The following is a 115,343-nucleotide window of genomic DNA, read 5'->3' as shown; positions in this document are numbered from 1 at the left end:
CCTGTTCATCGATCACGACGGCCGCCAGTGCGCGCTGACGCTGCGTCGCTAGCGCCGCGTAACCAGCGGTCAACGCCACCCGGTGACAATATTTCTAATATGCATTATTATTCCTGGGAATCCTTATTTTTTAACAGGAAAACTGGTGGCTCTGTTAATTCCTTCAACGGCCGGGGCCCTGCGCCAGGACGGCGGCCTGCATCGCGAACTGGACCTTGTTAACGGGCTGGCCGCAGCCCTCCCGGACGGGTATGAGGTATTTCATGGCATCGCCCTGCACACCGTGCGCGCGGGACATGATTACTACGGCGAGATCGATGTGGTGGTGATGGCGCCGTCCGGCGCCTTGCTGCTGATGGAGGTGAAAGCCGGCGCGGTCGCCTTGCGGGAGGGCCAGATCTACAAGCTGTACGGCCAGGACGAGCGCGACGTGAGCAAGCAATGCCGCCTGCAGCGCGCCAGCCTGCTGGGCCGGCTGCAGGACGCCCGGATCGACACCAGCGTTACTAGCTGCCTGGTGCTGCCCGATTTCCACCTGACCGAGGCACAGGCGGTGTCGGTGCCGCGCGAGCGCATCGTCGATGCTGCCCTGTATCCGCGCGTCGCCACGCTGGCGCGGGAATGGCTGGCCGGCGGCAGGGGCTGCGCCCAGCTCGACGCGCTGCGGCAGTTCCTGCGCAACCAGTTCCGCGTCACCATGGACCTGTCCGCCGCGCGCGACGAGCTGCAGCGCACCACCCGCGTGCTGTCCGACGGGCTGGCCACGTGGGTGCCGCGCATCGCCTCCGCTGCCGGGGTGCTGCGCATCCAGGCCACGGCCGGCTCGGGCAAGACGCAACTGGCCTTGCACCTGCTGCAGAGCGCGCTGGCGGCGGGGCGCGCCGCCGGTTACATCTGCTTCAACCGCACGCTTGCGGAATACATCCGCGCGCGGGCGCCGGCGCGGGCTGAAGTGGTCAATTTCCATGAGCTGGCGGTGGAGCACACGCGGCGCCACGTCGGCGAGCCCGACTTCACGCAGGCGTCCGTGCTGGACGACGCCGCCCGCCGCTACGTCGAGGACAGCGCGCAGTTCGCCGCCCGCTTCGACGTGCTGGTGGTCGACGAAGGGCAGGACTTCGAGCCGGCCTGGATACAGGGCTTGTGCCAGTTGCTGCGTCCGCACGGCAAGCTGTACCTGATGGAGGACGATGACCAGCGCCTGTACGGCCGCGATGACTTCGACATCGCCGACGCCGTCACCATCAGCAGCCAGGACAACTATCGCAGCCCGCGCCTGATTTGCGACGTGCTCAACGCGCTGCGGCTGAGCCAGCGCGCGATCAACAGCATGAGTCCGTACAAGGGCGAGGTGCCCGGTTTCTATCACTACACCTCGCCGGCCAGCTTGCTGGCGCAAACCGAGCGCGCGGTCATGGCCCTGCTGGAGCGCGGCTTCGCGCTGTCGGACATCGTCGTCCTCAGCAACCGCGGCCGCGCCGGCTCGGTGTTGACCGGCGTCCGCCAGATCGGTCCGTGGACCACGCGCCAGTTCACCGGCGCCTACAGCCGCGACGGCGAGCCCCTGTGGTCCGACGGCGATTTGCTGGTCGAGTCTGTGTATCGCTACAAGGGCCAGAGCGCGCCAGCGGTCGTCCTGGCCGAGGTCGGATTTGACACCTGGACGCCGCACGAGAGGAAAAAACTGTTTGTCGGGCTGACGCGGGCGCAAATGGCGGCCCAGATCGTGCTGACGCCGGCCGCCGAGCAGATCCTGTTCGCCGCCATGGACACACCGGAGCCTACGCCACACCATGACCAGTAATCAACAAACCCTGCTGCGCCAGTGGCACATGCTGCGCGCGGTGCCGCGCGCGCCGCGCAAGATCGCCGTGAACGAGCTGCACCGCGTGCTGGCCGACGCCGGTTTCGAGACCACGGGCCGCACCATACAGCGCGACCTGCAGCGCCTGTCGGAAGTGTTCCCGCTGGTGGCGGATGGCGTCAAGCCGTTCGGCTGGTCGTGGTTGCGCGACGGCGCCAGTTTCGATTTGCCCGGCCTGTCCGTGCCGGAGGCCTTGACGCTGGCGCTGGTCGAGCAGCAACTGGCGCATCTGCTGCCGCCGGCCACGCTGGACACCCTGCAGCCGCACTTCCGCTCGGCGCAGCAGGCGTTGAGCGCGATCGAGCCGCAAAGTCAGGCCGGCGGCTGGCTGGCCAAGGTGCGCACCATCCCGCCGATGCAGCGGCTGCAGGCGCCCGTCGTCGACGACGCCTGCCAGCGCACCATCTACGACGCGCTGGCGCGCGACCGCCAGTTGCGGCTGAGCTACCGCAAGCGCGACGTGGCCGAGCCGGTCGAATACGAGGTGGTGCATCCGCTGGCGGTGGTCCAGCGTGGCCAGTTGATCTATCTGATCTGCATGTTTGCCGATTATGAGGACGTGCGCATGCTGGCCATGCACCGGGTGCTGGCGGCGGAAATGTCGTATCTGCCCAGCCGCCGGCCGGCCGGGTTTTGCATCGACGCCTACATCGCCGGTGGCCACATGGGGGTGCGCAGCGGCGACCCGATCCGGTTGCGCGCCGTCTTCAGCAAGACCGCCGGCGAGCATCTGTTTGAAACGCCGATCGCGCCCGACCAGTCGCTGACTGTCTTGCCCGGCCAGCAGTTGGAACTGCAGGCCAGCGTGCCCAATACGCGGGAGCTGCACTGGTGGCTGCTGGGCCTGGGCGACGGTGTCGAGGTGCTGGAACCGCCGGAACTACGGGCGGAAATCGGCGCGCTGGCGCACCGCATGGCGGCCCGCTATCCGGCGCCGGCAGCGACACAGTCTGTCGCGGCGGTATAAGAAACTGTCGAGAAATGATACGGGATCGATGAGGAGGGCAGTGCCACATGCCGCAATTGATCGAGCATATTGACGCCATTGCGCGCCGGCAGCGGCGTGCGGTGCTTTATCTGGAGTTTCACCGCGCCACGCCGCAGCGGCGCTACGACTATGCGCACGATGCGCAACGCGGCGCCGTCCTGGCCTGGCTGGATGCGCATGGCCTGGCCTGGGGGCCATGCGGCGAGTTCGCCGACGTCAACGTGATGTCGTCCTACATGGGACAGATCTATCTTGAGGTGCCCTACGATGAGTCGTTGGCCGCCTACCGCCTGGTACGCGACTACCTGGAGCATCCCGACGGCAGCATGCGCCATCCCACCGTCCGTTTTTGCGTCATGCCGTTGGATTACGCGCTGCGCAATGCCGAGCATGACACGCCAGGGTTTTGGGAGCGAGCGATGGCTGCGGGAGACGACGAATGAGCGGCATTATTGAGCAATACAAGGCCATCTGGGGCGACGACCCCAGGCAACTGCTGGACGGTTACACCTACCAGCCCGTGCTGACCAGGAAACTGGATGCGCTGGACCCGGCCGCGCTGAATGCCGAATTGTTTTATGAGATCGTGTTGTGGAAGCTGAACCGCTTTCCGCACGTTGATCCGGCGCTGCTCGCGGAGTTGCGGGAAGTCGCGAAAATCGCGCCGGGACACCATGAACAGGCGCGGCCCGTCCTGCGGCGGTTGCTGCAGACGGAGGGCATCGCGCTGCCCATGGCGTCGACCATCTTGCGCTTCCTGAATCCGCAAGCGTTCCAAATCATTGATGATCGCGTCTACCGCGTCATCTTTCCTGACCGGCACAAATATCCGGCCAAGCCAGCCAAGCTGAACGAGCGTTATCTCGACAAGTCGGCGACAATTTACTTCGAATATCTGGACGAGCTGCACAAACATGCGTCGGATAAACTGCCTTTTTCCGAGGCCGACCGGATTTTGTACCTGCTAGACATCAAGCTTGACAACAAGATCGGCGGCAAGCCCAAGCCGCGACCGCAATGAAACGTCTCTCCTTTTTGATTCATTTTCCATTACACTTGATGAAATTTGATCAAGGGAGAGTTAGATGGAAGCGTTGCTGGCCACGCTGATGGCATGGTTTATCCACCTCGATGCGCATTTGCTGGAGTTGATCGATGCGCACGGCGACTGGGTCTATCTGGTGCTGTTCCTGGTGATCTTTATCGAAACCGGCGTGATCGTCATGCCGTTCCTGCCCGGCGATTCGCTGCTGTTCATCGCCGGCGCGCTGGCGGCCAAGGGTTTGCTCGATCCACTGACGCTGTGCGTGCTGCTATTTATCGCCGCCGTGGCCGGGGACGCGCTCAACTTCAGCATCGGCGCGTGGTTCCGGCGCAAGGCGCTGGATACCAGCAAAATTCCGTTCGTTAAGCCCGAACATATCCAGCACACGCAGAACTTCTTCAATACCCACGGCGGCAAGACCATCATCCTGGCCCGCTTCGTGCCGATCGTGCGCACGCTGGCGCCGTTCGTGGCGGCCCTGGGCGCGATGCCGCGCAAGGTGTTTTTGACCTATAACGTGACCGGCGCCTTCCTGTGGATCGGCAGCCTGGTGGCGGCTGGCTACCTGTTCGGCAACATTCCCTGGATCAGCCGCAACCTGACGGCGGTGGTGCTGGGCATTGTGGTGCTGTCGATTATGCCGGCCATCGCGGGCTGGCTGCGCTCGCGCCGCACGGCCTGAGTTCAGGCGGGCAGCGCCCGGCGCAGGTGCGGCCGGAACAGCACGCGGCCGATGATGCGCAGCGAGATGCCTTGCTCGCACAAGTAATCCACCGCCGCGTGGCTGCCCCGTTGCAGCAGACAGCGGATGCCGGCGTCGATGATGGCGGCTGCCTGCTGGTCCTGGCGGTTGGCGAGACGCAGCACTGGCGCTTGCGTCTGCCGGAAATGCGGCGCGTGGAAGGCGCGTTCGCGCACCGGCAGGATATGGGCAACGAGGCGATTGCTGTCTGGTAACGTCATGATGGCACCGATATCGAAAGTACCGCCCATGGTACGCGCAGCGCGCGCCGCGCGATGTTCGCCAGCGCTCGTACCACGTGATGCCGCTAGTTCTTGCGTTGCGCCGCCACCATGTCGGCCGTGACCTTGCCCGGTTTGCCGCCGAACTGGTAGATCACGTAGTTGCTCAGTTGCGCGATTTCAGCGTCGGTGAAGGCGGCGCCGAACGACGGCATGAACACATCCTGTCCCGCAACGCGCATCTTGTTGCCATGCAGGATGATTTGCATGACGTTGCGGCCGGACGGATCGTTGACCGAGCGCGCCCCCAGCAGCGCGGCGTACGGCGTTTGCGGCGCGCCGCCGTTCCACTGGTGGCAGCTGGCGCAACTGCTTTCAAACAGCCGCAGGCCGTTTTGCAGGTCGGCTGGCGTGTTGGGCGCCGGCGTGTAGGCGGTGGAGGCAGCCGCGCTGTCCGGCCTGGCGTTGACGCTGACCGGTTCGGCGCCGGCGCGCGCCGGTACGCTGCGCAGGTAGGTGATCAAGTCGCGCGTGTCCTGCGGGTCCAGGTATTGCAGGCTGTTTTCCACCGCTTCGCCCATCGGTCCCGACGCAGCGCCGTGGCCGGCGGCGTGGCCGAAGCGCAGGTACTGGTAGAGGTCGGCGTCGGTCCACTTGCCGATGCCGTGCTCGGTGTCGGCGGTGATGTTGGGCGCCTGCCAGCCGTTGACCACGGCGCCGGCCAATTCGTTGCGGTGATCGAGCGCGAAGCCGATGTTGCGCGGCGTGTGGCATTCCGCGCAGTGGGCCAGGCCGATCGCCAGGTAGGCGCCGCGGTTCCACTCGGGCGATTTGTCGGCGGCCGGCGTGTAGCGCTGGCTGCGGAAGAAGGCGGCGTTCCACAAGCCCATCGCCCAGCGCTGGTTGAACGGGAACGACAGGTCCGGCGCGCGCGTCGTTTGTTCCACCGGCGGCAGGCTGAACAGATAGGCCTTGATGGCCAGCACGTCGTCGCGGCTCAGCAACGTGTACGAGGTGTACGGGAAGGCCGGGTACAGGCGCTGGCCGTCGTGGCGCACGCCGTCGTGCAGGGCGCGGACGAAGTCGTCGTCGCTCCAGTTGCCGATGCCGGTTTTCTTGTCCGGCGTGATGTTGGACGAGTACAGCGTGCCGAACGGCAGCTTGAACGGCAACCCGCCGGCAAACGGCTTGCCGCCCTCGACGGTGTGGCAGGCCACGCAATCGGCCGCGCGCGCCAGGTATTCGCCGCGCTGGATCTGCGGCGCCGTGGCCAGCGCGCCATGCAGCATGGGCGCGGTGCCGGGCGCGGGATCGGAACGGGTCAGCCAGGCGTAGGCGGCCACGCCGACAATCGCCACGCTGACCGGGATCAGGAGCAGGCCGCGTTTCATGCCGCACCGCCTTTCCGCGCCAGTTGCTCGCGCCGGATCGGCAGTTCGCGCAGGCGCACGCCGGTGGCGGCGTAGATGGCGTTGGCCAGCGCCGGCGCGGCGATGGCGGTGCCCACTTCGCCGATGCCGCCGGGCGCCTCGGTACTGGGGACGATGTGGACTTCGATGGCGGGGGTCTCGTTCATGCGTATCATGCGGTAGTCGTTGAAGTTGCTTTGCTGGACGGCGCCGTGTTCGATGGTGATCTCGTTGTACAGCGCCGCGCTCAGGCCGAACAGCAGGCCGCCCTGGATCTGCGCCTCGATCGAGCCGGTGTTGACCGGCACGCCGCAGTCGACCGCCACCACGGCGCGCCGCAGCCGCACGTCGCCCTGCGGGCTGACTTCCACCTCCACCATCGCGCACACCTTGGTGCCGAACGGTTCGCCGAGTGCCACGCCGCGGCCGACGCGCGGCGGCAGCGGCGCGCCCCAGCCCATTTTGGCCGCGGCCAGTTCCAGCACGCGCGTGGTGCGCGGGTTGTTGCGCAGCAGCGCCTTGCGCCAGGCGACCGGGTCGGCCTTGGCGCGGTGCGCCAGCTCGTCGAAGAAGCTTTCGACGATGAACAGGTTGTGCAGCGCGCCGACGCCGCGCCACCAGCCGACCACCAGCCCCGGCGGCATGTCGTGGCGCACCCATTCCACCTTCAGGTTGGGCACGGCGTAGGGCAGGTCGGCGGCGCATTCGATGGCGTCGCGGTCCATGCCGTCGGCGCGCATGGCGCCGGGACGCCAGCGGCCCAGCACGGTGGCGCTGCAGATGCGGTCGCCAAACCAGACCGGCTTGCCCTGCGCGTCCACCACGGCGGAAATCACGTCGTGGTACATCGGCCGCACGATGTCGTGGCGGACGTCTTCCTCGCGGGTCCAGATCACCTTGAGCGGATAGGGCGCCAGTTTGGCGAACGCCACGGCCTGGTCGACGTAGTCGGTTTCCAGCCGGCGGCCGAAGCCGCCGCCGAGGTATTGCGGGTGCAGCGTGACCTTGTCCACCGGCAGCCCGGTCAGCTTGGCGGCGTTGGCCACCACGCGCGTCGGCACCTGCGTGCCGGCCCAGATGTCGCAGCGCTCGGGCGTGACGTGGACGGTGGCGTTGAGCGGCTCCATGGTCGCGTGCGCCAGCATCGGCAACTTGTAGGTGGCCTGGATCAGCTCGCCCTGTGGCTGGCTGCCCACCTCGCGGCCGACCACGGCCTTGCCGCTGGCCTGGCTGGCGGCCAGGCTGTCACGCAGTTGCCTGGTGCTGAGGCTGGCGTTGGGACCGTGGTCCCAGGTGATGTCCAGCAGTTCCAGGCCGCGCTTGGCGGCCCAGAAGTGCTGGGCGACCACCGCCACCGCGTTGTCGATGCGCAGCACGTCGATCACGCCCGGCACGGCGCGCGCCTTGCGCTCGTCCACGCGGGCCAGCTTGCCGCCGCGCGTCGGGCAGGCCTGGACGGTGGCGACGCGCATGCCGGGCACGCTGACGTCGATGCCGAACTTGGTCAGGCCCAGCACCTTGTCGGCGGCGTCGAGGCGCGCCATCGGCTTGCCGATCAGGCGGAATTCGCTCGGCTGCTTGAGTTTGACCTGGCCCGGATCGGGCAGCTTGCTGGCGGCTGCCGCCACCCGCGCGTACGGCAGGCTGCGGCCGGAAGCGCGGTGGAAAATCACGCCGCGCTCGACCGTGCAGCTGTCCGGCGCCACTTTCCATTGCGCGGCGGCGGCGGCCACCAGCAGCGCCCGCGCCACCGCGCCGGCCTCGCGCAGCTCGGTGTAGGTGCTGCGGGTGCTGGTGGAGCCGCCGGTGATCTGGCCCTTGAGCAGCTTCATGCCGTACAGCTCGTCGCTGGCCGGCGCGTGTTCGAGCTGGATCTGGTCCAGGCCGACGTCCAGTTCCTCGGCCAGCAGCATGGCCGAGCCGGTGTAGATGGACTGGCCCATTTCCACCATCGGCATCACCAGGCGGATGGCGCCGCTGGCGTCGATGCGGATCAGGGCGTTGGGCGCGAAGGCTGGCGCGCCATCGACGGCCGCGGCGGCGGCATCGGCGGCCTGGCGGTGCGGCGTCAGCGCGGCGCTGGCCGGCTTCTGCGCGCCCAGCCAGACGAAGGCGACCGACAGGCCGCCGGCCGCCAGCAGCTGACGGCGTTTCGGGGAGACGGCAGCGTTGCTCATTTGCGCCCTCCGATCGCGTGCACCGGGATGGCCTGCGGCACGGCGATTTTGCCGCTGGCGGCCTGCTTGATGGCGGCGCGGATGCGCACGTAGGTGGCGCAGCGGCACAGGTTGCCGGACATGGCGGCGTCGATGTCGGCGTCGCTGGGCGCCGGATTGCGCTTGAGCAGCGCCGCCGCCGACATGATCTGGCCCGACTGGCAGTAGCCGCACTGCACCACGTCCACCGCCAGCCAGGCATCCTGGATGCGCTTGCCGGTGTCGGTGGCGCCGACCGCCTCGATGGTGGTCACCTCGCGCGCGCCGACGGCCGACACCGGCAGCACGCAGGCGCGCACCGGCTCGCCGTCGAGGTGGACCGTGCAGGCGCCGCACTGGGCGATGCCGCAGCCGAACTTGGTGCCGGTCATGCCGATGACGTCGCGGATCACCCACAGCAGCGGCGTGTCGCCTTCGATGTCCACCGTGTGCGGGTGGCCGTTGATCTTGAGGGTGAGGGGCATGCGCGACTCCTGAAAAAGTGGGAAAGACTTTTTCTAGACTAGCAATGTTCCGGCGGCGCGATAATCAGCTATTTGCGGTAAGCCGTTGTGCACCTTTTGCATAGGTGCCGGCTCCCTGAATGCGGGTGTCCCTATCCATCTATCGGTAGGCGCGCGCGGCCGGGTTTGCTAGCATGCGGAGGAGACCAAAGGAGCGTACTGATGCAGTCGGAAAAATTTGCGGAATTTCTGGGCGTGTTTGTCGATGTCGCGCGCGAGGGCAGCTTCTCGGGCGCGGGGCGGCGCCGCGGCCGCACGCCGTCGTCGATCGGGCGCCAGATCGATATGCTGGAAGAGCACCTGGACACGCCGCTGTTCCTGCGCTCGACCCGCCTGCTGACGCTGACCGACGCCGGCGAGGCGCTGCTGATCCGCGCGCGCCAGATTCTCGATTCGCTGGCCGACGCCCAGCAGGAGCTGGCGTCGATGAAGGGCGCGGTCACCGGCACGCTGCGGGTGGCCTGCTTCCCCACCTTTGGCAAACGCTACGTGCTGCCGGTGATGGGCGAGCTGGCGCGCCAGTATCCCGAGCTGCGGCTGGAGCTGGACCTGACCGAGCGCCTGGCCGACCCGGTGGCCGAGCGGCTGGACCTGGTGATCCGCATCGGCGACATCGCCGACAGCGCGCTGATCGGCACGCGCATCGCCACCCAGACCCGCATCCTGTGCGCCAGCCCGGCCTACCTGGCGCGCGCCGGCGCCCCGGCCGCGCTGGCCGACCTGTGCCGCCACCGCCTGATCGACAAGCTGCATGGCGCCGACCTGCTGTGCTGGTCCGGCGTGCTGGGCCAGCCGGCGCGCGCCTGCGCGGCGCAGCCGGTGTTCGCCTGCGACGACTTCGAGGGCATGCGGCTGGCGGCGCAAGAGGGCATGGGCGTGGCCTACCTGCCGGACTGGGTGGTGGGGCCGGACGTCAAGGCCGGCCACCTGGTGCAACTGTTTCCCGAGTGGTCGGCGCAGCCGCAGGCCAGCACCGGCATCTACGCGCTGCGCGCGCTGCGCCAGCCGCCGGCGCGCGTGACGGCGCTGCTGGACGGGCTGCGCGCCTTCATCGGCCATCCGCCGGGCTGGGCGCTGCACGCAGCAGCGCCTGCCTGACCAGCAGCAGCGCCACGCCGCCGACGGCGGCCAGCGCCATCACGGTCGCCATCACCGTCAACTGGTTGCCGGCCAACAGGCCGACCAGCGCGCCGGCGGCGGCGCCGGCCAGCATCTGCAGCGAGCGCAGCAGGGCGGCCGCGCTGCCGGCCACATTGCCCACCGTCGCCAGCGCCTGGTGGGTGGCGTTCGGCATGACCAGGCCGGCGCAGACATTGCTCAGCACCACGCAGGCGGCCACCACCGGCACCGAGCCGGCGCCGGCGGCGGCCGCCAGCAGCAGCACCAGGCTGATGGCGCCGGAGCCGAGCACGCCGACCAGCAGCAGGCGGTCGGCGCCCCACACGTGGGCCAGGCGGCCGCCGGCCGCGGCCCCGGCGATGGTGCCGGCCGCCGTCAGCGCGAACAGCATGCCGTAGGTGGTGCTGGACACGCCCAGCATGTCGATGAACACCGCCGACGAGCCGGTGATGTAGGCGAACATGGTGCCGAACGAGGCCGCCACCAGCGCCGCGTGGATCAGGTAGTGGCGGTTGCGCAGCACCTGGCCGTAGGCGTGCAGGGCGTCGGCGAACACGTGGCGGCGCGGCGCGGCGTTGGTGGCCGGCCGGCTTTCCTCGTAGCCCCAGGCCGCCAGCAACAGTAGCAGCACGCCGATCGCGCCCAGCGTCTGGTAGATCAGCCGCCAGCTGCCGAATTGCAGCAGCGTGGCGCCGATCAGCGGCGCCACCAGCGGCGCCACGGCGTTGACCAGCGCCACGTAGGACTGGCGCGTCAGCGCCGCGTGGCCGCTGAAGACGTCGCGGATGATGGCGGCCGGCAGCGCCGCCGCCGCGCCGGCCGCCACCCCTTGCAGCAGGCGCACCAGCAGCAATTCGCCGATCTGGCCGGCGAAGGCGCAGGCAAAGGCGGCCAGCGAAAACAAGGCCAGGCCGGCCAGCAGCACCGGCTTGCGGCCATAGCGGTCGGACAGCGGCCCGAACAGGATCGGCCCGACCGAGAATCCGAGCAGGAACATGGTCAGCGTCCGCGTCGCCTCGCCGATGCTGATGTGGAAAGCGCTCTGCAGCGCCGGAATGGCGGGCAGGCCGATGTCGATGGCCAGCGGCGGCAGTGCCGACAGCAGCCCCAGCATCACTATGTAGAAGGGCGAGGTGGAACGGATGTAGCGGTGTGACATAATAGTAGGTGTATCGTTATGCGGTACACTAGTGTATCACGATGCGATACAGTTTGCTGAACAAGGAAAATCCACGATGGAAGGCATACAAGTCATTGCCCGGGCGGCGGCGATCCTGCGCGCGGTCGGCGCCCAGCCGGACGGGCTCAGTCTGGGCAAGCTGGCCAACGCTACCGGGCTGGCGCGGTCGACGGTGCAGCGCATCGTTGACGCGCTGGAAATGGAGCATCTGGTGCAGGCCGGCGCCGGCGGCGTGCGGCCCGGCTGGGGGCTGCGCCGGCTCGGCGAGCTGCCCGGCAGCGGCATCGCGCAGGAACTGCGGGCGGCGCTGTACGGCCTGTTCGAGGAGACCCACGAAACCGTCGACCTGTCGACCCTGAGCGGCGGCGAGGTGCTGTTCATGGACCGTTTCCTGTCCGACCAGCCGGAGCGCGCGGTGCCGACCATCGGCGCCACCTATCCGGCCTACACCATGGCGATCGGCAAGGCGCTGCTGGCCTGCCTGTCCAACGCGGAGATCGAGGCGCTGTACGCCGGCGCGCCGTTGCCGCGGCTGACGGACAACACCGTGGGCGGCATGCCGGAACTGCTGGCGCAGATCGATGCCATCCGCGCCGGCGGCTTCGCCTACGACCTGGAGGAGCACGCGCCGGGCCGCAGCGCCATCGGCTTGCCGCTGGGCGTGCACCAGGGCGTGCTGCTGGGGATTTCGGTGGTGCTGCCCACGGCGCGTTACGCGCGCCAGCGCAAGACGGTGGAGACAGCCTTGCTGCGCTGCGCAGCACGCTGCCGCGAACGACTGGGACTATAATGCCGTACGGCGATATTTGTCGCCACCACGAAAGGCATCACCTTGGATACAGACCTGGCATCGCTCAGCCGCGCCGCGCTGGAAGAGCAACTGGCGCAAAGTGGCGTCCGGCGCCATGCGCTGCTGGAGGCCATTGACGACGGTTTCTGCATCATCCAGTTCATCGACGGCCCGCACGGGCCGCTCAGCGACTACCTGCACATCGAGGCCAACTCCGGCTACGAGCGCCACACCGGCATCCGCGGCATCGTCGGCAAGCGCCTGCGCGAGATCGAGCCGGACAACGCCCAGACCTGGCTCGACCTGTACGGCCACGTGCTGCGCACCGGCGAGACCGCGCGCTTCGAGCAGGAATTCCGCGCGGTCGGCCGCCATATCGAGGTGTCGGCGCGGCGCGCCGGCCCGGTCGAGCTGGGCCAGGTGGCGGTGCTGTTCCGCGACATCACCGCGCGCAAGATGACCGAGGCGGCGCTGCACGAGAATGTGCAGCGGGTGCAGCTGGCGCTGGCCGCCGGCGCCATCATCGGCACCTGGTTCTGGGATGTGCCGGCCGACCAGTTCAGCGTCGACGACGGCTTTGCCCAGGCCTTCGGCTTCGATGCCGCCACCGGCCGCACCGGCCTCAAGCTGGCTGACATCGTCGCCACCGTGCATCCCGACGACCGCGCGGGCCTGGCCGCCGCCATGACCGCGTCGTTGCAGCGTGGCGGCGCCTACTCGCACCAGTACCGCACCCGCCGCCACGACGGCAACTACTACTGGCTGGAGGCCAACGGCCGCGTCGATCTGGCGGCCGACGGCACGCCGGTGGCGTTTCCCGGCGTGCTGATCGACATCGAGGGCCGGCGCGCGGTCGAGGCCGAGCGCGACCGCGCGCTGGCCGCGCTGCGCGCGCTCAACGACACGCTGGAGCAGCGCGTGGAAGAGCGCACCGCCGCGCTGCTGCAGGCGCAGGAGGCGCTGCGCCAGTCGCAGAAGATGGACGCGGTGGGCCAGCTGACCGGCGGCCTGGCGCACGATTTCAACAACATCCTGGCCGGCGTCGCCGGCAGCCTGGAGCTGATGAAGATCCGGCTCGGCCAGGGCCGCGTGCTGGACCTGGAGCGCCACGTGGGCGCCGCGCAGTCGGCGGTCCGGCGCGCCGCCGCGCTGACCCAGCGCCTGCTGGCGTTCTCGCGCCGGCAGACGCTGGACCCCAAGCCGTCCAACCTGAACCGCATCGTCGCCAGCATGCGCGAGCTGGTGTGCCGCAGCGTCGGCCCGGCGATCGCCGTCGACACCATGGCGGCGGACGGCCTGTGGACCACCTTCGTCGACATCGGCCAGCTGGAAAACGCCTTGCTCAACCTGTGCATCAACGCCCGCGACGCCATGCCCGGCGGCGGCAGGCTGACCATCGCCACCGCCAACCAGACGCTGGACGACGCGCGCGCGCGTGAGCGCGGCGTGGCGGCCGGCGACTACGTCGCGCTGTCGGTCGGCGACAGCGGCGTCGGCATGACGGCCGAGGTGCTGGCGCGCGCCTTCGACCCGTTCTTCACCACCAAGCCGGCCGGCCAGGGCACCGGGCTGGGCCTGTCGATGGTGTACGGTTTCGCCGGCCAGTCGGGCGGCACGGCGTGGATCACCTCGCAACCGGGGCAGGGCGCCACCGTCTGCCTGCTGCTGCCGCGCCATGCCGGCGACAGCGTCTGGGAGGAGCCGGCGACGGACGGCGTGGCCGTGGCGCCGGCGCTGTGGCGCAAGAAAATCCTGGTGGTGGACGACGAACCGCTGGTGCGCACGGTGGCGGTCGAGATGCTGGACGACCTGGGCTATGACGTCATCGAGGCCGATGACGGGCCGTCGGCGCTGGCGCTGTTCGCCGGGCACCAGGACATCGACCTGCTGGTGACCGACGTCGGCATGCCCAACGGCATGACCGGGCGCCAGCTGGCCGACGCCATCCGCGCCCGCCGTCCCGACCTGCCGGTGCTGTTCGTCACCGGCTACGCCGAGCACGCGGTGCTCAACCACGGCCACCTGGAGCGCGGCATGCAGATCCTCACCAAGCCGTTTGCCGCCGACGCGCTGGCCCGGCGCGTGCAGGAGCTGACCGCGGGCGAGGGGACGCCTCAGCGCTGAGCCGCCGCCAGCGGGTCGGCGCTGTGGTCGCGGCGGGTGGCCAGCACCTTGTCGATGCGCAGGCCGTCGAGGTCGACCACCTCGAAGTCCCAGCCTTGCCAGTGGCAGCGTTCACCGGTGCGCGGGATGTCGCCGATCAGCAGCATCACCATGCCGCTCAGCGTGTTGTAGCGGCCGCGCTCCTCCTCCGGCACCTCGCGCAGGCCGAGGCGGTCCTTCAGCTCGGGAATCGGGATCAGGCCGTCGAGCAGCCAGGAACCGTCGTGGCGCTGCACCGCCCAGGCTTCGTCCGGCGTCGGCGTCCTGAATTCGCCGGTGATGGCCTCCAGCACATCCTGCGGCGTGACGATGCCCAGCACCTCGCCGTATTCGTCGACGATGAAGGCCAACTGCGCGCCGGACTGGCGGAAATGCTCCAGCAGCTCCATGCCGGTCAGCGACTCCGGCACGAACACCGGCTCTTCCAGCTGGGCGGTGAGGTCGGGCGGCTGGCCGTTGAGCGTCTGGGTCAGCATCTGGCGCGCGCTGGCCACGCCCAGCACCTGGCGCCAGCCGCCGCGCAGCACCGGAAAGCGGGTGTGGCCGCAGGCGTGGAAACGCGCCAGATTGACCGCCTGGTCCTGGTCGACGTCGAAATAGATGATGTCGCGGCGCGGCACCATGAACGAGGCGATCTGGCGGTCGTCCAGGCGGAACACATTGCGCACCATCTGGTGCTCCTGCTCCTCGATGACGCCGGAGTCCGAGCCTTCTTCCAGCATCAGGTGCAGCTCCTCCTCGGTCATCGCCTGCGGGCCGGTGTTGCGCACGCCGAGCAGGCGCAGCACCAGTTGGGTCGAGGCCGACAGCAGGCGCACGAAGGGGCGGGCGAGGGCGGCCAGCAGCTGCATCGGCCGGGCGATCAGGCGCGCCAGCGGTTCCGGGTTGAGCTGGCCGAGGCGCTTGGGCACCAGTTCGCCGAGGACGATGGAGAAATAGGTCAGGGTGACGACGATCAGCGCGGTGGCGGCGTTGTCGGCCCATTGTTCGGGCACGCCGTGGGACAGCATCCATTCGCCGAACGGCCGCGCCAGCGTGGCCTCGCCGACGATGCCGTTGAGCACGCCGATCGAGGTGATGCCGATCTGGATGGTGGACAGGAACTTGGTCGGGTCTTCATTCAGCTGCAGGGCGGCGGCGGCGCCGTGGTCGCCGCTGTCGGCCAGCTTGCTGAGGCGGGCCTTGCGCGCGGTCATCAACGCGATTTCGGCCATGGCGAACAGGCCGTTCAGCAGAATCAGACCCAGGAGTAGCGCGATTTCCATGGCGGGGAGGGCGGGAGCCGTCGTTGAAAAGCCCATTCTACCCCGGCGCGCGGGGTGACAGCCGATGGGCCGGCGGCGCTGCCAATCGGTCGGACGGTAGCGGCGTCAGCACCGCGCACCCCGAGGCTTGCGGCATGGGGTCGGACCCGGCGGGTCCGACCCCGGTGTCGCCGTGCGGGGTGGCGGCGCGATGTCAATGATGGCGACATCATTTGTCGCAGCGCCCGATATAGTGGTTGCCATGAGCACACTTCAATTACCCGACTTGGCGGCCGCGTTCGTGGCGACGCAATGCCAGCTTTCCGGCCCGCTGCTGGCCTGTCCCGTCGTGTTGCTGAAAACCCGGTTCAGCCTGTCGCTGGCCGGCGCCGAGGCGCTGGCGCAGCAATTGCACGAGCGCCGCGCCTGGCGCCTGTACCGCACCGCCGGCGGCATGGCGTGCGCCGAGGTGTTGCCATGATGACGACATTGCTAAATTGCATTACGATAGAGCCATCGATCGAAAGGACGGGAATGGACATCACTGACGCGGCGTTGGAGGCCGCCAACCGGGAGCTGGAAGCATATTACGACGCGCGGAATGAGTTCGAGGCGTTGTCAGAGAAACTGCTGAGCGCGCCAGCGCGCGACTGGGCACATCTGGAGCAATTGGTGTCGCTGGTCGACGAGTTGACGGGGGAGCTCGACTCGGCGGAGCAGTTCTTTGAAGAGCTGGGCTATCTGCCGGACGGCGGCGTAATCGACGCCGAGACAGTGGCCTATGTTCGCGTGCAGCGTCAGGTCGCCAACCGCAAGCTGTGCTCGCTGGACGAGATCCCGGAGGCCTTTCGTCCGTATTTCCAGGCGATGTTTGAAGACGGCCCCGATGGCAGGGAGGAGTTGCCGCGCGATACCGAGGCGATCCGCGACGACCTGAGCTACGTCCGGGAACACCTCGATGACGTTGTCCGGTGGCTGGAGGAATTCCTGCTGGCCACCGACCGCGACGACCCGCGCGTTGCCGCGCTGAGCCGTTTCCTCGATGAGGATCTGGACGCGTACCAGAAACTGGCGCGCAGCCTGTCGCGTTTCTTCTGATCCCGGCGGTGCCTCAGGGCTTGGCCGGCAGCACCTGCACCTCGATCCCCGAGTACATCGCCGGCGCGTGGTAGACGCGCTGGGTGGCCTTCTGGAAGTCCTCCGGCTTGGCGGTCGGGATGCTGACGAAGGTCTGCGGGTTCAGGTCGACCAGCGGGAACCACGAGCTCTGGATCTGCACCATGATGCGGTGGCCGCGGCGGAAGGTGTGGTTGATGTCGCTCATGCTGTAGTTGACACTTTCCACCTTGCCCGGCGTGAAGGGCTGCGGCTTGTCGAAACCGTTGCGGAATTTGCCGCGCAGCGGGTCGCCGCGCACCAGTTGCTGGAAGCCGGCCAGGGTCACCTGCGGCTTGCCGACGTCGCCGCCGCGCGGGCGCTCGTCGCCGTCGTCGCTGGCCGGGTACTCGGGCGGGTAGACGTCGATCAGCTTGACCACCCAGTCGGCGTCGGTGCCGGTGGTGGAGACGAACAGCCTGGGCTTGACCGGGCCGGCCAGGGTGACGTCTTCCTCCAGCGGCTCGCTGCGATAGGTCAGCACGTCCGGCCGGGTGGACGCGAAGCGCTGGTCGCCGACCATGTACTCCTTCGGCGCGCCGTTGGCCGGATACGCGGTGAACGGCACCGGCTTGCGCGGGTCGGCCACGTATTCGTCGTACGGGGCGCCGGCGGCCGGCTGCTTCCAGCTCAGCGTGCCGTGGTCGCCCAGGTACAGCGTGCGCGCCTGCGCCTGCTTGGGCGGCCAGGCGGCGTAGTTGCGCCAGATGTTGCTGCCGGTCTCAAACGCGTAGACCTCGGCGGTATTCTTGTTGGCCACGCCCTTCAGGTGCTGCTCGAAGAACGGGAACTGGATCTTGCTGCGGAAGTATTCGCTGGTCTTGCTGTCGAAGTTGACGTAGCCCAGGCGCTTGCCGTCGCCGCGCGCCCAGCCGCCGTGCACCCACGGCCCCATCACCAGGCCGCTGTAAATGGTCGGGTTGTTGCGCTTGATGCTGGCGTAGGTGGTCAGCGGGCCTTGCAGGTCCTCGGCGTCGTACCAGCCGCCGACGGTCAGCACGGCGGCCTTGATGTTCTTCAGGTGGGCGGCGATGTTGCGCGACTGCCAGAACGCGTCGTAGGTGTCGTGCTGGATGGTCGGCAGCAGCAGCGCCTGCTGCTTGGGCGTCAGCGTGGCGGTGATGTTGGACAGCGTCAGGTGCTTGAGGAAGAACTCGTAGCCGTCGGCGGTGCCGTAGTCGAAGCGGCTCCAGGTCTTCGGCAGCGGCGTCGGGTTGTCGGCCTCGACGAAGGCCGAGTAGAAGTCGAAGTTGGCCGCCAGCATGAAGGCGCCGCCGTGGTAGGAGTCGTCGTTCATGTACAGGTCGGTCACCGGCGCCTGCGGCGAGGCGGCCTTGATGGCCGGGTGCGAATCGATGATGCTGGCCGAGGTGTAGAAACCCGGATACGAGATGCCGAGGATGCCGACCTTGCCGTTGTTGTTGGCCACGTTCTTCAGCAGCCAGTCGACGGTGTCGTGCATGTCCTCGCTCTCGTTGCCCTCGCCCTTGGCGCGGTGCGGGTTGACGTGCGGCGTGGCCTCCTGCCATTTACCCTCCGACATGTAGCGGCCGCGCACGTCCTGCTTGACGAAGATGTAGCCGCTGTCCTCGAACTCCTGCGACGGCCCGATGTGCTCGGGGTAGTAGTCCTCGCCATAGTGCAGCTCGCCGCCGGACTGGACGCCGGCGCTGTACGGCGTGCGCTGCATCAGGAACGGATAGGTCTTGCTGGCGTCCTTGGGCACGTAGACCACGGTGAACAGCTTGACGCCGTCGCGCATCGGGATATTGAATTCGTACTTGGTGTAGTGCTCGCGCAGGCTGTATTTGGGCGCGTCGGCGGCCAGCGCGCTGTGCTGGCAAACGCCTCCCAGCAGCAGCGACAGGGCCAGGGCGGTCAGACGGGTTTTCATGGCATGGTTCTGGATAAAATGGCAAACCTGCCTAGTGTAATCCGCCTGGATGAGTTAGATTGGAAAAATTTGCTGGTTTTTAAGGATATCGCCGCATGAAGTTGCCTCGTTTGAAAGTCTTGCTGGCCATGATGTTGGCCGCGGCGCTGGCGCCGTCGGCGCGCGCGCAGGATACGCGCTATGTGCCGCACGGCTCGTACACGCAGCTGGCGATTCCGGCGCCGGCCTGCGCCGCCATGAACCAGCCGTGGGAAGGCCCATGGCAGCCGTGTACCGGGGCCGACCACCAGGAGTGGCTGCAGGACCTGCGCCGCTGGCGCGACGAGCGCCGCATCCGCGTCGGCTACGACGGCAGCCGCTATGCGCGGCCTGCGGCGGCGTGGACGCAATCCAGTTTCATGCAGGCGCAGATGATGGTCGAGGACCGCTATGTCTACGATCCGGCCACGCGCCAGTACACGGTGGACCGCTATCTCGACGATTTGATCCAGCGCTTCGGCGGCATCGACGCGGTGCTGGTGTGGCCGACCTACCCGAACATCGGCCTCGACGACCGCAACACCATCGACCTGGTGCGCGCGCTGCCCGGCGGCATCCCGGGCGTGAAAAAGATGGTGGCCGATTTCCACCGGCGCGGCGTACGCGTGCTGTTCCCGATGATGTTGTGGGACCAGGGCACGCGCGCGATCGAGCGTTCGTGGCCGGACGAACTGGCAGCGCTGATGAAGGAGATCGGCGCCGACGGCATCAATGGCGACACCCAGGACGGCGTGCCGCTGGCCTTCACGCTGGCGGCTGACCAGGCCGGCCATCCGCTGGTGTTCCAGCCGGAAGGCCTGCCGTCCGACGAGGCGCTGGCGTGGAACCTGATGACCTGGGGCCAATACACCTTCCCGTTCGCGCCGACCGTGGACCGCTACAAGTGGCTGGAGCCGCGCCACATGGTCAATATTTCGGACCGCTGGAACCGCGGCAAGACCGACGACCTGCAATTCGCCTTCTTCAACGGCGTCGGCTGGGAGAGCTGGGAAAACATCTGGGGCATCTGGAACGGCATCACGCCGCGCGACGGCGAGGCCACGCGCCGCGTTGCCACGCTGGAGCGGCTGTACGCGCGCTTCCTGGTCAGCCCGGAATGGGAGCCGCACTATCCGGCGCGCCAGTACGGCGTGTACACCAGCCGCTGGCCGCTGGCCGAGGGCACGCTGTGGACCATCGTCAACCGCAATGAATACGACAGCGACGGCGTCCAGCTGCGGGTGCCGTACCAGCCCGGCGCGCGCTACTTTGACGCCTGGCACGGCGTCGAGCTGACGCCCGCGCGCGACGGCGACGGCGTGCTGCTGTCGTTCCCGATCGAGGCGCGCGGCTACGGCGCGGTGCTGATGACGCAAGGCGCGCCAGAACAGCGCGCGCTGGACACGATGCGCGCGCTGACCGCCAGGCCGCTGCGCGACTGGTCGGCCGAGTGGGCCGCGCTGCCGCAGACGGTGACGCCGGTTGCTGCCACCGCGCCGGCCGCCAGCGCGCCGCCGGGCATGGTCGAGATTCCGGCCGGCCGCTTCGACTTTTCCGTGCGCGGGCTGGCCATCGAGGGCGGCAACAGCGTCGGCGTCGATGTGCAGTATCCGTGGGAACAGGGCGCGCGCCGCTTCCACCAGCGCAGCATGGACATGCGGCGCTTCTACATCGACCGCTACCCGGTCACCAACGCCCAGTTCAAGGCCTTCCTCGACGCCACGCACTACCATCCGGCCGACGACGCCAACTTCCTCAAGCACTGGCGCCACGGCAGCTATCCCGACGGCTGGGGCAACAAGCCGGTGACCTGGGTCAGCCTGGAGGATGCCCGCGCCTACGCGGCCTGGGCCGGCAAGCGCCTGCCGCGCGAATGGGAGTGGCAGTACGCCGCCAGCGGCGGCGATGGCCGCGTCTACCCGTGGGGCGACGCCTGGCGCGCCGATGCCGTGCCGCGCCAGGCCAGCGGCCGGCTGGTGGCGCCGCCGGACGATGTCGACGCCCACCCGGCGGGCGCCAGCCCGTTCGGCGTGCAGGACCTGGTGGGCAACGTCTGGCAGTGGACCGACGAGTACAGCGACGCCCACACCCGCTTTGCCATCCTGCGCGGCGGCAGTTCTTATCGTCCGCAGGGCTCGATCTGGTACTTCCCGGCGGCGTACCGGAACGATCAGCATGGCAAGCTGCTGCTGATGGCGCCGGGCCGCGACCGCGCCGCCACGCTGGGCTTCCGCTGTGTGACCGACGCCGGCTAGCCGCGTGTTCAGAAAAGCATTGTTTTTGCCCAACCTTTATACTTGTGGTTCACATGACCATGACAGAGTTTGCCAAATGAGCACGTTGGACGCATTGACCGGACTGGCCGACCGCGCCGCCTTTCGCGAGGGGCTGCGTTCGGCCCTGCAGCGCGCCGCGCGCAGCGGCACCCAGGTGGCGCTGGTGCTGGTCGACCTCGACGGTTTTCAGGCGGTCAATGACTGCCACGGCCAGGATGGCGGCGACGCGCTGCTGCGCGCCGTCGGCGCCCGCCTGCTGCACCTGGCGCGCGCCGGCGAACTGGTGGCGCGGCTGGGCGCCGACGAATTCGCCATCATCTGCGAGCAGGTGACGGCGCCAGCGGCGCTGGCCGCGCTGGCCGAGCGCATCCAGCTGGCGGTGCAGGCGCCGCTGGACATCGACGGCGCCAGCGCCATGGTCACCGCCAGCATCGGCCTGGCCAGCGCCGGTGCCGACGCCGACGCGGATGGCGACGCGCTGCTGCGTTTCGCCGCTGCCGCCGTGCAGGCCGCGCGCGCGGCCGGCGGCAACGGCTGGCAGTTCTTCGATCCGCAGGTCCACCAGCGCGCGCTGCAGCGCATGGACCTGGCGCACGGCCTGCAACTGGCGCTGGCGCGCGACGAGCTGGCGCCACGCTTCCAGCCCATCGTCGACGCCGCCAGCGGCCGCATCGTCGGCGCCGAGCTGCTGCTGCGCTGGTTCCCGCGCCAGGGCGAGGTGTCGCCGGCCGAGTTCATCCCGATCGCCGAAACCAGCGGCGCCATCGTCGCCATCGGCGCCTGGGTGTTCCGCCAGGCCTGCCTGGCCGAGCGCGACTGGCACGCGCGCTGGGGCGCGGCGGCGCCGTACGTGTCGCTCAACCTGTCGGTGCGCCAGCTGGACGATCCGGCACTGGCCGACAGCTTTGCCGCCATCCTGCGCGACACCGGCGCCGATCCGCGCCGCCTGCTGGTGGAAATCACCGAGAGCGTGCTGATGGCCGACATCGACGCCAAGCTGCGCGTGCTGGCGCGCTTCGCCGCCATGGGCCTGCGGCTGGCGATGGACGATTTCGGCACCGGCTATTCGTCGCTGGGCCAGCTGGCGCGGTTGCCGGTGGACGTGCTGAAGATCGACCGCTCCTTCATCACGGACATCGCCGGCAGCGGCGAGAGCCGGGCGGTGGTGCAGGCGGTGATCGGCCTGGGCCGCGCGCTTGGCCTCAAGCTGGTGGCCGAGGGCGTCGAGACGGCGGCCCAGCAACTGGAGTTGTGCAGCTACGGCTGCGACCTGATCCAGGGCTATTATTTCTATCGGCCGATGCCGGCCGCCGAGCTGGTGGCGGCGATGGCGCGCCAGGCCGCGCAGCTGGAGCCGCCGCGCGGCGCCGGCCTGTATTTCCTGCTGTACGTCAGCGAAGCGGTGACGCCGCTGTCGCCGACGCAGCTGGGCAAGCTGCTGCAGCGCACCCGCGTCAACAACGGCGAGGCCGGCATCACCGGCTGCCTGCTGTACGAGAACGAGCGCTTCATGCAGATGCTGGAGGGCGAGCGCGACGCGGTGCTGGCGACGTTCGCGCGCATCCGCGACAACGCGCTGCACGCGCGCGTGCGGGTGGTGATGCAGGGGCCGGCGCGGCGCCGCGTGTTCACCCACTGGAGCATGCTGCTGCCGGACGACACCGCCGCGCGGCGTGACGCGCCGGATTTCCACGGCTGGCAGGCGCGCCCGCTGCCGTTCGACGTGCTGGCCGACGATGCCCGCGTGGCCTACGCGGTCATCACCGCGTGCGTGCCCGACGTCAAACATTAATGGCCTCGCGTAAGCTTTGTCTTACGCAAACACAGCATGCGTCCCGATGCCGCCGGCCGGCTGAACTGCCGATAATCGGGCCATTGCGTGCACAGTGGAGGCCTTCCCCCATGAAAATCATCAACTGGCGTGGTCCGGTCATGCGGCACGGGCGCTGCATGGCGCTGCGGCTGCGCCTGCTGGACATCGACGGCATCAAGGTCATTATCGATGATGCCCGCAGCGGCCCGGCCTACGCGGCGCTGGCGCGGCGCGCGCGCGGGCTGGCGTCCGGCCACGTGGTCGGCGTGGTGTCGGCGCCGGGCGACCGCCGCAACGAGGACCTGCTGCAGGTGGGCGCCATCTGCGGCGCCGGCTTCGATGACCTGGTGATCTACGAGGCGGACAACCGCGGCCGCGCGCTGGGCGACACGGCGCGGCTGCTGACCTGCGGCGTGCGCAGCGCCAACGCCCGTGGCCGCCTGCATTGCAAGCTGGACGCGCAGCGCGCCATCCGCTTTGGCCTCGGCATGTGCAAGCCGGGCGATGTGCTGGTGTGCGGTTGCGGCGCCTCGCTCAAGACCCTGATCGAGGCGTTGCGGCCGGCCATGCCGGCGGTGGCGCAGCGGCTGGCGGCATGACGGCGGCGCTGGTGGTGCATGGCGGCGCTGGCGCCGGCGCCGCGTTGCGTGACGGCTGCCAGGCCGCCGCCGACGCCGGCGCGCGCCGCCTGGCGGACGGCGGCGGCGCGCTGGACGCGGCCATCGCCGCCGTGCTGGCGCTGGAGGACGATGGCCGCTTCAACGCCGGCACCGGCGCGGCGCTGGGCCTGGACGGCCAGACGGTGGAAATGGACGCCGCGCTGATGGACACGCACGGCACGCTGGCCGCCGTGGCGGCGCTGCGCTCGGTGAAAAATCCGATCCTGGTGGCGCGCGACGTGGCGCGCACGCCGCACTACCTGCTGGCAGGCGAGGGCGCGCAGCGCTTCGCCCGCATGATGGGCCACGGCCCGTATGACGTCATCACCGACCACCAGCGCGCACAACACGCGGCGCTGCTGGCGAAGATGGCGACCGGCGAGCAGCCGATGGCCGGCGTCGACAACCAGGAATTTGCCCGCTACTGGAACTACGCCGGCGCGCCCACCTTCGGCAGCCATGGCTGCGACACTGTCGGCGCCGTGGTGCGCGACGCCCACGGCCACTTCGCCGTGGCGGGCTCCACCGGCGGCTCGGCGCCGTCGTTGCTGGGCCGCGTGGGTGACACGCCGCTGGTCGGCTGCGGCTTTTACGCCGGGCCGGCGGGCGCGGTGGCGGCCACCGGCATCGGCGAGTACATCATCCGCACCATGCTGGCCATCACGGTCTATCACTGGATCGCAGCCGGCATGGACTTGCATGCCGCGCTGCGCCAGGGCATTGGCCTGGTGCCGCCCGGCGCCCACACCGGGCTGATCGCCGTCAGCAAGACGCAATGCGGCTGGCACGCCAACGCCAGCACGCCGTTCGCCCATCACGGGCAGTTGCCGATGACGTAGTAGCCGGCGCTGGTCTGCGCCAGCGTGGTGGTGATGAACACGTTGTACAGCCCCATGTTCTGGTTGGAGCCCTTGGCCAGCGCGTAGCCGCCGCTGTAGACCGCGCGGCCGGCCGTGACGTGCGCATAGTTGCTGGCGATGCTGGTGGTGCAGACGTAGCCGGATGACGCGGTGGTGGCGGTCACGCTGGCCGAGGCCGCACCGGCGGCGCCGTTGGCGTCCAGCGCGCGGATGGCGTAGCTGTAGGCGGTGCCGGCCGCCAGGCCGCTGTCGGTATAGGTGGTGGCGCCGACCGGCGCGCCGTTGACCTTGGTGCCGCCGCGATAGACGTCGTAGCCGGCCGCGCCGCTGACGCCGTTCCACGCCAGCGTCACGGTGGACGTGGTCACGCCGGCCACCTGCAGGCCCGACGGCGCCGGCAGCGCGCCGCCGCCACCGCCACCGCCGCCCGTGCCGCCGCTGGCCGCGCGGTCCACCATGCCCTTGATGGCCGCCATCTGCCGGCCGCTTTTCTTCGCGTAGTTGGCGTCATCGTAGCCCCACCAGTCCCAGCAGCCGTTCGGATTGCCGCTGCTGCTGGGCGCGGTCTGCGGGTACAACAGGATGATGTTGTTGGTATCGGCCCAGCGGTTGTAGCCGGTGTTGCGGTAGTACTTGTCCTGGATCTTGGTCGGGTCCTGCTGGCAGCCGTGCAGCACCACGTGGATTCTGCACTGCTGGCCGGCGCCGCAGCTGGCCGGCACGTAGGCCCAGCCACTGGACGCCATGCCGTGGCTGGACGGATTGGCGATGAATTCGGCCTGGTTGAACTCGACGAAGCTGCCGCCCAGCGTGCCGGTGTTGCGCGCGTTCAGCGGGCCGTAGATCCACTTGAGAATCTCGCCGGCCAGGTCGAAGTTGCAGTTGTTGATGTAGGGGCTGGCCTTGACGCTGCAGCCGTTGCCATAGTCGTCGGTCACCATGGCGTGCTCGGATGCCAGGTTGTTCTTGTAGAAGATGTTGGCGCTGTTGATGTAGTGCTGGTAATAGCTGTTGGCCTCGTTCATCACCAGCTGCTTGACGGTGCTGTCGATGCTGCCGGAGTACAGGTAGACGCGCGCGCCGGCCAGGTTGCTGGTGGCGTCGATGGCGCCCTGGTTGGCCCAGTTGTCGGTGGTGCTGATCAGCGTGCTGGTGGCCGGCTTGCTGGCGCTGCTGGCGGCCATGCACGGACCGGTGGCGGTCAGCAGGGCGCCCTGGGCGCAGTAGAACGGCCCGCCGGCGACGATGCCGGCGCCGGCCTTGAAGGTGGCCGAGTAGGCCACGTGCAGTTGCGCTGCCATGAAGCCGCCGGACGACAGGCCGGAGACCGAAGTTTGCGCCGGATCGACGTTGTACGCGGGCAGCGGCACCGGCGCCGCGCCGGCCATGCCGGCGGCCATCAGTGTCACAAGCAGAACATGCCGGGTGAAAGTAGCCATATTAAAGTCTCCTGTCATCGGTTTTATGCGCGCCGGACCAGCGCGGGAGTGTGATGGTAAGGGCAAACACGGGCGCCGGCGCGGCGCCAGTAGTTCTACTGTCTCGTGCGCGCAAAAGCGTGGGTGCGGCCGCGTACATAGTCCGGCGCCGGACATCGGCTATGCTGTTGCTATCGCCTTCAGATGGAACCGGAACCACCATGCCCCCCGATACCGACGGCTATGTGCGCGTGCGCGGCGCGCGGGAACACAATCTGCAGAACGTCGACGTCGACATTCCGCGCAACGCGCTGGTGGTGTTCACCGGGGTGTCCGGCTCGGGCAAGTCGTCGCTGGCGTTCGGCACGCTGTACGCCGAGGCGCAGCGGCGCTACCTGGAGTCGGTGTCGCCGTACGCGCGCCGCCTGTTCCACCAGATGCCGGTGCCGGAGGTCGACGCCATCGACGGCCTGCCGCCGGCGGTGGCGCTGCAGCAGCAGCGCGGCACGCCGACCACGCGCTCGTCGGTGGGCAGCGTCAGCACCTTGTCGAATTCGCTGCGCATGCTGTACTCGCGGGCCGGCGACTATCCGGCCGGGCAGGAGCTGCTGTACGCGGAGTCGTTCTCGCCCAACACGCCGCAGGGCGCCTGTCCGCAGTGCCATGGCCTGGGCCGCGTGTACGAGGCCACCGAACAATCGATGGTGCCGGACGACAGCCTGACCATCCGCGAGCGCGCGGTGGCGGCGTGGCCGACCGCGTGGCATGGGCAGAACCTGCGCGACATCCTGGTCACGCTGGGGCATGACGTCGACGTGCCGTGGCGCGACCTGCCGAAGAAAACCCGCGACTGGATCCTGTTCACCGACGAGCAGCCGACCGTGCCGGTGTACGCCGGCCTGACGCCGGCCGAGACGCGGCGCGCGCTCAAGCGCAAGGAGACGCCGAGCTACCAGGGCACGTTCACCGGCGCGCGCAAGTACGTGCTGCAGACCTTCGCCGGCACCGAGAGCGCGCTGATGAAAAAGCGCGTGGCGCGCTACCTGGTCAGCATGGCCTGCCCGACCTGCGCGGGCAAGCGGCTGCGCCAGGAGGCGCTGGCGGTGACCTTTGCCGGGCATGACATCACCGAGATCAGCCGGTTGTCGCTGCGCCAGCTGGCGCAGTTGCTGGCGCCGTACGCGGCCGGCCAGGCGCCGGGCCGCAAGGCGAAGCAGACGGCGGAAAAGGCGGTGGTCACGCAGCGCATCGCCGCCGATTTGCTGGCGCGGCTGGAGGTGATGCTGGACCTGGGCCTCGGCTATCTGCACCTGGAGCGCGGCACGCCGACGCTGTCGCCGGGCGAGCTGCAGCGCCTGCGGCTGGCCACGCAGGTGCGTTCCAGCCTGTTCGGCGTGGTGTATGTGCTGGACGAGCCGTCGGCCGGCCTGCATCCGGCCGACACCGAGGCGCTGCTGCGCGCGCTGGACCGGCTGAAGGCGGCCGGCAATTCGTTGTTCGTGGTCGAGCATGCGCTGGATGTGATACGGCACGCGGACTGGATTGTTGATGTCGGGCCGCAGGCGGGCCAGCATGGCGGGCGCGTGCTTTACAGCGGCAAGCCGGCCGGCCTGCGGGCGGTGGCCGAATCGCGCACGGCGCAGTATCTGTTTGCCGGGCGGCCGCCCGCCGCGCGCGCGCCGCGGGCGCCAACCGGCTGGCTGCAATTGCGCGGCGTGGTGCGCAACAATCTGCGCGGCGTGGACGCCGACTTGCCGCTCGGCGTGCTGACCAGCGTCAGCGGCGTGTCCGGCTCCGGCAAGTCCAGCCTGGTGAGCCAGGCGCTGATCCAGTTGGTGCGCGCGCAACTGGGGCAGCCGGTGGACGACGAACCGGCCGACAGCGGCGAGGCGTTGCTGGACAGCGCCGACAGCGGCGAGCTGCACGGCCACATCGCCGGCGGCATGGCGTCGCTGCGGCGGCTGGTGCAGGTCGACCAGAAGCCGATCGGGCGCACGCCGCGCTCCAACCTGGCGACTTACACCGGGCTGTTCGACCACGTGCGCAAGCTGTTTGCCGGCACCCGCGCGGCCAGGGCGCGGCATTACGACGCCGGGCGCTTTTCGTTCAATGTGGCCAAGGGCCGCTGTCCGCACTGCGCGGGCGAGGGCTTTGTGATGGTGGAGCTGCTGTTTTTGCCGAGCGTGTACGCGCCATGTCCCGCGTGCGACGGCGCGCGCTACAACCCGCAGACGCTGGCGGTGCGCTACCGCGAGCGCAATATCGCCGAGGTGCTGGCGATGACGGTGGACGCGGCGTGGGCTTTCTTCGAGGACGTGCCGCCGCTGCGCCATGCGCTGGAGGTGCTGCGGGCGGTGGGGCTGGGCTATCTGCGGCTGGGGCAGCCGGCGACCGAGTTGTCCGGCGGCGAGGCGCAGCGCATCAAGCTGGCGACCGAGTTGCAGCGCGCCAGCCGGGGCGACACGCTGTACGTGCTGGACGAGCCGACCACCGGACTACATCCGGCCGACATCGATTTGCTGCTGCGGCAGTTGCACGGGCTGGTGGAGGCGGGCAATACGGTGATCGTGGTCGAGCACAATGTGCAGGTGCTGCTGGACAGCGACTGGCTGATCGACGTCGGCCCGGGCGCCGGCGAGGAGGGCGGGCGCATCGTTGCCGCCGGCAAGCCGGCGGAAGTGGCCGGGGTCAAAGCCAGCCGCACCGCGCCCTACCTGCGCGCCGCTCAGCGCGTCAGCAGCACCCCGAACGAAAGGGTCTGACCCCATGGGCTCAGACGGGGACGCCGAGTCCCTGGCGCTGCGGTGTGCGGGTTGCGCGGGTGCCGTCAGCGCCAGCCGCCGCCCAGCGCCTGGTACAGCGCGACCGTATCCGCATACCGGCTGGCCTGCGCCTGGATCAGCGCGATGCTGGCCTGCTGCAGCGCCTGTCCGGCCTGCAGCACCGGCGGATACCCGGTCTGGCCAAGCTGCCACTGGCGCCGGGCGATGGCCCAGCTCCGGCGCGCGGCCTGCTCGGCGGCGGCGGCCGCGCGCAGCGCCTCGGCGTCGGCGTCGATCGCGTGCAGCGTGTCGGCGACGTTCTGGAACGCGGTCAGCACCACGCCGCGGTATTGCGCGGCGGCCTGGTCGTAGCTGGCCTCGGCCGCGCGCTGCTGGTGCAGCAGCGTGCCGCCACGGAACAGCGGCTGCGCCAGGTCGGCGCCGATGCTCCAGAAGCCGGCGCCGGATTGGAACAGCGTGCCGGCCGTCAGCGCCGAGCTGCCCAGCGTGCCGGTCAGCGTGATGTTGGGCAGCCGCGCGGCGCTGGCGATGCCGACTTGCGCCGCGGCGGCGTGCAGCTGGGCTTCGGCGGCGAGGATGTCGGGCCGCTGTTCGACCAGTTGCGCGGGCAGGCTCAGTGGCAGCGCGGTGGCCAGCGTCAGTTGCTCGAAGCGGAAGCGCTGCGCCAGGCCTTCGCTCGGGTAGCGGCCGGCCAGCACGGCCAGCAGGTCGCGCTGCTGCGCCAGTTGCTTGCGCAGCGGCGGCAGGGCGGCGTCGGCCTGCGCCAGCGCGGCTTCCTGCGCGGCGACGTCGGCGGCGCCGAGCTGGCCGGCTTGCTGCTGCTTGCGGACGGCGTCCAGTTGCTGGCGCGCCAGCGCCGCCAGTTGCTCGGTGGCGTCCAGCTGGGCGCGCAGCGCCGCTTCGCCGATGGCGGCGTTGACCACGCTGGTGGTCAGCGTCAGGCGGGCGGCGGCGCGCTGGTAGCGGGCCAGGTCGGTCTGGGCGTCGGCCGCTTCCACCTGGCGCCGGGTGGCGCCGAAGAGGTCGGGCGCGTAGCCGATGCTCAGTTGCGCGGTGTGCAGCGTGTACAGGTTGGTGCCGCCGGCGGTGGGGCTGGACAGCGTGCCGGCCACCTGCTGGCGCGTCGGTTGCAGGTGCAGGTCGGCCGTCGGCCACCAGGCGCCGCGCTGGGCGGCGGCGGTTTCGCTGGCGGCGCGCAGGGCGGCGTCGGCGGCTTGCAGGTCGGGATTGGCTTGCAGGGCGGCGGCCACCAGCTGGTTCAGCGCCTCGGAGCCGAACACGGTCCACCATTGCGCCGACACCGCCTGGCCTTCGACGTAGTGCTGGGCCGCGCCGGCGGCGATCGGGGCGCTGGGGGCGATCGCGGCCGCGGTGTCGGCCGGTTGCGCCGGCTCGGTGTAGCTGGTGACGGGCGGCGCGGCCGGGCGCACGAAGTCCGGGCCGGCCGCGCAGCCGGTGACCAGCACGGCGATCAGCAGGCGCAGCGCCACCGCCAGCACGGGCGCGGCGGGCGCGTTGGCGAACGGCGCCGCCAGCGCCACCAGCCGGACGAGGAGATGGCCGCGCGCGACCACCGCGTGGACCGACCGCGCCGCCACAGCGCCACGCCGCGCGCGCTGCCGGACGGTGGCGGTCAGCGCGGTCAACGCGGCCAGCGTGGCACTGGCGAAGGTGGCGCTCAGTTGCATGCTCAGGCTTTTCATCATGGTTGCTCTCCTTCCGGCGCGGCGCGCGGGCCGGCGTCGACGGTGCTGGCATCGTCGGCTGCGGCGGGGCGGCGGGCGACGCGCGCTTCGATCAGGTAGTACAGCGCCGGCAGCAGCACCAGCGTCAGCACGGTGGCGGTGATCAGGCCGCCGACCACCACGGTGGCCAGCGGGCGTTGCACGTCCGAGCCGAGGCCGTGCGCCAGCGCCGCCGGCACCAGGCCCAGCGCGGCGACGGTGGCGGTGGTCAGCACCGGCCGCACGCGCTCGCGGGCGCCGTGGATGACGGCCGTGCGCAGGTCGTCCGGCAGCAGCGTGCGCCAGCGGTTCAGATTGGCCAGCATCACCACCGCGTTCAGCACCGACACGCCGAACAGCGCGATGAAGCCGACCGCCGACGACACGTTGAGCGTCATGCCGCGCAGCTGCAAGGCCACCAGGCCGCCCAGCAGCGACAGCGGCACCGCCAGCAAAATCAGCCCCGGCTGGCGCAGGTTGCCGAACTCCGCGAACAGCATCACCAGCATCAGCGCCAGCACCGCCGGCACGATCACCGCCAGCCGTGCCTGCGCGCGCTGCTGGTTCTCGAACTGGCCGCCCCAGGTGATCTGGTAGCGCGCGTGGTCGTACGGGATCTCCTGCTGGATGCGGCGCTGCGCCTCGGCCAGGAAGGACGACAAGTCGCGCCCGCGCAGGTTGGTGCGCACCGTCAGGTGGCGCCGGTTCATCTCGCGCGTGATGGTGGTTTCGCCCTCGGCCAGGCGGATGTGCGCCACCTGCGCCAGCGCCACGTGGGCGCCGTTGGCGGCGTTCAGCACCAGGTCGCCGATGGCCTGCGGGTCGTTGCGCGTCGGGCCGCTGAAGCGGGCGGCGACGTCGTAGCTGCGGTCGTCCACGTACACCTGCGTCACCGGGCTGCCGCCGATGCCGGTCTGGATCAGCGCCATGATGTCGGCCACGTTGATGCCGAGGCGGGCGGCGGCCGCGCGGTCGACGTCGATGCGCACCTGCGGCAGCGGCGGTTCCTGGTCGATGATGACGTCGGCCGCGCCGGGCACGCTGCGCAGCAGGTGTTCGACCGCGCTGGCCAGCTTGCGCGTGGCGTGGAAGTCGTCGCCGTAGACCTTGACCACCAGGTCGCTGTGGGCGCCGGCCAGCTTGTCCAGCACGCCGTCGATCATCGGCTGCGAGAAGCCGACGTCGGTGCGCGGCAGCTGCTTGTAGCGCGCCGCCAGCTTGTCGATCAGGTCTTGCTTGCGCATGCCGGACGGCCACTGGTCGTACGGCTGCAAGGTGACCGCGCATTCGATGTGCGACGGCGTGAACGGGTCGGTGCCCTCGTCGTTGCGGCCCAGTTGCGTGACCACGTGCGTCACCTGCGGCTCCTGCAGCGTGGCGGCGCGCAGCGCGTCGGCCATCTGCGTGGCCTTCGGCAGCGAGATCCCCGGCGGCAGCGTGACCTGCAGCCAGATCGAGCCTTCGTCCAGCGACGGCAGGAAGTCGCGGCCGATGCTGCCGCCCACCACGATCACTGCCGCCAGCGTGGCGCCGGCGATCGCCAGCACCAGCGTCGATTGGCCCACCAGCCGTTGCAGCAGCGCCTCGTAGCGCGGCATCAGCCAGCCCAGCACCGGGTTGTGGAAGATTTTGCGCGGCTGGCGGAACGCCCAGTAGGCCAGGCCGGGAATCAGCATGAGGGTCATCAGCAGGGCGCCCAGCAGCGCGAAGCCGACCGCGAAGGCCATCGGCGAGAACAGCTTGTATTCGATGCGCTGGAAGGCGAACAGCGGCAGGTAGGCGATCATGATGACCAGCATGCCAAAGCAGGTCGGCCGCATCACCTGCAGCGTGGCGCGCAGCGCGTCGGCGCCGGCCAGCGGGCCCGCGGGCTGCTCCTCGCGCCGGCGCAAAATCGCTTCCAGCACGAAGATGGCGCCGTCGACGATGATGCCGAAGTCGATCGCGCCCAGCGACAGCAGGTTGGCCGGGATTTTGAAGTGGTGCATCAGGATGAAGGCCGCCATCAGCGACACCGGGATCGCCGACGCCGCGATCAGCGCCGCGCGCGGGCTGCCGAGGAACAGCACCATCACCAGCGTCACCAGCACCACGCCTTCGATCAGCGTCTTGCCGACCGTGTGCACGGTGGCGTCGACCAGCGTGCTGCGGTCCATATAGGGCACGACCTTGACGTCTTTCGGCAGCAGGTGCTGGTTCAGCTCATCCACCGCCGCGTGGACGTTGGCGATCACGCGCGACGGGTTCTCGTTCTTCAGCAGCAGCACGATGCCGGACACGGTGTCGGAGAGGTGGTCCTTGCCCAGCACGCCGTGGCGTTCCTGGTGGCCGAGGGTGACGTTGCCGAGGTCCTTGACCAGCACCGGCACGCCGTCCTTCTGCGCCACCACCACGTTGCCGAGGTCGTCCAGGCTGTGGATCAGGCCGACGCCGCGCACCACCAGGCCCTGCTCGCCGCGCGTCAGCACGCTGCCGCCGGCGTTGGCGTTGTTGGCGGCGATGGCTTGCGTGATCTGCGCCAGCGACAGCTGGTACTTGGACAGCTTGGCCGGGTCGAACTCGAGCAGGAACTGCGTGGTCAGGCCGCCGAAGTTGCCGACATCGACCACGCCGGCCGCCTGCTTCAGGCGCGGGATCACCACCCAGCGCTGCAGCTCGGACAGCGCGCGCAGGTCGCGCGTCTTCGATTCCAGCGTGTAGCGGTAGATTTCGCCGATCGGCGAGGTCAGGGCGTCCAGCGATGGCTGCGCGCCGTACGGCAGCGCGACGCCGGCGATGCGTTCCTGCAGCCGCTGGCGCGACCAGTAATCTTCGGCGCCGTCCTCGAACACCACGGTGATCAGCGACAGGCCGAAGGTGGACTTGGAGCGCATCACGTGCATGCCGGGCGTGCCCATGATCTCGCGTTCGAGCGGGATGGTGATCTGCTGTTCGACTTCCTCGGCGGCCAGGCCGTTGACCTGGGTCACCACCTGCGAGGTGACGTCGGCGATGTCGGGGTAGGCTTCCAGCGGCAGCTGCGTCCAGCAGTAGCCGCCGTACAGCGCCACCAGCAGGAAGATCAGCGTGACGATGCCGCGCCGCTGGAAGCACAGGGTGACCAGGCGTTCAATCATTGAGCAGCACTCCATCCTTGGTGACGATGCGCTCGCCGGCCTTGAGGCCGGCCAGCACTTCGACCTGGGCGCCGATCTGGGCGCCGAGCTTGAGCTCGCGCGCCTCGAACTGCCATGGCTTGACCTCGACGAAGGCGCGGCTGGCGAAGCCGCTCTGGATCACCGCCGCCATCGGCACCAGCAGGCCGCTGTGCGGCCTGGCCAGCAGCGTGGCTTCGGCGAACATGCCGGGCTTGAGGCGGCCGTCGCGGTTGTCGAACGGCAGGCGGACCTTGATGGTGCGGGTGTCGGCGTCCAGCATCGCGCCGATGTAGCGCACCTGGCCGGTGAGCGGCTGCGGCCAGGCGTCCAGCTTGACGCTGGCCTGCTGGCCGACATAGAGCTGCGGCAGGTCTTTTTCCTGCGCGCTGGCGCTGACGTAGACTTGGGACAGGTCGGCCACCGTCATCAGCGGCGCGGTGGCGTCGTTCCAGTAGCCGCCGGCGGCCGCCGACAGCTCGACCACGCGGCCGGCGATCGGCGCGCGCACGACGATGCGGCCGCTCGCCGTATTGGCGCCGCGCGCGCCCAGTTGCGCCAGGCGGGCGGCGGCGCGGGTGGCTTCGGCGACGGCACTGTCGTAGTCGCCCTGCGCTTGTTCGACGTCGCGGCGGGCGGCGAGGTCGTCCTGCGCCAGTTCATGCTGGCGCCCCAGATTGCGCTGCGCCAGCGCCAGCGCCGCCTGCGCCTTGGCCTGGTCGGCGCCGGCCTGCGCCATGTCGGCGCTGTCGAGGGTGAACAGCACCTCGCCGGCCTGGACCGCGTCGCCCAGCTGCTTGTTGATGCTGACGATGCGCCCGGCCAGCGGCGGCGTCACCTTGACCAGCCGGCCCGGGTCGGCCTCCACCAGCGCCGGCAGCGTGAACGGCGCGGCGATGCTTTGTTCATCGATGGCGGCCACCGTCAGCGCGCGCCGCAGCGGCGACTGCGCGGGGATGGTCAGCAGCTCGCCCTCGTGCACCAGCGCCGGCACCTCGGCCGCCGCCGGCGCTTCGGCGGCGTGGCTGCCATACAGGCGCAGCGCGCCGGCCATCAGCAGGACGGACAGGGATAGGGTGAGCAGCGTGGTTTTTTTCATGGCGTTTCTCCGGGCAAGGCGCACCCCGCCCGTCGTTCCGGCGCAGGCCGGAACCCATGGAACATCGGCATGCTGTGTATGGATTCCGGCCTGCGCCGGAATGACGACGACTCGCGGCGGGCTGAGCGGCATCGGCTAATCTGAACAGTGCCGCCATGGTAAAGAAATATGCCGCGCCGCATCCTGAATTCTTCTTCAGGAAACCCGGCCCCGGCCGCTGCTATACTCTGGCCGTCGAGTCGGGGACATTCCATGCACATTTTGTTGGTAGAGGACGATCACAAGGCGGCGCGCCTGCTGGCCCGCGGGCTGGAGGAGGAGGGCTACGCGGTCAGCGTCGCCCATGCCGCGCACGAGGTCGCGGCCGAGGTGCTGGCGCGCGCCGACCTGGCCATCGTCGACTGGATGCTGCCGGGCCAGGACGGCATCGCGCTGTGCGGCGAGTGGCGCCGCCGCGGCCTGCCGCTGCCGGTGCTGATGCTGACCGCGCGCGACGCGCTGGCCGACCGCATCGCCGGCCTCAACACCGGCGCCGACGATTACCTGACCAAGCCGTTCGCGTTCGACGAGCTGCTGGCGCGCGTGCGCGCGCTGCTGCGGCGCGCGGTGCGCACGGCGCCGGCGCTGGTGCAGGTGGCCGACCTGAGCATCGATCCGCACACCCATGCGGTGGCGCGCGGCGGCGTCGGCCTGGACCTGACGCCGAAGGAATACGCGGTCCTGGAGTTGCTGGTGCGGCACGCCGGCCAGGTGGTCAGCCGCCTGCAACTGGCCGAGCAGGTGTGGCACGCCGACCTGATCGCCATCGACAACCTGATCGACGTGCACATGAAAAACCTGCGCCGCAAGGTCGACCCGGCCGGCCGCGCGCCGCTGATCGCCACCGTGCGCGGGCGCGGCTTCCGCCTGGCGGCGCCGGGGGATGCCGATGCTTAGCCTGCGCCGGCGGCTGGTGCTGATCCACCTGGCGGCCACCGTGGCCACGGTCGGCGTGACGGCGGCGGCCGGCTGGTGGCAGCTGTCGCGCTCGGTGCGCGGGCAGCTCGACGCGGCGCTGCTGGCGCTGGCTGACACCGAGGTCGGCATGCTGTCCGACGCCCACGGCACGGCGGTGCGCGTGCACGAGGCGCCGGCCGGCAGCGCGCCGCTGTCGCTGACGCGGCTGGACCGGCTGGTGCAGATCATCGACGGCGATGGCCGGGTGCTGGCGCGCAGCGCCAACCTGGGCGGCGACCGGCTGCCGGTGCCGCCGCTCCTGCTGGCGCGGCTGGCGGCCGGCGACACCAGCTTCGACACCTTGCCCGACACGCGCGAGGAGCCGCTGCGCATGGTGTCGGTGCCGGCCGTGGTCGATGGCCGCCGCTACGCGGTGCAGGTGGCCGGCTCGCTGGACGACGCTGACCACATCCTGCAATCGGCGGCGCTGCTGTTTGCCGCCATGGCGACCGCGCTGCTGGCGCTGGTCGGCTGGGCCGGCGCGCGGCTGTCGCGCCAGACCTTCGTGGCGATGGAAAACATCGTCGACCAGGCGCGCACGATCGGCGATTCCAGCCTCGACCAGCGCCTGCCGCACCCCGGCCACGACGACGAGATCGGCCACCTGGCCGACACGCTGAACGCCATGCTGGACCGCATCGAGCAGGCCTTCGAGGCGCAGCGCCGTTTCACCGCCGACGCCTCGCACGAGCTGCGCTCGCCGCTGTCGCGGCTGCGCGCCGAGATCGAAATCACGCTGCGCCGCCCGCGCACGGACGCGGAATACGTCACCACCTTGCGCTCCTGCCTGGCCGAGGTCGGCGGGCTGACGCTGCTGGTCGAAGAACTGCTGATGCTGGCGCGGCTGGACGCCGGCCAGCAACTGGCACAGGTCGAACTGGCGCCGCTGTCGGCGCTGGCGCAGGAAACCATCAGCCGCCTGCGCGCGCCAGCCGCCGAGCGCCGCATCGAGATCATCCTGCACGACGCGCTGGCCGATGCGGTGCAGGTCGACCGCGCGCCGGTTGGCCTGGTGCTGCGCAACCTGCTGGAAAACGCGCTGAAGTTCTCGCCGGCAGACGGCCACATCACCGTGCGCCTGCAACGTGGCGCGCACGGCGTGATGTTGTCGGTGGAGGATCAGGGCATGGGCATCGCCGAACAAGACCTGCCGTTCCTGTTCGAGCGTTTCTTCCGGGGCAGCAGCGCGCGCGCCGGCGAGGTCGACGGCGTCGGCCTCGGGCTGGCCCTGTCGCAAGCCATCATGCAGGCCTGCGGCGGCCGCATCGAGGCCGCCAATCTCCCCACCGGCGGCGCCCGCTTTACGCTGCATTTGCCGTAGGCGCAACACGGCCTCGCCGGCGGCGCGCGAAATCGGCATAATGCGAGGCAGCATACCCACTTTGACGATGCCGATGAAAACCATCCTGGCCCTGGCGCTGTCGGTCTGGCTGTCGTGCGCGCCGGCGGCCGCGCGCGCCGCGCCGGCGCCGATCGCCCTGCAGCATTCCACGTGGACGGCGCGCGACGGCGTGCCGCCCAACATCACCCACATCGAACAGACGGCCGATGGCTGGCTGTGGCTGGCCACCGACAATGGCTTGTACCGTTTCGACGGCGCCAGGTTCGAGCTGTACCAGCCGGCTGCCGGCCGCTTTCTGGTCGGCGGCGTGCTGCGCATGGGGCGGCTGGCGGACGGCCGGCTGTGGATCACGCCGCCGGGCGCGGGCGTGCAAGTCCTCGACCGCGACACGCTGCTCACGTATACCGAGGCCGACGGCCTGCCGCGTTCGGCGATCTACAAGCTGGTGGTGGACGCCGACGGACGCTGGTGGGCGGCGTCGTCGGTCGGTCTGCACGTGCTGGCGCCGGGCGCCCGCCGCTGGCAATTGGCCAATGCCGCACTGGGGCTGCCGCCGCGCCTGCTGGTGTTCGACCTGCTGCAGGACCGGCGCGGCACCTTCTGGCTGCTGAGCACCGCCGGCCTGTTTACGCGCCCGGCCGGCGCCGCCACCTTCCGCCAGCGGGCCGAGCGCCATGGCGCCGGCCAGTTGGCCGAGACCCCGGACGGCCGCGTCTGGGCGTCGGAGATGGACCGGCGCGGCCTGCAGTTGCTGTTCTCGCCGCCGGGGCTGACCGCGCCGGTGCCCGATCTGTCGGCCGCCAACAGCGGCACCTACCTGTTCGACCGCGACGGCAACCTGTGGTTGCCCGGGCCGGACGGCGTGCGCCAACTGGTGGTGGCGGGCGGCCGCACCGAGCTGCGCGAACTGACCTCGCAGCAGGGCATGACCGGCGCCTACGCGACCGCTTTCCACCAGGACCGCGAGGGCAACATCTGGGTCGCCAGCGAAAGTGGCCTCGACCAGTTCCGCCCGCGCCGCCTGCAGGCGGTGGCGCTGCCGCGCATCACGACCTTTGGCGCGCCGCTGCTGGCCGGGCCGGCCGGCGATGTGTGGATCGATCAGTTTTATTATCCGGCGTTGGGGGCGGCGCCGCTGCCGTACGGTCCCGGTTCCACCGATGCCACGCTGGTGTCGGTGCTGTACCGCGATCCGGCCGGCCAGCTGTGGAGCGGGGCGCGCGACGGCCTGTGGCAGGTCCACGGCCGGCAGCGCGTGCGCATCGCGCCGCCGCCGCCGTTGGCCGGCCACCGGCTGCTGGTGATCCTGGCGATGGTGATGGACCCGCAGGGCGGGCTGTGGGTGTCGTTCGCCGGCAACGGCGTGTTCCGCTGGCAGGACGGCGTCTGGACCCGGGCCGGCGGCATCGCCGCGCTGGACAAGGCGGTGGTGCTGACCATGGCGGCCGACGGCGCCGGCCGCTTGTGGTTCGGTACCCTCGACAACACCGTGTTCCGGCTGGAGCACGGCCAGGCGCTGGCGCTGGGCAGCCAGCAGGGACTGACGATCGGCGCGGTCGAGGCGCTGGCGCCGTACGCCGGCGGCCTGCTGGTCGGCGGGCAGCCCGGCCTGGCCTGGTTCGACGGCAAACGGTTCCACCCGCTCAGCGGCGCCGCCGACGTCCGCCTGTCCGGCATACGCGGGCTGCTGCTTGCGGCCGACGGCGCGCTGTGGATCAACTCGGCGCTGGGCTTGCAGGGCATCGACGCGGCCGCGCTGGTGCGGGCGACGCGGCAGCCGGGCCAGCCGCTGCAGGTGCGGCAGTTTAACTTCTATGACGGGCTGAGCGGCGTGGTCGCGCGCAACGCCTCGTCGCCGCGGCTGGCGCAACTGAGCACGGGCGAACTGCTGTTTTCCACTGCCACCGGCGTCTACCGGCTCGATCCGGCGCGCTATCGCACTAACCCGATGCCACCGCCGGTGTATATCACCGGCGTCTCGGCCGACAATGCGGCGCAGGCGGCGCGGGCGCAGGTGCGGCTGCCGGCCGCGCCGCGCAACCTGCGCATCGACTATACGGCGCTGAGCCTGACGTTGCCGCAGCGCGTGCAATTCCGCTACCTGCTGGACGGCGTCGACACCCAGTGGCAGGAGGCCGGCAACCGCCGCGCCGCGTACTACACCACGCTGGCGCCGGGCAGCTACCGCTTCCGCGTGATGGCCGCCAATGAGGACGGCGTGTGGAATACCGACGGCGCCAGCCTCACGCTGGTGGTGCCGCCGACGCTGCTGCAGACCGTGTGGTTCAAGCTGCTGTGCCTGGCGGCGCTGGCGCTGCTGGCCTGGGGCATCCACCGGCTGCGCTTGCGCCGGGCCTTGCGCCGCCTGCAGCGCAGCTTCGACGTGCGCGTGGCCGAGCGCGAGCGCATCGCCCGCGATCTGCACGACACCTTGCTGCAATCGGTGCAGGGCCTGATCCTGGTGTTTCGCGGCATCGCCGGGCGCATGCCGGCCGGCGAGCCGAACCGGCCGGTGATGGAGCGCGCCTTGTCGCTGGCGGAGGAGGTGATGGTGGAAGGGCGCGACAAGGTCGGCGACCTGCGCCAGGCCGGCGCCGGCCGCAACCTGGCGGAGGCGCTGGCGGTGCACGGCCGCCAGCGCGGCGAGCATGAAAGCGCCGGCTTTGCGCTGCAGGTACAGGGGCAAATGCGGCCGCTGCGGGAGGCGGTGCGGGAGGAGGCGTTTGCCATTGGCCGCGAGGCCATCAACAACGCCTTCCTGCACGCGCAAGCCAGCCGTATCGATGTCACGCTGACGTTTGGCGAACGCTATTTCGAGCTGATGGTGGGGGACGATGGGCGCGGCATGCAGGCCGATGGTCTGGCGCCGGAGGGCCACTGGGGCATCGCCGGCATGCGCGAGCGCGCGGCGCAGATGGGCGCCACGCTGGCGCTGGAGACGACCGGCGGCGGCGCCGCCTGGCGGCTGCGCGTGCCGCCGCAACTGGCTTACGACGCCGGCCCGGCGCCCGCGCCGCAGGACAAGCCGGACCAGGTATCGGCCTGAGGCCGCGCCCGTGGGCGCGCAGCCATGTTTCCTGCGCTATACATGGTATGCCTGCCCTGCGCGCTGCCGTGTGGCGTTTCGTCTCGTTTGACTGTCTCGTTTTGTCTCGTTTGTGCGCATTGAACCTCGTTTAGCGCCGCTGGTCTAACAGAGGCAGGACGCGCCAAAACGCGACAAAACGAGACAGGAGAACGAGCATGAATGCCACACGAGACGATTTTATACCTCCCCATACCCTGCAGCAGCTGCGCGATTTCCTATACCGCAGCGGCAGCACCTGGTCGCCGCAGGAAGCCATCGCCGGCGCGGTCACGGAATGGATCGCGCGCCAGCGCGCGGCCGGGGCCTCGATACGCGGCTACCAGTGGAAGCAGCTGTTCCTGCCGGAGGGCACCGACGTGCGCATGATTTGCGACGGCAAAACGCACTACGCCAAAGTCATCGGGGACAAGCTGATTTTCCGCCAGCGCCCCACGTCCCCGCGCGGCATGACGCTGGCCATCGCCGGCGACGGCCGCAACGCCTGGCGCGACCTGTGGCTATTGCTGCCGGACGAACGCTACTGGATCAACGCCGCGCGCCTGCGCGCGCAGCAGAATCAACAGCTCGACAAGCTCCCCGCCTCGCCGGCCGACGCGCTCACATCGGCCGCCAAAGCCATGAGCCAGGCGCTGCACGCCGCCGTGGTGTTAATCGATCACGTGGATCACCAGTCGACCACGGTGATGGAGCGGCGCCTGCCGAAGAACCGCCGCGAGTACGATCTGCTGGAAGACATCCATTAAAGGCGCACGGGCCTCAGGCCTTCTGCTGCGGGAAGGCGTTGGTGGCCTTAGAACCCCAGAGCGCGTAGAACAGCACGTACAGCTCGCACGCCGCGGTCAGCAGGAAGGACCGTTGCAGGCCGACGGTGTCGGCCAGCCAGCCTTGCACCACCACCAGCGCGCCGCCGGCGATGGCCATGATCAGCAGGCCGGCGCCTTCCTCGGTCAGCGGGCCCAGGCCCTTGATGCCCAGCGTGAAGATGGTCGGGAACATCACCGAGTGGAACAGGCCAACCGAGATCAGCGCCCACATGGCCACGCTGCCGGTGCCCAGCGCCGCCACCAGCATGACGATAAACGCCCCGATCGCGCAGCACGCCAGCACGCGCTCGGCGCTGGTCTTGTTCATCGCCCAGGCGCCGACGAAACGGCCGACCAGCATGCCGCCCCACAGCAGGAACAGATAGTGCGCGCCTTGCTCGTGCGACAGGCCGCCGATCTCCGGCTGGCCGGTGAAGTTGATGAACAGATTGGCCACGCCGATCTCGGCGATCAGGTAGATGAAGATGGCCGGAATGCCGAACACCAGGTTGCGGTGCTTCCACAGCGACATCTTCTCACGCTCGGCGTCCGACACGCGGCTGGTGGCGCCATGGTGCATGGTCGGCATCGGGAAACGGGCCATCACCAGCGCCAGCACCACCAGCACGCCGGCCACGATCAGGTAAGGCAGTTGCACGGCCTGGGCGTCGGCCAGCTTTTCCGCCTGCGTCAGCACATGGCCGGCCTCGGCCGTCCCGGAGGCAGAGCGGCCCAGGATCAGGTAGGCGCCGAACAGCGGCGCCAGCGTCGCGCCCAGCGAATTGAACGCCTGCACCAGGTTCAGCCGCGAAGACGCCGTCTCCGGCGAGCCCAGCACCGCCACGTAGGGATTGGCCGACACCTGCAGCAAGGTGATGCCGCAGGCGATGACGAACAGCGCGCACAGCGTCACGCCATACGACGGCAGGCGCGCGGCCGGGATCATCAGCAGCGCGCCGGCGGCCATCATGCCCAGCCCGATGACCATGGATGTCTGGTAGCCGACCCGCTCGATCAGCCGCGCCGACGGAATCGAGGCGAAGAAGTAGGCGATGAACCACACCGACTCGATCAGCGTCGTCTGCGTGTAATTCAGGTCGAACACGCTGCGCAGGTGCGGCAGCAGCGTGTTGTTGATGACGGTGATGAAGCCCCAGGTGAAAAACAGGCTGGTCAGCAGCGACAGCACGGCGCGCGGACTGGTGACGGCGGACTGCGGCGCGGCGGCGTGGGCGGCGGTGGCGAGGGGTGCGGGCATGGGGGACTGTCTCTGGTAGTTTTGTTAGCTTGTAATGCTAGCGCAGCGGCCGTATGATCTCCAATGCCAAAAAAATCATTAGCAATAACATTTGGATATACCGGCTCAGCTTAACTTGCTCACGAGAAAATCCACAAACGTCCTGACCCGCAGCGACAGGTGGCGCGCGTGCGGATACAGCAGGAAGAAGGGGCGGGCGGTGCCGCCATGCTGGGGCAGCAGCTCGACCAGCGCGCCGCTGGCCAGGTCCGGTTCGACAATAAACCGGTAAGTCTGCACCACGCCGGCGCCGCTGCGCGCCAGCGTCACGATGCCCAGCACATCCTCCGAGCAGCACAGGCCGCCCTCGGTGGCCAGCTCGACCACCGCGCCGTCTTGCAGGAACGGCCACGGAATGCGCTTGCCGGTGCTCGGCAGGTCGAACTGGATGCACTCGTGCCGCGCCAGGTCGGCCAGCGTGGCTGGCGTGCCGGCCCGGCGCAGATAGGACGGCGCCGCCACCAGCACCAGTTCCGCGTCCTCCAGCTTGCGGGCGATCAGGCTGGAGTCGGCCGGCGCGCGGCCGCGGATGGCCAGGTCATAGCCCTCGTCGGCAAAATCGATGTTGCGGTTGCTGACATGGACGTCGATGGTCACCGCGGGGTAGCTGCGGCGGAACGCGCCCAGCAGCGGCAACAGCCGGTGGTGCGCGTACGGCGTCGGTGCGCTGATGCGCAGCGGGCCGGACGGCTGCACCTGGGCGCCGCTGATCTGGCGCTCGGCCTCGCCCAGCTGCGCCAGCGCCTGCCGGCATTGCTCGAAATACACGCGGCCGCCGTCGGTCAGGCGGATCTGGCGCGTGGTGCGCACGAACAGGCGCGCGCCCAGCCGCTCCTCCAGCCGCGACACCGAGCGGCTGACGGCGGCCGGCGTGACCCCGGCGGCGGTGGCGGCGGCGGTAAAGCTGGACAGCTCGGCGGCCAGGCAGAACAGCTCGATGCTGCCCAGCAGCACATCGTCAAATTGGCGTTTCATCGCGGTCTATTGATTACATGATGTATCTATTGTCTTGTGTTTCCATGTCTTTATCAAGGGTTGGCGCAAAAGTATAGTGCATGCACACCCACCCTCACTGAAAGGACATCGTATGAACAAGACTGTTATTGTGACCGGCGCCTCGAGCGGTATCGGCTACGCGGTCGCCCAGGCCTACCTGCAACGCGGCTACAACGTCGTGGGCAACGCCCGCACCCTGGAGCGCCTGCAGGCCGCCGCCGACCAGCTGGGCAACCCGGCCAACTTCCTGCTGGTGCCGGGCGACATCGCCCAGCCGGCCACCGCCAAGGCGCTGTTCGAGCGCGCGGTGGCAGCGTTTGGCAAGGTCGACATCCTGGTCAACAACGCCGGCATCTTCATCGCCAAGCCGACCACCGACTACACCGAGCAAGAGCTGGACGAGCTGCTGAACACCAACCTGAAGGGCGTGTTCTTCCCGTCGCAGCAGGCCGCCGCGCACATGCGCGCCAACCAGTCCGGCCACATCGTCAACATCACCGCCAGCATCGCCCTGCAGCCGAACGTCAAAGTGCCGGCGCTGCTGCCGGTGCTGATCAAGGGCGGCCTGAACCAGGCTACCCGCGCGCTGGCGCTCGAGCTGGCGGCGTCCAACGTCAAGGTCAACGCGGTGGCGCCCGGCATCATCGCCACGCCGATGCACAGCCAGGACGACGCCACCCAGGCGTTCTACCGCACGCTGGCGCCGACCGGCGCCACCGGCGTGACCGACGACGTCGTCAACGCCGTGCTGTACCTGACCGAATCCAACTTCACCAGCGGCACCATCCTGCCGGTCGACGGCGGCGCCAGCGCCGGCACCTGGTAAGCCAAGGAGAACCACCATGCCCTACATAAATATCCGCGTCACCGATGAAGGCGTGACGGCCGCACAGAAACAGCAGCTGATCGCAGGCGCGACCGACCTGCTGCAGCGCGTGCTGCACAAGGACCCGGCCACCACCGTCGTCATCATCGACGAAGTGGCGACCGACAACTGGGGCGTCGACCGTGAGCAGATCACCGCGCGCCGCCAACGCGAGCAAGCCGCCAAATGAAGCTGCTGTATGTGGGCGATCCCATGTGCTCGTGGTGCTACGGCTTCGGCAAGGAAATGACCGCGCTGATGGCCATGCACCCCGGCCTGGCACTGGACATCATTGTCGGTGGCGTGCGCGCCGGCGCCACCGACGTGCTGGACCAGGCGGGCAAGGCATTCCGCCTGGGGCACTGGGACCGGGTCGCAGCGCAAAGCGGCCTGCCGTTCAACCGCGCCGCGCTGATGGCGCGCGAGCACTTCGTCTACGACACCGAGCCGGTCTGCCGCGCGGTGGTGGCGGCGCGCAAGCTGGCGGCGTCGGCCGATCTGCTGGCGGTCTTCCGCGCACTGCAGCACGCGTTCTACGTCGACGGCCGCGACACCACCGATGGCAAGAGACTGTCAGCGGTGGTCGCGCAACAGCTGCAACTGGACGTCGCCGTGGTCCTGCGCACGTGGCAGGATAGCGACACCATCGCCGCCACCCGCGCCGACTTCGCCCGCGCCCGTGCATTGGGTGTCCGCAGCTTCCCGGCCCTCCTGCTGGACAACGGGGTCGACCTCATCGAAGTCAGCGGCGGCTACGCCCCCGTGCAACAGCTAAGCCAGCGGCTGCACCAGGCCATCGCAGCCTGACCTTAGCCACGAAAGGGGTCTGTCCCGCGCGCGGGACAGACCCCAACCGCCTCGGGGGTTAAGTAAACCACCAACCCTGCCCGCGTTCTCTGCTACGCTGAGCAAAATCACCGATCGGCGGAGCGCGCAATGACCCTGGCCACAGAGCAAAATACGGAGGAGCGCAGCCTGTCCTCCACCTCCCAGGCCATGCTGGCCATGCGCAGCGAGGTGTTCGACGTGTGGGAAGCCAGCGTCCGCGCCAACATCGACGAAGCGGTCGGCGTCTCCGGCCCGTTGCTGACCAACACCCTGCCTGCCTTCTACGACAACATCGCCGAAGCGGTGACGCCATCCTACCCGCGCGCCGACGGCGCCAGCGGCAGCACCGCGATGTCGGCCCACGGCGGCGAGCGCGCCCGCGTGACGCCGTTCCGCGCCGACCAGGTGGTGCTGGAATACCAGCTGTTCCGCGACGCCATCGCCGACACCGCCCGCCGGCGCCAGCTGCGCTTGACCGCCGCCGAATGGCGCGTGATCGAACTGTCGGTGGACGTCGCGCTGCGCGACGCCATCCGCGAATTTTCGCTGATCCACGAGCGCATCCGCGAGCGGCTGGCGGCCACGCTGTCGCACGACATGCGCAACCCGCTGTCGCTGATCCTGGGCGGCAGCCAGCTGATCGGCGCCTGCCAGGAGCTGCGCACGGCGCACCGCGCGGCCGCCAAAATCGAAGCCGGCGCGCGCCGCCTGGACCAGATGGTGACGCAACTGGTGGACACGCTGACCTTCGAACGGGTCGACCAGCTGCCGCTGGTGCTGAGCGAGTTTGACATCCAGGCCCTGCTGCACACGGTGGCGCAGGATTTCCATCGCGACAGCCAGCCGGCGGTAGCCATCCAGGCGGCGCCGATCGTCGGCCACTGGTGCCGCAATTCGCTGCATCGCGCGGTGGAAAACCTGCTCACCAACGCCATCAAATACGGTGACGGCCAGCAGGTGCGGATCAAGGCCGACACCATCCGCGGCCGCCTGATGCTGAGCGTGCACAACGACGGCGCGCCGATCGCCGCCGACCAGCGCGAGCGGATTTTCGCCTACCTGCGGCGCGAAGGCGAAGGCAAGGCCGGCGCCGGCTGGGGCCTCGGCCTGCCGTTCGTGCGCAGCGTGGCGGAAGGGCACGGCGGCAGCGTGTCGGTGGACAGCGCGCCCGGCCGCGGCACCACCTTCATCCTCGACATCCCGCTCGACTGCCGGCCGCTGGTGCCGGCGCCGCAGTCCTGAGCGGCCGTCCATCGGCTGCAATGGCCGGCAGCGCCCCGCGCCACGCCGGGCGGCGGAAGGGGGGGGCTTACGACTGGGCCGCCTGCCTGGCGCGCTGGCGCAGCGTGGTGACGGCAGTGCCGCCGACACCCCAGTTATCGGTGGCCACCTCGTCGATGATGACAAAGGTGGTGGCCGGATTCTTGTTCAGCACCTTGTGCAGCAAGTCGGTCACGCCCTGAATCAGTTCCTGCTTCTGCTCGGCGGTGGCGCCTTCATTGGTGATGCGGATATTTACGAATGGCATAGCTTTTCTCCTTGGTTAACATGGACGGACCGCGCCAGCAGCGCACCGGCCAGCAGCAGCGCGGTCGAGACGCCGAGCGCGATCTCCATCCCCGACAGGATAGCAGCAGTGGCCGGGGCCGCCACCAGCGCGCCATACACCGCCACCCCCATCGCGCCGCCGACCTGGCGCGCGGTGTTCAGCACCGCCGACGCCGTGCCGGCCTGGCGCTTGTCCACCGCAGCGAGGATGGCGGTGGTCATGGCCGGCACCGCCAGCCCCATGCCGGCCGGAATCAGCGCCAGGCCCGGCAACATGGCCCAGAAACTGGCGCTGGTGGAAATGCCGAACACCGCCAGCAGCGCATAGCCGGCGGCGCCGATGACGCCGCCGATGATCATAGGCAGCCGCGCGCCCACGCGCGCCTGCGCCCAGCCGCTGGCGATGTTGGCGAACAAAAACGTGCCGGTCAGCGGCAGGAACACCAGGCCGGCATGCAGCACCGAAAAGCCGCGCACGGTTTGCAGATAAAAACTCAGCACAAAGATGATGCCGTAATAGGCAAAGTTGACGCACACGCCGAACAGCACGGCTGGCGTGAAGCCGCGCAGCGTGAACAAGCGCAGCGGCAGCATCGGCGCGGCGCTGCGCGCCTCCACCCGCAGGAACAGCGCGCCGGCCGCCAGCGCCACGGCCAACGCGCCCAGCACCGCCGCATGCGCCAGGCCCAGCGCATGCACCTCGATCACCGCGCCAATCAAGGCAGTCAGCGCGACCAGCGCCAGCACCTGGCCGGGCAGATCGAAGTGGCGCGCCGGACCGCTGTGACGGATGGCCGGCACCACGCGCAAGGTCAGCCAGAAGCCGACGAGGCAGACCGGAATATTCACCCAGAAAATACTGCGCCAGCCGAACGCCGCCATCAGCACGCCGCCCAGCACCGGCCCGGCCGCAATCGACACGCCGCCAGCCGCCGTCCACCAGGCGATGGCCTGGGCCAGCCGCGTGCGCTCATGCGCGTAGACGGCGTTGAGGATGGCCAGCGAACTCGGCACCAGCAGCGCGGCGCCGATGCCCTGCGCGGCGCGCGCAATATTCAGCGCCAGCGCACCGGGCGCCATGGCGCAGGCCAGCGAGGCGGCGGCAAACAGCGCGAAGCCGCCGAGGAACACGGTGCGCGAGCCGAAGCGGTCGCCCATGGCGCCGGCCGACAGCAGGAACACCGCAAAACCCAGCGTGTAGGCGTCCACCACCCACTGCAGCTGGCTGACGCCGGCATGCAGCTCGCGGCCGATGGCCGGCAGGGCGACGTTGACGATGGTCACGTCCAGCTGGACGATGATGAAGGCAAAGCTGCAGGCCAGCAGGATGGCCGGTGACGGAGAGGTGTTCATGACGCCACTATAATCCCGATTGCGCATCATTAAAAATGAATTATACTGAAGAGATAATTCTTTAAATGAGAACGGTATGGAACTCTCATCCTTGCGCATCTTCAAAACCGTGGCCGAGGAGGGCGGCGTGACGCCGGCTGCCGCGCGGCTCAATCGGGTGCAATCCAACGTCTCCGCGCGCCTGACGCAGTTGGAGGACTCGCTCGGCGTCAGCCTGTTTCACCGTTCCGGACGCCGCATGCTGCTCACCGAGGAGGGCGCGCGGCTGCTGGCCTACGCCGAGCGGCTGCTGCAACTGGCCGACGAGGCGCAGGCCGCAGTGCGCGGCGACCACCAGCCGGCCGGCCAGTTGCGGATCGGCTCGATGGAAACCACCGCCGCCGCGCGCCTGCCGCAGGTGCTGGGGCAGTTCCACCGCCAATACCCGCAGGTCGACCTGGTGCTGGACACCGGCCCGACCGACTACCTGGTGCAGGCGGTGCTCAACCACCGGGTCGACGTGGCGCTGGTGGCGGCGCCGGTCGAGCGCCCCGAGCTGCTACAGTTGCCGGTATTCGAGGAAGAACTGGTGTTGCTGACCGACAGCCTGCACGGCCCGGTCAGCACGCCATCGGACGTGGCGCGGCGCACCTTGCTGGGGTTTCGCAGCGGCTGCTCCTACCGGCGGCGGCTGGAGCGCTGGTTTGCCGAGGGCGGCGTGGCGCCGGCGCGGATTGCGGAATTCGGGACGTTCGAGGCGATTATCGGGTGCGTGGCGGCCGGCATGGGCGTGGCGATGATGCCGAAAGAAGTGTTGATGCAGCGGGAGCTGGCGAAATCGGTGCGCGTGCACGCGCTGGCGGAAGCGGTGGCGCGGGTGCAGACCATGCTGATCTGGCGGCGCGACATTGCGCAGCACGCCGCGCGCGATGCCTTCGCGGCGACGTTCAGCTGACGGCACCCGCCCAACCCGCACAGCGCTGCGGCCAGGGTCTGACCCCGCACGGGGTCAGACCCTTTCGTTTGGGGGTGCTAACAACTTAGCGGTTGGCCGGCGGCGGCTCGGTGGTGGCCGGCGGGGTGGTGGTTGGCGGCGGCGCGTTCGGGTCGGGCTGGGTCGCCGTGCCGCCCTCGGTGGTCGGCGTATTGGTCACCGGTGGCGTGGTAGGCGCCGGAGTGGCGGCCGGGGCCGGGGTGGCTTCAGGCGCGGGCGGCGGCACGTCCGCGTCTTTTTTCTGGCAGCCGGCCAGAACGGCGGCCGTGGCCAGCACTGCACAAGCAAATTTACCGGTGAGATGGAACTGTTTCATGGTGGACTCCTCCTGTTGGATGGGTTGATTGCCATCTTAGTCACTCCCGAGCCCGCGCCCTATCGGCGTGATTGCATCGCGCTTGTAGGACAATTGCCCGTCTGCGTCCGCCGCCGTTCCGGTAGAATATTGGCATTTCGATCAAACACCGGGGAACCCCATGCGTTTCTACCTCGTCGCCGCGCTGCTGGCCCTGACCTCCATCCCCTGCGCCGCCAGCGAATCGGCCAGCGGCAGCTTCACCGCCACCCAGCGCTGCGAGGCGTTTTCCTCGTTCGCCAAACGCAGCAATCCCGGCGACGTCAGCATCAGCGCCGGCACCGCCTACACGGTGCGCGAAATCAACAAGACCGACTACGACTGGGTGCGCATCGACGTCCCCGGCGCGCGGCCCGCTCTGCGCTGGGTGCGGCGCGACTGCGGCAAGCCGGAGCTGGACGAGCGGCCGGCCGGCCATGCGGCGGAAGGCGCCAGCGGCGCCGTGTGCTCGGCGCCCAACCAGCAGGACAGCTACGTGCTGGCCATCACCTGGCAGCCCGGCTTTTGCGAGCACGCCAAGTACCACGGCAAGAAGCCCGAATGCGACGCCATGAACAGCGGCACGCTGGAGGCCAAGACCCTGAGCCTGCACGGCCTGTGGCCCAACAAGCAGGAGTGCGGCACGCAGTACGGCAGCTGCAGCGGCCCACCGTTCGCGCTGAGCAAGGACACCATCGAAAAGATCGCCCCGTGGATGCCGAACTTCTTCTACGAGCGCACCTTTGGCGCCTACGAGTGGAACAAGCATGGCAAGTGCCAGTCGCTGCCGCCGGACGCCTACTTCATCAAGGCCGTATCGGCGGTGCGCGTGGTGAACGAATCGGAAGTCGGCAAGATCGTGCTGGGCAACACTGGCAAGAGCTTCCGCGTCAGCGACTTCTTCGAGCGCGTCAAGGCGCGCTACGGCGAGCAGGTGGCCGGCACCATCACGCTGGTGTGCACGCAGCGCAAATACCTGCAGGAGATCCGCGTGTCGCTGGCGCTGGACTTCGTCACCGACCGCGAACTGCCGCAACTGGTGGCCAACGCCCGGCCGGCCGCCAGCCGCGCGGTGGGCTGCGCCGACGAGGTCTACGTCGAGGCGGCCGGCAGCAACCACTAGCCGCCGGTCATGCCCAGACTCAGGCCGCGAAGCCGCCGTCGATCAGCAGGTCGGCGCCGGTGACGAAGGCCGCTTCCGGGCTGGCCAGGTAGGCCACCATGGCCGCCACCTCGTCAGCGGTGCCGTGGCGCTTGAGCGCCATCAGGCCATGCAAGCCCAGGGCGAAATCGCTTTCGGCCGGGTTCATGTCGGTGTCGATCGGGCCGGGCGCGATGTTGTTGACGGTGATGTTGCGCGCGCCCAGATCACGCGCCATGCCCTTGACCAGGCCGACCAGCGCCGACTTGCTCATCGCGTAGGCGGCGCCGCCCTCGAACGGCATGCGCTGCGCGTTGGTGCTGCCGATGTTGATGATGCGGCCGCCATCCTGCATGTGCCGGGCGGCGGCCTGCGAGGCCACGAACACGCCGCGCACGTTGACCGCCAGCGTGCGGTCGAAATCGGCCAGCGAGAACTGCTCGGTGGGGCCCAGCAGCAGCACGCCGGCGCTGTTGACCAGGATGTCCAGGCGGCCATAGCGCGCGGCGGTGGCGTCGATGGCGCTGGTCAGCGAAGCGGCGTCGCTGGCGTCGGCCTGGATGGCGAAGGCCTCGCCGCCGGCGGCCTTGATCTGTTCCACCACCGCCTCGGCGGCGATGGCCGAGGCGGCGTAGCCGATGGCGACCCTGGCGCCTTCAGCGGCCAGGCGACGGGCGGCGGCGGCGCCGATGCCGCGCGAACCACCGTTGATAAAAGCGACTTGACCGTTCAGTTTCGAGTTCATGATTTGGTTCCTTTCGGGTTGGTTGATGAACACAGTATGGTCCTCGCCACCTGATCGCGGTAGTCATGAAATATCGCCTACAGTTTCAACTATTGGTATAAGATGGCGCCATGTTCACTGAATTAAGCAGCTACCTGGACGCCTTCATCGCCGCCGCCGACGAGGGCAGCTTCTCCGCCGCCGCGCGCCGCCTGGGGCTGACGCCGGCCGCCGTCAGCAAAAGCGTCAACCGGCTGGAGCTGCGGCTCGGCGTGCGGCTGTTCCAGCGCAGCACCCGCAGCCTGGCGCTGACCACCGACGGCGAACGGCTGTACGGGCAGGTGCGGCTGCCGTGGAACGAGATCGGCGACGCGCTCACCGACCTCAGTCAGGGCGCCGACAAGCCGGCCGGCACGCTCAAGGTGTCGCTGGCGCACACGGTGGGGCGGCTGTACATCGTGCCGCTGCTGGCGGAGTTCACGCGCCGCCATCCGGACGTGGTGCCGGACCTGCACTTCGATAACCGCCAGGTCGACCTGATCGCCGAGGGCTTCGACGTCGCCATCGGCGGCGGCATCGAACTGACCGACGCGCTGGTGGCGCGCGAACTGGCGCGGGTCAGCCTCGTGCTGGTGGCGGCGCCGTCCTACCTGGAGGCGCACGCGGCGCCCACGCAGCCGCAGGAACTGGCGCGCCATCGCGGCCTGCTGCGCCGCTCGCTGCGCACCGGCCGCCTCGGCGCCTGGACGCTGCGCCACGCCGACGGCCAGGAGGTGGTGGCCAGCATCCGCCCGGTGGCGGTGATGGACGACCCGGAGGCCATCGCCCGCGCCGCCGCCGACGGCATGGGCATCGCCATGCTGCCGCTGCCGCACGCCTTGCCGCTGCTCGACAGCGGCGCGCTGGTGCGGGTGCTGCCCGACTGGTATGCCGACATCCATCCGCTGGCGATATATTATTCCAGCCGCAAGCTGGTGCCGGCCAAGGTGCGGGTGTTCGTCGACCACGTCATCGCCGGCTTCCGCGCCGCCGGCCACGCGGCGCGCTTCCACCAACAATCAGGAGAGGTATGAGGCTCTACAGGGGATGCAAGACGCTGGCGCTGGCGTTAACCTTGGCGTTGGCCGCGTTGGCCGCGTTGGCCGGGCAGGCCGAGGCCGGCGAGACCGGCATGGCCGGTGTGGCCGTTCGGCCGGACGACGCGCGGCTGCGCTACACCGGCCGCATCGACTTCGCCGACCGCGCGCGGCCCATGCTGTCCTGGCCCGGCACCAGCATCGAGGGCAACTTCAGCGGCACCAGCCTGGCCGTCAGGCTGGACGACCAGCAGGGCAAGAACTTCTTCAACGTCTTCATCGACGGCGACCTGGCCCGGCCGGTGGTGATCGCGGCCGCGCGCGGCGGCCACACCTATCCGGTCGCCAGCGGCCTGGCGCCCGGCGCGCACAGCTTCCTGCTCACCAAGCGCACCGAGGGCGAGGAGGGCGGCACCGTGTTCCAGGGGCTGGAACTGGCCGACGGCGGCACGCTGCTGCCGCCGCCGGCGCGCAAGCAGCGGCGGATTGAATTCTTCGGCGACTCCATCACCTCCGGCATGGGCAACGAATCGCCCGACGACGGCCCGGACGACCGCCCGCGCGACAAGAACAACTTCCTCTCCTACGCCTCGATCACGGCGCGCGCGCTGGACGCGGAAGCCCACATCACGTCGCAGAGCGGCATCGGCATCATGATCAGCTGGTTCCCGTTCACCATGCCGGACTTTTACGACCAGCTGAGCGCCGTCGGCGACAACGACACGCACTGGGACTTCACATCGTGGACGCCGGATGTGGTGGTGATCAACCTGCTGCAGAACGACAGCTGGCTGATCGACCGCGAACGGCGCCTGACGCCCGCGCCGGACGGCGCCCAGCGCATCGCGGCGTATCGCACCTTTGTCCAGCGCATCCGCGCGCTGTACCCGGACGCTTACATCGTCTGCGCGCTCGGCAGTATGGACGCGGTGCGGGAGGGCTCCCGCTGGCCCGGCTACGTGCGCACGGCGGTCGACCAGCTGCAGGCGCAGGGCGACCAGCGCATCGACACCATCGTGTTTCCGTGGACCGGCTTTGGCGGCCATCCGCGCGTCAGGCAGCATCAGGCCAATGCCGCGCAGCTGACGGCGTTCATTCGCCAGAAGATGGGCTGGTAGTGTCGCGCCCACGCCTGCTGATCACCGCCCGCGAACTGGCGGCGCTGCTTGCCGCCGCGCCGCAATCGCCATCGGCGTTGCCGTCCGCCACCCGGCTGCTGGAAGCCGGCTATGGCGCCCGCGCCGCGTTCGCGCAGGCGCACATCCCGGGTGCCGGCTATCTCGACACCGAAGACATCGAGCACGCGCCGCGCTGGCTGCGGGCGCCGGACGACGAACTGCTGTCCGTGCTGCTGGCGCAAGGCATCCGCCACGACACCATCGTCATCCTCTACGGCCGCAACAACCTGGCCGCCGCGCGCGCCGCGCACCTGATGCTGTACGCCGGCGTGACCGACGTGCGCCTGCTGGACGGCGGCTTCGGCGCCTGGCTGGCCGCCGGCTACCCCTGCGCATCGGGTCCGCCGCCCGCCATCCCGGCCGCCAGGGCCGATGTCATCGCCACCGCCGTTGCCGGCACCGGCGGAGCCGAGCTTGCAAGCGCCGCCGCCGTCGCCGCATTCGGCCGCGCCTTCCCCGCGCACCCGGAGTACCTGATCGACACCGCCGGCGCGCGCGCCTTGCTGGCGGCGCCGGACGGCGTGCTGGCCAGCATCCGCACCGAGGCCGAACATCTCGGCCACATCTCCGGCTACAGCTACATCACCGCGCGCGGCGACATCCCCGGTGCGCGCTGGGCCGGCGCCGGCGACAATGGAGACGTCAACAGCATGAGCAGCTACCAGCTGGCCGACGGCACCACCCGCCCGCTGCGCGACATCGCCCGGCGCTGGCGCGCCGCCGGCATCACGCCGGAGCGGCAGGTCGCCTTCTACTGCGGCACCGGCTGGCGCGCCGCGATGGCCTTCCTGTACGCCTACGAGATGGGATGGCCGCGCATCAGCGTCTACGACGGCGGCTGGTGCGAGTGGAGCGTTCAACTGATCCAAGGGTAGAAGCACAGCCGCGCGTGGCGCGGTAGACTACAAGCTTTACAAGAGCGGAGGCCGCCATGACCGAGCAGTGCGAACACTTCAACCAGATTCACACGCACCACGCCAACACCAACGGCTGCGAGGAATGCCTGAAAATGGGCGACCGCTGGGTGCACCTGCGCGTCTGCCTGAGCTGCGGCCACGTCGGCTGCTGCGACCAGTCGAAGAACCGCCACGCCACCAAGCATTTCCACGACACCGGCCACGCCATGATGCGCTCCGGCGAGCGCGGCGAAACCTGGGGCTGGTGCTATGTCGACCGCGAGATGTTCGATCCGATTTAGGATTGTGCTGATTTCGTCACGCTTTTCGCGGCGCTGAAGCAAGACGGCGGCAGCGGCCGGACGTACATTACTGGTTACATAGACCACGAGGGTACGTATGCACCGCCGACAGATATTGCAGGGCGCCGCCAGCCTGGGACTGGTATCCCGCTGGAGCGCCGCCAACGCCCATGCCACCGCCACGGCCGGCGCGACCGCCAGCGACACCGCGCCCGGCGCCAGCGTCCCCGCCAGCGCCCGCGCGCTGCCGCTATCGTCGGTGCGCCTGCTGCCCTCCGTCTATCTGGATGCGGTGCAGGCCAACCAGGCCTATTTGCTGCGCCTGAGCGCCGACCGCTTCCTGCACAATTACCACCGCTTCGCCGGGCTGCCGACCAAGGGCGCCATCTACGGCGGCTGGGAATCCGACACCATCGCCGGCGAAGGCCTGGGCCACTACCTGTCCGCGCTGTCGCTGATGTATGCGCAAACCGGCACACCGGCGCTGAAGCCGCGCATCGACTACATCGTGGCCGAACTGGCGCGCGTGCAGCAGGCGCACGGCGATGGCTACGTGGCCGGCTTCATGCGCAAGCGCAAAGATGGCACGGTGGTCGATGGCAAGGAGATCTTCCCCGAAATCATGCGCGGCGAGATCCGCTCGGCGGGCTTCGACCTGAATGGCTGCTGGGTGCCGCTGTATAACTGGCACAAGGTATTCGCCGGCCTGTTCGACGCCCAGACCTACGCCGGCAACGACCAGGCGCTGCAAGTGGCGCTGGGCCTGGCCGGCTACATCGACCAGGTCTTCGCCGCGCTCAGCGACGAGCAGGTGCAGCAGGTGCTGGCCTGCGAACATGGCGGCATCAACGAAAGCTTCGCCGAACTGTACGCGCGCACGCGCGACCCGCGCTGGCTGGCGCTGGCGCAACGGCTGTACCACACCAAGGTGCTGGCGCCGCTGGCGCAGCAACGCGACGAACTGGCCAACCTGCACTCCAACACCCAGATCCCCAAGCTGATCGGCCTCGCGCGCCTGCACGAGCTGACCGGCCGCCAAAGCGACGCCCGCGCCGTGGACTTCTTCTGGCAACGCGTGACGCAACACCACAGCTACGTCATCGGCGGCAACGGCGACCGCGAGTACTTCTCGGCGCCGGACACCATCGCCGCCCACATCACCGAGCAGACCTGCGAAGCCTGCTGCAGCTACAACATGCTGAAGATGACGCGCCACCTGTACAGCTGGGCGCCGGACGCCGCCTACTTCGACTACTACGAGCGCACCCACCTCAATCACATCCTGGCGCACCAGAACCCGCGCACCGGCATGTTCACCTATATGACGCCGCTGATGTCCGGCGTGGCGCGCGAGTTTTCCAGCGAGGAGAATGACTTCTGGTGCTGCGTGTTGTCCGGCATGGAGAGCCACGCCAAGCATGGCGACTCGATCTACTGGGAGAATGGCGACACGCTGTTCGTCAACCTTTACATCCCGTCCACGGTGCAGTGGCGCGCCGGCGCCGCGCTGGAACTCAACACGGGCTATCCGTTCGAGGGCGACATCGACATCAAGGTGCGCCGGCTGCCCGGCTCGCGCCCGTTCACGCTGGCGCTGCGCATCCCGGCCTGGGCCGGCGCGCACACGCTGCTGGTCAACGGCAAACCGCAGGCGGCGCGGCTGGACAAGGGCTATGCGCTGATCCGCCGCCGCTGGCGCGCGGGCGACACGGTGCGCCTGTCGCTGCCGCTGGCGCTGCGGCTCGAAAGCGCCGCCGGCAACGACCACGTGGTGGCGCTGCTGCGCGGCCCGATGGTGCTGGCGGCCGACCTGGGCGCGGCCGACAAGCCGTTCAGCGGCCTGGCGCCGGCGCTGGTCGGCGCCAACATCCTCGGCGCGTTCGCGGAGCAGGACAAGGGCAGGGCGATCTACCGCAGCGTGGGCAGCGGCCGGCCGGGCGACATGAAGTTTGCGCCGTTCTTCTCGCAGTACGAGCGGCGCGCGGCGGTCTACTTCAACGCCTACACGGAAGCGGAATGGGCGGCGTCGGAGGTCGCGTTCCGCAAGGAGGAGGCCCGCCTCAAGGAACTGGCCGACCGCTCGGTGGACGTGATGCATCTCGGCGAAATGCAGCCGGAACGCGATCATGACCTGCAATCGGACATTTCATACCCGGTGTCCTACCGTGGCCGCAACGGCCGCGATGCGCGCACCGGCGGCTATTTCAGCTTCCGCATGAAGTGCACCAGCGGACCGCTGGTGCTGCAGGCCAGCTACTGGGGCGAAGAGCGCAACCGCGATTTCCACATCAGTATCGACGGCGAGCGTATCGCGCGGGTGCGGCTGGACGGCAGCCATCCCGGCGTCTTCATCGACGAGGCGTATCCGGTGCCGGAGCGGCTCACCAGCGGCAAGGCCAGCGTGGTGGTGCGCTTCGATCCGCAGCCGGGCCACACGGCCGGTCCGGTATTTGGTGTGCGCCTGTTCACGCAGGGCGTGCGCGGCGCGCTTACTTCTTCCTGATTGGCTGCGTTTGCGCCACGGCGCGGGTCTTGTTGGCTTCCGCCAGCAGGGCCCTGCAGTCCACCGGCTCCACCTTGCCCGGATTGATCAGCGGGACCACCGCCGCCAGCGGATTGACCACGGTGGCCAGCGCCAGCGCGGCGCCGCCCTTGGCGATCAGCGGGCCTTTGTACGGCCCCACGTCCGGATTGGTGAAGGTGCCCTTGGCGTACAGCGGCGTGCGCAGCGAGATGATGCGCACGCCCTTGGTTTGCGGACGCACGTCCAGGTCCAGCGTCTCCTTCGCCAGATCGACGTTGCCGCTGACGTTGATGACGGCTTCCCGGGTGTCGACCACGAAGCGGCGCGCCTCGGCCTTGCCATGTTCGACCACGAAGTCGCCGGCCAGGCAGTTCAACTCGATCTGCTTGTCGCCGAACAGCTTGACGAACACCAGGTTGGCGATGTTCAGGCCGGCCGCTTCCAGGATGAATTTGCTGACCGAGCCCTCGCTGACGGTGGCGCCGGCCTCGCCGCTGGACGACGCCAGCATGGCGGACACGGAGTTGCCCTTGCCGGCCAGCGCGGCGTCCGCACTGACTTCACCCACGCTGGCCTGCATCGATTCCAGCTTGGGGAACAGCTGGTTGATCTTCAGGTGGCGCGCGGTGGCACGGACTTCGGCGTCGATCACTTTCTGGCGTCCATCCAGCTTGATGTTGGAGGCGATGTCGCCGCCCGCCATGCCGAAGTTCAGCGGCGTCAGCGTCAGCACCTTGTTGTTCATCTTGATGTGGGCCTTGATGTCATTCAGCGGGATGTCGTGCGTGCGGATCAGCTTTTTGCCGGTGAACTGCACGTCGGCGTCCAGCGCGTCCCACTTGGCGGTGTTGAACTGCTCCACCGGCAGCGCCTTGTCGTCCGGCTGGTTTTTCGGCTTGCCGCGATGGGCCTTGCTCTCGTTGCTCTCGGCGCCGATGGTCGGGCCCAGGTCCTCCAGCCGCAGCTGGCGCGAGGTCACGGTGCCGGTCAGCAGCGGACGCGGTTTGCGCGGCGTGTAGGCCAGTGTGCCTTCCAGGTCGCTGCCGCCGACGGTGCCGGTGAAGTTCTTGTAGGTCCAGTTCCAGTCGGCGCCGGCCTTTTTGCCGATCAGGCGGCCGGTGGTGGCAAACGGCGGCGTCTCCGGCAGCAACACGCCGGTCAGCGGATACAGGTCGGCCATGCTGGCGCCGCCCAGCGTCAGCTTCAGATCGAGGCCGGCCGGCGAACGCGGGTCGGTCAGCATGCCCTCGACGGCGATCTTGTTCTTGCCGGCGCTGGCGGCGGCCTGCACCGGGAAGTTGGTGTGTTCGTCGGTGAGCGCCAGCACCTTGCCGACCTTGCCGCCGCCGGTGATCGGCGCGTTGCGGTAGCTGCCGCTCAGGTCAAACTGGATGCCGTATTTTTGCGCGTCGGCGCCCTCGTTGATGCCGCTGGCCTTGGCGCGCAGATCGAGCTTGATGCCGTCGTCGAGGTAGCGCAGGTCGCCGCTGCCCAGCGTCAGGCGGCGGATGTCGACCTCCCATTCGGACGGGCCGTTGTCCTTGAAGGTCCAGGTGTTACTGCCGTCGGCGCGGCGCTGCGCGGCCACGGTGATGTTGTCGACCGCCAGGTCCGCGATGGCCACCTCCTTGTGCAGCAGCGGCAGCGGGTGGATGGCCACCACGATGCTGCCGGCGCTGGCCAGCTTGGGACCGGTGCTGGTCCATTCCGGGTTGGCGATGTAGACGTCATTGGCGCTGATGCGCGGGCGCGGCACGTAGCGCCGCCAGCCGGATTCGGTGGCGTCGCCTTGTTCCCAGCGCACGCGCAGGTCGCCGTTGATGGCGAACTCGCGGCCGATGCTGTCGGAGACGCGGTGGTTGATCCAGGGGCGTGCGCGGTTCCAGTCGAAGGTCAGCACGAAGATGACGATCGCCGCCAGGATCAGCAGCAGCGTGGCCAACAGGCCGACGAAAATTTTGAGTGGGCGCGATTTTTTCATGCGCCCCATGCTACGCCGCGCGCGTCCGGGCTTATGTGCGGTACGCCACCGTAGGCTAAAAACTGGCTTGTCTGCCGACCAGCCAGCCGTGCAGCAGCTCGCGGTCCTTCTCGTCCGGCGCGTAGTGGAATTTGCCGGCCACCTGGGTGGCGACCGGCAGGCCGTCGCGGAACAGCAGGCGGTTGCCGGCCAGCGCCGGCACCTTGTCGCCGGGGAGCAGGGTGCCGCACAGGTTGAGCGGATCGACGCCGGACAGGCAGACGTAGCTGCCGTCGTGCGGCCGGCGGCGCATCTCGCGCAGCAGCGGAATGGCTTCCGGCAGGGCGAACTGTTCGCCCGACAGGCCGGCCACGAAGCGGCCGCCGCGGATCTCGCCGCGCGCTTCCAGGCGGTGGTAGACCGGCAGCAGTTCGCGCCAGGTCGGCATCCAGCTCGCCTCGCGCTCCAGCAGGCGCCAGAACATGACGCCATAGCGGCGCAGCAGCGTCATGGCGATGTGCTCCAGCGTGTCCGGATCGGTGCGCGGCTTGCGGGCCGGTGGCGCCGGCCGTGCGGCAGCGGCGGGCGGCGCGGAAGACGCGGGCGGCGCCAAGGCGTTGGACGCTGCAGCGCCAGCGGAGGATGTGGCCGGCGTGGGCGCGACGCCCGGGGTGGCGGTTTCGACCGGGCGCACGGTGATGTTGACGTGGTCGCCGCGCCGCACCAGCGCCCAGCGGCCGGCTTCCTCCATGGTCGGCCCGGCGCCGCGGCGGCGGCGCTTGTCGTTGCTGGCGCGCTTGTTGGCCGGCACCAGCATGGCGCGCAGGCCGGCGTAGCTGTCGGCGTTGACCAGGCCTGTCGCCACCAGCTCGCCCAGCGTGTTCTCCAGCTCCACCGGCAGCAGGCGGGCGTCGTGCGACAGCTCGTCGAAGAACATCGCGCCTTCACGCCGCAGCGCTTCCAGCACGCGCGCGGCGCGCGGCGACACCTCGATGTCGTCCGCCACGGCCGGCAACGCGTGCCACAGCGCCAACTGGCGGCGCGGCAGCAGCACCAGCGGCGTGCTGCGCACCGGACCGCCGGCGGCGCTGGCCGGCGCGCCCACCCGCGTCCAGACGATTTTGCCGGCGCGGCATAAGTCGTCCAGCCACAGCGACGAATAGTCCTGTACGCGCGCGGCCAGCAGCTCGCTCTCCCACGCGCCGGCGGCCGCCTCGTAGCCTTCCAGCTGCGCCAGCGCCTGCGGCAGCGCGTCCGCGCCTTGCAGCTGCGCGTCCGGCGCCAGGTGCTGCCACTCGAACAGGAAGCGCATGAAGTCCTGGCGCTCCACCGGCTCGATCTCGCGCCGCAGGCGCTTGATGGTGTAGCGATGGATGCGCGCCAGCAGATGGCGCTCGCACCATTCCTCGGCGCTGGCGCCGGGCGTAAAGCGGCCGCGCATCACGTAGCCTTCGCTCTCCAGTTGCGTCAGCGCGATGGTGGTGGTGGATGCGGTCAGGCCCAGCGGCGCGGCAATCGACGCCACTGTCTGCGGCCCCACGCCGCTCAGGCGCGCGCGCAGGATCTCGACCAGCGCCGCATCGCGCGTCCACTCCTCATGCGTGCCGCGCGCCGCCGCATCCACGGCCAGCGGGGGCGTGGCGACGGCGGCCGGATACGCCGCGTGCACGCAGGGCAGCCGCTCCAGCGCCACCCACAGGTCGGCGCCGCTATCGGCATCACGCAGGCGCGTGGCGCGGCCGCCGTCGGCCAGGCTGGCCAGCCATGCCGGCCAGCCTTCCGCCCGTGCCGCCTCGTCATGCGACACGCACGCCAGCGACATCAGCGCTTCCTGCATCTCATCGCTGTTGCGCACCGATGGCCAGGCTTCCTCCGCCACGGCGGCAATCGCGCCGGCATCCAGCGCGCCCAGATCGTCGGTGGACGCCGGGTCGGTCCAGCGGCGGTTGAGCACCGCCTGGGTGCGCCGCTCCTCCAGCGGCGCATCGTCCAGGAAGGCATATGGCCGCGCGTTCAGGATCTCCATCGCCAGCGGCGACGGCGCCGGCAAGTCGCGCGCCAGCAGCCGCACCTCGCCCGCCTCCATGCGCCGCAACAGCGCCAGCCAGCCCGCGCTGTCCATGGCCTCGTGCAGGCAGTCGTCCAGCGTCTGATCCACCAGCGGATGGCTGGGCAGTTCGCGCTCGCCGACGATGTTCTCCAGGCACGCCGCCTGGTCGGGGAACACCGACGCCAGCAAATCGTCGCTCTTCATGCGCATCAGCTGCGGCGCCACCTTGCGCCCGCCGCTGAAGCGCGGCAGGGCCAGCGAAGTGGTGGCGTTCCAGCGCCACCGCACGTTGAACAGCGGCGCGTCCAGCAGGGCCTGGATCAGGATATGCTCGGCGCTGCTGGCGCGCAGGTAGCGCCACACCTCGTCCAGCGGAAAACTGTGGCTTTCGGACAGCGACAGCACGATCGCATCCTCGGTGGCCGCCGCCTGCAGCTCGAAATTGAAGGTGCGGCAGAACCGCTTGCGCAGCGCCAGCCCCCAGGCGCGGTTGACGCGGCTGCCGTAGGGCGCGTGGATCACCAGCTGCATGCCGCCCGATTCGTCGAAGAAGCGCTCCATCACCAGCGTGTCGCGGGTGGGCAGGGCGCCCAGTGTGGCGCGCGAGCGCGCCATGTACTCGGCGATCTGGCGCGCGGCGTCGTCGCGCAGCCCGAGGTGCGCGGCCAGCCAGTCGACCACGCGCTCGATGGCGGCCTCGCCGCTGCCAGCGCCGTCATCGACGCCGCTTGCGTCGCCGGCCAGCAGGCGGTCGATCTCGCCGCGCAGGCGCGCCACGCCGATCGACAGTTCATCCGTGCGGCCGGGCGCTTCGCCCAGCCAGAATGGAATATTGGGCGCCGCGCCATGCGCGTCCTCCACCCGCACCTTGCCGGCGTCGATGCGCTGGATGCGGTACGAGGTATTCCCGAGCTGGAAAACGTCACCGGCCAGGCTCTCCACCGCGAAGTCCTCGTGCACGGTACCGATGTTCTGGCCCTGCGGCTCCAGCACCACCGTGTAGTCGGCGTTGTCCGGTATCGTCCCGCCGGACATCACCGCCGTCATCTTGCCGCCGCGCCGGCCGCGCAGCGTGCCGCTGACCGTGTCGCGGTGCAGATAGGCGCCGCGCACGCCCTGGCGGCCGGTGTAGCCGTCGGTGAGCATGCGCAGCACGTCGTCATAGCGCTGGCGCTCCAGTTGCGCGTAGGGCGAGGCCTGCCGCAGCAGCGCGAACAGCGCGTCCTCGCCCCATTCGCGGCACGACACCTCCGCCACGATCTGCTGCGCCAGCACGTCCAGCGGCGCCGGCGGCACGCGCAGCGCATCGAGCTCGTTGCGGCGCACGCAGTCCAGCAGCGCCGCGCATTCGATCAGATCGTCGCGCGAGGTGGGGAATAGCCGCCCCTTGGGCAGGCCGCCGACGTGGTGGCCGGAGCGGCCCACGCGCTGCAAGAAGGCGGCGATGCTGCGCGGCGAACCGATCTGGCACACCAGGTCTACATCGCCGATGTCGATGCCCAGTTCCAGCGACGCGGTGGCGATCAGCACCCGCAGTTCGCCGCGCTTGAGGCGCTGCTCGGCGTCCTGCCGCGATTCCTTCGACAGGCTGCCGTGGTGCGCCGCCACGTGCTCGCCGCCGAGACGGTCGGCCAGGTGGCGCGCCATGCGCTCGGCCATGCGCCGCGTGTTGACGAAGATCAGCGTGGTGCGGTGCATGACGGTCAGCTCGGCCAGGCGGTCGTAGACGCGCTCCCACACGTCATTGGCCATCACCGCCTCCAGCGGCACCGGCGGCAGCTCCAGGTTGAGGTCGCGCGCGCGCACGTGGCCCACGTCCACCACCGCGCACGGGCGGCCGGCGCCGGCCAGGAAGCGCGCCACCGCCGCGATCGGCTTCTGCGTGGCCGACAGGCCGACCCGCACCGGTGGCCGCGCGCACAGCGCCGCCAGCCGCTCCAGGCTCAGGGCCAGGTGGCTGCCACGCTTGCTGCCGGCCACCGCGTGGATCTCGTCGACGATCACCGTGCGCACGCCGGCCAGCATGGCGCGGCCGCTGTCCGACCCCAGCATCACGTACAGCGACTCCGGCGTCGACACCAGGATGTGCGGCGCGCGCCGGCGCATGGCGTTGCGCTCGGCCTGGGTGGTGTCGCCGGTGCGCACGGCGGTGCGGATGCCGTGCGGCGGCAGGCCGAGCGCCGCCAGCGCGCGGCCGATGCCCTCCAGTGGCGCCAGCAGGTTGACGCGGATGTCGTTGGACAGCGCCTTGAGCGGCGACACGTACAGCACCCGCGTCTCATCGGGCAGCGGCCCGCCGCGGCTCTCGCGCACCAGCGCGTCGATCGCGGCCAGGAAGGCGGTCAGCGTCTTGCCGGAGCCGGTGGGGGCGGCAATCAGCGTGGCGCGGCCGGCCTGGATGTGCGGCCAGGCCTGGCGCTGCGCCTCGGTGGCGCGCGCAAACGCCCCCTCGAACCACGCCGACACGGCGGGATGGAAGTGGTACACGTGGGCGGCTTGCAGGGCGTCGGTCATAAGCACGATGATGGGGGCGGGCGCGCCAAAGTCAACCACGCGCTGGCCGCGCCCGCGGCATGATAAGCTCGCAAACATTGTAAATCATGAATGCCCGATGCCCCCCATGTCCACGCCGCCGACCGCAGGCATTCCCCTGTTTCTGAGTGCTCCCGGAGAGCTGGGCGCGCGCATCTGGGCGCACGAGTGGGAGCGCACGCCGCTCGGCCCCATCGCCGGCTGGCCGCATAGCCTGAAGACGGTGATCAACCTGATGCTCAATTCGCCGCAGCCGATGTGGATGGGCTGGGGCGAGCAGGTGACGTTTTTATACAACGACGCCTACATCGATGTGCTCAGCATGGCCAAGCATCCGTGGGCGCTGGGGCGGCCGGCGGCCGAGGTGTGGGCCGAGATCTGGGACATCTGCGGGCCGCTGGCCGACCGCGTGTTCACCCAGGGCGAGTCGACCATGGCCGACAACGTGCGGCTGTTCATGCGGCGCGGCGATTTTCTGGAAGAGACGTTCTACGCCTTTTCGTATAGCCCGGTGCGCGACGAATCGGGCGCGGTGGCGGGCCTGTTCTGCGCCAATCTGGACGTGACCACCCGCTATCTGAACGCGCGCCGCATGCGCACGCTGTCCGACCTGAGCGCGCGCACGTTGCAGGAAAAAACCGTGCAGGGCGCCTGCGCCATCGCGCTGGCCACCATCGCCGACAACCCGGACGACGTGCCGTTCGCGCAGCTCTACCTGGCCGGCGACACTGGCCCGGCGCAGCTGCTGCACGCCACCCATGGCGATATCGACGATGCCGGCGCGTTGTTCGCGGTCGACGCGGTCATCGCCGGCGGCGCGCCGCGGACGGTGGCGCTGGCCACCGGCGCGCCCGCCGGGCTGCCGGTCGGGCTGGCGCAGCAACCGTTGCGCGAGGCGCTGGTGCTGCCGCTGCAGGGCAGCGGCGCGGCCGGCGCGGTGGGCGCCCTGGTGCTGGGCGTGAGTTCGGCGCGCAAGCTGGACGCCGACTACCGCAGCTTCCTGGAACTGATCGCCACCCAGGCCGGCAACGCCATCCGCCAGGCGCGGGCGGCCGAGGACGAGCGCCTGCGCGCCGACAAGCTGGCGGCGCTGGATCAGGCCAAGACGCAGTTCTTCAGCAACGTCAGTCACGAGTTCCGCACGCCGCTGACGCTGTTGCTGGGCCCCGTGCGCGACGCGCTGGAGGACGACGCTGCGCCGCTGCCGCCGGCGCAGCGCGAGCGCCTGCTACTCATGCAGCGCAACGCGCTGCGGCTGCAAAAGCTGGTCAACACGCTGCTGGAGTTCTCGCGCGTGCAGGCCGGCCGCGCGCAGGCCCGCTTTGTGGCGGCGGACCTGGTGACGCTGACCAGCGATCTGGCCAGCAGCTTCCGCTCCGCCATCGAAGGCGCCGGCATGCGGCTGGAGGTCGACTGCCGGCCGCTGGTGGCGCAGGTCTACGTCGATCCGGCCATGTGGGAGAAGATCGTCCTCAACCTGCTGTCCAACGCCTTCAAGTTCACGTTTGAAGGCGAGATCCGCGTGCGCCAGTACATCGCCGGCGACAAGCTGCGGCTGGAGGTGGCCGACACCGGCACCGGCATCGCGCGGGATCAGCTGGCGCATCTGTTCGACCGCTTCCATCGCGTCGAGGGCGCGCGCTCGCGCACCCACGAGGGTTCCGGCATCGGCCTGGCGCTGGTGCACGACCTGGTGGCGCTGCATGGCGGCCAGATCGGCGTCGAGAGCGAGCCGGGACGCGGCAGCCTGTTCCGCGTGACCGTGCCGCTGGGCTGCGCCCACCTGCCGGCGGCGCAGGTGGATGCGGCGCCAGCGGCTGCGCCGCCGCTGTCCGCCGCCGCCGAGGCCTACGTGAGCGAGGCGGAAGGCTGGGTGCAGCAGCAGCCGGCGCCGGCGCCCGACCAGGCCAGCCATGGCCGCCTGCTGGTGGTGGACGACAACGCCGACATGCGCGACTATCTGCAACGGCTGTTGCGCGGGCAGTGGCAGGTGGAGGTCTGCAACAACGGCGTCGAGGCGCTGGCCGCTGTCGCGCGCCATGCGCCGGACCTGATCCTGTCCGACGTGATGATGCCGCAGCTGGACGGCTTTGGCCTGCTGGCCGCGTTGCGCGCGCAACCGGCCACGCGCGACATCCCCTTCATGCTGCTGTCGGCCCGCGCCGGCGAAGAGGCGCGGCTGGAAGGCCTGCAGGCCGGCGCCGACGACTACCTGGTCAAGCCGTTTTCCGCGCGCGAGCTGGCGGCCCGCATCGAGGTGCTGCGGCTGCGCCAGCGCGTGCGCCTGGTAGAGGCGGCGACCACGCGCCGCCTGCAAAGCGTGTTCAGTCAGGCGCCGGTGGCGATCTGCATCCTCAGCGGGCCGGAACACGTGTTCGAGCAGGCCAACGACTATTACCAGCGGATGGTCGGCCCGCGCCCGCTGATCGGGCTGACGATACGCCAGGCCTTCCCGGAGTTGGCGTCGCAGGGCATCTACGAGCTGCTGGACGGCGTGCTGCACAGCGGCCAGCCGTACGTCGGGCGCTCGCTGCAAATATCCCTGCGGCGCGCGCCGGACCAGGAACCGAGCGAGTGCTGGTTCGATTTCGTCTATCAGCCGCTGCTGGACGATGACGACAGGCCGTACGGCGTGGCGGTGGTGGCGTTCGAGGTGACCGAACTGGCCAGCGCCAAGCGCGCGGCGGAGGCGGCCAACCGCGCCAAGGACGAATTCCTCGCCATGCTGGGCCACGAGCTGCGCAATCCGCTGGCGCCCATCGTCACCGCGCTGCAGCTGATGCGCATGCGCGGCGGCGACTTCGCCGTCAAGGAGCGCGCCGTCATCGAGCGCCAGACCAACCATTTGGTGGCGCTGGTGGATGACCTGCTGGACGTGTCGCGCGTGGCCGAAGGGAAGATACAGCTCAGCCGCCAGGTGCTGGAGATGGCGGACGTGATCGCGCGCGCCATCGAAACCGCCAGTCCGCTGATCGAGCAAAAGCGCCATGTGCTGACGCTGGAGGTGCCGTCCTCCGGGCTGGCGGTGCAGGCCGACCCGGTGCGCTGCGCCCAGGTGCTGGCCAACCTGCTGACCAACGCCGCCAAGTACACGGAGGCGGGCGGCCGCCTGTCGGTGACGGCGCGGCGCGACGGCGGCGAGGTGGTGGTGGAGGTGCGCGACAATGGCATCGGCATCGCGCCGGAGATGATCGGCGTGGTGTTCGACCGCTTCACGCAGGCGCGCCAGGCGCTGAGCCGCTCGCAGGGCGGGCTGGGACTGGGGCTGGCGATCGCGCGCAGCATGATGGCGCTGCACGGCGGCAGCGTGGCGGCGGCCAGCGACGGTCCGGGATGCGGCAGCACGTTCACGGTGCGCATGCCGGCCTGGCAGGGACAGGAGCTGGCTGGCGTGCCCGCCGGCGCGGCGGCTGCCGCCGTGGCCGTGCCGCCGGGCGGGCTGGCGATACTGGTGGTGGACGACAACGAGGACGCGGCGCGGGCGCTGGGCGAGGGCCTGGAGCTGCTGGGCCACACCGTCAAGGTGGTGTACAGCGCGCCGGCGGCGCTGGCGGAGGCGCCGCGCTTCCGTCCGCAGGTCGGCCTGCTGGACATCGGCTTGCCCGGCATGGACGGCTATGAGCTGGCGCTGCGCCTGCGCGAGCAGCCCGGCGCCGGCGCGCTGCGGCTGTTCGCCGTCACCGGCTATGGCCAGGACGCGGACCGGCAGAAGGCCCATGATGCCGGTTTCGAGCGCCATCTGACCAAGCCGCTGGACCTGGCCCGCCTGGATGAGCTGCTGCAGGGCGCGCGCGTGGCCTAGCCGCCGACGCGGAAGCTGTCGCGGTACTGGTTGGGCGTCACGCCGAAGCGCTGGGCAAACACCAGCCGCATGCGCGCCGGGCTGCCGAAGCCGCAGCGGTAGGCGATGGTCTTCAGCGCCAGTTCGCTGCCCTCCAGCAGATTGCGCGCCGCGTCCACGCGGGCGCGCTGGACGAATTCCGCCGGCGTCACGCCCATCTCCCTGACGAACTGGCGCGCAAAGCTGCGCGTGCTCATGCCGGCCACGCCGGCCAGCTGGTCGACCGACAGCGGCTGCGCCAGGTGGTCCATCACGTGGCGCTGGATCACGGTGGCCAGGGTGTCCGGCGCCGCCGCCTCCGACAAATAGGGACTGAATTGCGACTGGCCGCCCTGGCGCTGCGCCAGCACCAGCAGCCGCTTGGCCACCGCCAGCGCGACCGCCTGGCCATGGTCTTCCGCCACCAGCGCCAGCGCCAGGTCGATGCCGGCGGTGACGCCGGCCGAGGTGACCAGCCCGCCGTCGCGCACGTGGATGCGGTCACGCTCGACCCGCGCCAGCGGGAACTCCGCCGCCAGGCGGGCGGCGTCGCTCCAGTGCGTGGTGGCGCGCCTGCCGTCCAGCAGGCCGGCGCGCCCCAGCAGGTAGGCGCCGGTGCAGATCGAGCCGTAGCGCGGCACGCTCTGCGCCACCGCGCGCAGCCACGCGGACAGCCTGGCGTCGTCCTGCTGCCGCCACAGCTGCGGCCCGCCGGCCACCAGCACGATGTCGTAGCCGGTGCCGGCGGCGTCGAGCGCCAGGTCGGCGCCGAGCAGCTGGCCGTTGGAGGCGCGGATCGGCGCGGCGCTGGTGCCGATGGTGACCAGCTGATAGTGCAGCTGCGGCGGCAGGAAGGCGTTGGCCTCGGCGAAAACATCCATCGGCCCCGAGACGTCCAGCGACTGCACGCCGGGGAACAGCACCAGCGCCAGCGTTTTCACGATGGACGCCCCACCACCGGCGCGGCCGGGAAGTAGCTGCCGCGCGCCAGCAGGCGCAGCGAGCCCCACGCCACGTACAGCACCAGCAGCAGGGTGGCGGCGAACACCGCGGCGGCCAGGCTTTCCAGCAGCGCGCTGTCATGGTGCCCGGCCATCAGCATCAGGCCCTGGCCCAGCGTGGCGAGGCCGAAGGTGTAGGCCCAGTAGCCCGGTGCGAAATCCTGTTGTCCGAGCCACGGCATGGCCAGCGCCAGGCCGGCGAACACGAACAGCGCGTAGCCGGCCAGGATGCAGGCGATGGCGGCGTTGACGCCGGCGCCGGCCAGCACCTGGTAGGCCACCAGCGCAACCACCGGCGGCGCGCTGTAGATGCCCATGAAGTTGCGCGTCTTGTCGGCCAGGCCGCCGGTCATCAGCTGGTGGGTGATGGCGGAATCGAGTATCAGCCACGAGATGCCGCCGGCGCCGAACAGCATCCAGCCATAATCGGTATAGCCGAAGATGCCGGCGGCGAGGGCGTTCACCAGCACGCTGGCAGTGTAGGGCAGGTACAGCGGCGGCACGATCTGCGCGGCCTCGCGCTGGCGGCTCCAGTGCGCCGCCAGGCGCCAGGCGCCATAGGCCAGGTTGGCGGCGGAGCCGATCCAGAACAGCGGCCTGGCGCTGTCCGCCGCGTACGGCTGCAGCGCCAGCGCCACCAGGATCAGCGATTCCGGTATCAGCGCCAGGAACGACGACTGCACCGGGTCGCGTACTTCGGAGACGGCGGCGGCGCGGTGCGCCAGCCATTTGTGCGCGTACAGCGCGCCAAACAGCAGGAAGGACAGCACGGCCAGCGCTTGCAGCGCTTCGCCGGCCAGCGGCGGCAGCGCCCACAGGTGGTGGGCGAAGCGCCAGGCGTTGCCGGTTTCGGCCAGCCCCAGGGTCAGGGCGAAAAAGGAGGCGGGGAGCAGTCTGGTTTTCATGATAGTGGCGGTAAGTGATCGATGAGACGATTTTAGGCGCCCCTGGCGGCGGCATAAATCGGTCTGAAGGATCGAATCCTGCCAATGTAGCACCAAATCCGGCCTTCGCCCGGTCTTTGCGCAGGACGCAAAAGTGTTGATGAGCCGCGTCGTCTTATCGCCGGCCGGCGGCGGCGATACAGTGGCGTCATCTACCACTCACCGGAGTCACTAAAATGAACCAGCTGCTGCAACCCATCCAGATCGGCGACCTGACCTTCACCAACCGCATCGCCATGGCGCCGATCACGCGCGCCCGCGCCGGCGCGGACGGCGTGCCGGTCGCGCTCAACGCCGAATACTACGCGCAGCGCGCCACGGCGGGCCTGATCATCACCGAGGCCACCAACGTCTCGCCCCATTCCGCCGCCTTCGAACTGGCGCCGGCCATCTACAACGACGCCCAGGTGGCCGGTTGGCGCCGCGTGACGGAACAGGTGCATGCCGCCGGCGGCAAGATGTTCATGCAGCTGTGGCACAGTGGCCGCGTCAGCTCGTATGCGCTGCTGAAGGGCGCCGAGCCGCTGTCGCCATCGGGCTATAACGACGATCTGGGCCTGCTGCAGGTGTACGGCGCGCTGCGCAACGGCTACTACACCCGCATCTACGCGTCGCCGTCGCGCGCCATGAGCAACGCGGAAGTGTACGCCGCCATCGAGGAGTTTCGCGTCGGCGCGGAAAACGCGAAGCGCGCGGGCCTGGATGGGGTGGAGATCCACGCGGCCAACGGCTATCTGCCACAACAGTTCCTGTCGCCGGTGGTCAATCGCCGCGACGACGAATTCGGCGGCAGCGTGGAGAACCGCGCGCGCTTCCTGCGGCTGGTGATCGAGGCGGTGCTGACGGTGTTCCCGAAAGAGCGGATCGGCGTGCGCATTTCGCCGTACGCGGCGTATAACAACGCCACCGATCCCGACGTCGCGGCAACGTACAGCTACGTGGCGCGCATGCTGGATGGCTACGGCATCGGTTATATCCACGGCGCCGACACCAACGCCTGGGGCGGCGTGCCGGACATGCCGAAGATCCTGGACCTGGTCCGCACCAACTACCACGGCGTGTTGATCGCCAACGCCGGCCTGACGCCGGAAGACGCGCGCCAGCTGGTGCAGCAGGGCCGGGCCGACATGGTGGCGTTTGGCCGCCAGTATGTGTCCAATCCCGACCTGGTGGCGCGCATCGCCGCCGGCGGCCCGTACGCGCAGCCGGACCCGTTCTCCTTCTACGGCGGCACGGAGCGCGGCTACACCGACTATCCGGCGCTGGGCTGATGCCATGAACCGGTGGCAGGCGATGGAAACGCTGGTCAGCGTGGTGGAGGCAGGCTCGTTCTCGGGCGCGGCCCGCCTGCTCAACGTCGGCCAGCCCAGCGTGTCCAAGGTGGTGGCCCAGCTGGAGGCCGATCTGGGCGTGCAGCTGCTGCTGCGCTCCAATCGCGGGCTGACGCCGACCGAGTCGGGGTTGGCCTATTACCGCGGCGCGCGGCGCGCGCTGGATGCCGCCGCCGAGGCGGACAACAGCGCGCGCGGCGCCAGCGCCGGCATGGACGGCAAGCTGGTGGTGTCGGCGCCGGTGACCTTCGCCCGGCTGCACGTGATGCCGCATCTGCAGCGCTTTCTCGACCAGCATCCGCAACTGTCGCTGGACGTGGTGCTGGACGACCGCAACATCGACTTGCTGGAAGGCGGCGTCGATGTGGCGCTGCGCCTGGGGGCGTTGAGCGACTCCGCCATGACCGCGCGCCGCATCGGCCGCAGTCCGCGCGCGGTGCTGGCCACGCCCGCCTATCTGCAGCGCCACGGCACGCCAGCGCATCCGTCCGACCTGGGGCGGCACCGGGCGATCGTCTACAACCGCGCCGGCAGCGGCACCGCCTGCCTGTTCCAGTGCGGCGAGATGCAGGAAGAGGTGGCGCTCAATGGCCGCCTGCGGGTGTCGGCGGCCGAGGGCGTGCGCTCGGCGGTGCTGGCGCACATGGGCATCGCGGTCGCCTCGGAATGGATGTTCGGTCCCGAGCTGGCCAGCGGCGAGGTGCAGCGCGTGCTGCCCGGGTGGACGCTGCCGGCGATGGACCTGTGGGCCGTATTCCCTTCCGGCCGCAAGGCCAGCGCCAAGGCGCGGGCGTTTGCGGCCTTTGTCGAAGGCCTGCTAGCGCATTAATTGCGGTCCGGCCAGCGGCAGGTCGAACCAGCGCTTGCCGGTGGCGTCGGCCAGCGCGTTGCCCAATGCGCCGGCCATCGGCCCCTGCGCCGCCTCGGCCACACCGAGGAAGGGCGCGCCGGGGCGATCAATCAGGATCACGTCCACCTTTTGCGGCACGTTCGAATAGCGCATGATCGGATAGCTGGCCCAGTCCACGCTGGTGATGCCGTCCGGCGTGAACTGCAGCTGTTCGTACAGCGTCCAGCTGGATGACTGCAGGATGCCGCCTTCGATCTGGTTGCGGATGCCGTCCGGGCTGACGCCCTGGCCGCAATCCACCGCCGCCGTCACGCGCACGATATGCACCGCGCCGGTGCTGCGCTCGACGCGGATCTCCACCGCCAGCGCCACGTAGGCCATGATGTTCTTGTACTGGCCGAAGGCGAAGCCGAAGCCGTGGTCGCGGCGGCGCTTGCGCTGGCTCCAGCCGAACTGGCTGGCGGCGCGTTCGATCACCTCGCGCCCGCGCGGATCGTCCAGGTGCCGCAGGCGGAACGCCACCGGGTCCACCTGCGCGGCCGCCGCCAGTTCGTCCATCATGCCTTCGATGGCGAACAGGTTGATGTGCGCGCCCAGCGAACGCATGGCCGATGTGCGCAGCGGCGTCACCGGCAGGAAGTGGTTGACGACTTTCGCCTTGGGCAGCGTGTACAGCGGGATGGCGTTGCGGTCGCCGCCGCCCTCCGGCATCGGCATCGGCTGCGACGGGCTGGGAATGAATGGCTTGGCCAGCAGTTGTGCCGGTATCAGCTTGCCGGCGTTGCCGGGACGTTCGTTGTGCGAGCCGCTCCACAATTCATACTGCCAGTCGCAGATTTTGCCGTCGGCGTCGAGCGATGCCGCCAGCTGGGTGCTCATCGCCGGCGCGTAGGGTTCCCACTGGTTTTCCTGGTCGCGCATCAGTTGCACCCGCACCGGACGGCCCGGCATGGCGCGCGCCAGCAGGGCGGCGTCGGCCGCCACGTCGTCGGCGCCGTTCTGGCCATAGCAGCCGGCGCTTTCCGTGTGCACGCAGCGCACCTCGTCCAGTTTCATCGACAGCATTTCCGCCAGCGCGGCGCGCAGCGGGTAGACCCCTTGCGTGTGGGTCCACACCGTCATCTTCCCTTGCTCCAGCAAGGCCACCGAGCATGAAGGGCCGATCGAGCCATGCAGCACGTACTGCTTGGTGTAGCGGCGCTTGAGCGTCAGCGCGGCGGCCGGCGCCGGACCGCGGCGGTCGTCGATGACGATGTCCTGCGACGGCAGGGCGCGCAGCGTGGCGTGGATGTTGGCCGGCGCCGGCAGCGCCGGGCCATGCTGCCATCTGGCGCTGGCGTACAGCGCGCGCATGGCTTGCACCGCCTGCCATTCGTCGCCGGCGATGACGGCCAGGTAGTTGCCGTCCACGTGGACTTTCAGCACGCCGGGCATGCGCGCCACGCCGGCGGTGTCCGCCGACAGCAGGCGCGCGCCGTAGGCAGGCGGACGGACCACGCGCGCGTGCACCATGCCGGGCATGCGCATGTCCTGCACGTAGGCGGCGCCGCCGGTCAGCTTGGCGGGTATGTCCACGCGCGGCAGCGAATGCCCGATCAGCGTGTAGTCGTTGACGTTCTTGAGCGGCGACTTGACCTGCGCGGCGCGGTGCAGGTCGACGCCGCGCACCGCCTCGCCGTAATGCATGGCGCGGCCGTCCGGCGCGGTGACCTTGCCGTCGGCCGTCTTGAGGGTGGCGGCATCAAGCTTCCATTGCGCGGCGGCGCCCTGCACCAGCAGCGCGCGCACCTGGGCGGCGGCGTTGAGCAGGGCGGTGCCGCTGTCGGCCATGGTGTGACTGCCGGCGGTGAAGCCTTCGTTCGGCGTCAGGCTGGTGTCGCCGGTGATGAAGTGGACGGCGGCGGGCGCCACGTCCAGCTGTTCGGCGGCCACCTGCAGCAGCGCGGTGCGCACGCCGGTGCCCAGTTCCACCTTGCCGGTGCAAACCGTGACCTTGCCGTCCGCCGCGATCCGGATCCAGGCGTCCAGCATCGGCGTGCGCTGCAGGCTGCCGGCCAGGTCCTTGTTGGCGATGGGCGGCACGCCCATGCCGTTGAATTCCGCCAGCGCGCGGCGCGGCAGCAGCGTAAAGCCCAGCACCAGCGCGCCGGCGCTGAGCATGGCGCGGCGGCGGCTGTCGATGGGCGCTTGGGTGATGTCCTTGCTCATGCCTTGGCTCCTTCCGCCACTTCCTTGATGGCGGCAATGATACGCATGTGGGTGCCGCAACGGCAAAGGTTGGGCTCCATGTGCTGGCGGATCTGCGCTTCGGTGGGGCGCGGATGCTGCTCCAGCAGCGACTGCGCGCGCATCACCATGCCGGCGATGCAATAGCCGCATTGCGCCGCCTGGTGCTTGATGAACGAGGCTTGCAGCTTGCCCGGCTTGTCGGCGCTGCCCAGGCCCTCGATGGTGCGCACCTGCCGGCCCTCGCAGGCGGACACCGGCGTGATGCAGCCGAACACCGGCTGGCCGTCCAGCAGCACGGTGCAGGCGCCGCACTGGCCCATGCCACAGCCGAACTTGGCGCCGCTCAGTTCCAGCTGGTTGCGCAGCGCGTACAGCAGCGGCGTGGCGGGATCGATGTTCAGCGTGTGGCGGACACCGTTGACGATCAGGGTACTCATTGTTGGTTCTCCTTGCGGATTTTGTTGACGCGCCGTTCGACTTCCGGCCAGGCTGGCCGTTTGCCGATGTCGGCGCGCACGTAGGCGGCGATGCTGGCGATCTGCTGGTCGGTCAGCGCTGCGGCGAAGGGCGGCATGAAGGTGCTCTGGCCGGTGTGGCTCCAGGGGATGCCGTTCAGGACCACCTGGATCAGGTTGTCCGGGCGCTCGCCGGTGACGGCGCTGCTCAGGGCCAGCGAGGGACGGCCACGGGTGCTCATCATCGGCGCCTCGGCGCTGTGGCAGCCGGCGCAAGCGCCCGCGAACAGGGCGGCGCCTTGCTGCACCATGGCGCTGGCCGGCGCCGGTGCCGGTGCGGATGTCGTTACCGTTGCCGTTGCAGGTGCGGCCGGCTTTTGCAGCGACATGATGTAGGTGGCGATGGCGTTGGTGTCCGCCTCCGGCACTTGCGACAGGCTGTGCGCCACGGGGCCCATCGGCCCGGCGGCGGCGCCGTGTTCCGGCGACCAGCCATGGCGCAGGTAGAGCGCCAACTGCTCGCGGTTCCATGGTTTCGGCGTTTGCAGCAGCGCGGTCAGCGCCGGCGCGTCCCAGCCGTCGATGTTGCCGCCGCTGAAGGCCGGGCTGCGTTCGCCGCCGATCGGATCCAGCGTGCTGTGGCAGGAGGCGCAGTGGCCGGCGCCGTCCACCAGGTAGCGGCCGCGGTTCCATTCGGCGCTCTGGCGCGGGTCGTCCGCCACCGGGCCAGGATGCAGGTACAGCAGGTTCCAGCCGGCCAGCAGGGGACGGAAGCGCAGCGGCAGCAGCAGGTCGTTGTCCGGCGCGCGCGCCACCACCGGGGTGCGCGTCATCAGGTAGGCGTAGGCGTCCGTGATGTCGGCGCTGGACATGCGCGTGTAGTGAATGTAGGGGAAGGCCGGATAGAGCAGGTGGCCGTCGCGCGACACGCCATGCCGCAGCGCGCGCGTGAATGCGGCCAGCGACCAGTTGCCGATGCCGGTCGCCGCATCCGGCGTGATGTTGGTGGTGTAGATGGTGCCGAATGGCGTACGCAGCGGCAGCCCGCCGGCGTAAGGCGCGCCGCCGGCGGCGGTGTGGCACACCATGCAGTCGCCCTGCGCCACCACCCGCGCGCCGCGCGCCACGCTGGCGCTGTCGAAGTCATTCGGCGCCGGCGGCTGAATGGGGGCGATGGCCGGCTGGATGACCCACGCGGCGGCGGCCGCCGCGCCTGCTACCAGCACACCGGCAATCCAGACCCAGTATTTTGTTTTCATGCGTGCTCCTTTTGGCTTGTGCAATCACTTTGCCATCGCCGCCGGCGCTTGGTAACCCACCAAATGGCATGCCCTATATTCCGATATGGCATGGCCATAATGATTGTAAATAATCGGTCGATCAATTAAAGTTGGTTGCCTGAATTCGCCAACGGAGACCCTCATGCGCAAGCTGACTTTTAGACAGAAACTGTGGCTGCCGGTCATCTGCAGCCTGTTATGCCTGACCGGCGTGGCGGTGGCAGACGCCCTGCAGTTGCGCACCATCCGCTTCGAAGAACGGCAGCAGGCGCTGACCGACATGAACGACGCGGCGCTGAACGTGGTGCGGCGCTATGCGGCGGAAGCCGGCAGCGGCAAGACCACCCTGGCCGACGCCCAGCGGCGCGCCATGGTCACGCTGGACAGCATGCGTTACGCCGGCGACAGCTATGTGTCGCTGATCGGCACCGATGGCACGGTGCTGCAAAATCCCGGCAATCCCGCCGCCAACGGCAAGAACATGCTGGACTTCCGCGATGCCGACGGCGTTTACATCTTCCGCGAGTTCGCGCGCATCGCCGGCACCGCGCAGGGTAGCGGCTTCGTGCACTTCCTGTGGCAGCGGCCCGGCCAGCGGGACGCCACGCCCAAGCTGGCGCGCATCAGCACCTACCAGCCATGGGGCTGGGTGTTTCTGACCGGCGTCTACACCGACGACATCGAGGCCGACTTCCACCGTTCGCTGCTGACTTCCGCGCTGGGATTGCTGGCGGCGGGAACGGTGCTGCTGCTGGTGTCGGGCGCCATCAACCGCAGTCTGAGCCGCGTGTTGGGCGGCGCGCCGGAATACGCGGTGGCGGTGGCCAACCGCATCGCCGCCAATGACCTTAGCGCGCCGGTGGCGTTGCGGGCCGGCGACGACAGCAGCCTGCTGCACGCCATGGACACCATGCAGCGTAATCTGGCGGATACCATCGGCGAGATACGCGGCAGCGCGCAGACCATCGCCACCGCCTCGACCCAGATCGCCAGCGGCAACCTGGATCTGTCTGCGCGCACCGAAACGCAGGCCAGTTCGCTGGAGGAGACGGCGGCGTCGATGGAGCAACTGACCGTCGCCGTGCGCCACAACGCCGAGAGCGCGCAGCAGGCCAATCAGCTGGTGCAGGCCACGGCGCAGGTGGCGCAGCAGGGCGGGGAGGTGATCGGCCGCGTGATCCGCACCATGGATGACATCAACAGCGCTTCCGGCCGCGTGGCGGACATCATCGGCGTCATCGACGGCATCGCCTTCCAGACCAACATCCTGGCGCTGAACGCGGCGGTGGAGGCGGCGCGCGCCGGCGATCAGGGACGCGGCTTTGCCGTGGTGGCCGGCGAGGTGCGCAATCTGGCGCAGCGCAGCGCCAGCGCCGCGCGCGAGGTCAAGCAGTTGATCGACCACTCGGTGGCCAGCATCGCCGCCGGCCAGTCGCTGGTGGCGCAGGCCGGCAGCACCATGGACCAGGTGGTGGACAGCGTGTCACGCGTGACGCACATCATGGCCGCCATCAGCGACGCCTCGCGCGAGCAAAGCACCGGCATCGGCCACGTCAACCAGGCCATTACCGAGATGGACGCCGTCACGCAGCAGAACGCCGCGCTGGTGGAGCAGGCCGCGGCGGCGGCCGGCAGCATGCAGGACCAGGCCAGTCACCTGACCCAGTGCGTGGACCTGTTCCACCTGGCGCCGGCCGGCGCGCCGCGCCGGCGGCCGTTGCTGCTGAGCTGAGTACGGGCCTAGTCGGGCAGATGCCGGTATTGCGCAAGCAATGCCGGTATTTGCTTTTCGCGCAGCAGTTGCGCACAGGCCTGGCGCAGGCTGGCCGCCAGTGTCGGCGTGGCGGCATGCGGCGCCAGGTACAGCACGATGTCGGCCTGGCCGGCCACCAGCAACGGACCAAAGTCGTCCTGCCGCAGCGCGAGATGGCGGATGGCGAAGTCCGTGGTGGCGCGCACACCGGCGATCGCGTCCAGCCGTCCCTGGCGCAGCATGCGCAGGCCTTGTTCGTAGCTGTTGATTTCGTAGCGCTGCAGGCAGGAGAGCACGCGCAGCGCGGAGGAAAAGCTGGCGCTGCGCAGCAGGCCCACCTTGCGACCGCACAGATCGTCCAGCCGGGCGTAGCCCGCGCCGGGCCGGCCAAGCAGGATGATGTCCTCGGTCCCCAGCGAGGCGAGGGGCGGCGGCAGGTCGTGCCGGGTGCTGGCGTCGATGGCCATCATCAGGTCGGCGCCGCCGCTGGTCAGCATGGCGACCGCGCGCGCATAGGGCACGGCCCGCGGCACGATGGGCCGCCCGGTCAGCGACGACAGCTGGCGCGCCAGATCGATGGCCACGCCGCGCAGGCGGCCGGCGGCGTCGTGGCCGGCCCACGGCATCTGGTCGATCACCACCAGCGTCAACGGAGCGTCATGCGCGGCGCTGGGGAGGACGGGCAGGCCGGCCAGCAGCGCGGCGCGGAGAAGATGACGGCGGTTGCGGTTCATGGCGGTCCCCGGGGATGAGCATTCAGTATAGGTGATCGACCGATAAATTAAAAGCGACTATACTCGCCGTATGATTTCCAAAGCACCCAAGAAACCGCTGGTCCGGCGCCTGTCGCCGGAGGAGCGCGAGCAGCAGATCGTCGCCAAGGCCATTGGCTATTTTGCCACGCACGGCTTTTCCGGCGGCACCCGCGAACTGGCCCGCGAGCTCGGCATCACGCAGCCACTGTTATACCGTTATTTTCCCAGCAAGGACGCGCTGGTGGACCGCGTGTTCCAGGTGATCTACCTGTCGCGCTGGAATCCGGAGTGGGACGCCCTGCTGCGCGATCGCGGCCGGCCGCTGGCCCGGCGGCTGCACCTGTTTTACAGGCAGTATGCCAACATGATCCTGCAAAGCGACTGGATCCGCATCTTCATTTTTGCCGGGTTGACGCGCCAGGGCATCAATGATCGCTACCTGGCCGACCTGCGCGCGCGGGTGTTCGACGTGGTGCTGGCCGAGCTGCGCTTCGCGCACGGCGTGGCCGATCCAACGCCGCAACAGTACGAGGATGAAATCGAATTCATCTGGGGCCTGCACGCCGCCATTTTCTACGTCGGCGTGCGCAAATGGGTCTACGGGCTGCCGGTGCCGGAGGACCTGGACCGCCTGGTGGCGCAGAAGCTGGACGTGTTCCTGGCCAGCGCGCCGGGGACGCTCAGAAACTTGCGAAAGGCAACCTAAACCTTGGTATGAGTTTGCATACGAAGGTGCAATTTCAATAAATCTCCCCCGAAATTATATTGAGTCATGCTCAATACAGGAGGAGATATGTTCGTCCAACGTTACAGGAAGCTGTCCGGTTTTCGTACCGGCGCGGTCGAGTGGATGATGCTGGCGTTTGTGGTGGTGCTCAGCGGCCTGCTGATCGCCTACTTTGTCTGGAATGAACGGGGCCTGCTGCTCACCTCCAATATCGAGCGCATGCGGTTGCAGACGCTGATCATCGACGAAAACCTGAGCCACCAGCTGGAGGGCGTGCGCAGTGCGCTGGACAGCGTGCGCGACGCGCTGCGCGGCGGCAGCAGCTGCACCACCGACTGCCGCCGCACGCTGCTGCAGTCGCTCAAGCGCGCCATGCCGGGCGTGCGCGCGCTGTTGGTGCTGGACCGCAAGGGCGACATCGTCATGTCCGACGACGACCTGCGCGACCGCCGCCTGGACGACAGCAACTACACCCGCCGCGTCGAGCACATGCGCGACCCGGACACCCTGTACCTGTCGCAGCCCTACGAGAACACCCCCGGCGTGTTCAACATCAAGCTGTCGCTTGGCCTGGTGGGCCCGGACGGCAAGAACAACGGCGCCGTCAGCGCCATCCTCAATCCCGAGTACTTCGACGCCGTCATGCGCTCGGCCCTGTATGCGCCGGACATGAACAGCGCCATCACCGAGGACAGCGGCCGCCGCATCCTGTTTGTGCCGGCCGATCCGGCCGCCATGCGCAACCCCAGCGCGACCCCCGATCCGTTCTTCGTGCGCCACCAGAGCAGCCACCGCACCGAAACCGTGCTGGATGGCGCGGCGCCCAGCGGCGAACAGCGGCTGGTGGTACAGCGCACCATGTCGCTGCGCGGCCTGGGGCTGGACAAGACGCTGGTGGTCAGCCTGGGACGCAACCAGGCGCTGATCGCCGCCGGCTGGCACAGCATGGCCTGGACCTGCGGCGTGGCCTGGCTGGTGTTCGGCCTGACCGCCAGCGGCGGCCTGATACTGGTGCAGCGGCGCCGCCAGGTGCTGGATGACCTGGCCGCGGCGCGCGAGGAGGAGCAGGCCGCCGCCGCCGAAAAAGTCGAACTGGCGCTCAACGGCGCCAATCTCGGTTTGTGGGAATGGAATATGGTGAGCGACCAGCGCACCGTGGACGGCCGCGCCGCCGCCATGCTGGGCTACACGCTCGATGAGCTGAACACCGGCGTGATCGACTGGCGCGGCATGGTCAAGGCCGACGACATGCCTGGCATGGAGGCGGCGCTGGCCGCGCACCTGGCCGACAGTTCGCGCTCGTTCGAGGCCGAGTACCGCATGCGTCACCGCGCCGGCCACTGGGTGTGGGTGCAGAGCCGGGGCAGGGTGGTGGAGCGGGCGCCGGACGGCCAGCCGCTGCGCATGCTGGGCACGCGCATGGACATCAGCGCGCGCAAGCTGGCGGAGGCGGAAATCGCCCACCTGGCCTTCTATGACGGCCTGACCAACCTGCCCAACCGCCGCCTGCTGCTGGACCGCCTGCACCACGCCATCGCCAAGGCGGCGCGCGGCAACCAGTACGGCGCGGTGCTGTTCGTCGATCTGGACAACTTCAAGTCGCTGAACGACACCATGGGCCATGACATGGGCGACCGCCTGCTGGAGATGGTGGCGTTCCGCCTCAGCGAAGTGACGCGCGAAACCGACACCGTGGCGCGCCTGGGCGGCGACGAATTCGTCATCCTGCTGGAAGACCTGGGCCAGGAGCAGCAGCAGGCCATGGGCAACGCCGCCGCCGTCGCCGGCAAGGTGCTCGATTCGCTCAGCCGCTCGTACACGCTGGACGGCCATGAACTGCGCAGCACCCCGAGCATCGGCGTGGTGCTGTTCGGCGCCGAGCACCACACCATCAACGATCTGCTGCGCCAGGCCGACATGGCGATGTACGAGGCCAAGGCGGCCGGCCGCGCCACCTTCCGCTTCTTCGATCCGCACATGCAGGTGGCGCTGGACGCCTCGGCCACGCTGGAGGCCGACCTGCGCCATGCGCTGCAGCGCGGCGAGCTGCGGCTGTACTACCAGCCGGTGGTGGACAACGGCGGCCGCGTCACCGGCGTCGAGGCGCTGCTGCGCTGGCAGCATCCGCAGCGCGGCCTGATCGGCCCCGGCGAGTTCATTCCGCAGGCCGAGAAGTCGGGCCTGATCGTGGAGCTGGGCGACTGGGTGCTGGAAGCGGCCTGCCGCCAGCTGGTCAGCTGGGCGGGGGTGGCGGACAGCGCGCACCTGACCATGGCGGTCAACGTCAGCGCCCGCCAGTTCCGCCAGCCGGCCTTCGTCGACCAGGTGCTGGCGGTGCTGGACCGCACCGGCGCCGATCCGCGCCTGCTCAAGCTGGAACTGACCGAGAGCATGCTGGCCACCGACATGGACGACGTGATCGCCAAGATGACCACCTTGAAAGCCCACGGCGTCGGCTTTGCGCTGGACGATTTCGGCACCGGCTATTCGTCGCTCAGCTACCTGAAGCTGCTGCCGATCGACCAGCTGAAAATCGACCGCTCCTTCGTGCACGACATGCTGCACACGCGCCACGCCTCCAGCATCGTGCGCGCCATCATCACGCTGGCCTACAGCATGGACCTGGCGGTGGTGGCGGAAGGCGTGGAAACGCGCGAACAGTGGTCGGAGCTGGAGGCGTTCGGCTGCAACGCCTTCCAGGGCTACCTGTTCGGCCACGCCGTGCCGGTGGGCGAGCTGGCTGTACTCCCCGTGGCGAGCACGTTCTGTGCTCCTTCCCTGCTGGAGGCGGACGCTATCCTCGACGCATCGGTCTAAGGAGGCAAAGGCATCATGATCATCCGTCCGCATACCAACTGGTTGCGGATGCTGTTCGTCTGGAACGGCTCCGTTCTGAAAACCATTGTGCCGCAGCTGCTGGTCATCCTGGTGATCAGCGTGGTGGCGGTCGTCACCCGGGGCCATATCTTCGGTGCCCGGGTGCCGCTGGACACGGTGCCGTTCCCGCTGATGGGGGTCAGCCTGGCCATCTTCCTCGCCTTCCGCAACAACGCCGCCTACGCCCGCTACGTCGAGGCGCGGCAGATCTGGGGCCGCATCCTGATCGCCGCGCGCGCGCTGACCTCGCAGGTCGTCAACTACCTGCCGCAGGACGGCGACGGTTTCGAGCGCAAGCTGTTCGTACAGCGCCTGATCGCCTTCGTCTACGCGCTGACGCACCAGTTGCGCAAGACCGATCCGGCCGCCGACCTGGCGCGCTACCTGCCGCCGGAGGAGGCGCGCGAGCTCAGTGGCATGCACTATATCCCGGTGGCGCTGCTGGACCGCCTGCGCCTGATGCTGGCGCGCGCCGGCCGCAAGCGCGGCGACGGCGAACCGCTGCTTTGGCTACTGGACGCCCAGGTCAGCGAACTGGCGGCGGCCGTCGGCGGCTGCGAGCGCATCTCCGGCACGCCGATTCCATTCGCGTATGGCGTGCTGCTGCACCGTACCGTCTACCTGTACTGCTTCCTGCTGCCGTTTGGCCTGGTGGCCGACCTGGGCGCGGCCACGCCGCTGGTGTGCGTATTCGTCGCCTACACGCTGCTGGCGCTGGAGGCCATCGCGCAGGAGATCGCCGAGCCGTTCGGCACCGATCCCAATTGCCTGGCGCTCAACGCCATGACCCGCAATATCGAACGTTCGCTGCGCGAGCAGTGCGGCGACCCCGTGCCGGACGCGCTGCAACCGTGCGACCGCTATAACATCTCATAAAGGAATGAAGCGCATGCTTACCTGTGCCGTGATCACCGTCAGCAACACCCGCACCGCCGCCGATGACGACGCCGGCGATCTGCTGGCCACCTGCCTGCAAGAGGCCGGCCACCGCGTGTTGCGGCGCGAGATCGTGTTTGACAATCGCTACCAACTGCGCCGCGCCTTCAGCGAATGCATCGCCGATCCGCAGATCGACGTGGTGATCAGCAGCGGCGGCACCGGGTTCGCGCGCCACAACGCGGTGCCGGAGGCGGTGGAGGTGCTGTTCGACCAGCCGGTGCCCGGCTTCGGCGAGTTGTTTCGCCAGCTGTCGTTCAATGAGATCGGCGCGGCGGCGATCCAGTCGCGCTGCGTGGCCGGCATTGCCAACGATACGCTGGTTTTCTGCCTGCCCGGTTCCCCCGGCGCCTGCGCGCTGGCGTGGAACCAGATCCTACGGCCGCAGCTGGATCACAGCACCCGTCCCTGCAATTTTGCCTGCCGCGGCTGACTTTTCGCTCCACAGCGGCAGCGCCGCCGCCGGCATCGGCCGGGCGATCAGGTAGCCCTGCGCCAGTTCGCACCCGAGTGCGCGCAACAGCAGGCGATCCTGTTCGCGCTCGATGCCCTCGGCCACCGTGGTCACGCCCATCTCGCGGGCGCTGGCGATGGCGTGGCGCAGCAGGGTTTCCATGTGCGCGCGCTTGCTGGCTTCATGAATCAGGCGGCGGTCCAGTTTCAGCTCGGTGAAGGGGAAGCGCGACAGTTGCAGCAGCGAGGCATGGCCGGCGCCGTAGTCGTCCAGCGCCAGGCCAAAGCCATGCATGCGCAGCTTGATGACAATCCGCAGCGCCGTGGCCAGGTCGGCGATCTCCTCGTGCTCGATGATCTCGAAGGTGATCGCGCGCGTCGGTACGCCGGCGTCGTTGACGGTCTGGATCAGTTGCTCGGCCAGGTGCGGGTCGGCCAGCGACAGCGGCGACAGGTTGATCGAAATCGGCAGCGACAGGCCGTCGGCGCGCCAGTGGCGCCAGTCGTCGAGCGCCATCCGCAGCACCTCGACGGTGAGCACGTCGACCAGGCCGGCGGCTTCCGCCTGCGGCAGGAAGCAGGCCGGCGACAGCAGGCCGTGGCGCGGATGACGCCAGCGCAGCAGTGCCTCGGCGCCGCGCAGCGCGCCGTCGTGCAGCGCGGTCTTGGGCTGGTAATACAGTTCGAACTGGTGGCGCTGCACCGCGTGCAGCACCTCGCCGACATCCGGGCGCGGGGCGTCGGTGTCGCAGCGCGCGCGCGCGGCCAGCGCGGCTTCGGCGCGCCGCGCGGCCGGTGCGCAGGCGTGGACGGCGTCGCGCAGCGCCTGCGCGTCCAGCGGCTTGGGCAGCGCCGTCAGCGCCTCCAGTCCGAGCGCGGCGGCCAGCGTCAGCGCGGCGTCGTGCAGGCGCGCGCTGTGGCGGCTGGCGATCAGTACCGGCAGGCCGGGCTCCAGCATCGACAGCGCCTGCAGCAGGTCGGCGCCGTCCATGTCCGGCAGGTCGAGTTCCATGACCACCAGGTCGGGCGGCGCCGGCAGCGACTCGATCAGTTCCAGCGCGTCGGCGCCGCAGTCGGCCCAGCCGTTGACGACGATGCCGGCCGCGCGGCACTGGCGCATGCTGGCTTGCAGGTCGCCGGCGTTGCCGTCGATGACGACCGCGCGCAGCGCCAGCCCGCCATCGTGGCCATCGTCGCCGTCGCGGACGGCGCGGTCGTGGTGCTGGTCGTAGCTCATGCCAGCACCGCGCGCGGCAGGGCGCGCGGCGCCGGGCCGCCGGCCGGGGCGATCTTGAAGCGCGCCACCGCCTGTTCCAGCTGGCCGGACTGCTCGCGCAGCGCGTGGGCGGCGGCGGCCACCTGCTCGACCAGCGCGGCGTTCTGCTGGGTGCCGTGGTCCATCTGCACCACCGCCTGGCTGCAGGCCAGGATGCCGGCATGCTGCTCGGCGCTGGCGTGCTTGATTTGCGCCATGATCTGCTCGACGCTGGCGACGCTGTCGACGATGGCCTGCATCGCCGATGCCGCCTCGCGCACCTGCTGGTCGCCGGCGCCGGCCTGCTGCACCGCCGCCTGGATCAGCGCGCCGATGTCGCGCGCCGCCTGGGCCGAGCGGTGCGCCAGCTGGCGCACCTCGCCAGCCACCACCGCGAAGCCGCGGCCGGCGTCGCCGGCGCGCGCCGCCTCGACGGCGGCGTTCAATGCCAGGATGTTGGTCTGGAAGGCGATGCCATCGATCAGGCTGATGATGTCGGCCATCTGCGCCGCTGAGCCGCGGATCGCCGCCATGCGCGCGGTGACGGCGGCCACCGCCTGGCCGCCCTTGTCGGCCAGCGTCGAGGCCTGCGCCGCCAGCGCGTTGGCGCGCGCCGCGTGATCGGCGTTCTGCTGCACCGTGGTGGTCAGCTCTTCCATCGCTGCCGCCGTCTCCTGCAGGCTGGAGGCCTGCTGCTCGGTGCGCGCCGACAGGTCCAGGTTGCCGCTGGCGATCTGGCTCGAGGCCGAGGCGATCAGTTCGGTATCGGCGCGCACCCGCGCCACCAGCTGGCTCAGATTGTCGCGCATGTGCTCCATTTCGTACAGCATGCTGGTGCGGTCGCCGGCGCGCAGCGCGATGGCGCGCGTCAGGTCGCCGTCGGCGATGCAGGCGGCGGTGCGCGCGGCCTGGTCCGGCTCGCCGCCCAGATCGCGCCGCAGGCGGCCGATGATGGCGGCCGCCACGCCGGCCGAAATCAGCAGCGCCGCCGCGCCCAGCGCCAGCATCTTCAGGCGGGTGTCGGTGTAGGCGTCGGCCGCCTGCTCGCGCGCCTCGCGCATCAGCGTCACCTCGTTGCCGATCTGCGCCGCCAGCGTCTCGCGGCAGGCCTGCAGCATCGGCTTGACGTGGGTGTTGAGGTAGTCGCGCGCGGCGTCGTCGCGGCCGGCCTGCACCAGCGCGATCAGCTGCTGCTGGCCGCCGCGGTAGTCCTGGTAGGCGGCGCGCACCTTGTCCAGCGCGGCGCGCCCGGCCGGCGTGGTGACGCGCCGGTCCAGTTCGGCGATCTTGGCCTCGGCGTCGCGCCGGTAGCCGTCGATATTGCTGATTTGCTGGGCGCGCACGGCCGGATCGGTGCTGAGCATCAGGTTGCGCAGCGAGACGGCGATGTCGGTCACGCGCAGGCGCACGTCGGTGGCCAGCTCGATCTTGGGCCAGCGGTCGTCGGCCATGGCGGCGGTGGCGGTGTTCAGCTTGGCCTGTTCGGTCAGCCCCAGCACGATGACGGCGGCAAGGAACAGGCAGATCAGGCCAAAGCCTGCCATCAGCAGGCTGGCGACCTTGAGGCGAGCGGTTTTCATGACAGTGTGACCCGGTAGGTTGGCAGGCTGTCAGGATAAGCGCGTTGGCGCCAGCACAATGGCTACAGATGGGCCTTTTGGCGGGGAGCACAGTTGGCCAGCAGCTCGCCGGCCAGCAGGCCCAGCGTGCGCACCGCCGCCTCCACCTCGGCGCTCCACGGGTAGCTGTAGTTGAGACGGATGCAATGCTGATAAGCGTCGTCGGTGGCGAAGATGTTGCCGGCGCCGACGCTGATGCCGCGCTCCTGGGCCCGCGCGTACAGCTCCAGCGCCTGCACCCCGCGCGGCAGGCTGACCCACAGCAGGTAGCCGCCCATCGGCGTGGTCACCTGGGTGCCGCCGGGGAAGAAGCGGCGCACCGCCGCCGCCATGATGCTGGCGTTCTGCGCGTAAGCCTTGCGCAGCTTGCGCAAATGATAATCGTAGCCGTCATTCTTCAGGTACTCGGCGATCGCCAGCTGCGGCAGCGCCGGGGTGTTGAGCGTGTTGAGGAACTTCAGCTTCTCGACCTGCGCGCGGTAGCGCCCCGGCAGCGCCCAGCCGATGCGGTTGGCCGGGCTCAGCGTCTTGGAGAAGGAGTTGCAGTGCAGGACCAGGCCGCGCGTGTCGTAGTTCTTCAGCGCGGTCGGGTGGACGTCGCCGTAGTACAGCTCGTGGTAGACGTCGTTCTCGATCACCGGCACGGCGTGGCGCGCCAGCAGGTCGACCATGGCGCGCTTGCGCTCGTCGCTCATCTGGAAGCCCAGCGGGTTCTGGAAGTTGGGCATGACCATGCACGCCGCCACCCCCTGCTCGACGATGGCGCGCTCCAGCGCCTCCAGGTTGATGCCGTGCACCGGATCGGTGTCGATCTCCACCACCCGCATGCGCATGCGCTCGATCGCCTGCAGCAGCGCGTAATAGGTCGGGGTCTCGACCGCGATGGCGCTGCCGGGCGGCGCCACCGCCTGCAGGCACAGGTTGAGCGCCTCGGTGGCGCCGGTGGTGACGATGATTTCGCCGGCGTCCACCGCCAGGCCGTTTTCCAGGTGGCGGCGGGCAATCTGGCGGATCAGCTCGGGATTGCCGGGGGGCAGGTCGGCGGTCATGCCGAGCTGGCCGGCGCGGCGCGCCATGCTGTTGGCGTACTGGTTGAGGCGGGTCCACGGGAAGCTGGCCGGATCCGGGTAGGGCGAGCCCAGCGGCACGCTGCCCTGGTTGATCGAGCGCAGCGTGGTCAGCACGAACTGGCTGGCGTCCAGCGTCGCGCCGCGCGCCAGGTCGACCGCGCACGGCGGCGCGGCGGCCGCATCACCGGCGCAGGCCTGCACCGCCGGCTTGCGCCGCACGAAATAGCCGGACTGCGGCCGGCTCTCGATCACGCCCTGGCTTTCCAGCAGCAGGAAGGCGCGGATGACGGTCGAGACGCTCAAATTGTGGTGCTGGCTGGTCTGGCGCACCGAGGGAATCTTCTCGCCCTCGCGGATCACCCCCTGCGCGATCTGGCTGGCGATATCGGCGGCCAGCGTCTCATACAATTTCACGGTTGCTCTCCCGCATAGTAATGTGACAAGCGTACCGGAATCGTGGCCTGCGGGACACTATACCTCGGTTTAGGGAGGCCGCACTGCCACCATACAGGGGTATAGGTGCAATAGGAACAAAGGCGGACTATAATCTGAAAAGTTGCCAATATTTAATAAGCAAAATAACCACAAAGGATAGGCATGTTCCGGGTTCCCCGCAGTCCCTATATGTCCGCGCTGCTGATTTTCCTGATGCTGTTGATCTTCGCGATCGACACGCTGTCGCCGCTGGACATGGCGATTGCCGTCATGTACGTGGTGGTGGTGCTGCTGTCGGCCAGCATGTGGGCGCGCCGCGGCGTGCTGCTGGCCAGCGCCGCCTGCCTGGGGCTGACGGTGCTGTCCTACACGCTGACCCACACGGCGGCGTTTTCCGCCGCCGCCTCCGGCCGCCTGCTGGTCGGCCTGCTGGCCATCGTGGTCACCACCGCGCTGGTGCTGCGCGGCCAGGCCGCCACCAATGAGTTGCTGGCGCGCGAGGACGCGCTGCGCCGCAGCGAGGCCTTCCTGGCCGGCACCCAGCGCATCAGCAAGACCGGCAGCTTCAGCTTCAAGACCCCCGGCGGCGCCATGCACTGGTCGGACGAGGCGGCCCGCATCTACGGCTATCCGCTGGACGTGGAGCCGACGCTGGAGCGCATCCTGGCCCACACGGCGCCGGAGGACCGGCACATCGTGCAGGCGGCGATCGACCAGTCGCTGCGCTGCGAGGGCGACATCGACATCCGCCACCGGCTGCTGATGCCGGACGGCGAGCTCAAATACGTGCACGTGCTGTCGCGCCCGCGGCACAACAAGGACGGCGACTGCGAATACCTGGGCGCGCTGACCGACGTCACGGCGGCGGTGCTGGCCGAGCAGGCGCTGCACCGCTCGCAGGTGCAGCTGGCGCACGCCACCCGCGTCACCATGCTGGGCGAGCTGGCGGCGTCGATCGCGCACGAGGTCAACCAGCCGCTGGCGGCCATTTCCACCAACGGCGAGGCCTGCCTGCGCTGGCTCAACCGCCCGCAGCCGGAGCTGGACGAGGCCCGCGCCACCGTCAAGAGCATCCTCGACGCCAGCGCCCGCGCCACCGGCGTCATCAAGCGCATCCGCGCGCTGGCGCGGCGCAGCGACCCGACCTACACCCCGCTCGACCTGCGCGCGGTGGTGGAGGAGAGCGTCGACATGGTGCGGCGCGAGCTCAACAACCACCACGTGGCGCTGATGCTGGGCCTGGCCCCGGACCTGCCGCCGGTCAACGGCGACCGCGTGCAGCTGCAGCAGGTGTTCATCAACCTGCTGATGAACGCGATCCAGGCGATGGCGGCGTGCCGCCCCGGCCAGGCGGTGCTGACGGTGCAGACCCAGCGCAGCGCCGACGGCGACGGCGCGGTCCAGGTCAGCGTCAGCGATTCCGGTCCCGGCATCCCGGCCAGCGCCGTGCCGCGCCTGTTCGAGGCGTTTTACAGCACCAAGGAGGACGGCATGGGCATGGGCCTGCCGATCTGCCGCTCGATCATTGAAACCCACGGCGGCCGCATCTGGGTCAAGCAACCCGCCCCGGACAGCCCGGTCGCCGGCGCCACCATTCTTTTCACGCTGCCTGTCCATGAACCAGATTGATTATTCCGACGCCCTGGTCTACATCGTCGACGACGAGGCGCCGCTGCGCGACGCCATCTCCAGCCTGCTGCGCTCGGTCGGCATGCAGGTGGAAAGCTTCCCCTCGGTGGCCGCCTTCATGGCCGCGCCGCGCCGCGAGCTGACCAGCTGCCTGCTGCTGGACGTGCGGCTGCAGGGCGTCAGCGGGCTGGATTTCCAGGCCGAACTCAACCGTGACGGCGTGGCGCTGCCGATCATCTTCATGACCGGCCACGGCGACATCCCGATGTCGGTGCGGGCGATGAAGGCCGGCGCGGTCGATTTCCTGGCCAAGCCGTTCCGCGACCAGGACCTGCTGGACGCCATCCACGCGGCGCTGGCGGCCGACCAGGAGCGGCGCCAGCGCGACCAGGCGCTCAACGGCCTGACCGCGCGCTACGCCACGCTGACGCCGCGCGAGCGCGAAATCATGGCGCTGGCCGCGCGCGGGCTGATGAACAAGCAGATCGCCGGCGAGGTCGGCACCAGCGAAATCACCGTCAAGATCCACCGCGGCAACGCCATGCGCAAGATGCAGGCCAAGACCTTCGCCGACCTGGTGCGCATGGCCGAGGCCCTCGGGCTGGCCGTCGAGGGCCGGGGTTAGCCCACCTATACCCTTGTATAATTTTCTCAACCCGCGCTGAACGGTATTGTTCTCCCATGCGCTGGACGGCCGCGAGCTGCCGTCCGAACCAGGGAGTCACCAGTGTCAGATCCGGATCCACATTTTTCCAATATCGCCATCGTCGACGACGATGAGTCCGTGCGCGTGGGGCTGCGCAGCCTGCTGCGCTCCTACGGCTACGAAGCCCACGCCTACGATTCGGCGCTGGCCCTGCTGGCCTCCGGCGCGCTCGGCGATTACCACTGCATCGTCACCGACCTGCAGATGCCGGGCATGAGCGGCATCGAGCTGCTGGAGCAGCTGCGCCGCGACGGCAACCGCCTGCCGCTGATCCTGATGACGGCCTTCCCCGAGGCCAACCTGTGCAAGCGCGCCTTGCAAAATGGCGCATCTTGCTTTTTGAGCAAGCCTTTCGAGGCCAACGAATTGCTGCGGTGCCTGAACCAGGCCAGCGGCAGCTTCCCGACCCACGCCGAGGAGTAATCCATGAAACCTATCGCCAGCAGTAGCAAGTCGCGTCGTCTCATCTATGTGTTGCTGCTGCTGGTGATCGTGGCCAGCGTCACGCTCTCGCTGGTGATGGAGCGCACCGCGCACAACATCCGCCGCAACGAAACCCCGCTGCTGAACCGCACCATCCCGCAGATGCGCTACCTGGGCGATTTCGAGAGCGCGCTGCTGCGCTACCAGCTGGCGCTGGACAAACGCTTCACCAATTCGATCACGCCGGGCCGCTTCCAGTTCCTGGAGGCGATGGGCCGCGGCGAGCTCGATGCCACCCTTGCGCAACTGCGTCCCAGCCTGGGCGATGGCCCGGAGCTGGGTGCACTGCGCGACGGCTACCAGCGCATCATCGCGCTGACGCCGGAATTCGAGCGCCAGGTCGACCGCGACCCGGCCGCCGCGCGCGCCGTGCTGATCCGCATGAACGACGAGGTCAAGCAGTTGCGCCTGCGTCTCGACGGCCTGCAGCAAAGCGTCGAGGACGCGATCTACGACAACGGCACCATGGCCAACCGCGCGATCGGCTGGATCACCGGCCTGGTGCACGTGTTCGACGTGCTGGCGCTGGTCACCTGCCTGTTCATGCTGTACCACGTGCGGGCCCGGGTGCGGGTGGAGGACGAACTGAGCCACCAGGCGCGCCACGACCCGCTCACCGGCCTGGCGCACCGCCGCAGCTTCGAGGCGCGCCTGGCCACGCTGCCGCCGGCGCCGCACGTGGTGGTGCTGGGCACGATCGACCGCTTCTCGCGCATCATCGGCGGCTTTGGCCACGCCTTCGGCGACCGCGTGATGATCGGCCTGGCCGAGCGCATCCGCGGCGCCGCCGAGCGCAACGGCGGCGAGGTGTTCCGCCTGGACGGCGCCAACTTCGCCATCCTGTACCAGATGGAGTGCAGCGACCTGGCGCTGGCCGACGCGCTGTCGGTGCTGCGCGACGAGGTGCGCAACCCGTACGACTGCGAGGGCCACGAGATCTACACCACGCTGAGCCTGGGCGCGGTGGCCTATCCGCAGCACGGCGCCAACCCGGACGCGCTGCTGCGCAACGCCGACGCCGCGCTGCAGGCGGCGCGCAAGGCCGGCGGCGACCGCCTGGAAATCTATTCGCAGCAGCTCAACGCCGAAGCCGGCGAACGGCTGGACATGGAGGCGCTGCTGCGCCACGCGGTCGAGCGCGACGAGCTGGAGCTGCATTACCAGCCGCAGCAGGCGCTGACCGACGGCGGCCTGATCGGCTTCGAGGCGCTGCTGCGCTGGCGCCGCCTGGGCAAGCTGATCTCGCCGGCCGAGTTCATCCCGCTGGCCGAGGAGTCGGGCCTGATCGTCGGCATCGGCAGCTGGGTGCTGGAGGAGGCCTGCCGCCAGATCAGCGTGTGGCAGGCCGAAACCGGCCAGCGGGTGTCGGTGGCGGTCAACATCTCGCCGCGCCAGTTCGCCGCGCCGGGCTTCCTGGCGCACCTGGAAAACCTGCTGGCCAGCACCCACGTCGACCCCTCCTGCCTGGAGCTGGAGATCACCGAGAGCGTGATGGTGGAAGACGCCGAGAGCGCGATCGCGCTGCTGCACCGGCTGCGCGCGCTGGGCCTGAAGCTGGCCATCGACGATTTCGGTACCGGCTATTCCAGCCTGGCCTACCTGTCGCGCTTCCCGATCGACAAGCTGAAGATCGACCAGTCGTTCGTGCGCAATATGCACGTCAGCCAGCAGAGCGCCATCGTCCAGGCCACCATCAGCCTGGGCCACGCGCTCGGCCTGACCGTGATCGCCGAGGGCGTGGAGTCGGAAACCCAGCGCGCCATGCTGAGCGGCTGGCGCTGCGACGAGATCCAGGGGTATTACTACAGCCGTCCGCTGCCGGCGGCGTCGGCGCTGAATTTTCTCGAAGGGAGCCTGCAGCTGCAGGCCGCATAAAAACAGCACTAGCTTAGGAGATGGCCATGAACTGGTTCCGCAACCTGAAGATCGCGAAAAAACTGCAAGTGGTGGTGGCCGCCGTGCTGGCCATGATGATGGCGCTGGGCGTGTTCTCGGTGTTCCAGCTGTATGAGCTGGACCGCGTGACCAACCAGATCGACCACCGCTGGGCGCCGGGCGTGCGCAACGCGCTGGACATCAAGTACGGCCTGACCCGCTTCCGCACCTTCGAGCTGTTCCACGTGGTCTCGACCGAGCCGGACATCCTGCGCAAGTACGAGCAGGACATGGAAAGCCAGATGCAACAGGTGCAAGCCGCGCTGGCCGCCTACGCGGCGCAGCCGCGCAGCGACGCCGAGATGGCCATCGTCGCCCAACTGCAGGCGTCGCTGAACGCCTACCGCGGCGCGGTGCGCCAGGTGGTGGCGCTGTCGCGCCGCGGCGACGACGTGGCGGCGCTGGCGGTGGTGCGCGGCGAATCGCGCAAGTACGACTTCGAGGCGATGGCGCTGATCGACAAGCTGGTGTCGATCAACGAGACCGGCAGCGCCCAGGCGGCGCAGTCGGCCGACCAGACCTACCGCCACGCGCGCCACCTGATCTTCGGCTGCATGGCCGGCGCGCTGGTGCTGGGCCTGCTGCTGGCCGGCCGCGTGGCGCGCCTGATCTCGGTGCCGCTGGCGCGCGCGGTCGAGGTGGCGCGCCGCGTCGCCGACGGCGACCTGCGGGTGGACGCGGCCGGCGCCGGCCGCGATGAGACCGCCGAGCTGCTGCGCGCCATGCAGCAGATGAGCGTCAACCTGCAGCGCATGGTGACCCAGGTGCGCGGCGGCACCGACACCATCGCCAGCGCGGCGTCGCAGATGGCGGCCGGCACCGGCGACCTGGCCCAGCGCACCGAGGGCCAGGCGGCGACGCTGGAGGAAACCGCCGCCACCGTCGAGCAACTCAGCACCACCGTCGCCCACAACGCCGACAAGGCCGAGCAGGCCCACAAGCTGATGGCGCAGACCGCCATGGTGGCGCGCGAGGCCGAGGGCGCGGTATCGGCGGTGACCGCCACCATGGAACGCATCAGCGCCTCGTCGCGCCGCATCGGCGACATCATCGGCCTGATGGACGGCATCGCCTTCCAGACCAATCTGCTGGCGCTGAACGCGGCGGTGGAGGCGGCGCGCGCCGGTGAACATGGCCGCGGCTTTGCCGTGGTGGCCGGCGAGGTGCGCGCGCTGGCCCAGCGCAGCGCGCAGTCGGCCAGGGAAATCAAGGAACTGATCACGCAGTCGCTGGCCGAGGTGCGCGGCGGCGGCCAGACCGTCAAGGACGCCAGCGCCACCATCGACGACGTGGTGGGCGGCGTGCTGCGCGGCGCCACGCTGATGGCTGACATCAGCGCCGGCACCCGCGAGCAGAGCATCGGCCTGCAACTGGTCAACCGCACGCTGGCCGCGATGGACAGCGTGACCCAGCAGAACGCCGCGCTGGTGGAGGAATCGCTGGCCGCCATCGTCTCGCTGCAGGAACAGGCCGAGCGCCTGGCGCGCAGCGCCAGCGTGTTCAAGCTGGCCGCCGACCAGCGCCAGGAGGCCAAGGTGATCGACGTGCCGGTGGTGGTGACCATGAAGCCGCGCCAGCGGCCGGCGGCGGCGCGCGGCGGCATGAACTACGTCGCCGGGCTGGTCTGACGCGACTGGCCGGGTTTGCTGTATGCTGGCGGCTTTTCCAGTCGGAGCATACAGCCATGCGGCGTCTCTTTCTTCTTCTCGTATGGATGCTGGGCGCGGCGGCCGCGCAGGGCGCCCACGCCGCCCAGGTGGCCGGCACCGTGGTGCAGGCCAGCGGCCCGCTCAGCGCGCGTTCGCCGTCCGGCGCGGTCAAGCCGCTGCGGGCGCTGTCCGAGGTGGAAAGCGGCGACACGCTGATCACCGCCGCCGATACCTATGCGCTGGTGCGCTTCATCGACAACAGCGAACTGGCGCTCAAGCCGTCGACCACGCTGACCATCGAGCAGTTTGCCTTTGACGGCGCGCAGCCGGCCGCCGACCGCGCCGCCTTCACGCTGGTCAAGGGCGGGCTGCGCTCGGTGAGCGGCCTGCTGGGCAAGCGCAGCAAGGAAAAGTTCGCCATCCGCACGCCCAGCGCCACCATCGGCATCCGCGGCACCACCTTCTTCCTGGAGTACCTGACGGCGGCGGCCGACGGCCTGGCGCCCGGCCTGCACGTGCACGTGAGCGCCGGCGGCCTGTCCATCGTCAACGGCGCCGGCGAGTTCCGCTACGACCCGGGGCAGTTCGGCTACATCCGCGACGCCCAATCCAGGCCGGTCAAGATGTTCGCCAATCCGGGCCTGCGCTTTGCCCCGCCGGCGTCGTTCGGCGAGGCCGACACGCTCACGCCGTAGGGGCCACCTCCACCACCACCTTGCCGCTGGCGCTGCGCGCGCTGAGGGCGCGGTGGGCGGCGCTGACGCTGTCCGCCGTCAGCGTGTAGCGCACCGGGTCCAGCAGCACCCGCAGCTGGCCGGCGGCGGCCAGCGCGCTGGCCTGGCGCAGGATCTCGCCGTGGTGGGCGCGGCCCTCGCCGGTCAGCAGCGGCAGCAGCGTGAACACGCCGGAATAGGTGGCGGCGCGGAACGACAGCGGCGCCAGCGCGTGCGTGCCCCAGCCCAGGCAGCTGACCACGTGGCCGGTGTAGCGGCGCGCGGCGCGGAACGAGGCGTCCAGCACCGCGCCGCCAACGGTGTCGTAGACGATGTCGTAACCGTCGCCGGCATAGTCCTCGACCGGCGTGTCGCGGTCGATGAAGGTGGCGCCCAGGCTTTCGATGGTGGCGCGCTGGGCGGCGCTGCCGGTGGCCGACACGCGCGCGCCGCGCGCCAGCGCCAGTTGCACCGCCATGTGGCCGACGCCGCCGGCGCCGCCGTGCACCAGCACCGTCATGCCGGGCGCCACGCGGGCGCGGTCCACCAGGCCTTCCCAGGCGGTGATGAAGATCAGCGGCAGCGCCGCCGCCTCGCGCATGGTCAGCCGCGCCGGCATGGGCGCCAGCAGGCGCGCGTCCACCGCCACGTAGTCGGACAGCGAACCGGCCACGCCGCCGACGCCGCCGGTCATGCCGTAGACGCGGTCGCCCGGCGCGTAGCCCTGCACGCCGGCGCCGACGCTGTCGACCACGCCGGCCAGGTCGATGCCCGGCACCGCCGGCAGCACCGCCTGCGCGTGGCCGGCCTGGCCGGCGGCGATCTTGGTGTCCAGCGGATTGACGCCGCTGGCGTGAACGCGCACCAGCACTTGGCCTGGCCCGGCGGCCGGACGTGCGATATCCTGCAGGGTGAGCGGGGCGCCGAAGGCGCTTAAAACGATGGCTTGCATGATGACTCCCGTGATTGAATGATGGCGCCATTGTGGCGTGGCGCGGCGCCGGGAAAAACGGGGCAAGCCGGGATGCAGTATCCTGCAAGCGTGAATAATCGGGAGGCGGCGGATGGACAGGCTGGATGCATTGAAGGTGTTTTGCGCGGTGGTCGATGCCGGCGGCTTCAGCCGCGCCGCCGCCAGGCTGGGCATCTCGACCTCGTCGGTGACGCACCAGGTCGGCCTGCTGGAGGCGCACTTCGGCGTCAGGCTGCTGGCCCGCACCACGCGCAGCATGTCGCTGACCGAGGAGGGCCGGCGCTGCCTGGAGCAGGCGCGCCGGCTGCTGGACGAGATGGACGCACTGGAATCGAGCCTGAGCGACGCGCTGAGCGCGCCGCGCGGCAGCCTGCGGGTCGACATGCCGGCCATCGTGGCGCGCGAGTACGTGGCGCCGGCGCTGCCGCGCTTCCTGGCCGCCCACCCGGAACTGAGCGTGCGCCTGAGCGCCAACGACCGCCTGATCGACATGGTGGACGAGGGCGTGGACGTGATGCTGCGCATTGGCGAGCTGGCCGATTCCTCGCTGGTGGGCCGCGGCATTTTCCGCAACCGCTACATCTGCTGCGCGGCGCCCGACTTCATCGCCCGCCACGGCCGCCCGCAGCACCCGGATGAGCTGGACCGGCTGCCGTGCCTGAATTTCGTCTACCCGCGCGCGCGCCAGATCCGGCCCTGGGCCTTCCAGCAGGACGGCCAGCCGTTCACCTCCACGCCGCGCGGCGCGGTGGCGATGGACCACGTGGAGTCGCTGATTGAAATGGCGGTGCGCGGCGGCGGCATCGTCCAGCATCTGACGCTGTCGCTGGCGGCGCCGCTGCGCAGCGGCGCGCTGGTGCCGCTGCTGGAGCCGTGGCAGGCGGACGGCCCGGACCTGGCGGTGCTGTACCCGCAGCGCCACCAGCGCGCCGCGCGCATCAAGGTGTTTGTCGACTTTGTCGAGGCGCTGTTCAGAGACGCCGCGGCTTCTTCGCGGCCATCGGCTTGATGCTGGCCGCGCAGTCGCCGCACAAGCCGTACAGCGACAGCGAGTGCTGGTGCAGCACGAAATTGCGCTCGGCCGCCACCGCCTCCTGGCGCTGCTCGATCGCGTGGTCGAAGAACTCCTCCATTTTGCCGCAGTTGGTGCAGATCAGGTGGTCGTGGTGGCCGCCTTCGTTCAGCTCGAACACCGAGGCCACCGCCTCGAACTGGCGGCGGATCAGGATGCCGGCGTCGGCGAACTGCATCAGCACGCGGTAGACGGTGGCCAGGCCCATGTCGATGTGCTCGTCGTGCAGCAGGCGGTAGACGTCGTCCGCGCTCAGGTGCTTGCTCTTCGACTCCTGGAACAATTGCAGGATGCGGAGGCGGGGCAGGGTGGCCTTCAGGCCGAGCTTGCGCAGTTCTTGCGGGATATCCATGCGACTCCAGAATGATAATGATTCCTATTCTCACATGTTAGCGGATATTTGTATCATCGGCAATGCACGATTGTTCAGTCGCGCGATTTTTTGTGCTAGACAAAGCTATAATCCAGCCACCTTCAATTTGTGACGTTCGGCTGTGATTCCTCCATTCCTGCAAGGCGGCGGCCAACTCGCGCACATCATCGCTGCCCACGACTGGAGCAAGACCCCGCTGGGGCCGATGGCGCGCTGGCCGCAGTCGCTGAAAACCACCATCGCGCTGATCCTGCGCTCGCCCGTACCGCTGGTCACGCTGTGGGGCCACGAGGGCGTGATGATCTACAACGACGCCTACGCGGTGTTTGCCGCCAGCCGCCATCCGGCGTCGCTGGGCGCCAATGTGCGCGAGGCCTGGCCGGAGGTGGCCGAGTTCAACGACCACGTGATCAAGGTCGGCCTGGCCGGCGAGACGCTGGCCTATGTCGACCAGGAGCTGACGCTGCACCGCTCCGGCCGGCCGGAGCAGGTGTGGATGAATCTCGACTACTCGCCGATCGTCGACGAGGACGGCACGCCGGTGGGCGTGATGGTGGTGGTGATCGAAACCACCGCCAAGGTCAAGGCTGAACAGGCGCTGCGCGAGGAGAGCGAACGCCTGCGCGCCAGCGAAACCACCTTCCGCACGCTGGCGCAGTCGATGCCGATCCAGGTCTGGACCTCGGGCGCCGACGGCATCGTCGACTGGTTCAACGACCAGGTGTACCGCTACAGCGGCACACCGCCGGGAGCGCTGGACCGCGAACGCTGGCGCCAGATGTTGCACACGGAGGACCGCGACGCCGCCGCCGCCCAGTGGTGGGACGCCATCGCCGCCGGCCGCACCTACGAACACGAGTTCCGCATCCGCCGCGCCGACGGCGCCTGGCGCTGGCACCTGGTGCGCGCGCTGCCGATCGTCGATGAACACGGCACGGTGCGCGGCTGGGTCGGCACCAACACCGACATCCAGGACCAGAAGTCCACCGCCGCCATGCTGCAGCGGCAGGTGGCCGAGCGCACCGCCGAGCGTGACCGCATGTGGCAGTACTCGACCGACGTCATGATGGTGACCGACCTGCAGGGCTGGATCAAGTCGGTCAACCCGGCCTTCACCCGCCTGCTGGGCTGGGAGGCGGCCGAGGTGCTGGGCACCTCGGTGTACACGCTGGTGCATCCGGACGATCTGCCGGCGTCGATGGCGGAGATGGACTCGCTGGCCAGCGGCGCCACCACCTTCCGCTTCGAGAACCGCACCGCGCGCAAGGGCGGCGGCTACGCCATCCTGTCGTGGACGGCGGCGCCGGACGCGCGCTATGTGCACGCCGTCGGCCGCGACATGACGGCCGAACGCGCGGCGGCGGAGGAGGTCAAGCGCACGGCGGCGGCGCTGCAGCAGTCGCAGAAGATGGAGGCGATCGGCAAGCTGACCGGCGGCGTGGCGCATGACTTCAACAATCTGCTGCAGGTCATCTCCGGCAACCTGCAGCTGCTGGCCGGCGACGTGGCCGGCAATCCGCGCGCCGAGCGGCGGCTGGACAACGCGCTGGCCGGCGTCACGCGCGGCGCGCGCCTGGCCAGCTACCTGCTGGCCTTCGGCCGCCGCCAGGCGCTGGATCCGCGCGTGGTCAAGATCGGCCGCTTCATCGCCGGCATGGAGGACATGCTGCGCCGCAGCCTGGGCGAGGAGATCGAGGTGGAGATGGTGATCTCCGGCGGCCTGTGGAACACGCTGGTGGACACCACGCAGGTGGAGAACGCGGTGCTCAACCTGTGCATCAACGCGCGCGACGCGATGGACGGCGCCGGCAAGCTGACCATCGAGGTCGGCAACGCCCACCTGGACGACGCCTACGCCGCCGCCCATCCCGAACTGCAGCCCGGCCAGTACGTGATGATCGCCGTCAGCGACACCGGCAGCGGCATGACGCCGGAGGTGCTGGAGCAGGCCTTCGACCCGTTCTTCTCCACCAAGCCGGAAGGCAAGGGCAGCGGCCTGGGACTGTCGATGGTGTATGGCTTCGCGCGCCAGTCGGGCGGCCACGTCAAGATTTACAGCGAGCCTGGCAGCGGCACCACCGTCAAGCTGTACCTGCCGCGCTCGATGGAGGCCGAGGACGCGGCGCTGCCGCCCGAGGCGCGCGCCGTCATCGGCGGCAGGGAGACCATCCTGGTGGCCGAGGACGACGAGGGCGTGCGCGCCACCGTGGTCGAGCTGCTGAGCGAACTGGGTTACCAGGTGCTGAAGGCCAGCGACGCCGCCGGCGCCCTGAACATCATCGACAGCGGCATCCACATCGACCTGCTGTTCACCGACGTGGTGATGCCCGGGCCGTTGCGCAGTCCCGACCTGGCGCGCAAGGCGCGCGAGCGCCAACCCGGCATCGCGGTGCTGTTCACCTCCGGCTACACCGAGAACGCCATCGTCCACGGCGGCCGGCTGGACGCCGGCGTCGACCTGTTGGGCAAGCCGTACACGCGCGAGGCGCTGGCGCGCAAGATTCGCCACGTGCTGGCCAACCGCCAGCAGCATGCGCAGCTGGCGGCGCCGGCAGCTGCAGCGGCGGCAGCGGCAGCGGCATTGGCACCGGCCGCCTTGCCGGTCACGGCCGCCGCCGCCGCCGCCGCGCCGGCGCCGGGCGCGGCGCGCATCCTGCTGGTGGAGGACGAGCCGGAACTGCGCGACACCACCGCCGAGCTGCTGCAATTGCTGGGCCACCAGGTCCACGCGGCCGGCGACGCCGCCGGCGCGCTGGCGCTGCTGGCCGCCCACCCGCTCGACATCCTGCTGACCGATATCTCGCTGCCCGACATGTCCGGCGAACTGCTGGCGGCGCGGGCGCGCGCCCTGCATCCGGCGCTGCGCATCATTTACGCCAGCGGCCAGTACCCCGGCGCGCCGCTGGAAGGGGCGCAGGTTTTATTGAAACCTTATAGCATCGACAAGCTGATGCAGGCATTGGCGCCCCAGTAAGATGATGCAAAAAATAACATAACCGTTATCACACCTGTATCAAAAGTGTGATTTTTGGAGAGAATTGTTGGTACATTGCTCTAAAGTATCGACAGTTGCTTTAATGCAGTATAAAGTGCTGTTGTCCGATCAGTTCTTCGGACCGGCACCCCAGCCTTGTGCCCTCGCGCGCCTCCAGCGGCTCCCTTAGCCGGCCTGAGGCCGAACACTCTTCCCACCACGTCTCAAGACCAGACGCCGCCGCGTGCAGCCAGCGTGCGCGGCCGCGTGCCGTCCGGTAGTGGGGTTGCCGATGCAGATAACAGGAATCGTATGACCAACACCTTCGCGCCGACACACCGGGCCTCGCTGGCCACCGTCATGATGCTGAGCTGCTGTGCAGCCCTGGCAGGCGAGCCTGCGGACGCGGCGGAGGCGGACACCGGGCCGCGCTGGACCTTCGGCGGCTTCGGCACGCTGGGCGTGGCGCGCAGCAATGCCGATCAGGCCGACTTCACCGCCAACGACCTCAGTCCCGGCGCGGTGGGCTACAGCCGCCGCTGGAGCCCGACGGTGGATAGCCGCGTCGGCGTGCAGGCCGGCGTGGACCTGAACAGCGCCTGGTCGGCGGTGGTGCAACTGGTCTCGGAGCGCACACTGCGCAACCATTACACGCCATCGGTGGAATGGGCCTATTTGCAGTACCGGGCGACGCCGGACCTGTCGCTGCGCGCCGGCCGCATCACGCTGCCGCTGTTCCTGACCGGCGACTACCGCAAGGCCGGCTACGCACTGCCGTGGGTGCGGCCGCCGGTGGAGGTGTATGGCGCGATTCCGCTGTCAAGCAGCGATGGCGTCGATGTCAGCTACCGCTGGCAGGTCGGCAGGACCAATAACGTCACTCAATTGTTCTACGGCCGCGCCGACGTGCCGGCCACGCCGGGCACGCGCGCGCAGGCGCATGGCCTGAGCGGCGTCTCGCACACCGCCACCACCGGCGCGCTGACGCTGCGCGCCAGCGTGCTGCGCGCGCACCTGAGCGTGGACTTCCCCCGGCCGCTGTTCGACGGCCTGCGCGGCTTCGGCGCGCAAGGCCAGGCGCTGGCCGACGAATATGAGCTGGACCCCAAGCATGCCTGGGTCGCCACGCTGGGCTTCAACTACGATCCGGGCCGCTGGTTCGCCATGGGCGAGATCGCGCGCCTGAATGCCCACTCCTTCCTGGGCGACAAGACCGTGGCCTACGTCAGCAGCGGCTACCGTCACGGCGACCTGACGCCCTACCTGACCTACGCGGTGTCGCGCCCGAATGTGCCGAACCGCGTGGCGGGCCTGGACCTGGACGGCCAGAGCGCGCAGCGCGCGGCGGCCGGCGCCCAGCTGAACGGCGGCCTGAATCAGCTGCTGGCGGCGATCCCGCGCCAGAACTCCATCAGCGCCGGCGTGCGCTGGGACTTCCATTCCGGTTACGCGCTCAAGCTGCAGTACGACCGCATCCTGCCGCTGCAAGGCTCGACCGGCACCTTCATCAACGTGCAACCGGGCTTCCGCGCCGGCCAGCCGGTGGGCGTCGTCAGCGCCGCGCTGGACTTCGTGTTCTGATCATGATGAAGCCACTTGTCCGCCTTTGCTGGTGTCTCGCGTTGTGCCTGCAGTGCCTGCTTTGGGGCGGCGCCGCCGATGCCGCCGAGTTCGTGGTTGTCGTTTCGGCCAGGAACCCGGTCAGCAGCCTGCGCGCAGACCAGGTGGCGGCGATCTTCCTTGGCCAGAGCGGCCGCTTCCCCGGCGGCGCGGAGGCGGTGGCGCTCGACCTGCCGGTCGGCAGCGCGCTGCGCGACGACTTCTACACCACGGTGGCGGCGCGCACGCCGGCGCTGATGAAAGCTTACTGGACCAAGATGGTGTTCACCGGCCGCGGCCACCCGCCGCGCGAGCTGGCCAGCAGCGCCGCCGCGCGCAAGCTGGTGGCCGACAATCCGGCCATGATCGCCTACATCGACAAGTCGGCGCTGGATGCCAGCGTCAAAGCCATACAGGTGACGCCATGACCCCGGCCCGGGAAACCCTGCCCACGCGCTGGCTGCGGCGCGGGCTCGACACGCACGTGTCGCTGCCGCTGTTCGCGCTGCTGCTGCTGGTGGCGATCTGGCTGGTGACCTTCCACGAAATCGACACCGAGCGCGAACACGCGCAGCAAACCGCCGCCGACTCGCTGCAGGAGATGCTGGGCACCTACGAGGCGCAGGTGGCGCGCAGCATCGACGGCATCGACCAGACGCTGCGCATGCTGAAGTACGCGGTCGAGCGCAAGGGCGCGCTGGGCGCCTTGCCGGAGCTGGGCCGCCAGGGGCTGCTGCCGCCGGGCGTGGTGTTCGTGGTCAGCATCGTCGACCAGCAGGGCATGACGGTGGCCAGCCACCCGCGCGCGCTGTCGATTTCGGTGGCCGACCAGGCCTACTTCCGGTTCCACCAGGAGCATGACAGCGGCGCCACCTTCGTCAGCCCGGCGCTGCGCGACGCCGCCAACAGCGACTGGCACCTGCACTTCACGCGCCGGCTGGACGACGCCGACGGCAATTTCGCCGGCATCGTCATCGTCGAAACCGATCCGGCCTATTTCACCAGCAGCTATGAGCGCAGCCGCCTGGGCGAGCGCGGCATGCTGGGCCTGGTGGGCACCGACGGCGTGGTGCGCGCGCTGCGCACCGGCGACAAGATCTCCTTCGGCCAGCGCCTTGGCACCGCCGAGGGCGAGATCGACAACCAGATCGGCGGCCGTTACAGCGGCCTGCGCGAGCTGCACGGCATCGCCCTCAACGTGCTGGTGGGGCTGGACGAGCGCGAACTGATGGCCGGCTTCGAGCGCCAGCGGCGCGACCGGCTGTGGGAGGGCGCGGTGCTCAGCGCCGGCCTGGTGTTCATCACCGCGCTGGCCTGGCTGTGGTCGTGGCAGGGCGCGCGCACCCGCGCGCGCATGCGGCGCGCGCAGGAAACCTACGCGGCGGCGTCGGCCGCCAGCCTGGACGCTTTCTTCGTCATGCGCGAGGTGCGCGACGGCGCCGGCGCCATCACCGATTTCCGCATCGTCGACGCCAATCCGCGCGCCGAACAGATGACCGGCACCAGCAAGCAGGCGCTGTGCCACACCACCTTGTGCCAGCTGATTCCGGACGCCCGCCACAACGGCATGCTGCGCCACCTGATCCAGGTGATCGAGGCCGGCGGCATGCACGAACAGGAATGGCAGAACACCGTGCCGCAGCTGCGCGCGCGCTGGCTGCACCAGCAGGTGGTGGCGGTGGAGGGCGGCATCGTCGCCATCGTGCGCGACATCTCGGAGCGCAAGCTGGCCGAGGAGCGCATGCTGCACCTGGCGCACCACGACACCCTGACCGGCCTGCCGAACCGCAGCCTGATCGCCGACCGTCTCGATCACACCATCTCGCACGCGCGCCGCAATGGCGGCGCGGTGCTGGTGGCCTTCATCGACCTCGATGGCTTCAAGCTGGTCAACGATGGCCTGGGCCACAACGCCGGCGACGAGCTGCTCAAGGTGGTGGCCGAGCGCATGTCCGGCTGCCTGCGCGCCAGCGACACCGTCGGCCGTTTCGGCGGCGACGAATTCGTGCTGCTGCTCGACGAGCCGGGCTCGGTGGTGGACGCGGCGCCGGTGCTGGAGCGGGTGCGCGAGGCGGTGCTGCAGTCGATCAGCGTCAGCGGCCAGGAGGTGCAGGTCAGCTGCAGCATCGGCGTGGCGGTCTATCCCAACGACGGCGGCGACGCCGGCACGCTGCTGATGAACGCCGACGCCGCCATGTACCGCGCCAAGGAACTGGGCAAGAACAACATCCAGTTCTACACCCGCGAGATGAACGCCAGCATCGAGGAAAAGCTGGTGCTGCTGGAAGGCCTGCGCGGCGCGCTGGACGACGGCCAGTTGCGCCTGGTCTACCAGCCCAAGGTCGACCTGCACAACGGCCGCGTGTTCGGCGTCGAGGCGCTGGTGCGCTGGGAGCATCCGGAGCACGGCGTGATTGGGCCGGACCGCTTCATACCGCTGGCCGAGGAGAGCGGCATGATCGTGGCGCTGGGCGACTGGGTGCTGCGCAGCGCCTGCGCGCAGAACCGCGCCTGGCAGGACGCCGGCCTGCCGCCGCTGCGCATCTCGGTTAACGTGTCGCCGCGCCAGTTCGAGGATCCGCAGTTGGTGGAGCGGGTGCGGCGCGCGCTGGCCGATGCCGGCCTGGCGCCGCAGTGGCTGGAGCTGGAGGTGACCGAGGGCGTCATCATGCGCGACCTGCAGCAGGCGGTGGCCAAGATGACGGCGGTGAAGGCGATGGGCGTGTCGCTGTCGATCGACGATTTCGGCACCGGCTATTCCAGCCTGTCGGCGCTGAAGTCGTTCCCGATCTCGACGCTGAAGATCGACAAGTCCTTCGTGCGCGACCTGGGACGCAGCAGCGGCGATGAGGCGATCGCCAGCTCCATCATCGGGCTGGCGCACCGCCTCAAGCTGCGGGTGATCGCGGAAGGCGTGGAAACCGAACAGCAGCGCAGCTTCCTGCGCGAGAACGGCTGCGACGAGATGCAGGGCTATCTGTTCAGCCGCCCGCTGGCGCCGGAAAAACTGGCGCAGCTGCTGGCCGCGCCGGTGGTCAGGGTCGCTTAGTAGGTCCAGGTCAGCGTGGCGCTGCCGTTGCGCGGCGCCGCGTACAGCGACTGGGTCCAGTACAAGCTGGTGAGGTACTTCTTGTCGGTGACGTTGTTCAGGTTGACCGACAGCGACAGGTGCTTGTCGATCTCGTAGCGCGCCATCAGGCCCAGCGTGGCGTACGATGCCTGCGTGGTGCGGATGCCGCCGCCCTGGTCGATCCAGATTGCGTTCTGCCACGCCAGCGTGCCGCCCACCTTCAGTTGCGGCAGGGCCGGCAGGCGGTAGGTGGTGTTGACGCGCAGCGTGGTGCGCGGCACGTAGGTGCGCACCGCCTGGCCGTTGTCGCCCTTCAGCGAGGTCAGTCGCGTCAGGCCGGCGCTGGCTTCCCAGCCCTTGGCCAGCTCGCCCGAGCTGTCGAATTCAAACCCTTCCGACTGCGCATTGACGCCGCGATAATAAGCCTTGGCGCCGATCACGCCGGCCTGCTCGGCGGTGTTGTTCTGCCGCGTCTTGAACACCGCGCCCGACACATTCAGCTTGTTGTTGAACAGCGCCGCCTTCAGGCCGGCCTCGGTGGTCTTGCCCTCGACCGGATCGAGCGGCATGCCGCTGGCGTCGGTTTCGCTTTGCGGGTTGAAGATCTGCGTGTGGCTGGCGTAAGCCGACAGCTCGCGGCTGATGTCGTACACCACGCCCACGTACGGCGTGGTCTTGCTGGCCGACTTGTACTTGCTGGTGCCGTACGACATGCCGCTGCTGCGCGCGCGGGTGCTGTTCAGGCCCGCCAGCACCTTCCAGTCGTCGGCCGGGTTGAAGCGCGCGGCCAGGTAGACGGTGTTGCGGCGATCCTCGTAGTGGCTGCCGTCGGTGGAGGCATCGAAGCTCGGCTTGGGATAGCTGCCGTCAAACGCGGTCTGGCCCGGCAGCTCGGTGCCGATGCCCTGGCCGTAGCGGGAGATGTCGTCCAGCCTGGAGCGCGACCAGCTGTAGCCGAAGGCCAGGTCGTGCTGGCGGCCGCCCAGCGTGAACTTGCCGTCGACCGCGATGTCGGCCAGCGTCTGCTTCTGGTCGGCGGCGTATTGCGACGGGTAGGCATACAGGCCGCCGCCCACGCCCTTGACCGGCGTGCCGTAGACGTACAGCAGGTCGGAGTCGGACTTGTCGGTGATGTAGTTGAGCGTGCCCTGCACATGCCAGCCCTGGCCCAGGTCGTGATTCAGTTCGGCGAAGGTGGTGTGGTTGGTGGTGTCCCAGCGCGACCAGTTGGCCGAGGTGCTGGTGCCGACCGGGTAGTCGGTCGGCGTGCCGTCGGTGTAGTACAGCGGCAGCGCGCCCCACATCGGACCCTTGTTGCGGTTGGTTTCGTAGCTGTGGCCGACGGTCAGCACGGTGTCGTTGTTCAGGTGGGCGTCGACCACGGCGTAGGCCACGTCTTTTTTCGGCTGGTAGCGGTCGAGGTAGGAGTCGCCTTGCTGGTGCACCAGCACGGCGCGGCCGGCCACCGTGCCGCTGTCGTTGAGCTTGGTGCTGACGTCGCCCTCGACGCGGCGCTGGTTCCACGAGCCCAGCGTCAGGCTGGCGCTGGCCTGGGTGCTGGCGGTCGGGCGCTTGCGGATGAAGTTGATGGTGGCCGACGGGTTGCCGGTCGAGGCCATCAGGCCGTTGGCGCCGCGCACCACGTCGATGCGCTCGTACAGCGCGGTGTCGAGGTCGCCCTGGACGTTGCCGAACACCACCGGCATGCCGACGCCGTCATACTGGAAGTTGACGATGTCGAAGCCGCGCGCGGTGTAGTAGGTGCGGCTGGTTTCGACCTTTTCGACGGTGACGCCGGTGGTGGTGGACAGCACCTGGTTGATGTTGTCCAGCTTGAAGTCGTCCATCAGCGCGCGGCTGACCACGGAAATCGACTGCGGCGTCTCGCGCAGCGACAATTCCAGCTTGCCGGCCGACTTGGTGGCGCGGGCGGTGTAGGAGTCGTGGTCGGCGGCGCCGGTCACGGTGATGGTCTGCATCTGGGCTTCGGGCTGGTCGGCGGGCACATCGTCGGCGGCGGCCGCATGGCCGGCGTACATCATCGACAGCGCCAGCAACATCGGGCGCAGGGGCAGGTGACGGGGCATGTACAACTCCTTTAATAAGAATCGAAGTGAGAATGATTCTTATTATAGTTGTTTGATGACATACACGCAACGGCGCGCGCCGGCCAGCATGTGTTCGACCCGGCCGACCGCGCAGTCCGGCCCCAGCACGCGCTGGAACAGCTCCAGCTCGGAGCGGCAGAATTGCTGGCATTGCCGGGCGGCGGCGCAGATCGGGCAGTGGTTTTCCACCAGCAGCAGGCTGCCGTCGTCCTGTGGTTCGAGCTCGGCCATGTAGCCCTCGGCGCTGCGCGCGCGCGCCAGCGCCTGGACCCGTTCCGGCAGGTCGCGGGCGGCGGCCAGGTGCTGGCGGTAGTCGCGTTCGCTTTGCTGTTCGCGCGAACCGATCAGCTTGTCGAGGCCGGCGTCGCCGAACAGGCTGCGCACCTGGTCGATCAGTTGCACCGTCAGTTCGGCATGGCGGTCGGGGAAGCGGGCGTGGCCGGCTTCGGTCAGCAGCCAGCGGCGCGACGGCCGGCCCGGCTTGTCGGCCACGTCCTCGTAGGTCAGCATGCCTTTTTCCTGCCATGCCTCCAGCTGCTTGCGCGCGCCCATCGAGGTCAGGTTGAGCAGCGCGGCCAGTTGCTGGGCGGTTTGCGGGCCGCGCGTCTTGATCAGGAACAGCGTCTGTTCGGCGGTGTTCATGCCGCGGCCTCCGCCTGCATGCTGCGGTGCCAGCTTTGCATGCGCCAGGCCGACCACGCGGTCAACGCCGCGCCCAGCAACAGGATCAGCCGGGTGTCGATCAGGGTCAGCACGGCGCCGGCCAGCGCCATGATGATGTTGGCCAGGCAGAAGGTGGTGGAAATCAGGCCCATCACCGCGCCCTGGCCGTGGGCGGCGCCGAAGCGCTCGGCGCAATAATTCGGCACGATGGCGTTGTAGAAAGCGTGCGGAATGCCGTACAGGATGATGCACAGGATGCCGATGGCGGCGTTGCTGGCCGCCAGCGTGGCGATGATGGCGGCCACGGCAAAGGCGTACAGGCGGGCGCGCAGCAGCGGTTCGCCCCGGAACGGGCGGCCCGCGACGATGGTGGTGGCGGTCATCACCGCGCACATGGCGGCGGTGGTCCAGGCGATGCCCTGGGCGCCGTAGCCGGGCACTTCCACCAGCCACAGCGGGTAGAACTCGTAGAAGCCGGTGACGCCGCAGGTGTAGGCCAGCGTGATGATGAACAGGCTGCGCAGGTCCGGTTCGCGCAGCAGGTTGAGCGCGTGGCGGTCGCGCGCCACCTGCCACCAGGAGGTGCTGGCGCCGGTGGGCGCTTCCTTGGGCAGTGTGGCGGCCACCAGCGCGGCCACCAGCAGCAGCGCGGCGACGGCGACCCAGAACGGCGTGGTCTGGCCGAATTGCAGCGTGGCGCCGGCCAGCAGCGGGCCGGCCAGCCAGCCCATGTAGAAGGCGCCGTTCAGCCACGACAGCGCTTTGCGGCGCAGTTCGCCTTCGAGACGGTCGGCCAGCAGCGCGCGGGCGACCGAGCCGCTGCCTTCCAGCAGGCCGGTGACGAAGCGGGCGATGATGAACAGCGGGTAGTGCTCGATCAGCAGCGCGACGGCGGTGACGGCATGGCCGATGGCGGCGCCAACGGCGGTGATCAGCAGCACCGGGCGGCGGCCGTAGCGGTCGGACATCGGGCCGAGCAGGGCGGAGCCGATCAGCAGGCCGAGCGGGTTGATGGTCAGCGCCAGGCCGAACAGCAGCTTGGGCGGCAGGCCGAGGAAGGTGTTCAGGCCGTTGGTGGCGCCGGCGGCAAACAGCGGCGGCAGGATGGGATAGGGCAGCGCCGCGCCTATCGTCGACAGCATGGCCAGCAGGCAGGCCGAAAAGATGAGCAGGGAGGTTTTCATGTCCGCCACTGTAGCGCTGGCTCATCAATAAGTAAACAAAAAACTTTATTTATGCTTGCCGGGCACCGGGCATCGGGAACGCGCGTGGGTGTAGCTGCTGCATGTATGATGCCGGCATGGATATCGACATCATCAAATTATGAAAGACTGGTTTGCCGGCGAGCGCGGGGCGTATTTTTTCTTGTTGCTCGGCATCGGCCTGATCGCGCTGTTTGGCGTGCTGGAGTATCGCTTTCCGCAGGCGGCGCAGTTGGAGACGGCGCGCGGCCGCGTGGTGTGGCAGCAGGAGACGCGCGGGGCCCTGTATTTCCGGCTGGCCGACGACCAGCAGCTGGTGTTGTACGCCAAGGGCGACGCCGACGGCCGCCAGCGCCAGACGCTGCGCGACGCGGCGCTGTATCCGGTCGCGGTGCAGTTCCTGCGCCAGCAGAAGACCCACATCGGCTACGCCCCGGGCGACTTCTACACGGCCTACGTGGTGGCGGTCGGCGGCAAGGAGGTCGCCACGCTGGACGCGGTGCGCGCCGCCTGGCGCCGCGACAACCTGTTTGCGCTGGTGATGGGCATCGTCGCCGCTGTCGCCGGCGCCTGGCGGGTATGGATGGAGCGCGCTAATCCGCGCCCACGTCGCGCTGGCGGCGGAAGGCCAGCCAGCCGGCGATCACGGTGAAGCTGGCCACGATGATTACCACGATCAGGAAGCCGTGCGCCGACTGCGCCAGCGGGATGCCGCCCACGTTCATGCCCAGCAGGCCGGCGATGATGTTGATCGGCAGCGCCAACACCGTCACCACCGTCAGCACGAACAGGCTGTGATTGTTGGCCTCGCTGGCCAGCGCCGCGATCTCTTCCTGGATCAGCTTGATGCGCTCCTGCAGCGAGGCCATGTCCGCCAGCACCATCGAGAATTCCTCGGTCGACTGGCGCAGCTCCTGGGCGTCGATCTCCGCCACCCAGGCCGGCGGCTTTTGCAGCAGGCGGAACAGCGCCGCCGGCTCCGGCGCCAGCAGGCGCTGCAGCCGCACCAGCACCCGCCGCAGCGCGCCCAGGCTGGCGCGCTTGGTAGTCAGCTTGCCGGCCAGCAGGTTATCCTCGATGCCGTCGACGGTGCTGATGGCGTCGCGCACGATCTTGATCAGCGCGTCGGCCTGGTCGCGCAGCAGGTGGATCAGCAATTCCACCGACGAGCGGATCGGCTCGCCGTTGCGCACGGCGTTGCGCAGGCTGTCCACCGCCCGCAGCGGCTTGCGGCGGGCGCTGATGACGATCTGCTTGTCCACGCTCAGCCACAGGGTGGAAATGTCGGATGGCTCGAAGGTGAAGTCGTGCACCACGTCGTTGACCACCGCCACCAGCGTGTTGTCGGCCAGCTCGATGCGGGTCGAGCGCGGGCCCTCGTGCAGGCTGTCGTAGAACTCCTCCGGCAGCGCGGTGTGCTCGTGCAGCCACTTTTCGCTGGCGGTGTTGGCCAGGTTGTAGTGCAGCCAGATGAATTCGCGCGGATGCTGTTCGCGTTCCTTGAGCCATTGGCAGGCAGCGTCGGAGTCCAGCGGCACCGCCTTGCCCCCGTCGGCGCGGCCGAACAGGTAACCGCACACCAGGCCGGATTGATCGGAGCCGTAGGACAAGGGCGCAGTCTGCATCAAATTCTCCAGGAAGAAACAGGGGCCGCCTGCGCCGGGCGGCCGGGGATGGGGTTAGACCAGCAAGGCGGCGCTCATCTCGGCGGCGTCGCGCTTGGCTTCCTCCAGCATGGCGGCCAGCTTTTGCTCGTCGATGAAGAGGTCGATGGCCGAGTCGGAATGCGGCGGCAGCTCGCGCTGCGGCTCCTGCAGCGGCGACTTGACCGGGGTCAGGTGGTTGGCCAGCAGCAGGGTGTCGAGCAGCGTGTCCGGCGGGATCGACATGAAACTGTCGCGCAGGCCCTCGATGGCGTCCGCCACCGGCTCGGGGATGCACAGCTTGCGCATCACCTCGCGGGTGATGATTTCCTCGCTGGCGGAGTGCCAGTTTTCGGTGTCCTCTTCCAGCAGGCCGGGGAACTCGTCGGCGCGCGACAGCAGGTAGAAGCCGCCCACCTCGTGCACGATGCCGGCGAACAGCGCGGTGTCCGGATTGACGCCGGTGACGTGGCGCGCGATCAAACGCCCCAGCGTGGCCACGGCGATGGTGTGGTCCCACAGCTTTTCCGCCTTGTTGCGCAGCGCCGGGTCGGTGATCTTGCTGCCGAACTGGCGCACCACCATGGCGGCCGCCAGCGCGAACAGGTTCTGGTAGCCGATGCGCATGATGGCGCCGCGCACATTGGTCACCACCGGCGCGCCGGCGCGGTTGAACATGGCCGAGTTGGAGATGGCCACGGTCTTGGCGGCCAGCAGCGGCTCCGCCAGCACCAGGCTGATGGCGGTGTCGATCGGGCAGTCGGGATCATCCAATGCCAGTTGCACGCGCAGCGCGGCGTTGACGCTGGTCGGGAATACGAGTTCGCCACGGATGGCCAAGGCCGCAATATGGCCAAAAGCTTCAAGTTTATTCATGGTCAAAATTATACGCAGGCTTGGCCCCAATCTCAACGCTCCAGGGGGCGTTTTGCGGGTTCGGCGGCAGATAGCGGCGGCGATGCGACAGATGATGACGCGCGGGCGGATGGGCGCGGGGAGGGAGGACGGACGCGGCGCGGCGGTGCGGCGCCGGCGTCCGTGGTGAAGCGGTGCGGGTCAGGCGCTGGCCAGTTGCGGCTGGCGCATGTTGCCGGTGCGGCTGTAGCGGCTGACGGACAGGTCGTCGGCGCGGATCGCCGGGCGGCGCGCCGAGAGGATGTCCGACAGCAGTTGCGCCGAGCCGCACGACATGGTCCAGCCCAGCGTGCCGTGGCCGGTGTTGATGTACAGGTTGCGCAGGCCGGTGCGGCCGACGATCGGCGTGCCGTCCGGCGTCATCGGCCGCAGGCCGGTCCAGAAGCTGGCGGCGGCGGTGTCGCCGGCGCCAGGGAACAGGTCGTTGACCACCATTTCCAGCGTCTCGCGGCGGCGCGGGTTGAGCGCGGTGTTGAAGCCGGCGATTTCGGCCATGCCGCCGACGCGGATGCGGTCGTCGAAGCGGGTGACGGCGATCTTGTAGGTTTCGTCCAGGATGGTCGACACCGGCGCGGCGTCGGCGTTGACGATCGGTACGGTGATCGAATAGCCCTTCAGCGGGTAGACCGGAATCTTGACCAGGTCTTTCAGCAGCGCGGTGGAATAGGAGCCCATGGCCACCACGTAGGATTCGGCGGTCACCAGTTCGTCGCCGCACTGAACGCCCTTGATGGCGTCGCCCTCGGTGACCAGGCCGGTGATGTCGATGCCATAGCGGAATTTCACGCCCAGTTGCTCGGCCATCGCGGTCAGGCGCGTGGTGAACAGCTGGCAGTCGCCGGTTTCATCGTTGGGCAGGCGCAGGCCGCCGACCAGCTTGTTGCGCGCCAGGCCGGGTTCGGCGCCGACCAGTTGTTCGCGGCTCAGCAGTTCGTACGGCACGCCGGTTTCTTCCAGCACGCTGATGTCCTTGGCGGCGGCGTCCATCTGCTCCTGGGTGCGGAACAGCTGGGTCGTGCCTTGCTGGCGGCCTTCGTATTCGATGCCGGTCGAGGCGCGCAAGGCCTTGAAGCAGTCGCGGCTGTACTCGGCCAGGCGCACCATGCGTTCCTTGTTAATGGCGTAGCGTTCGGCATTGCAGTTCTGCAGCATTTGCCACATCCACTGCAATTGGAACAGCGTGCCGTCCGGCGTGATCGACAGCGGGGCGTGGCGTTGCAGCATCCATTTCATCGCTTTCAGCGGGATCCCGGGCGCGGCCCAGGGGGAGGCGTAGCCGGGCGAGATCTGGCCGGCGTTGGCGAAACTGGTTTCGAGGGCGGGGCCGGGTTGACGGTCCAGCACGGTGACGTCGTGGCCGGCTTTGGCCAGATAGTAGGCGCTGGTGACGCCGATCACGCCGCTGCCAAGGATAACTACGCGCATATTGCCCCCGATTATTTACCTTTGTTGGATTCTGCTATGGTATTCTCGTTATGGTAGTGGTTGTTACTGTATATCTTCTTAAAAACAGTGGATTTTCATGCGCATACAGAAAGAATCGGTCCGGAGTCTGGACAAACTGGACAGAAAGATATTGAAGATCCTGCAGGAGGATGGGCGGATCTCGATGAAGGACCTGGGCGAGCAGGTGGGCTTGTCGACCACGCCGACCATCGAGCGGGTCAAGCGCATGGAGCGCGATGGCGTGATCACCGGCTACCACGCGCGCATCGACCCGCCGTCGCTGGGGGCCAAGCTGCTGGTGTTCGTGGAGATCACGCTGAACCAGAAGTCGGGACCGGCGTTTGAGCAATTCCGGCGCGAGGTGCTGCGGATTCCGGAGGTGCAGGAGTGCCACCTGGTGTCGGGCGATTTCGACTACCTGATCAAGGCGCGCATCCACGAGATGGCCGAGTACCGCAATCTGCTGGGCGATATGCTGCTCAGTTTGCCTGGGGCGGCGCAGTCGAAAAGCTATGTCGTCATGGAGGAAATCAAGGAGACGCTGACGCTGTCGACCGAGGTGGTCACCGGTTGAGGCGGATCAAGGCGCGTCGCTTGCATTCGGCGGCGAGCGGCGCATACTGAGCGCATCATGCATTCGACCGAATCTACCAAATACCGCAAGTGCCTCGAAGATGGTGGCGTGCCGCCTCAGCAGGCGCTGGCGCACGCCGACGCGCTGGGCGAGGTGTTGGAGAATCTTAAGGACGCTTTGGCCACCAAGGACTGGGTTCGGGCCGAAATCAGCCAACAGTTACAGGAGCTTAAGATTGACTTGCTGAAGTGGATGTTCACGATGTTTATCGCTCAGACTGGCGTGACCCTCGGCGCCGTCATCGCCCTGATTCGCTACCTGCCTCACTAGGCCCGCTTCAGTTACAATGCCATGATGGCATCACAACCAACTGGAGCAGGCGTGCATAGTCCGTCGTCATCGCAGCTCGTCGTGCGCTCGCTGGACGAGCACTTATCTTCCGACCAGAGTTTCAGCTCCGCCTACGCGCGTGCCGTGGGAGCGCTCGCCGGCAACGAGGGCAGCCTCACGCTGGCGCAATTCGCCGCCGTCACCGAGATCGCCGGCGACGGCCAGTCGTCCGCCGTCTTCACCGCGCTGGTGCTGAACGCGATCGAATCGGGCGTGGAGGTCGACTGGGCGCTGAATGCGCTCAGCCGCAGTTGCGCCGGCATCGACCCGGCGGCCCGTGAACAGGCGCTGCACATGGTGATCCCGCTGCTGGCGCTGCACGGCGCCGACGCCCGCGCGCTGGCGCAGCGGCTGGCCAGGGCGCTGTCGGTCAAGCTGGCGCCGGAGGACCTGGGCCGCCTGCCGCCGGCCGAGGAGCGCGGCCTGCTGGCCCACCTGGGCGAGCAGGCGCGCCGCCTGGTGCGCGGCCGCTCGGTGGCGGACGCCGTGGCGGATTTCGGCCGCAGCGCCGGCCAGCCGGCGCTGATCGACCACGCGCGCCACTTCCAGTCCGGCGAGATCGACCACGCGCAGCTGCGCGACCTGGTGGGCGGCACCACGGCCGCGATCACGCAGGACATCAACACCTACCTGGAGCAGGCGCGCCTGCTGGCGGCCGGCGAGGCGGCCGCCGCGTCGCTGGTGACGGCGGCCAATGAGATGAAAAGCCAGGTGCAGCAGCGGCTGGTGCTGGTCGAGCAGCGCATCGCCTACGAGCGCCGCCTGATGACCGAGGAAATCGACGATGCCGTGCACGACGCCGGCAACGCCATCGAACTGGCGATGAGCGACCGCCTGAACACCGACAAGTGGAAGGACGAGGATGTGTGGGCCAGCATCGGCCGCAACCAGTTCGGCCAGGAGATGGAACGGCGGCTGGACCGCATCGTGCGGCGCAAGGAGCAGGCCCTGCAGTTGCTGCAGGAAGATCTGCGGCTGTTCCAGTCGGGGATGAAGCTGGGACAGGCCTCGGTGTTCGAGCGTCAGCACCATGCGGCGCTGGCGCGGCTGATGCCGCGGCTGCGGGTGGGCACGCGCATCGTCAACACGCTGGATACGGCGGCCAATGTGACGCTGGTCAGCGGCGCGGCGGTGGCGGCCAGCACCGGCACGGCGGCGTATCTGATCGGCGCGGCGGTGGTGCTGCCGGTGGTGGCGCCGGTGGCGCCGTTTGTCGGCGGCGCGGTGCTGCTGGCGGGGGCGTTCAAGTGGTTCACCGACGGCGGCAAGCGCAAACGCACCGAGATCCGCGACAAGCGCGCGGCGTTCGAGGAGGAATTGCGCAAGCAGTTGCTGGCGGCGGAGCAGTCGTTCAACGCGCAGCTGGACCAGGTGGCGGAAGGCTTCCGCGATTCGGCGCTGCAGGTGTTGACGCCGATCCTGCTGGAGGCCGAGGCGGCGGGCCGCGTGCCGGGCATGCGCCAGCGCATCGCCGACCGGGTCATCACCCAGGCGCAGACGGCGATGCGTCAACTGGACGCGGAGCTGCTCAAGGGGTAGCGGCAGGATGGGCCGCCACCCCGCAAGGCGGTTGGTGTTGGGGTCAGACCCCGTACGGGGTCTGACCCCGCCGTACCGGGTTACAGGTTGCGCGCGATGATGGCGTCCGCCGCAGCCGCAGCCTGCTGCAAGGGCTGATTCAGCGCGCTGGTGGTGTACACCGGCGTCTGCGGCATGGCCGCCCCCAGCACCGGCCCATCGGTCTTGCTGATATCCACCGACACCGTGGTCGACAGCCCGATGCGCAGCGGATGCGCCTTCAACTCCTTCGGGTCCAGCGCAATCCGCACCGGCAGGCGCTGCACCACCTTGATCCAGTTGCCGCTGGCATTCTGCGCCGGCAGCAGCGAGAAGGCGCTGCCGGTGCCGGCCGATAGCCCCACCACGCGGCCGTGGAATTCCACCTTGCCGCCATACATATCCGCCTCCACCCTGGCCGGCTGGCCGACACGGATGTTCTTCAGTTCCGATTCCTTGAAGTTGGCGTCCACCCACAACTGATCCAGCGGCACGATCGCCATCAGCGAGGTGCCCGGCGTGGCGCGCGCGCCGATCTGCACGCTGCGCTTGGCCACATAGCCCGACACCGGCGCCAGGATGGTATTGCGGCGCGCCGCCAGCCAGGCCTGCACGTAGTCCGCCTTGGCCGCCTGCACCGCCGGGTGCTGCGCCACCGCCACACCGCTGACGCCGGCCTTGGCCGCTTCCTCCTGCTTCAGCGCGACCGCGATCGCCGCGCGCGCATCCTCCACCGCCTGGCGCGCGTGTTCGACT

91 protein-coding genes (2 of these 91 cut by a window edge) are annotated in these 115,343 nt (G+C 69.2%); 54 read left to right on the top strand and 37 right to left on the bottom strand.

What is annotated here, in order from left to right:
- The 6 genes from FHW58_RS09560 to FHW58_RS09535 form a co-directional block, all read left to right on the top strand.
- Positions 1-52, top strand: the final stretch of a protein-coding gene (locus FHW58_RS09560; protein ID WP_179672786.1) for a hypothetical protein. The gene continues 212 nt to the left of window position 1, outside the view; 52 of the gene's 264 nt are visible here — the last part of the coding sequence; its start codon lies beyond the left edge, outside the window; the stop codon is at positions 50-52.
- 93 nt (positions 53-145) lie between these two features.
- Positions 146-1,804: an ATP-binding domain-containing protein gene (locus tag FHW58_RS09555; protein WP_179672785.1), complete on the top strand. Its 1,659-nt coding sequence runs from the start codon at positions 146-148 to the stop codon at positions 1,802-1,804.
- The gene (locus tag FHW58_RS09550) at positions 1,794-2,831 is read left to right on the top strand and encodes a YafY family protein (RefSeq protein ID WP_179672784.1); all 1,038 of its coding nucleotides are present in this window, start codon (positions 1,794-1,796) and stop codon (positions 2,829-2,831) included. The genes FHW58_RS09555 and FHW58_RS09550 overlap by 11 nt, the downstream gene beginning before the upstream one ends.
- Before the next feature lie 47 nt (positions 2,832-2,878).
- Complete coding sequence (locus FHW58_RS09545) at positions 2,879-3,295, top strand: hypothetical protein (protein ID WP_179672783.1); 417 nt, start codon at positions 2,879-2,881, stop codon at positions 3,293-3,295.
- The gene (locus tag FHW58_RS09540; RefSeq protein ID WP_179672782.1) at positions 3,292-3,873 is read left to right on the top strand and encodes a hypothetical protein; all 582 of its coding nucleotides are present in this window, start codon (positions 3,292-3,294) and stop codon (positions 3,871-3,873) included. The genes FHW58_RS09545 and FHW58_RS09540 overlap by 4 nt, the downstream gene beginning before the upstream one ends.
- A gap of 64 nt (positions 3,874-3,937) precedes the next feature.
- On the top strand, positions 3,938-4,579 hold the full coding sequence (locus FHW58_RS09535) for a VTT domain-containing protein (protein WP_179672781.1): 642 nt from the start codon (positions 3,938-3,940) through the stop codon (positions 4,577-4,579).
- Positions 4,580-4,581: 2 nt separating this feature from the next.
- Here the strand turns inward: FHW58_RS09535 and FHW58_RS09530 are convergent, their stop codons facing one another.
- The 4 genes from FHW58_RS09530 to FHW58_RS09515 form a co-directional block, all read right to left on the bottom strand.
- The gene (locus FHW58_RS09530) at positions 4,582-4,860 is read right to left on the bottom strand and encodes a hypothetical protein (protein WP_179672780.1); all 279 of its coding nucleotides are present in this window, start codon (positions 4,858-4,860) and stop codon (positions 4,582-4,584) included.
- A gap of 86 nt (positions 4,861-4,946) precedes the next feature.
- Positions 4,947-6,251 carry a cytochrome c gene (locus FHW58_RS09525; protein WP_179672779.1) on the bottom strand — a complete coding sequence of 435 codons (1,305 nt, stop codon included), beginning with the start codon at positions 6,249-6,251 and terminating at the stop codon, positions 4,947-4,949.
- Entirely contained in the window at positions 6,248-8,446 is a 2,199-nt protein-coding gene (locus FHW58_RS09520) for a molybdopterin cofactor-binding domain-containing protein (protein WP_179672778.1), read from the bottom strand. Before FHW58_RS09520 ends, FHW58_RS09525 begins: the two co-directional genes overlap by 4 nt.
- Positions 8,443-8,949 (bottom strand): (2Fe-2S)-binding protein, encoded by a 507-nt coding sequence (locus FHW58_RS09515; protein WP_179672777.1) that lies wholly within the window; start codon positions 8,947-8,949, stop codon positions 8,443-8,445. The genes FHW58_RS09520 and FHW58_RS09515 overlap by 4 nt, the downstream gene beginning before the upstream one ends.
- Before the next feature lie 201 nt (positions 8,950-9,150).
- On the opposite strand from FHW58_RS09515, the gene FHW58_RS09510 reads away from it, so the two are divergent.
- Positions 9,151-10,086, top strand: a complete 936-nt coding sequence (locus FHW58_RS09510; RefSeq protein ID WP_179672776.1) for a LysR family transcriptional regulator — start codon at positions 9,151-9,153, stop codon at positions 10,084-10,086.
- On the opposite strand, the gene FHW58_RS09505 is transcribed toward FHW58_RS09510, so the two are convergent.
- On the bottom strand, positions 10,037-11,266 hold the full coding sequence (locus tag FHW58_RS09505) for a multidrug effflux MFS transporter (protein WP_179672775.1): 1,230 nt from the start codon (positions 11,264-11,266) through the stop codon (positions 10,037-10,039). The genes FHW58_RS09510 and FHW58_RS09505 overlap by 50 nt on opposite strands.
- 76 nt (positions 11,267-11,342) lie before the next feature.
- On the opposite strand from FHW58_RS09505, the gene FHW58_RS09500 reads away from it, so the two are divergent.
- A complete protein-coding gene (locus FHW58_RS09500; RefSeq protein WP_179672774.1) occupies positions 11,343-12,077 on the top strand; it encodes an IclR family transcriptional regulator in 735 nt (244 codons plus the stop codon).
- A gap of 42 nt (positions 12,078-12,119) precedes the next feature.
- A complete protein-coding gene (locus FHW58_RS09495) occupies positions 12,120-14,201 on the top strand; it encodes a response regulator (protein WP_373996647.1) in 2,082 nt (693 codons plus the stop codon).
- Here the strand turns inward: FHW58_RS09495 and FHW58_RS09490 are convergent.
- Positions 14,192-15,505, bottom strand: coding sequence for a hemolysin family protein (locus FHW58_RS09490; RefSeq protein ID WP_179672773.1), 1,314 nt, complete (start codon positions 15,503-15,505; stop codon positions 14,192-14,194). The two genes, FHW58_RS09495 and FHW58_RS09490, sit on opposite strands and share 10 nt — an antisense overlap.
- Before the next feature lie 241 nt (positions 15,506-15,746).
- Between FHW58_RS09490 and FHW58_RS09485 the strand changes: the two genes are divergently transcribed.
- A complete protein-coding gene (locus FHW58_RS09485; protein WP_179672772.1) occupies positions 15,747-15,965 on the top strand; it encodes a hypothetical protein in 219 nt (72 codons plus the stop codon).
- A 53-nt stretch (positions 15,966-16,018) separates the two neighbouring features.
- Positions 16,019-16,582: a hypothetical protein gene (locus FHW58_RS09480; RefSeq protein WP_179672771.1), complete on the top strand. Its 564-nt coding sequence runs from the start codon at positions 16,019-16,021 to the stop codon at positions 16,580-16,582.
- A gap of 13 nt (positions 16,583-16,595) precedes the next feature.
- Here FHW58_RS09480 and FHW58_RS09475 read toward each other — a convergent pair whose 3' ends face one another.
- On the bottom strand, positions 16,596-18,533 hold the full coding sequence (locus tag FHW58_RS09475; RefSeq protein WP_179672770.1) for a CocE/NonD family hydrolase: 1,938 nt from the start codon (positions 18,531-18,533) through the stop codon (positions 16,596-16,598).
- Positions 18,534-18,628: 95 nt separating this feature from the next.
- Here FHW58_RS09475 and FHW58_RS09470 point away from each other — a divergent pair, with 95 nt between their 5' ends.
- From FHW58_RS09470 to FHW58_RS09455, 4 genes are all read left to right on the top strand, one after another.
- Entirely contained in the window at positions 18,629-20,806 is a 2,178-nt protein-coding gene (locus FHW58_RS09470; protein ID WP_229265106.1) for an SUMF1/EgtB/PvdO family nonheme iron enzyme, read from the top strand.
- 76 nt (positions 20,807-20,882) lie between these two features.
- The gene (locus FHW58_RS09465) at positions 20,883-22,619 is read left to right on the top strand and encodes an EAL domain-containing protein (protein ID WP_179672769.1); all 1,737 of its coding nucleotides are present in this window, start codon (positions 20,883-20,885) and stop codon (positions 22,617-22,619) included.
- A 110-nt stretch (positions 22,620-22,729) separates the two neighbouring features.
- Complete coding sequence (locus tag FHW58_RS09460) at positions 22,730-23,239, top strand: glutamate ligase domain-containing protein (protein ID WP_179672768.1); 510 nt, start codon at positions 22,730-22,732, stop codon at positions 23,237-23,239.
- Positions 23,236-24,138, top strand: a complete 903-nt coding sequence (locus tag FHW58_RS09455) for an isoaspartyl peptidase/L-asparaginase (RefSeq protein ID WP_179672767.1) — start codon at positions 23,236-23,238, stop codon at positions 24,136-24,138. The genes FHW58_RS09460 and FHW58_RS09455 overlap by 4 nt, the downstream gene beginning before the upstream one ends.
- Here FHW58_RS09455 and FHW58_RS09450 read toward each other — a convergent pair.
- Positions 24,114-25,598, bottom strand: a complete 1,485-nt coding sequence (locus tag FHW58_RS09450; RefSeq protein ID WP_229265105.1) for a fibronectin type III domain-containing protein — start codon at positions 25,596-25,598, stop codon at positions 24,114-24,116. The two genes, FHW58_RS09455 and FHW58_RS09450, sit on opposite strands and share 25 nt — an antisense overlap.
- Before the next feature lie 200 nt (positions 25,599-25,798).
- Here FHW58_RS09450 and FHW58_RS09445 point away from each other — a divergent pair, with 200 nt between their 5' ends.
- The gene (locus tag FHW58_RS09445; protein ID WP_179672765.1) at positions 25,799-28,339 is read left to right on the top strand and encodes an excinuclease ABC subunit UvrA; all 2,541 of its coding nucleotides are present in this window, start codon (positions 25,799-25,801) and stop codon (positions 28,337-28,339) included.
- Positions 28,340-28,404: 65 nt separating this feature from the next.
- Here the strand turns inward: FHW58_RS09445 and FHW58_RS09440 are convergent, their stop codons facing one another.
- The 3 genes from FHW58_RS09440 to FHW58_RS09430 are packed head-to-tail and all read right to left on the bottom strand — an operon-like array spanning position 28,405 to position 34,317.
- Positions 28,405-30,066: an efflux transporter outer membrane subunit gene (locus tag FHW58_RS09440; RefSeq protein WP_229265104.1), complete on the bottom strand. Its 1,662-nt coding sequence runs from the start codon at positions 30,064-30,066 to the stop codon at positions 28,405-28,407.
- Complete coding sequence (locus FHW58_RS09435) at positions 30,063-33,200, bottom strand: efflux RND transporter permease subunit (RefSeq protein ID WP_179672764.1); 3,138 nt, start codon at positions 33,198-33,200, stop codon at positions 30,063-30,065. The genes FHW58_RS09440 and FHW58_RS09435 overlap by 4 nt, the downstream gene beginning before the upstream one ends.
- Complete coding sequence (locus FHW58_RS09430) at positions 33,193-34,317, bottom strand: efflux RND transporter periplasmic adaptor subunit (RefSeq protein ID WP_179672763.1); 1,125 nt, start codon at positions 34,315-34,317, stop codon at positions 33,193-33,195. The genes FHW58_RS09435 and FHW58_RS09430 overlap by 8 nt, the downstream gene beginning before the upstream one ends.
- A gap of 252 nt (positions 34,318-34,569) precedes the next feature.
- On the opposite strand from FHW58_RS09430, the gene FHW58_RS09425 reads away from it, so the two are divergent.
- The 4 genes from FHW58_RS09425 to FHW58_RS09410 all read left to right on the top strand — a co-directional run bounded on the left by FHW58_RS09425 (position 34,570) and on the right by FHW58_RS09410 (position 40,486).
- On the top strand, positions 34,570-35,253 hold the full coding sequence (locus tag FHW58_RS09425) for a response regulator transcription factor (RefSeq protein ID WP_179672762.1): 684 nt from the start codon (positions 34,570-34,572) through the stop codon (positions 35,251-35,253).
- Positions 35,246-36,634 carry a cell wall metabolism sensor histidine kinase WalK gene (locus tag FHW58_RS09420; RefSeq protein ID WP_179673354.1) on the top strand — a complete coding sequence of 463 codons (1,389 nt, stop codon included), beginning with the start codon at positions 35,246-35,248 and terminating at the stop codon, positions 36,632-36,634. The genes FHW58_RS09425 and FHW58_RS09420 overlap by 8 nt, the downstream gene beginning before the upstream one ends.
- A 73-nt stretch (positions 36,635-36,707) precedes the next feature.
- Positions 36,708-39,701 carry a sensor histidine kinase gene (locus FHW58_RS09415; protein WP_179672761.1) on the top strand — a complete coding sequence of 998 codons (2,994 nt, stop codon included), beginning with the start codon at positions 36,708-36,710 and terminating at the stop codon, positions 39,699-39,701.
- 197 nt (positions 39,702-39,898) lie between these two features.
- A complete protein-coding gene (locus FHW58_RS09410; protein ID WP_179672760.1) occupies positions 39,899-40,486 on the top strand; it encodes a hypothetical protein in 588 nt (195 codons plus the stop codon).
- 13 nt (positions 40,487-40,499) lie between these two features.
- On the opposite strand, the gene FHW58_RS09405 is transcribed toward FHW58_RS09410, so the two are convergent.
- The gene (locus FHW58_RS09405) at positions 40,500-41,804 is read right to left on the bottom strand and encodes a sugar MFS transporter (protein WP_179672759.1); all 1,305 of its coding nucleotides are present in this window, start codon (positions 41,802-41,804) and stop codon (positions 40,500-40,502) included.
- A gap of 105 nt (positions 41,805-41,909) precedes the next feature.
- The gene (locus FHW58_RS09400) at positions 41,910-42,818 is read right to left on the bottom strand and encodes a LysR family transcriptional regulator (protein WP_179672758.1); all 909 of its coding nucleotides are present in this window, start codon (positions 42,816-42,818) and stop codon (positions 41,910-41,912) included.
- Between the two features lie 112 nt (positions 42,819-42,930).
- On the opposite strand from FHW58_RS09400, the gene FHW58_RS09395 reads away from it, so the two are divergent.
- From FHW58_RS09395 to FHW58_RS09380, 4 genes are all read left to right on the top strand, one after another.
- Positions 42,931-43,665: an SDR family NAD(P)-dependent oxidoreductase gene (locus FHW58_RS09395; protein ID WP_179672757.1), complete on the top strand. Its 735-nt coding sequence runs from the start codon at positions 42,931-42,933 to the stop codon at positions 43,663-43,665.
- Between the two features lie 16 nt (positions 43,666-43,681).
- On the top strand, positions 43,682-43,894 hold the full coding sequence (locus FHW58_RS09390) for a 2-hydroxymuconate tautomerase family protein (RefSeq protein WP_179672756.1): 213 nt from the start codon (positions 43,682-43,684) through the stop codon (positions 43,892-43,894).
- Positions 43,891-44,511: a DsbA family protein gene (locus FHW58_RS09385; RefSeq protein WP_179672755.1), complete on the top strand. Its 621-nt coding sequence runs from the start codon at positions 43,891-43,893 to the stop codon at positions 44,509-44,511. Before FHW58_RS09390 ends, FHW58_RS09385 begins: the two co-directional genes overlap by 4 nt.
- A 129-nt stretch (positions 44,512-44,640) precedes the next feature.
- A complete protein-coding gene (locus FHW58_RS09380) occupies positions 44,641-45,774 on the top strand; it encodes a sensor histidine kinase KdpD (protein WP_179672754.1) in 1,134 nt (377 codons plus the stop codon).
- Positions 45,775-45,841: 67 nt separating this feature from the next.
- On the opposite strand, the gene FHW58_RS09375 is transcribed toward FHW58_RS09380, so the two are convergent.
- Both FHW58_RS09375 and FHW58_RS09370 read right to left on the bottom strand, forming a co-directional pair.
- On the bottom strand, positions 45,842-46,060 hold the full coding sequence (locus FHW58_RS09375) for a 2-hydroxymuconate tautomerase family protein (RefSeq protein ID WP_179672753.1): 219 nt from the start codon (positions 46,058-46,060) through the stop codon (positions 45,842-45,844).
- Positions 46,048-47,433, bottom strand: a complete 1,386-nt coding sequence (locus FHW58_RS09370; RefSeq protein ID WP_179672752.1) for an MFS transporter — start codon at positions 47,431-47,433, stop codon at positions 46,048-46,050. Before FHW58_RS09370 ends, FHW58_RS09375 begins: the two co-directional genes overlap by 13 nt.
- Before the next feature lie 76 nt (positions 47,434-47,509).
- On the opposite strand from FHW58_RS09370, the gene FHW58_RS09365 reads away from it, so the two are divergent.
- Entirely contained in the window at positions 47,510-48,367 is an 858-nt protein-coding gene (locus tag FHW58_RS09365; RefSeq protein WP_179672751.1) for a LysR family transcriptional regulator, read from the top strand.
- A gap of 85 nt (positions 48,368-48,452) precedes the next feature.
- On the opposite strand, the gene FHW58_RS09360 is transcribed toward FHW58_RS09365, so the two are convergent.
- Positions 48,453-48,722: a hypothetical protein gene (locus tag FHW58_RS09360; RefSeq protein WP_179672750.1), complete on the bottom strand. Its 270-nt coding sequence runs from the start codon at positions 48,720-48,722 to the stop codon at positions 48,453-48,455.
- A gap of 160 nt (positions 48,723-48,882) precedes the next feature.
- On the opposite strand from FHW58_RS09360, the gene FHW58_RS09355 reads away from it, so the two are divergent.
- Positions 48,883-49,863, top strand: a complete 981-nt coding sequence (locus tag FHW58_RS09355) for a ribonuclease I (protein ID WP_179672749.1) — start codon at positions 48,883-48,885, stop codon at positions 49,861-49,863.
- A 19-nt stretch (positions 49,864-49,882) separates the two neighbouring features.
- Here the strand turns inward: FHW58_RS09355 and FHW58_RS09350 are convergent, their stop codons facing one another.
- Complete coding sequence (locus FHW58_RS09350; protein WP_179672748.1) at positions 49,883-50,626, bottom strand: SDR family oxidoreductase; 744 nt, start codon at positions 50,624-50,626, stop codon at positions 49,883-49,885.
- Between the two features lie 110 nt (positions 50,627-50,736).
- Here FHW58_RS09350 and FHW58_RS09345 point away from each other — a divergent pair, with 110 nt between their 5' ends.
- The 5 genes from FHW58_RS09345 to FHW58_RS09325 all read left to right on the top strand — a co-directional run bounded on the left by FHW58_RS09345 (position 50,737) and on the right by FHW58_RS09325 (position 56,560).
- On the top strand, positions 50,737-51,678 hold the full coding sequence (locus FHW58_RS09345) for a LysR family transcriptional regulator (RefSeq protein ID WP_179672747.1): 942 nt from the start codon (positions 50,737-50,739) through the stop codon (positions 51,676-51,678).
- The gene (locus tag FHW58_RS09340; protein WP_229265103.1) at positions 51,675-52,799 is read left to right on the top strand and encodes an SGNH/GDSL hydrolase family protein; all 1,125 of its coding nucleotides are present in this window, start codon (positions 51,675-51,677) and stop codon (positions 52,797-52,799) included. The genes FHW58_RS09345 and FHW58_RS09340 overlap by 4 nt, the downstream gene beginning before the upstream one ends.
- Entirely contained in the window at positions 52,799-53,734 is a 936-nt protein-coding gene (locus FHW58_RS09335) for a sulfurtransferase (protein WP_373996646.1), read from the top strand. Before FHW58_RS09340 ends, FHW58_RS09335 begins: the two co-directional genes overlap by 1 nt.
- A 56-nt stretch (positions 53,735-53,790) precedes the next feature.
- Positions 53,791-54,057, top strand: a complete 267-nt coding sequence (locus FHW58_RS09330; RefSeq protein WP_179672746.1) for a UBP-type zinc finger domain-containing protein — start codon at positions 53,791-53,793, stop codon at positions 54,055-54,057.
- 97 nt (positions 54,058-54,154) lie between these two features.
- Entirely contained in the window at positions 54,155-56,560 is a 2,406-nt protein-coding gene (locus FHW58_RS09325; protein ID WP_179672745.1) for a beta-L-arabinofuranosidase domain-containing protein, read from the top strand.
- Here FHW58_RS09325 and FHW58_RS09320 read toward each other — a convergent pair.
- Together FHW58_RS09320 and FHW58_RS09315 are read right to left on the bottom strand one after the other, a co-directional pair.
- Entirely contained in the window at positions 56,547-58,562 is a 2,016-nt protein-coding gene (locus FHW58_RS09320) for an AsmA family protein (protein WP_179672744.1), read from the bottom strand. The genes FHW58_RS09325 and FHW58_RS09320 overlap by 14 nt on opposite strands.
- 55 nt (positions 58,563-58,617) lie before the next feature.
- Positions 58,618-63,105: a DEAD/DEAH box helicase gene (locus tag FHW58_RS09315; protein ID WP_229265102.1), complete on the bottom strand. Its 4,488-nt coding sequence runs from the start codon at positions 63,103-63,105 to the stop codon at positions 58,618-58,620.
- A gap of 97 nt (positions 63,106-63,202) precedes the next feature.
- Here FHW58_RS09315 and FHW58_RS09310 point away from each other — a divergent pair, with 97 nt between their 5' ends.
- Positions 63,203-66,925: an ATP-binding protein gene (locus tag FHW58_RS09310; protein ID WP_179672742.1), complete on the top strand. Its 3,723-nt coding sequence runs from the start codon at positions 63,203-63,205 to the stop codon at positions 66,923-66,925.
- Here FHW58_RS09310 and FHW58_RS09305 read toward each other — a convergent pair.
- Positions 66,922-67,884: a GlxA family transcriptional regulator gene (locus FHW58_RS09305; RefSeq protein ID WP_179672741.1), complete on the bottom strand. Its 963-nt coding sequence runs from the start codon at positions 67,882-67,884 to the stop codon at positions 66,922-66,924. The genes FHW58_RS09310 and FHW58_RS09305 overlap by 4 nt on opposite strands.
- The gene (locus tag FHW58_RS09300) at positions 67,881-68,849 is read right to left on the bottom strand and encodes a dicarboxylate transporter/tellurite-resistance protein TehA (RefSeq protein WP_179672740.1); all 969 of its coding nucleotides are present in this window, start codon (positions 68,847-68,849) and stop codon (positions 67,881-67,883) included. The genes FHW58_RS09305 and FHW58_RS09300 overlap by 4 nt, the downstream gene beginning before the upstream one ends.
- Before the next feature lie 215 nt (positions 68,850-69,064).
- Between FHW58_RS09300 and FHW58_RS09295 the strand changes: the two genes are divergently transcribed.
- Both FHW58_RS09295 and FHW58_RS09290 read left to right on the top strand, forming a co-directional pair.
- The gene (locus FHW58_RS09295) at positions 69,065-70,159 is read left to right on the top strand and encodes an alkene reductase (protein WP_179672739.1); all 1,095 of its coding nucleotides are present in this window, start codon (positions 69,065-69,067) and stop codon (positions 70,157-70,159) included.
- A 4-nt stretch (positions 70,160-70,163) separates the two neighbouring features.
- Positions 70,164-71,048, top strand: coding sequence for a LysR family transcriptional regulator (locus FHW58_RS09290; protein WP_179672738.1), 885 nt, complete (start codon positions 70,164-70,166; stop codon positions 71,046-71,048).
- On the opposite strand, the gene FHW58_RS09285 is transcribed toward FHW58_RS09290, so the two are convergent.
- Genes FHW58_RS09285 through FHW58_RS09275 form a run of 3 tightly spaced genes read right to left on the bottom strand, consistent with a single transcriptional unit; the run spans position 71,037 to position 75,012 of the window.
- Positions 71,037-73,277 (bottom strand): molybdopterin cofactor-binding domain-containing protein, encoded by a 2,241-nt coding sequence (locus tag FHW58_RS09285; RefSeq protein WP_179672737.1) that lies wholly within the window; start codon positions 73,275-73,277, stop codon positions 71,037-71,039. The two genes, FHW58_RS09290 and FHW58_RS09285, sit on opposite strands and share 12 nt — an antisense overlap.
- Entirely contained in the window at positions 73,274-73,735 is a 462-nt protein-coding gene (locus FHW58_RS09280; protein WP_179672736.1) for a (2Fe-2S)-binding protein, read from the bottom strand. Before FHW58_RS09280 ends, FHW58_RS09285 begins: the two co-directional genes overlap by 4 nt.
- Positions 73,732-75,012, bottom strand: coding sequence for a c-type cytochrome (locus FHW58_RS09275; RefSeq protein WP_179672735.1), 1,281 nt, complete (start codon positions 75,010-75,012; stop codon positions 73,732-73,734). Before FHW58_RS09275 ends, FHW58_RS09280 begins: the two co-directional genes overlap by 4 nt.
- A 163-nt stretch (positions 75,013-75,175) precedes the next feature.
- Here FHW58_RS09275 and FHW58_RS27790 point away from each other — a divergent pair, with 163 nt between their 5' ends.
- On the top strand, positions 75,176-76,765 hold the full coding sequence (locus FHW58_RS27790; protein WP_179672734.1) for a methyl-accepting chemotaxis protein: 1,590 nt from the start codon (positions 75,176-75,178) through the stop codon (positions 76,763-76,765).
- An 8-nt stretch (positions 76,766-76,773) separates the two neighbouring features.
- Here FHW58_RS27790 and FHW58_RS09265 read toward each other — a convergent pair whose 3' ends face one another.
- The gene (locus tag FHW58_RS09265) at positions 76,774-77,520 is read right to left on the bottom strand and encodes an ABC transporter substrate-binding protein (protein WP_179672733.1); all 747 of its coding nucleotides are present in this window, start codon (positions 77,518-77,520) and stop codon (positions 76,774-76,776) included.
- Positions 77,521-77,590: 70 nt separating this feature from the next.
- On the opposite strand from FHW58_RS09265, the gene FHW58_RS09260 reads away from it, so the two are divergent.
- From FHW58_RS09260 to FHW58_RS09245, 4 genes are all read left to right on the top strand, one after another.
- Complete coding sequence (locus FHW58_RS09260; protein ID WP_179672732.1) at positions 77,591-78,247, top strand: TetR/AcrR family transcriptional regulator; 657 nt, start codon at positions 77,591-77,593, stop codon at positions 78,245-78,247.
- Between the two features lie 87 nt (positions 78,248-78,334).
- Entirely contained in the window at positions 78,335-81,085 is a 2,751-nt protein-coding gene (locus tag FHW58_RS09255) for an EAL domain-containing protein (RefSeq protein ID WP_229265101.1), read from the top strand.
- A 15-nt stretch (positions 81,086-81,100) separates the two neighbouring features.
- Positions 81,101-82,021, top strand: coding sequence for a bestrophin family protein (locus FHW58_RS09250; RefSeq protein ID WP_179672731.1), 921 nt, complete (start codon positions 81,101-81,103; stop codon positions 82,019-82,021).
- Between the two features lie 13 nt (positions 82,022-82,034).
- Positions 82,035-82,514, top strand: a complete 480-nt coding sequence (locus FHW58_RS09245) for a molybdenum cofactor synthesis domain-containing protein (protein WP_229265099.1) — start codon at positions 82,035-82,037, stop codon at positions 82,512-82,514.
- Here the strand turns inward: FHW58_RS09245 and FHW58_RS09240 are convergent.
- The 3 genes from FHW58_RS09240 to FHW58_RS09230 form a co-directional block, all read right to left on the bottom strand.
- Complete coding sequence (locus FHW58_RS09240; protein WP_179672729.1) at positions 82,458-83,771, bottom strand: EAL domain-containing protein; 1,314 nt, start codon at positions 83,769-83,771, stop codon at positions 82,458-82,460. The genes FHW58_RS09245 and FHW58_RS09240 overlap by 57 nt on opposite strands.
- The gene (locus FHW58_RS09235) at positions 83,768-85,369 is read right to left on the bottom strand and encodes a methyl-accepting chemotaxis protein (protein WP_179672728.1); all 1,602 of its coding nucleotides are present in this window, start codon (positions 85,367-85,369) and stop codon (positions 83,768-83,770) included. The genes FHW58_RS09240 and FHW58_RS09235 overlap by 4 nt, the downstream gene beginning before the upstream one ends.
- Before the next feature lie 62 nt (positions 85,370-85,431).
- Positions 85,432-86,892 carry a PLP-dependent aminotransferase family protein gene (locus tag FHW58_RS09230; RefSeq protein WP_179672727.1) on the bottom strand — a complete coding sequence of 487 codons (1,461 nt, stop codon included), beginning with the start codon at positions 86,890-86,892 and terminating at the stop codon, positions 85,432-85,434.
- A 183-nt stretch (positions 86,893-87,075) separates the two neighbouring features.
- On the opposite strand from FHW58_RS09230, the gene FHW58_RS09225 reads away from it, so the two are divergent.
- From FHW58_RS09225 to FHW58_RS09200, 6 genes are all read left to right on the top strand, one after another.
- A complete protein-coding gene (locus FHW58_RS09225; RefSeq protein WP_179672726.1) occupies positions 87,076-88,542 on the top strand; it encodes a sensor histidine kinase in 1,467 nt (488 codons plus the stop codon).
- Positions 88,529-89,167 (top strand): response regulator transcription factor, encoded by a 639-nt coding sequence (locus FHW58_RS09220; RefSeq protein WP_179672725.1) that lies wholly within the window; start codon positions 88,529-88,531, stop codon positions 89,165-89,167. Before FHW58_RS09225 ends, FHW58_RS09220 begins: the two co-directional genes overlap by 14 nt.
- 102 nt (positions 89,168-89,269) lie before the next feature.
- Positions 89,270-89,671 carry a response regulator gene (locus FHW58_RS09215; protein ID WP_179672724.1) on the top strand — a complete coding sequence of 134 codons (402 nt, stop codon included), beginning with the start codon at positions 89,270-89,272 and terminating at the stop codon, positions 89,669-89,671.
- A 3-nt stretch (positions 89,672-89,674) separates the two neighbouring features.
- Positions 89,675-91,606, top strand: a complete 1,932-nt coding sequence (locus FHW58_RS09210; RefSeq protein ID WP_179672723.1) for a bifunctional diguanylate cyclase/phosphodiesterase — start codon at positions 89,675-89,677, stop codon at positions 91,604-91,606.
- 26 nt (positions 91,607-91,632) lie between these two features.
- Entirely contained in the window at positions 91,633-93,294 is a 1,662-nt protein-coding gene (locus FHW58_RS09205) for a methyl-accepting chemotaxis protein (protein ID WP_179672722.1), read from the top strand.
- 56 nt (positions 93,295-93,350) lie between these two features.
- A complete protein-coding gene (locus tag FHW58_RS09200; protein ID WP_229265098.1) occupies positions 93,351-94,010 on the top strand; it encodes a FecR domain-containing protein in 660 nt (219 codons plus the stop codon).
- On the opposite strand, the gene FHW58_RS09195 is transcribed toward FHW58_RS09200, so the two are convergent.
- A complete protein-coding gene (locus tag FHW58_RS09195; RefSeq protein ID WP_179672721.1) occupies positions 94,000-94,980 on the bottom strand; it encodes a zinc-dependent alcohol dehydrogenase family protein in 981 nt (326 codons plus the stop codon). The genes FHW58_RS09200 and FHW58_RS09195 overlap by 11 nt on opposite strands.
- Positions 94,981-95,092: 112 nt before the next feature.
- Here FHW58_RS09195 and FHW58_RS09190 point away from each other — a divergent pair, with 112 nt between their 5' ends.
- Complete coding sequence (locus tag FHW58_RS09190; protein WP_179672720.1) at positions 95,093-96,010, top strand: LysR family transcriptional regulator; 918 nt, start codon at positions 95,093-95,095, stop codon at positions 96,008-96,010.
- Here FHW58_RS09190 and fur read toward each other — a convergent pair.
- Positions 95,973-96,425, bottom strand: coding sequence for a ferric iron uptake transcriptional regulator (gene fur, locus FHW58_RS09185; RefSeq protein ID WP_179672719.1), 453 nt, complete (start codon positions 96,423-96,425; stop codon positions 95,973-95,975). The genes FHW58_RS09190 and fur overlap by 38 nt on opposite strands.
- 142 nt (positions 96,426-96,567) lie before the next feature.
- Between fur and FHW58_RS09180 the strand changes: the two genes are divergently transcribed.
- The 4 genes from FHW58_RS09180 to FHW58_RS09165 all read left to right on the top strand — a co-directional run bounded on the left by FHW58_RS09180 (position 96,568) and on the right by FHW58_RS09165 (position 104,068).
- Positions 96,568-99,420 (top strand): PAS domain S-box protein, encoded by a 2,853-nt coding sequence (locus tag FHW58_RS09180; protein WP_373996645.1) that lies wholly within the window; start codon positions 96,568-96,570, stop codon positions 99,418-99,420.
- A gap of 312 nt (positions 99,421-99,732) precedes the next feature.
- Positions 99,733-101,001, top strand: coding sequence for a hypothetical protein (locus FHW58_RS09175; RefSeq protein ID WP_229265097.1), 1,269 nt, complete (start codon positions 99,733-99,735; stop codon positions 100,999-101,001).
- A 2-nt stretch (positions 101,002-101,003) separates the two neighbouring features.
- A complete protein-coding gene (locus tag FHW58_RS09170) occupies positions 101,004-101,447 on the top strand; it encodes a phosphate ABC transporter substrate-binding protein (RefSeq protein ID WP_179672718.1) in 444 nt (147 codons plus the stop codon).
- Complete coding sequence (locus FHW58_RS09165; protein ID WP_179672717.1) at positions 101,444-104,068, top strand: EAL domain-containing protein; 2,625 nt, start codon at positions 101,444-101,446, stop codon at positions 104,066-104,068. The genes FHW58_RS09170 and FHW58_RS09165 overlap by 4 nt, the downstream gene beginning before the upstream one ends.
- On the opposite strand, the gene FHW58_RS09160 is transcribed toward FHW58_RS09165, so the two are convergent.
- From FHW58_RS09160 to FHW58_RS09150, 3 genes are read right to left on the bottom strand one after another with little or no spacing between them, the layout of a single operon-like run.
- Entirely contained in the window at positions 104,065-106,176 is a 2,112-nt protein-coding gene (locus FHW58_RS09160) for a TonB-dependent siderophore receptor (RefSeq protein WP_229265096.1), read from the bottom strand. The two genes, FHW58_RS09165 and FHW58_RS09160, sit on opposite strands and share 4 nt — an antisense overlap.
- Before the next feature lie 42 nt (positions 106,177-106,218).
- Positions 106,219-106,839: a metalloregulator ArsR/SmtB family transcription factor gene (locus FHW58_RS09155; RefSeq protein WP_179672716.1), complete on the bottom strand. Its 621-nt coding sequence runs from the start codon at positions 106,837-106,839 to the stop codon at positions 106,219-106,221.
- Positions 106,836-108,044 (bottom strand): MFS transporter, encoded by a 1,209-nt coding sequence (locus FHW58_RS09150; RefSeq protein ID WP_179672715.1) that lies wholly within the window; start codon positions 108,042-108,044, stop codon positions 106,836-106,838. The genes FHW58_RS09155 and FHW58_RS09150 overlap by 4 nt, the downstream gene beginning before the upstream one ends.
- A gap of 139 nt (positions 108,045-108,183) precedes the next feature.
- Between FHW58_RS09150 and FHW58_RS09145 the strand changes: the two genes are divergently transcribed.
- Entirely contained in the window at positions 108,184-108,714 is a 531-nt protein-coding gene (locus FHW58_RS09145; protein ID WP_179672714.1) for a hypothetical protein, read from the top strand.
- Here the strand turns inward: FHW58_RS09145 and FHW58_RS09140 are convergent.
- The 3 genes from FHW58_RS09140 to FHW58_RS09130 form a co-directional block, all read right to left on the bottom strand.
- Positions 108,656-109,687, bottom strand: a complete 1,032-nt coding sequence (locus FHW58_RS09140) for a transporter (protein ID WP_179672713.1) — start codon at positions 109,685-109,687, stop codon at positions 108,656-108,658. The two genes, FHW58_RS09145 and FHW58_RS09140, sit on opposite strands and share 59 nt — an antisense overlap.
- 54 nt (positions 109,688-109,741) lie before the next feature.
- Positions 109,742-110,581 carry an HDOD domain-containing protein gene (locus FHW58_RS09135; protein WP_179672712.1) on the bottom strand — a complete coding sequence of 280 codons (840 nt, stop codon included), beginning with the start codon at positions 110,579-110,581 and terminating at the stop codon, positions 109,742-109,744.
- A gap of 180 nt (positions 110,582-110,761) precedes the next feature.
- On the bottom strand, positions 110,762-112,045 hold the full coding sequence (locus tag FHW58_RS09130; protein WP_179672711.1) for a D-amino acid dehydrogenase: 1,284 nt from the start codon (positions 112,043-112,045) through the stop codon (positions 110,762-110,764).
- A gap of 97 nt (positions 112,046-112,142) precedes the next feature.
- On the opposite strand from FHW58_RS09130, the gene FHW58_RS09125 reads away from it, so the two are divergent.
- Genes FHW58_RS09125 through FHW58_RS09115 form a run of 3 tightly spaced genes read left to right on the top strand, consistent with a single transcriptional unit; the run spans position 112,143 to position 114,569 of the window.
- The gene (locus FHW58_RS09125; protein WP_179672710.1) at positions 112,143-112,640 is read left to right on the top strand and encodes an Lrp/AsnC ligand binding domain-containing protein; all 498 of its coding nucleotides are present in this window, start codon (positions 112,143-112,145) and stop codon (positions 112,638-112,640) included.
- 57 nt (positions 112,641-112,697) lie between these two features.
- Positions 112,698-112,970, top strand: coding sequence for a hypothetical protein (locus tag FHW58_RS09120; RefSeq protein ID WP_179672709.1), 273 nt, complete (start codon positions 112,698-112,700; stop codon positions 112,968-112,970).
- Between the two features lie 51 nt (positions 112,971-113,021).
- Entirely contained in the window at positions 113,022-114,569 is a 1,548-nt protein-coding gene (locus FHW58_RS09115; protein WP_373996644.1) for a hypothetical protein, read from the top strand.
- 80 nt (positions 114,570-114,649) lie between these two features.
- On the opposite strand, the gene FHW58_RS09110 is transcribed toward FHW58_RS09115, so the two are convergent.
- Positions 114,650-115,343, bottom strand: partial view of an efflux RND transporter periplasmic adaptor subunit gene (locus FHW58_RS09110; protein WP_179672707.1) — the 3' portion only. It continues 458 nt past the right edge of the window; the window shows 694 of its 1,152 coding nt (coding positions 459-1,152); its start codon lies beyond the right edge, outside the window; it ends in the stop codon at positions 114,650-114,652.

This window comes from Duganella sp. 1224, from assembly GCF_013408245.1.
GTDB lineage: Bacteria > Pseudomonadota > Gammaproteobacteria > Burkholderiales > Burkholderiaceae_D > Rugamonas.
This window is presented reverse-complemented; position numbering and strand designations above follow the sequence as displayed.

Bases quoted from the DNA above. Each gene is read 5' to 3' on its own strand.
- FHW58_RS09550 (WP_179672784.1), top strand. From the start codon at position 1,794: ATGACCAGTAATCAACAAACCCTGCTGCGCCAGTGGCACATGCTGCGC.
- FHW58_RS09545 (WP_179672783.1), top strand. From the start codon at position 2,879: ATGCCGCAATTGATCGAGCATATTGACGCCATTGCGCGCCGGCAGCGG.
- FHW58_RS09540 (WP_179672782.1), top strand. From the start codon at position 3,292: ATGAGCGGCATTATTGAGCAATACAAGGCCATCTGGGGCGACGACCCC.
- FHW58_RS09535 (WP_179672781.1), top strand. From the start codon at position 3,938: ATGGAAGCGTTGCTGGCCACGCTGATGGCATGGTTTATCCACCTCGAT.
- FHW58_RS09530 (WP_179672780.1), bottom strand. From the start codon at position 4,860: ATGACGTTACCAGACAGCAATCGCCTCGTTGCCCATATCCTGCCGGTG.
- FHW58_RS09525 (WP_179672779.1), bottom strand. From the start codon at position 6,251: ATGAAACGCGGCCTGCTCCTGATCCCGGTCAGCGTGGCGATTGTCGGC.
- FHW58_RS09520 (WP_179672778.1), bottom strand. From the start codon at position 8,446: ATGAGCAACGCTGCCGTCTCCCCGAAACGCCGTCAGCTGCTGGCGGCC.
- FHW58_RS09515 (WP_179672777.1), bottom strand. From the start codon at position 8,949: ATGCCCCTCACCCTCAAGATCAACGGCCACCCGCACACGGTGGACATC.
- FHW58_RS09510 (WP_179672776.1), top strand. From the start codon at position 9,151: ATGCAGTCGGAAAAATTTGCGGAATTTCTGGGCGTGTTTGTCGATGTC.
- FHW58_RS09505 (WP_179672775.1), bottom strand. From the start codon at position 11,266: ATGTCACACCGCTACATCCGTTCCACCTCGCCCTTCTACATAGTGATG.
- FHW58_RS09500 (WP_179672774.1), top strand. From the start codon at position 11,343: ATGGAAGGCATACAAGTCATTGCCCGGGCGGCGGCGATCCTGCGCGCG.
- FHW58_RS09490 (WP_179672773.1), bottom strand. From the start codon at position 15,505: ATGGAAATCGCGCTACTCCTGGGTCTGATTCTGCTGAACGGCCTGTTC.
- FHW58_RS09485 (WP_179672772.1), top strand. From the start codon at position 15,747: ATGAGCACACTTCAATTACCCGACTTGGCGGCCGCGTTCGTGGCGACG.
- FHW58_RS09480 (WP_179672771.1), top strand. From the start codon at position 16,019: ATGGACATCACTGACGCGGCGTTGGAGGCCGCCAACCGGGAGCTGGAA.
- FHW58_RS09475 (WP_179672770.1), bottom strand. From the start codon at position 18,533: ATGAAAACCCGTCTGACCGCCCTGGCCCTGTCGCTGCTGCTGGGAGGC.
- FHW58_RS09470 (WP_229265106.1), top strand. From the start codon at position 18,629: ATGAAGTTGCCTCGTTTGAAAGTCTTGCTGGCCATGATGTTGGCCGCG.
- FHW58_RS09465 (WP_179672769.1), top strand. From the start codon at position 20,883: ATGAGCACGTTGGACGCATTGACCGGACTGGCCGACCGCGCCGCCTTT.
- FHW58_RS09460 (WP_179672768.1), top strand. From the start codon at position 22,730: ATGAAAATCATCAACTGGCGTGGTCCGGTCATGCGGCACGGGCGCTGC.
- FHW58_RS09455 (WP_179672767.1), top strand. From the start codon at position 23,236: ATGACGGCGGCGCTGGTGGTGCATGGCGGCGCTGGCGCCGGCGCCGCG.
- FHW58_RS09450 (WP_229265105.1), bottom strand. From the start codon at position 25,598: ATGGCTACTTTCACCCGGCATGTTCTGCTTGTGACACTGATGGCCGCC.
- FHW58_RS09445 (WP_179672765.1), top strand. From the start codon at position 25,799: ATGCCCCCCGATACCGACGGCTATGTGCGCGTGCGCGGCGCGCGGGAA.
- FHW58_RS09440 (WP_229265104.1), bottom strand. From the start codon at position 30,066: ATGATGAAAAGCCTGAGCATGCAACTGAGCGCCACCTTCGCCAGTGCC.
- FHW58_RS09435 (WP_179672764.1), bottom strand. From the start codon at position 33,200: ATGATTGAACGCCTGGTCACCCTGTGCTTCCAGCGGCGCGGCATCGTC.
- FHW58_RS09430 (WP_179672763.1), bottom strand. From the start codon at position 34,317: ATGAAAAAAACCACGCTGCTCACCCTATCCCTGTCCGTCCTGCTGATG.
- FHW58_RS09425 (WP_179672762.1), top strand. From the start codon at position 34,570: ATGCACATTTTGTTGGTAGAGGACGATCACAAGGCGGCGCGCCTGCTG.
- FHW58_RS09420 (WP_179673354.1), top strand. From the start codon at position 35,246: ATGCTTAGCCTGCGCCGGCGGCTGGTGCTGATCCACCTGGCGGCCACC.
- FHW58_RS09415 (WP_179672761.1), top strand. From the start codon at position 36,708: ATGAAAACCATCCTGGCCCTGGCGCTGTCGGTCTGGCTGTCGTGCGCG.
- FHW58_RS09410 (WP_179672760.1), top strand. From the start codon at position 39,899: ATGAATGCCACACGAGACGATTTTATACCTCCCCATACCCTGCAGCAG.
- FHW58_RS09405 (WP_179672759.1), bottom strand. From the start codon at position 41,804: ATGCCCGCACCCCTCGCCACCGCCGCCCACGCCGCCGCGCCGCAGTCC.
- FHW58_RS09400 (WP_179672758.1), bottom strand. From the start codon at position 42,818: ATGAAACGCCAATTTGACGATGTGCTGCTGGGCAGCATCGAGCTGTTC.
- FHW58_RS09395 (WP_179672757.1), top strand. From the start codon at position 42,931: ATGAACAAGACTGTTATTGTGACCGGCGCCTCGAGCGGTATCGGCTAC.
- FHW58_RS09390 (WP_179672756.1), top strand. From the start codon at position 43,682: ATGCCCTACATAAATATCCGCGTCACCGATGAAGGCGTGACGGCCGCA.
- FHW58_RS09385 (WP_179672755.1), top strand. From the start codon at position 43,891: ATGAAGCTGCTGTATGTGGGCGATCCCATGTGCTCGTGGTGCTACGGC.
- FHW58_RS09380 (WP_179672754.1), top strand. From the start codon at position 44,641: ATGACCCTGGCCACAGAGCAAAATACGGAGGAGCGCAGCCTGTCCTCC.
- FHW58_RS09375 (WP_179672753.1), bottom strand. From the start codon at position 46,060: ATGCCATTCGTAAATATCCGCATCACCAATGAAGGCGCCACCGCCGAG.
- FHW58_RS09370 (WP_179672752.1), bottom strand. From the start codon at position 47,433: ATGAACACCTCTCCGTCACCGGCCATCCTGCTGGCCTGCAGCTTTGCC.
- FHW58_RS09365 (WP_179672751.1), top strand. From the start codon at position 47,510: ATGGAACTCTCATCCTTGCGCATCTTCAAAACCGTGGCCGAGGAGGGC.
- FHW58_RS09360 (WP_179672750.1), bottom strand. From the start codon at position 48,722: ATGAAACAGTTCCATCTCACCGGTAAATTTGCTTGTGCAGTGCTGGCC.
- FHW58_RS09355 (WP_179672749.1), top strand. From the start codon at position 48,883: ATGCGTTTCTACCTCGTCGCCGCGCTGCTGGCCCTGACCTCCATCCCC.
- FHW58_RS09350 (WP_179672748.1), bottom strand. From the start codon at position 50,626: ATGAACTCGAAACTGAACGGTCAAGTCGCTTTTATCAACGGTGGTTCG.
- FHW58_RS09345 (WP_179672747.1), top strand. From the start codon at position 50,737: ATGTTCACTGAATTAAGCAGCTACCTGGACGCCTTCATCGCCGCCGCC.
- FHW58_RS09340 (WP_229265103.1), top strand. From the start codon at position 51,675: ATGAGGCTCTACAGGGGATGCAAGACGCTGGCGCTGGCGTTAACCTTG.
- FHW58_RS09330 (WP_179672746.1), top strand. From the start codon at position 53,791: ATGACCGAGCAGTGCGAACACTTCAACCAGATTCACACGCACCACGCC.
- FHW58_RS09325 (WP_179672745.1), top strand. From the start codon at position 54,155: ATGCACCGCCGACAGATATTGCAGGGCGCCGCCAGCCTGGGACTGGTA.
- FHW58_RS09320 (WP_179672744.1), bottom strand. From the start codon at position 58,562: ATGAAAAAATCGCGCCCACTCAAAATTTTCGTCGGCCTGTTGGCCACG.
- FHW58_RS09315 (WP_229265102.1), bottom strand. From the start codon at position 63,105: ATGACCGACGCCCTGCAAGCCGCCCACGTGTACCACTTCCATCCCGCC.
- FHW58_RS09310 (WP_179672742.1), top strand. From the start codon at position 63,203: ATGCCCCCCATGTCCACGCCGCCGACCGCAGGCATTCCCCTGTTTCTG.
- FHW58_RS09300 (WP_179672740.1), bottom strand. From the start codon at position 68,849: ATGAAAACCAGACTGCTCCCCGCCTCCTTTTTCGCCCTGACCCTGGGG.
- FHW58_RS09295 (WP_179672739.1), top strand. From the start codon at position 69,065: ATGAACCAGCTGCTGCAACCCATCCAGATCGGCGACCTGACCTTCACC.
- FHW58_RS09290 (WP_179672738.1), top strand. From the start codon at position 70,164: ATGAACCGGTGGCAGGCGATGGAAACGCTGGTCAGCGTGGTGGAGGCA.
- FHW58_RS09285 (WP_179672737.1), bottom strand. From the start codon at position 73,277: ATGAGCAAGGACATCACCCAAGCGCCCATCGACAGCCGCCGCCGCGCC.
- FHW58_RS09280 (WP_179672736.1), bottom strand. From the start codon at position 73,735: ATGAGTACCCTGATCGTCAACGGTGTCCGCCACACGCTGAACATCGAT.
- FHW58_RS09275 (WP_179672735.1), bottom strand. From the start codon at position 75,012: ATGAAAACAAAATACTGGGTCTGGATTGCCGGTGTGCTGGTAGCAGGC.
- FHW58_RS27790 (WP_179672734.1), top strand. From the start codon at position 75,176: ATGCGCAAGCTGACTTTTAGACAGAAACTGTGGCTGCCGGTCATCTGC.
- FHW58_RS09265 (WP_179672733.1), bottom strand. From the start codon at position 77,520: ATGAACCGCAACCGCCGTCATCTTCTCCGCGCCGCGCTGCTGGCCGGC.
- FHW58_RS09260 (WP_179672732.1), top strand. From the start codon at position 77,591: ATGATTTCCAAAGCACCCAAGAAACCGCTGGTCCGGCGCCTGTCGCCG.
- FHW58_RS09255 (WP_229265101.1), top strand. From the start codon at position 78,335: ATGTTCGTCCAACGTTACAGGAAGCTGTCCGGTTTTCGTACCGGCGCG.
- FHW58_RS09250 (WP_179672731.1), top strand. From the start codon at position 81,101: ATGATCATCCGTCCGCATACCAACTGGTTGCGGATGCTGTTCGTCTGG.
- FHW58_RS09245 (WP_229265099.1), top strand. From the start codon at position 82,035: ATGCTTACCTGTGCCGTGATCACCGTCAGCAACACCCGCACCGCCGCC.
- FHW58_RS09240 (WP_179672729.1), bottom strand. From the start codon at position 83,771: ATGAGCTACGACCAGCACCACGACCGCGCCGTCCGCGACGGCGACGAT.
- FHW58_RS09235 (WP_179672728.1), bottom strand. From the start codon at position 85,369: ATGAAAACCGCTCGCCTCAAGGTCGCCAGCCTGCTGATGGCAGGCTTT.
- FHW58_RS09225 (WP_179672726.1), top strand. From the start codon at position 87,076: ATGTTCCGGGTTCCCCGCAGTCCCTATATGTCCGCGCTGCTGATTTTC.
- FHW58_RS09220 (WP_179672725.1), top strand. From the start codon at position 88,529: ATGAACCAGATTGATTATTCCGACGCCCTGGTCTACATCGTCGACGAC.
- FHW58_RS09210 (WP_179672723.1), top strand. From the start codon at position 89,675: ATGAAACCTATCGCCAGCAGTAGCAAGTCGCGTCGTCTCATCTATGTG.
- FHW58_RS09205 (WP_179672722.1), top strand. From the start codon at position 91,633: ATGAACTGGTTCCGCAACCTGAAGATCGCGAAAAAACTGCAAGTGGTG.
- FHW58_RS09200 (WP_229265098.1), top strand. From the start codon at position 93,351: ATGCGGCGTCTCTTTCTTCTTCTCGTATGGATGCTGGGCGCGGCGGCC.
- FHW58_RS09195 (WP_179672721.1), bottom strand. From the start codon at position 94,980: ATGCAAGCCATCGTTTTAAGCGCCTTCGGCGCCCCGCTCACCCTGCAG.
- FHW58_RS09190 (WP_179672720.1), top strand. From the start codon at position 95,093: ATGGACAGGCTGGATGCATTGAAGGTGTTTTGCGCGGTGGTCGATGCC.
- fur (WP_179672719.1), bottom strand. From the start codon at position 96,425: ATGGATATCCCGCAAGAACTGCGCAAGCTCGGCCTGAAGGCCACCCTG.
- FHW58_RS09175 (WP_229265097.1), top strand. From the start codon at position 99,733: ATGACCAACACCTTCGCGCCGACACACCGGGCCTCGCTGGCCACCGTC.
- FHW58_RS09170 (WP_179672718.1), top strand. From the start codon at position 101,004: ATGATGAAGCCACTTGTCCGCCTTTGCTGGTGTCTCGCGTTGTGCCTG.
- FHW58_RS09165 (WP_179672717.1), top strand. From the start codon at position 101,444: ATGACCCCGGCCCGGGAAACCCTGCCCACGCGCTGGCTGCGGCGCGGG.
- FHW58_RS09160 (WP_229265096.1), bottom strand. From the start codon at position 106,176: ATGCCCCGTCACCTGCCCCTGCGCCCGATGTTGCTGGCGCTGTCGATG.
- FHW58_RS09155 (WP_179672716.1), bottom strand. From the start codon at position 106,839: ATGAACACCGCCGAACAGACGCTGTTCCTGATCAAGACGCGCGGCCCG.
- FHW58_RS09150 (WP_179672715.1), bottom strand. From the start codon at position 108,044: ATGAAAACCTCCCTGCTCATCTTTTCGGCCTGCCTGCTGGCCATGCTG.
- FHW58_RS09145 (WP_179672714.1), top strand. From the start codon at position 108,184: ATGAAAGACTGGTTTGCCGGCGAGCGCGGGGCGTATTTTTTCTTGTTG.
- FHW58_RS09140 (WP_179672713.1), bottom strand. From the start codon at position 109,687: ATGCAGACTGCGCCCTTGTCCTACGGCTCCGATCAATCCGGCCTGGTG.
- FHW58_RS09135 (WP_179672712.1), bottom strand. From the start codon at position 110,581: ATGAATAAACTTGAAGCTTTTGGCCATATTGCGGCCTTGGCCATCCGT.
- FHW58_RS09130 (WP_179672711.1), bottom strand. From the start codon at position 112,045: ATGCGCGTAGTTATCCTTGGCAGCGGCGTGATCGGCGTCACCAGCGCC.
- FHW58_RS09125 (WP_179672710.1), top strand. From the start codon at position 112,143: ATGCGCATACAGAAAGAATCGGTCCGGAGTCTGGACAAACTGGACAGA.
- FHW58_RS09120 (WP_179672709.1), top strand. From the start codon at position 112,698: ATGCATTCGACCGAATCTACCAAATACCGCAAGTGCCTCGAAGATGGT.